This is a genomic window from Shewanella sp. KCT (assembly GCF_007636505.1).
Lineage (GTDB): Bacteria > Pseudomonadota > Gammaproteobacteria > Enterobacterales > Shewanellaceae > Shewanella > Shewanella halotolerans.
Map to the genome: position 1 here is coordinate 1 of NZ_LVDJ01000015.1, position 103836 is coordinate 103836.

General features: G+C 50.1%; 90 protein-coding genes, 7 tRNA genes, 2 other RNA genes and 2 pseudogenes. 55 read left to right on the top strand and 46 right to left on the bottom strand.

Annotated elements, in window-relative coordinates; all coding sequences use genetic code 11:
- Positions 1-104: 104 nt before the first annotated feature.
- A complete protein-coding gene (locus tag AYI87_RS17660; protein ID WP_144204000.1) occupies positions 105-425 on the bottom strand; it encodes a hypothetical protein in 321 nt (106 codons plus the stop codon).
- An 11-nt stretch (positions 426-436) separates the two neighbouring features.
- Positions 437-497, bottom strand: an RNA gene (locus tag AYI87_RS17665) — hammerhead ribozyme type II.
- 74 nt (positions 498-571) lie between these two features.
- On the opposite strand from AYI87_RS17665, the gene AYI87_RS17670 reads away from it, so the two are divergent.
- On the top strand, positions 572-760 hold the full coding sequence (locus AYI87_RS17670; protein WP_144204001.1) for a hypothetical protein: 189 nt from the start codon (positions 572-574) through the stop codon (positions 758-760).
- 128 nt (positions 761-888) lie between these two features.
- On the opposite strand, the gene AYI87_RS17675 is transcribed toward AYI87_RS17670, so the two are convergent.
- The 9 genes from AYI87_RS17675 to AYI87_RS17715 form a co-directional block, all read right to left on the bottom strand.
- An RNA gene (locus AYI87_RS17675) (hammerhead ribozyme type II) lies at positions 889-960 on the bottom strand.
- Between the two features lie 3 nt (positions 961-963).
- A complete protein-coding gene (locus tag AYI87_RS17680) occupies positions 964-1284 on the bottom strand; it encodes a hypothetical protein (RefSeq protein WP_144204002.1) in 321 nt (106 codons plus the stop codon).
- On the bottom strand, positions 1284-1517 hold the full coding sequence (locus tag AYI87_RS17685; RefSeq protein ID WP_186300666.1) for an ANR family transcriptional regulator: 234 nt from the start codon (positions 1515-1517) through the stop codon (positions 1284-1286). Before AYI87_RS17685 ends, AYI87_RS17680 begins: the two co-directional genes overlap by 1 nt.
- A gap of 36 nt (positions 1518-1553) precedes the next feature.
- The gene (locus tag AYI87_RS17690) at positions 1554-2174 is read right to left on the bottom strand and encodes a DUF3164 family protein (RefSeq protein WP_144204004.1); all 621 of its coding nucleotides are present in this window, start codon (positions 2172-2174) and stop codon (positions 1554-1556) included.
- A gap of 18 nt (positions 2175-2192) precedes the next feature.
- Positions 2193-2471: a hypothetical protein gene (locus AYI87_RS17695; RefSeq protein ID WP_144204005.1), complete on the bottom strand. Its 279-nt coding sequence runs from the start codon at positions 2469-2471 to the stop codon at positions 2193-2195.
- A gap of 5 nt (positions 2472-2476) precedes the next feature.
- Positions 2477-2692 carry a hypothetical protein gene (locus AYI87_RS17700; RefSeq protein WP_144204006.1) on the bottom strand — a complete coding sequence of 72 codons (216 nt, stop codon included), beginning with the start codon at positions 2690-2692 and terminating at the stop codon, positions 2477-2479.
- Complete coding sequence (locus tag AYI87_RS17705) at positions 2692-3636, bottom strand: AAA family ATPase (RefSeq protein WP_144204007.1); 945 nt, start codon at positions 3634-3636, stop codon at positions 2692-2694. Before AYI87_RS17705 ends, AYI87_RS17700 begins: the two co-directional genes overlap by 1 nt.
- Positions 3637-3652: 16 nt before the next feature.
- The gene (locus AYI87_RS17710; protein WP_144204008.1) at positions 3653-5656 is read right to left on the bottom strand and encodes a transposase domain-containing protein; all 2004 of its coding nucleotides are present in this window, start codon (positions 5654-5656) and stop codon (positions 3653-3655) included.
- On the bottom strand, positions 5649-6134 hold the full coding sequence (locus AYI87_RS17715; protein WP_144204009.1) for a helix-turn-helix domain-containing protein: 486 nt from the start codon (positions 6132-6134) through the stop codon (positions 5649-5651). The genes AYI87_RS17710 and AYI87_RS17715 overlap by 8 nt, the downstream gene beginning before the upstream one ends.
- A 110-nt stretch (positions 6135-6244) precedes the next feature.
- Between AYI87_RS17715 and AYI87_RS17720 the strand changes: the two genes are divergently transcribed.
- Complete coding sequence (locus AYI87_RS17720) at positions 6245-6697, top strand: hypothetical protein (RefSeq protein ID WP_144204010.1); 453 nt, start codon at positions 6245-6247, stop codon at positions 6695-6697.
- A 9-nt stretch (positions 6698-6706) separates the two neighbouring features.
- On the opposite strand, the gene AYI87_RS17725 is transcribed toward AYI87_RS17720, so the two are convergent.
- Positions 6707-7069 carry a helix-turn-helix domain-containing protein gene (locus AYI87_RS17725; RefSeq protein ID WP_260865175.1) on the bottom strand — a complete coding sequence of 121 codons (363 nt, stop codon included), beginning with the start codon at positions 7067-7069 and terminating at the stop codon, positions 6707-6709.
- Positions 7070-7179: 110 nt separating this feature from the next.
- On the opposite strand from AYI87_RS17725, the gene AYI87_RS21335 reads away from it, so the two are divergent.
- The 10 genes and pseudogenes from AYI87_RS21335 to AYI87_RS17775 all read left to right on the top strand — a co-directional run bounded on the left by AYI87_RS21335 (position 7180) and on the right by AYI87_RS17775 (position 16105).
- Complete coding sequence (locus AYI87_RS21335; RefSeq protein ID WP_222116786.1) at positions 7180-7938, top strand: S24 family peptidase; 759 nt, start codon at positions 7180-7182, stop codon at positions 7936-7938.
- Between the two features lie 252 nt (positions 7939-8190).
- Positions 8191-8397, top strand: a pseudogene (locus AYI87_RS17735) (response regulator); the annotation flags it as partial.
- Between the two features lie 13 nt (positions 8398-8410).
- Positions 8411-9148 carry a protein phosphatase CheZ gene (locus AYI87_RS17740; RefSeq protein WP_011865186.1) on the top strand — a complete coding sequence of 246 codons (738 nt, stop codon included), beginning with the start codon at positions 8411-8413 and terminating at the stop codon, positions 9146-9148.
- A gap of 15 nt (positions 9149-9163) precedes the next feature.
- On the top strand, positions 9164-11419 hold the full coding sequence (locus tag AYI87_RS17745) for a chemotaxis protein CheA (RefSeq protein WP_144204011.1): 2256 nt from the start codon (positions 9164-9166) through the stop codon (positions 11417-11419).
- 93 nt (positions 11420-11512) lie between these two features.
- Positions 11513-12625 (top strand): chemotaxis response regulator protein-glutamate methylesterase, encoded by a 1113-nt coding sequence (locus tag AYI87_RS17750; protein WP_144204012.1) that lies wholly within the window; start codon positions 11513-11515, stop codon positions 12623-12625.
- Positions 12618-13241, top strand: coding sequence for a hypothetical protein (locus tag AYI87_RS17755; RefSeq protein WP_144204013.1), 624 nt, complete (start codon positions 12618-12620; stop codon positions 13239-13241). Before AYI87_RS17750 ends, AYI87_RS17755 begins: the two co-directional genes overlap by 8 nt.
- A 46-nt stretch (positions 13242-13287) precedes the next feature.
- Positions 13288-14079, top strand: a complete 792-nt coding sequence (locus AYI87_RS17760) for a ParA family protein (protein WP_144204014.1) — start codon at positions 13288-13290, stop codon at positions 14077-14079.
- Positions 14063-15064 (top strand): chemotaxis protein CheW, encoded by a 1002-nt coding sequence (locus AYI87_RS17765; protein WP_144204015.1) that lies wholly within the window; start codon positions 14063-14065, stop codon positions 15062-15064. Before AYI87_RS17760 ends, AYI87_RS17765 begins: the two co-directional genes overlap by 17 nt.
- A gap of 7 nt (positions 15065-15071) precedes the next feature.
- Positions 15072-15566: a chemotaxis protein CheW gene (locus AYI87_RS17770; RefSeq protein ID WP_011865192.1), complete on the top strand. Its 495-nt coding sequence runs from the start codon at positions 15072-15074 to the stop codon at positions 15564-15566.
- 134 nt (positions 15567-15700) lie between these two features.
- Complete coding sequence (locus AYI87_RS17775) at positions 15701-16105, top strand: DUF2802 domain-containing protein (RefSeq protein ID WP_186300667.1); 405 nt, start codon at positions 15701-15703, stop codon at positions 16103-16105.
- Between the two features lie 30 nt (positions 16106-16135).
- Here the strand turns inward: AYI87_RS17775 and AYI87_RS17780 are convergent, their stop codons facing one another.
- Positions 16136-16492: an EscU/YscU/HrcU family type III secretion system export apparatus switch protein gene (locus AYI87_RS17780; protein ID WP_260865176.1), complete on the bottom strand. Its 357-nt coding sequence runs from the start codon at positions 16490-16492 to the stop codon at positions 16136-16138.
- Positions 16492-18678 (bottom strand): hypothetical protein, encoded by a 2187-nt coding sequence (locus AYI87_RS17785; RefSeq protein WP_144204016.1) that lies wholly within the window; start codon positions 18676-18678, stop codon positions 16492-16494. The genes AYI87_RS17780 and AYI87_RS17785 overlap by 1 nt, the downstream gene beginning before the upstream one ends.
- 238 nt (positions 18679-18916) lie before the next feature.
- On the opposite strand from AYI87_RS17785, the gene AYI87_RS17790 reads away from it, so the two are divergent.
- Together AYI87_RS17790 and AYI87_RS17795 are read left to right on the top strand one after the other, a co-directional pair.
- Positions 18917-19648, top strand: coding sequence for a VacJ family lipoprotein (locus AYI87_RS17790; RefSeq protein WP_223294805.1), 732 nt, complete (start codon positions 18917-18919; stop codon positions 19646-19648).
- 130 nt (positions 19649-19778) lie between these two features.
- A complete protein-coding gene (locus AYI87_RS17795; protein WP_144204017.1) occupies positions 19779-20882 on the top strand; it encodes a response regulator in 1104 nt (367 codons plus the stop codon).
- Between the two features lie 104 nt (positions 20883-20986).
- Here the strand turns inward: AYI87_RS17795 and AYI87_RS17800 are convergent, their stop codons facing one another.
- Positions 20987-22456, bottom strand: a complete 1470-nt coding sequence (locus AYI87_RS17800) for a peptide MFS transporter (RefSeq protein ID WP_144204018.1) — start codon at positions 22454-22456, stop codon at positions 20987-20989.
- 577 nt (positions 22457-23033) lie between these two features.
- Between AYI87_RS17800 and rfaH the strand changes: the two genes are divergently transcribed.
- The 26 genes and pseudogenes from rfaH to cysC all read left to right on the top strand — a co-directional run bounded on the left by rfaH (position 23034) and on the right by cysC (position 54732).
- On the top strand, positions 23034-23561 hold the full coding sequence (gene rfaH, locus AYI87_RS17805) for a transcription/translation regulatory transformer protein RfaH (protein WP_144204019.1): 528 nt from the start codon (positions 23034-23036) through the stop codon (positions 23559-23561).
- A gap of 946 nt (positions 23562-24507) precedes the next feature.
- A complete protein-coding gene (locus AYI87_RS17810; RefSeq protein WP_144204020.1) occupies positions 24508-27243 on the top strand; it encodes an SLBB domain-containing protein in 2736 nt (911 codons plus the stop codon).
- 85 nt (positions 27244-27328) lie between these two features.
- Complete coding sequence (locus tag AYI87_RS17815) at positions 27329-28303, top strand: Wzz/FepE/Etk N-terminal domain-containing protein (RefSeq protein ID WP_144204021.1); 975 nt, start codon at positions 27329-27331, stop codon at positions 28301-28303.
- Between the two features lie 624 nt (positions 28304-28927).
- On the top strand, positions 28928-30214 hold the full coding sequence (locus tag AYI87_RS17820; protein ID WP_144204022.1) for a lipopolysaccharide biosynthesis protein: 1287 nt from the start codon (positions 28928-28930) through the stop codon (positions 30212-30214).
- The gene (locus AYI87_RS17825) at positions 30205-30780 is read left to right on the top strand and encodes a DapH/DapD/GlmU-related protein (protein WP_144204023.1); all 576 of its coding nucleotides are present in this window, start codon (positions 30205-30207) and stop codon (positions 30778-30780) included. Before AYI87_RS17820 ends, AYI87_RS17825 begins: the two co-directional genes overlap by 10 nt.
- A 5-nt stretch (positions 30781-30785) precedes the next feature.
- A complete protein-coding gene (locus tag AYI87_RS17830) occupies positions 30786-32009 on the top strand; it encodes an O-antigen ligase family protein (protein WP_144204024.1) in 1224 nt (407 codons plus the stop codon).
- A 46-nt stretch (positions 32010-32055) separates the two neighbouring features.
- On the top strand, positions 32056-33117 hold the full coding sequence (locus AYI87_RS17835; protein WP_144204025.1) for a glycosyltransferase family 4 protein: 1062 nt from the start codon (positions 32056-32058) through the stop codon (positions 33115-33117).
- Positions 33114-34226, top strand: coding sequence for a glycosyltransferase (locus AYI87_RS17840; RefSeq protein WP_144204026.1), 1113 nt, complete (start codon positions 33114-33116; stop codon positions 34224-34226). The genes AYI87_RS17835 and AYI87_RS17840 overlap by 4 nt, the downstream gene beginning before the upstream one ends.
- A gap of 1 nt (position 34227) precedes the next feature.
- Positions 34228-35349 carry a glycosyltransferase family 4 protein gene (locus AYI87_RS17845; protein WP_144204027.1) on the top strand — a complete coding sequence of 374 codons (1122 nt, stop codon included), beginning with the start codon at positions 34228-34230 and terminating at the stop codon, positions 35347-35349.
- Between the two features lie 2 nt (positions 35350-35351).
- Positions 35352-36434 carry a glycosyltransferase family 4 protein gene (locus tag AYI87_RS17850; protein WP_144204028.1) on the top strand — a complete coding sequence of 361 codons (1083 nt, stop codon included), beginning with the start codon at positions 35352-35354 and terminating at the stop codon, positions 36432-36434.
- Positions 36435-36442: 8 nt separating this feature from the next.
- A complete protein-coding gene (gene gmd / locus AYI87_RS17855; protein WP_144204029.1) occupies positions 36443-37558 on the top strand; it encodes a GDP-mannose 4,6-dehydratase in 1116 nt (371 codons plus the stop codon).
- A 76-nt stretch (positions 37559-37634) separates the two neighbouring features.
- Positions 37635-38594, top strand: a complete 960-nt coding sequence (locus AYI87_RS17860) for a GDP-L-fucose synthase family protein (protein WP_144204030.1) — start codon at positions 37635-37637, stop codon at positions 38592-38594.
- A gap of 8 nt (positions 38595-38602) precedes the next feature.
- Complete coding sequence (locus AYI87_RS17865; protein WP_144204031.1) at positions 38603-39076, top strand: GDP-mannose mannosyl hydrolase; 474 nt, start codon at positions 38603-38605, stop codon at positions 39074-39076.
- 11 nt (positions 39077-39087) lie between these two features.
- A complete protein-coding gene (locus AYI87_RS17870) occupies positions 39088-40497 on the top strand; it encodes a mannose-1-phosphate guanylyltransferase/mannose-6-phosphate isomerase (RefSeq protein WP_144204032.1) in 1410 nt (469 codons plus the stop codon).
- Between the two features lie 2 nt (positions 40498-40499).
- The gene (locus AYI87_RS17875; protein ID WP_144204033.1) at positions 40500-41249 is read left to right on the top strand and encodes a WecB/TagA/CpsF family glycosyltransferase; all 750 of its coding nucleotides are present in this window, start codon (positions 40500-40502) and stop codon (positions 41247-41249) included.
- The gene (locus AYI87_RS17880) at positions 41242-42675 is read left to right on the top strand and encodes a phosphomannomutase (RefSeq protein ID WP_144204034.1); all 1434 of its coding nucleotides are present in this window, start codon (positions 41242-41244) and stop codon (positions 42673-42675) included. The genes AYI87_RS17875 and AYI87_RS17880 overlap by 8 nt, the downstream gene beginning before the upstream one ends.
- Positions 42676-42679: 4 nt before the next feature.
- Positions 42680-43846 carry a nucleotide sugar dehydrogenase gene (locus AYI87_RS17885; protein WP_144204035.1) on the top strand — a complete coding sequence of 389 codons (1167 nt, stop codon included), beginning with the start codon at positions 42680-42682 and terminating at the stop codon, positions 43844-43846.
- 375 nt (positions 43847-44221) lie between these two features.
- Positions 44222-45295 carry a UDP-N-acetylglucosamine--undecaprenyl-phosphate N-acetylglucosaminephosphotransferase gene (gene wecA / locus AYI87_RS17890; protein WP_144204036.1) on the top strand — a complete coding sequence of 358 codons (1074 nt, stop codon included), beginning with the start codon at positions 44222-44224 and terminating at the stop codon, positions 45293-45295.
- A 153-nt stretch (positions 45296-45448) separates the two neighbouring features.
- Positions 45449-46492 carry a UDP-N-acetylglucosamine--undecaprenyl-phosphate N-acetylglucosaminephosphotransferase gene (gene wecA, locus AYI87_RS17895; RefSeq protein ID WP_144204037.1) on the top strand — a complete coding sequence of 348 codons (1044 nt, stop codon included), beginning with the start codon at positions 45449-45451 and terminating at the stop codon, positions 46490-46492.
- A gap of 70 nt (positions 46493-46562) precedes the next feature.
- Entirely contained in the window at positions 46563-47447 is an 885-nt protein-coding gene (gene galU, locus AYI87_RS17900) for a UTP--glucose-1-phosphate uridylyltransferase GalU (protein WP_144204038.1), read from the top strand.
- 113 nt (positions 47448-47560) lie between these two features.
- The gene (gene rfbA / locus AYI87_RS17905) at positions 47561-48445 is read left to right on the top strand and encodes a glucose-1-phosphate thymidylyltransferase RfbA (protein ID WP_144204039.1); all 885 of its coding nucleotides are present in this window, start codon (positions 47561-47563) and stop codon (positions 48443-48445) included.
- A 197-nt stretch (positions 48446-48642) separates the two neighbouring features.
- Positions 48643-49385 (top strand): annotated as a pseudogene (locus AYI87_RS17910) (phosphatase).
- Positions 49386-49770: 385 nt separating this feature from the next.
- Positions 49771-50676 (top strand): sulfate adenylyltransferase subunit CysD, encoded by a 906-nt coding sequence (gene cysD / locus AYI87_RS17915; RefSeq protein WP_144204041.1) that lies wholly within the window; start codon positions 49771-49773, stop codon positions 50674-50676.
- 65 nt (positions 50677-50741) lie between these two features.
- Complete coding sequence (gene cysN / locus AYI87_RS17920) at positions 50742-52151, top strand: sulfate adenylyltransferase subunit CysN (RefSeq protein WP_144204042.1); 1410 nt, start codon at positions 50742-50744, stop codon at positions 52149-52151.
- 161 nt (positions 52152-52312) lie between these two features.
- Complete coding sequence (locus AYI87_RS17925; protein WP_144204043.1) at positions 52313-54040, top strand: SLC13 family permease; 1728 nt, start codon at positions 52313-52315, stop codon at positions 54038-54040.
- 62 nt (positions 54041-54102) lie between these two features.
- Positions 54103-54732: an adenylyl-sulfate kinase gene (cysC, locus tag AYI87_RS17930; RefSeq protein ID WP_144204044.1), complete on the top strand. Its 630-nt coding sequence runs from the start codon at positions 54103-54105 to the stop codon at positions 54730-54732.
- 35 nt (positions 54733-54767) lie between these two features.
- Here the strand turns inward: cysC and AYI87_RS17935 are convergent, their stop codons facing one another.
- The 12 genes from AYI87_RS17935 to AYI87_RS17990 form a co-directional block, all read right to left on the bottom strand.
- Positions 54768-56069: a CDP-glycerol glycerophosphotransferase family protein gene (locus AYI87_RS17935; RefSeq protein ID WP_260865177.1), complete on the bottom strand. Its 1302-nt coding sequence runs from the start codon at positions 56067-56069 to the stop codon at positions 54768-54770.
- A gap of 33 nt (positions 56070-56102) precedes the next feature.
- The gene (gene tagD, locus AYI87_RS17940) at positions 56103-56519 is read right to left on the bottom strand and encodes a glycerol-3-phosphate cytidylyltransferase (protein WP_144204045.1); all 417 of its coding nucleotides are present in this window, start codon (positions 56517-56519) and stop codon (positions 56103-56105) included.
- Between the two features lie 100 nt (positions 56520-56619).
- Positions 56620-58101 carry a sugar phosphate nucleotidyltransferase gene (locus AYI87_RS17945; RefSeq protein ID WP_144204046.1) on the bottom strand — a complete coding sequence of 494 codons (1482 nt, stop codon included), beginning with the start codon at positions 58099-58101 and terminating at the stop codon, positions 56620-56622.
- Positions 58102-58122: 21 nt separating this feature from the next.
- The gene (locus AYI87_RS17950; protein WP_260865178.1) at positions 58123-60168 is read right to left on the bottom strand and encodes a WecB/TagA/CpsF family glycosyltransferase; all 2046 of its coding nucleotides are present in this window, start codon (positions 60166-60168) and stop codon (positions 58123-58125) included.
- A 412-nt stretch (positions 60169-60580) separates the two neighbouring features.
- Entirely contained in the window at positions 60581-61627 is a 1047-nt protein-coding gene (locus AYI87_RS17955; protein WP_144204047.1) for a glycosyltransferase family 2 protein, read from the bottom strand.
- Positions 61624-62922, bottom strand: a complete 1299-nt coding sequence (locus AYI87_RS17960; protein WP_144204048.1) for an oligosaccharide flippase family protein — start codon at positions 62920-62922, stop codon at positions 61624-61626. Before AYI87_RS17960 ends, AYI87_RS17955 begins: the two co-directional genes overlap by 4 nt.
- 281 nt (positions 62923-63203) lie before the next feature.
- Positions 63204-64508, bottom strand: coding sequence for an O-antigen ligase family protein (locus tag AYI87_RS17965; protein ID WP_144204049.1), 1305 nt, complete (start codon positions 64506-64508; stop codon positions 63204-63206).
- A complete protein-coding gene (locus tag AYI87_RS17970; protein ID WP_313955036.1) occupies positions 64463-65878 on the bottom strand; it encodes an exopolysaccharide biosynthesis protein in 1416 nt (471 codons plus the stop codon). Before AYI87_RS17970 ends, AYI87_RS17965 begins: the two co-directional genes overlap by 46 nt.
- Positions 65879-65894: 16 nt before the next feature.
- Positions 65895-67211 carry a polysaccharide biosynthesis/export family protein gene (locus tag AYI87_RS17975; protein WP_144204050.1) on the bottom strand — a complete coding sequence of 439 codons (1317 nt, stop codon included), beginning with the start codon at positions 67209-67211 and terminating at the stop codon, positions 65895-65897.
- An 11-nt stretch (positions 67212-67222) separates the two neighbouring features.
- Entirely contained in the window at positions 67223-67582 is a 360-nt protein-coding gene (locus AYI87_RS17980; protein WP_144204051.1) for an STAS domain-containing protein, read from the bottom strand.
- A gap of 430 nt (positions 67583-68012) precedes the next feature.
- Positions 68013-68405: an ATP-binding protein gene (locus tag AYI87_RS17985; RefSeq protein WP_144204052.1), complete on the bottom strand. Its 393-nt coding sequence runs from the start codon at positions 68403-68405 to the stop codon at positions 68013-68015.
- Positions 68402-69640 carry a PP2C family protein-serine/threonine phosphatase gene (locus tag AYI87_RS17990; protein ID WP_144204053.1) on the bottom strand — a complete coding sequence of 413 codons (1239 nt, stop codon included), beginning with the start codon at positions 69638-69640 and terminating at the stop codon, positions 68402-68404. The genes AYI87_RS17985 and AYI87_RS17990 overlap by 4 nt, the downstream gene beginning before the upstream one ends.
- 400 nt (positions 69641-70040) lie before the next feature.
- Between AYI87_RS17990 and AYI87_RS17995 the strand changes: the two genes are divergently transcribed.
- The 3 genes from AYI87_RS17995 to AYI87_RS18005 are packed head-to-tail and all read left to right on the top strand — an operon-like array spanning position 70041 to position 75929.
- Positions 70041-70901, top strand: a complete 861-nt coding sequence (locus AYI87_RS17995) for a phosphate/phosphite/phosphonate ABC transporter substrate-binding protein (RefSeq protein ID WP_144204054.1) — start codon at positions 70041-70043, stop codon at positions 70899-70901.
- Positions 70898-74416 (top strand): PAS domain S-box protein, encoded by a 3519-nt coding sequence (locus AYI87_RS18000; RefSeq protein WP_260865179.1) that lies wholly within the window; start codon positions 70898-70900, stop codon positions 74414-74416. Before AYI87_RS17995 ends, AYI87_RS18000 begins: the two co-directional genes overlap by 4 nt.
- Before the next feature lie 16 nt (positions 74417-74432).
- Positions 74433-75929 (top strand): sigma-54-dependent transcriptional regulator, encoded by a 1497-nt coding sequence (locus AYI87_RS18005; RefSeq protein WP_144204055.1) that lies wholly within the window; start codon positions 74433-74435, stop codon positions 75927-75929.
- A gap of 34 nt (positions 75930-75963) precedes the next feature.
- Here AYI87_RS18005 and AYI87_RS18010 read toward each other — a convergent pair whose 3' ends face one another.
- On the bottom strand, positions 75964-77430 hold the full coding sequence (locus tag AYI87_RS18010; RefSeq protein WP_144204056.1) for a capsule assembly Wzi family protein: 1467 nt from the start codon (positions 77428-77430) through the stop codon (positions 75964-75966).
- 385 nt (positions 77431-77815) lie between these two features.
- Between AYI87_RS18010 and cysQ the strand changes: the two genes are divergently transcribed.
- From cysQ to AYI87_RS18030, 4 genes are all read left to right on the top strand, one after another.
- A complete protein-coding gene (gene cysQ, locus AYI87_RS18015) occupies positions 77816-78610 on the top strand; it encodes a 3'(2'),5'-bisphosphate nucleotidase CysQ (protein WP_144204057.1) in 795 nt (264 codons plus the stop codon).
- Positions 78611-78638: 28 nt separating this feature from the next.
- On the top strand, positions 78639-79529 hold the full coding sequence (gene mak, locus AYI87_RS18020) for a fructokinase (RefSeq protein WP_144204058.1): 891 nt from the start codon (positions 78639-78641) through the stop codon (positions 79527-79529).
- A gap of 74 nt (positions 79530-79603) precedes the next feature.
- Entirely contained in the window at positions 79604-80344 is a 741-nt protein-coding gene (locus AYI87_RS18025; protein ID WP_144204059.1) for a YdcF family protein, read from the top strand.
- A 12-nt stretch (positions 80345-80356) separates the two neighbouring features.
- Positions 80357-81025, top strand: a complete 669-nt coding sequence (locus AYI87_RS18030) for a DUF2982 domain-containing protein (protein ID WP_144204060.1) — start codon at positions 80357-80359, stop codon at positions 81023-81025.
- Positions 81026-81218: 193 nt separating this feature from the next.
- Here AYI87_RS18030 and AYI87_RS18035 read toward each other — a convergent pair whose 3' ends face one another.
- The 4 genes from AYI87_RS18035 to galU (AYI87_RS18050) all read right to left on the bottom strand — a co-directional run bounded on the left by AYI87_RS18035 (position 81219) and on the right by galU (AYI87_RS18050) (position 84239).
- On the bottom strand, positions 81219-81674 hold the full coding sequence (locus tag AYI87_RS18035; RefSeq protein ID WP_144204061.1) for a polymer-forming cytoskeletal protein: 456 nt from the start codon (positions 81672-81674) through the stop codon (positions 81219-81221).
- Positions 81675-81784: 110 nt separating this feature from the next.
- Positions 81785-82261 (bottom strand): ferredoxin-type protein NapF, encoded by a 477-nt coding sequence (napF, locus tag AYI87_RS18040; RefSeq protein WP_144204062.1) that lies wholly within the window; start codon positions 82259-82261, stop codon positions 81785-81787.
- Between the two features lie 44 nt (positions 82262-82305).
- Positions 82306-83319, bottom strand: coding sequence for a UDP-glucose 4-epimerase GalE (gene galE, locus AYI87_RS18045; RefSeq protein ID WP_144204063.1), 1014 nt, complete (start codon positions 83317-83319; stop codon positions 82306-82308).
- Positions 83319-84239: a UTP--glucose-1-phosphate uridylyltransferase GalU gene (gene galU, locus AYI87_RS18050; RefSeq protein ID WP_144204064.1), complete on the bottom strand. Its 921-nt coding sequence runs from the start codon at positions 84237-84239 to the stop codon at positions 83319-83321. Before galU (AYI87_RS18050) ends, galE begins: the two co-directional genes overlap by 1 nt.
- 454 nt (positions 84240-84693) lie before the next feature.
- Here galU (AYI87_RS18050) and phhA point away from each other — a divergent pair, with 454 nt between their 5' ends.
- The 5 genes from phhA (at position 84694) to maiA (ending at position 89626) form a co-directional block, all read left to right on the top strand.
- The gene (gene phhA, locus AYI87_RS18055; RefSeq protein WP_144204065.1) at positions 84694-85491 is read left to right on the top strand and encodes a phenylalanine 4-monooxygenase; all 798 of its coding nucleotides are present in this window, start codon (positions 84694-84696) and stop codon (positions 85489-85491) included.
- Positions 85492-85537: 46 nt separating this feature from the next.
- Complete coding sequence (locus tag AYI87_RS18060; RefSeq protein WP_011865235.1) at positions 85538-85876, top strand: 4a-hydroxytetrahydrobiopterin dehydratase; 339 nt, start codon at positions 85538-85540, stop codon at positions 85874-85876.
- A 233-nt stretch (positions 85877-86109) separates the two neighbouring features.
- Entirely contained in the window at positions 86110-87654 is a 1545-nt protein-coding gene (gene tyrR, locus AYI87_RS18065) for a transcriptional regulator TyrR (protein WP_144204066.1), read from the top strand.
- 246 nt (positions 87655-87900) lie between these two features.
- Complete coding sequence (locus AYI87_RS18070) at positions 87901-88887, top strand: fumarylacetoacetate hydrolase family protein (RefSeq protein WP_144204067.1); 987 nt, start codon at positions 87901-87903, stop codon at positions 88885-88887.
- A gap of 94 nt (positions 88888-88981) precedes the next feature.
- Complete coding sequence (gene maiA / locus AYI87_RS18075; protein WP_144204068.1) at positions 88982-89626, top strand: maleylacetoacetate isomerase; 645 nt, start codon at positions 88982-88984, stop codon at positions 89624-89626.
- A gap of 29 nt (positions 89627-89655) precedes the next feature.
- Here the strand turns inward: maiA and AYI87_RS18080 are convergent, their stop codons facing one another.
- Complete coding sequence (locus AYI87_RS18080) at positions 89656-90546, bottom strand: LysR family transcriptional regulator (RefSeq protein WP_144204069.1); 891 nt, start codon at positions 90544-90546, stop codon at positions 89656-89658.
- A gap of 199 nt (positions 90547-90745) precedes the next feature.
- On the opposite strand from AYI87_RS18080, the gene AYI87_RS18085 reads away from it, so the two are divergent.
- Positions 90746-91963, top strand: coding sequence for an MFS transporter (locus tag AYI87_RS18085; RefSeq protein ID WP_144204085.1), 1218 nt, complete (start codon positions 90746-90748; stop codon positions 91961-91963).
- Positions 91964-92004: 41 nt separating this feature from the next.
- On the opposite strand, the gene AYI87_RS18090 is transcribed toward AYI87_RS18085, so the two are convergent.
- From AYI87_RS18090 to AYI87_RS18150, 13 genes are all read right to left on the bottom strand, one after another.
- Entirely contained in the window at positions 92005-93372 is a 1368-nt protein-coding gene (locus AYI87_RS18090; RefSeq protein ID WP_222116787.1) for a sigma-54-dependent transcriptional regulator, read from the bottom strand.
- Between the two features lie 2 nt (positions 93373-93374).
- Entirely contained in the window at positions 93375-95198 is a 1824-nt protein-coding gene (locus AYI87_RS18095; protein WP_144204071.1) for an ATP-binding protein, read from the bottom strand.
- Between the two features lie 83 nt (positions 95199-95281).
- Entirely contained in the window at positions 95282-96679 is a 1398-nt protein-coding gene (locus AYI87_RS18100) for a TRAP transporter large permease (protein ID WP_144204072.1), read from the bottom strand.
- Positions 96679-97317, bottom strand: a complete 639-nt coding sequence (locus AYI87_RS18105; RefSeq protein WP_144204073.1) for a TRAP transporter small permease — start codon at positions 97315-97317, stop codon at positions 96679-96681. Before AYI87_RS18105 ends, AYI87_RS18100 begins: the two co-directional genes overlap by 1 nt.
- Positions 97318-97404: 87 nt before the next feature.
- Entirely contained in the window at positions 97405-98370 is a 966-nt protein-coding gene (locus AYI87_RS18110) for a TRAP transporter substrate-binding protein (protein WP_260865181.1), read from the bottom strand.
- Positions 98371-98679: 309 nt separating this feature from the next.
- Positions 98680-99912, bottom strand: a complete 1233-nt coding sequence (locus tag AYI87_RS18115; protein WP_260865180.1) for an MFS transporter — start codon at positions 99910-99912, stop codon at positions 98680-98682.
- 142 nt (positions 99913-100054) lie between these two features.
- A complete protein-coding gene (locus AYI87_RS18120; RefSeq protein ID WP_144204076.1) occupies positions 100055-100282 on the bottom strand; it encodes a hypothetical protein in 228 nt (75 codons plus the stop codon).
- Between the two features lie 152 nt (positions 100283-100434).
- Positions 100435-100510: transfer RNA gene (locus AYI87_RS18125), tRNA-Val, on the bottom strand.
- A 38-nt stretch (positions 100511-100548) separates the two neighbouring features.
- Positions 100549-100624, bottom strand: a tRNA-Val gene (locus tag AYI87_RS18130).
- 37 nt (positions 100625-100661) lie between these two features.
- Positions 100662-100737 (bottom strand) — tRNA-Val (locus AYI87_RS18135).
- 38 nt (positions 100738-100775) lie between these two features.
- Positions 100776-100851 (bottom strand) — tRNA-Val (locus AYI87_RS18140).
- A gap of 59 nt (positions 100852-100910) precedes the next feature.
- A tRNA-Val gene (locus AYI87_RS18145) sits at positions 100911-100986 on the bottom strand.
- 34 nt (positions 100987-101020) lie between these two features.
- Positions 101021-101096, bottom strand: a tRNA-Val gene (locus AYI87_RS18150).
- A gap of 1016 nt (positions 101097-102112) precedes the next feature.
- On the opposite strand from AYI87_RS18150, the gene gltX reads away from it, so the two are divergent.
- Positions 102113-103522, top strand: a complete 1410-nt coding sequence (gltX, locus tag AYI87_RS18155; RefSeq protein ID WP_144204077.1) for a glutamate--tRNA ligase — start codon at positions 102113-102115, stop codon at positions 103520-103522.
- Positions 103523-103625: 103 nt separating this feature from the next.
- Positions 103626-103701, top strand: a tRNA-Ala gene (locus AYI87_RS18160).
- Positions 103702-103836 lie beyond the last annotated feature (135 nt).

Genomic DNA, 103836 nt, shown 5'->3' on the forward strand with positions numbered 1-103836 from the left:
GGCCAGTTCCTGTTTACGATCCAAGCTAGTACGCGGCGGCGCTATCCAGTCCATCACGTACTGCAGCAATTCCCTTTGGCGCTTAGTCTGGCGAGATCTAGTTTTCATCGACCTGCCGATCCTTGTCCTGGGTGATCACCAATTACACTTGGGTTACAGTGCAAAAGGCGTTTATGTGTTTTACGCTGTCCAACAGGTTTAACAGTTGGCATCAGCCCTTTTTTGCGTAACTGGTACACTCTTGTCATAACCGTATGAATTGTACGTTCCAGCGTAAGACTCATTTCTTCAGGGCCAATTTTTTCATAATTTTCTACAAGGTATTTTTCATCAGCCGTTGTCCAAGGTGACTTGTGCTTAGCATGAAAATCAGGGTGGTAATTCATACGCCCATAACGATCAAAAGTTATTTCATTCGTGCTCATCGGGACTATCTCCTTAGCTGCTCATCAGTGCCGAGCCACAACACTCGGCAGACGCCTCACGGCGTTTCGCAAAAGGTGGCGGAGGTTTATTTCCGCCACCGATTCCCCTAAAGTAATTGCGCCAACAAACACTTAAGGGAAAAACCATGGAACCATCAAAACTCTTTGAACTTGCCGTAAACCTCACGATTGCCGACATCAACGCCGGTGTCATAGCACCAGCTACAATGGGACGCGATGATCAAATAGAAGATAGAATCACTCATCATTTAAAGGTGCTTCGCCGTCAATGGCAGACCTTACATAACGAGGATAATATCGATCGCATTTATTAGTTGGGTCATACACCCTCTTGCCTGCAAGGGGATGTTTACTGAGTAGCCATCCCTTTTTTTCGACGCTGCTTTTTACGCTATTTGTGGAGTCGCGCTGTACTCCTTCATCAGTTGATTTCATTTCAATTCCTTAGCTGCTCATCAGTGCCCGGTCACTACACCAGGCAGACCAACCGGCACGCATGCCGGTGGTTTCGCTTGGGTTACTCGCTCGGGCCTTCTGTCGCCAGGCTTGTCGCGTCCAATGCGCGCTCCAGCCTTTCCATCGCGTCCAGTGCGCGCTTGGCGGCATAAAACAGCGCCTTACGTTTGTCGCACATGGGGGCCGACTTAAAGCCGCGTAACTCGATGAGCATGGTGCCGCACAGTTGCAGGCACAGGTGCGGGGTGTCGCAGGCCAGCAGCCCAAGCTGCTCGCGAAGCGCTGCCAGCTCCAGCGCCATCAGTTCGGCCAGGCGCAGCTTAAAGGCCACCGCATCAAGACTGGCCTCATTGTCGTTAAGCAAAGCGGAAATGTTGCCCATTACGCCGCCCTCATTGCTTGTTTGCCAGCCAGTTCTACGCGCCGTCCAAAATTACGGCAAAATTCCTCCCTGAGTCTGGCCCAGGCTTGATTTTCAAATGTATTGGCGTTCTGACGCGCCATATTCCAAAACTCAGCCGCTTGGGTGTAGCTCCCCTCACGTTCCAACTCTGCCGCTTTTGCAGCCGGTTCCTGGTAGCGGTGATTCTCTTTAAAAGCATTGGTCTTAAACACGATTTAATTCCCCTTAAAACTATGTTGAACTTGCGATTAAAGGCTGCTGATATCCATTGAGATTTGGACGTACTTGCCATTGGGCTGGCGCTCATACAGGCGCAGGTATTCACTGGTACCAGTGATCTGAATGGCATCAGCAATGGCATCCATGGCTTGCTTCCAGTTGTCATCATCGATGTCGAGCTGTCGTAAACTGAGCACCTGATTGACGTTAATGCGACCCTGCTGGTCGACGCGAAACGCATGCTCGACCATAGCCATTAGGCGAGTATCTGCCCCACCAGACCAGGAGTGGATGCACTCATCGATTAGGGCCTTAGCGGTTTGGATACGTTCATCAAAAACGCGATGCTCGCCCACTGCGCGGCGCACCTGGTACTGACCATCAAAACTGGTCAGGGCTACATTGCCTTTTTTACCGCCATACTTGGCCCCATACTCACTGGCTGACAACTCGACGAAGTCAGAGATCTCTCCCATGGTGGCCAACTTAAAATCCAGCATGGCCTGACGAAGCGCTTTGGCCTTAGTGACGACATTGCCCACCACTTCGTCTCGCAACTTGTCCACTGGCTTAATGCGTTCTTCTGCCACCAGGTCTCCGATGGCGTTACGGCGATAACCAGCAGGAATAGCGTTTGTTTGATTATTCATATTCAGTTCACCCCTCAATTAATGCATTTTTCTTGATGCTTCATGTTTGGCTAAGGCCTCAGCCAAAGATTGCCCTTGCACGACTTCGGTATTTACAACCTGGCGACCACCTGCTCGCTCTACGATGGTTTTGGTGATTTCAGGTAAAACCGACTTCATGCTATTCGCCAGCGTTGCTACAACCGCATCTGACAAGGTGCGCTTATCCTCAGCTGCCCCCTCAGTCTTCATGTTGACTTCGAACACACCGACATTGCCTGCATCTGCGTCGTTGATTTCTATAATGAGTTTTGCCATGGGGTTTACTCCTCGTTCCAGCGCACTGTGACGCCGTGAAATTGCACCGCGCCACTGCGACGGCGTATACCTTTAATGTTTTCGATGATGTCGACCGCCATGGCCTGAAGCTCTTTGGTGGGGCGGTCAATGTGGATCACCTTGTTTTTACGACTCAGCACCTTCATACCGCGCAGGCGCAGGGCGGTTACCACGTTAAAAGCAGTTTGCTGATGCATCATTAGGCATCTCCTTCCAGTTCTCGAAACGCTTGTTTAATCAGTGCCTCGTCAATCGCTTTACCTACGCCATTTGCCATAGTTGCAGCCAGGCGAAGCACTTGGTTGAGGTTACGCAGCGCTCCTGGGCGCTCTGCAATTTTTTGCAGTAAATTACGGGCGGGTTGGTTATTGATCTGCCACGCATTGGCAATGGCATTGACGTCATTTTGCTTGGCCTTATGAATGCCAACTTTTTTACTTACGCGGCTAAACAGGCGAGCAAAGTCTTCATTACGACGTCCCCCTGTCAGTTGGCTGTATACACGGTTGTTACCGACCAAGACCAAACCTATGCCCGTTTGCTCCTGTAAAATGCGTAAGGCTTCAAGCGATGGATAATCAAGATGGTCTGCTTCATCGACAACCAGTAGGCCTCCTGTACCACTAAGACGGCGCTTAATCGCACGAGACAGAGAACCTTTGCGCTTCGGCGCATCGTCCATGCCGAGTTCCAAGGCGATTTCATACAAGCATTCACCAATACCACTGACGGCGGGTGATGCGGTGATCATCCAGCAGTTGTTATTGCTGCTAATGTATTGGCGACAGGTGGTGGACTTACCCACACCGCTGGCACCAAACACCACACTGATAAGCTCTGCAGCATGGGCGTAGTTCAGCGCATTTAAGATTTGCTTAGCGGTTTGAGTTTCCACAAACCCAGGGGCTACAATCTGGCTTTTACGGGCATTGCGCAGCTGCAACCATTTATTTAGCTGTTCTGTAACCTCTGCGACACGACCGGTATAAGTGCCATTTAGGTACTGACTAACCACAGAGCTAGACTTGCCAATCTCTTTGGCTAGTTGAGTTTGATTAATGGTCCCATCATCAAGCAGTGGTTTGAGTTGGTCGATCACCTGTTGTTGGTTCAGTGATTGTTCAATTACAACGACATTATTCATAGGGCGGTTTCCTTCCTTAAAGTTCACGGGCCTTTTTGGCAGCCATGAGTTGAGCAACTCCAGCTGCAAATGCGGTTTCGCTATCAAATTGTTCTTCGGTATCAGTGTCTAAGGTCACTTTGCGCACAGTGTTACCTTGGCGCAGGTGAACCAGCTCACTGGCTGCTGGGGCAGGGGTTGTTGGAGTATCAGGCTCCGTTCGGCGCATCAATTCAGCGGCCTCAATAGCATCCATCTGCTGATTAGCCTTAGCAGCCAATTTGTTGGCCTTCACAAACTGCGTACGATGGCGTTTGTGTTCGCGGGCAGCATCGGTGTCGCCAAAAGCGGTTTTATCAATGCATGCTGCTTCGCCAATCAATAGGCCGTTGAGCGTGTAACACACCACAGACGATTGCAGGTTGTCGGGGTCGAAGCGCACCACCACTTTTTTACCGATGTGTTGGAATAAGGCGTCATGGTGATAACGGTTCTTGCGGCCAGCAATACAGCCGCCAGCATCCAGCGTCACGGTGGCATGACGACCAACGCGTACGGCTTCTGCACTCAGCATCAGCATGCGGACTTGCTCCGCATTAGGTTTGCGCACGACGGCATTGGCGTAGCTGTTGTTAAAGGCATCATCAAAGCTCAGTACGCCACGACACACCTCGGTTTGACGATTAGGCCGCTGATTGTATTGGCGTATACCATCAGCCAATACCTGCATAAACGTTTCAACAGGTATCGCTTTGCTGCCGTAGTTATCGGGTTTGGCGGTGGGGTTAGTCCCAGTGTATGCCCCCGCTAATGCGGTATTACGATCAACAAATTCATCCAAACCACCCACGCCAAAGGCGCGTTCAATCGGCTTCGCTTGGCCGTGGCCTTTGCCAAAGTAAACTGATGACCAGTGCAGCTTAATGCCCATCATCGGGATCAAGCCTAGTGGATCGTCCTTGTTTACTTTAAAGCGGTAGCGATTAGCTACACCACCTGTCAGCCATTTGTTGGCGGCGGCGCGAGTGTTATCGATAGTGATCTCACGAGGGATGCCGTACTCGCGCACAACATCCATTAGGCTCAAGCGAATAGTGTCTGTATTTTCACTAATTCCTGTACGCCAGCCTAAGATCTTGCGGGTGCGGATGTCCTGCCAAAACCATGTTTTAGGGCGCACAATTTCGCCGTTGTACCAACGTACAAATACGTTGTGCAGGTAGCCGTCGCCGTTAATCCATTCCATAGCGACAATGTCTTCAACGGTACGTTCTTGCGGCGGGTACAGTTGCATCAAGGCATGTTCACCTTGGCGCAGCAGTACCTGTTGCTCGTGTGGTACTTCTGCTTTTAAGCGACGCTCAAGGCTTTTCACTGACGGAACCACCCACCCCTTTTCTTTGGCGGCATCTTTAAGGCGGTAGTAACAACCTTTGAATGAGGGTTGTTCGAGACGTAGGTAGTCAGCTTTGAAACATGCCCAGGCCTGTTCATCAATATAGGCACGACGGTTCTCAGCTGAGCTCATCGCGCCAATTTGATATTTAGTCAGCAGCTGCGGCAACCAATCGGCAGCGTCATACCCCTTCACACTCAAAACATCTCGTACCAACGTGGATTTTGAAAGTTCGAACTCTCGACTGATATGGGCATACGCGTCCATCTTGGCACAACCTGTTTCAACAAGCGCATAAAAGGCACGCACGTATTCCACCTTACGCTTGGCAGTTTCTTGCGCTTTAGCGCCAGCACGTTCCCACAGCGCCCATAGGGCATCACGGTCATAACGTGGCTGCGCTGGTTTAGGCAGATTCAACAGCTTACCGTCAATCTCCAGCTTGCCTTGGCGCTTGAGTAGCGCTGCACGAGCAGCAGCTGGCAGGCTGTTGATGTGGTATTCACGACCACCTCCACGACCTTCGCGCTTGCGGAACGCCCAGTTTTCTTTACTTGCACGAATTACTACACCTTGAGGTGATTTGGGACAGTCTGGTAAACCAGCGATTTCAGATGATGGTAAATATTGATTAATGTCAGTCATTTTCGCCCCCGAATAGTTCCAGTTCAGGGGTCAATGACTTATTAACATTCTCGCGGTGCCAGGCAATGCCGCTCATTAACCGCGTTAACGCGCCCAGGGTTTCCTCGGCTTCTGTTTGCCCATCATAAAACTTAATCAACAGTCCCATCGCATCACTAAAGCTTCCCTGCACGGCGTTAATGTCACTGGCATCAGCGCGTTTGCCGGCGGGAATGTCAATCACCAGTTGTCCACCCGAGGTCGCCAAATAACGTGTCATCAGGGTAATGCCACAGGCATGTTCAAATGGCCGGATTAAGACAGAAGGCATACGCCCATTTTCCAACCACTTATATAATGTCCATTTATTGGGTAACCCCATTAAATCTGCCACACGGTCAACCGACAGGTTTTTCCGCTCACGGGCATGTGCTAAGCACAATTCCATCGCATGCCTCAGGCTGTTGGCAGTGACTTTTTTCCAGTTTCTAGTTGCCATTGGATCAGCTCCTGAACTCTTATTTCCAAATAAATCTAAATCGTGGACCTAGGCTTTTACGTCTAAGCTTTCTACACTGAGCAACATCAACAATCGACAAGGAAAGTGACATGAGTAAACCGCTTAAAATCCCTAATACACTCATACAAATGGATGCCGAAACCTTGCACAGCGATGTAACCAACTTCATCTTCGTTTCCACTCATGCTTTGCATGTTGAGCTGCAACAAATACGCACTCTCTTGCCAGACGTTTTAGTACCCGAAGTTCGTCCCGACACTTCAACATCCAGCGTAAAGGCGCTAGCCGAATGTGTTGGTACCGCGTTGCCTTTTCCTGTAACACCCACTGACGATGAGCTGCAATATGCGCTCTCGCTTCTTCCACAGAAGCAAATCGCACTCCTTCATGCTCGGCTTCGCAAGCTTGAGCATCAATGGATTTGGTTGGTTGAAGACGAACACTGTCAGCTGTTTGCGGTGCCGCCGGTTTGGCATGTTCGCTGGAGCATGTTGATTGCTGGTCAGCTGTATCCTGCGTACATTGGTGGGGTGTTTTTTTAAGTGCCCCCATCAAGCCACCTCGCGTGCCAGTACATTGCTATTAGTAGATGTGCTAAACTCATCCTCGTAACGGCTCGGCCAAATTTCAGCAGCGGTAACGCCAATGGCTTCAGCAATAATTTGCTCGCCTTTCGGCCATTTTCTATCGAGTGCGTTTTGCAGTGTGTTAGACGCCAGACCGTGGGCTTTTGATAATTTGGTAAGTGAACCACAGGCTTTGCGAACTTCCGCTAGAATGTCTTGCCTGTGCCAGTCGTTAGATATGCGTGAGTTGTTCTTGCGCATTTTTTTGGCCTCTTTTGTTAGTCGTTCATTTGAAATGACAGGTTTATGTGCACGACTAATAATCCATCTTTTTGAAATGATGGTCAACCCAAAAAAATGCTTTCAAGTTAAAAAATAGACTCAGATCTACACAAATAAAATTAAATGCTGTTGATTCAAACAGTTGTGTCTGCGCAAAAGAATGGATAAAAACTTGAATGAGTGTTTCAACTTTAAAGGGACAAGTTGAAAGTTTCCGGATCCGCTTAAATGAGTTGATCGGTGACCAAAGCTTGCGCGCATTTGCTAACAAATGCGCTTTATCAGAGACAGCAATAAGAAAGTATTCTGTCGGGGAATCAACGCCAAATATAGAAAGGCTATACCAGATAGCTAATGCAACCGGTGCATCAATCAATTGGCTTACTACAGGGTTTGGGTCCATGTACCAAGATGGAACAAGTTATTTTGGATTTACAGACATTCCTCCAAGCCAATCAATTAAGCCTGCTAGCACTTATATGGGCGAATCACCCAAACAACATCAACTCATTAAAGACGAATACGCACTAATACCTGTATATCAGGTGGCGGTATCAGCGGGTAATGGCAGTTTTGTAGAGAATGAACGTCCTGAAAAGTACCTGGCATTTCGCCGTAGATGGTTAAAATGGCGTGGGTTTGACGAGCAGGAGCTAGCAGTGGTACTGGCTAATGGCGATAGTATGGAGCCGACTATCCCTAATAAAAGCACGCTCGTGGTACACACTGGTCGCAAGCAGCCTAAGGATGGCAACATCTACGTGATCCGCAACGGCGACCAGGTATGGGTTAAGCGTATCCAGGTTAAACCTAGCTCATGGCTGTTACTTAGTGAGAATAATTTCTATCCACCAATAGAGATCCCAATGACAGAACAAAGTCAGTTTGAAATCATTGGCCAGGTAGTTCACATCTCACGTGACGTTGGTGAATAGCATTTAAAGACGATTTAAAAGCTAGTTGCAAGACATCATCATTTATCAAAGTAAGAGGCGTAAACCTTGATGGTCGCGCCTCATTTCTCAAACCCCGATTTTTCAGTTTCCCGATGATAACTGACCATCTCTCACCGAGCCATCATCGGCTATAAACCTTGATACGCGGGCTTTCTACTGAATATTTACTCGCCAAATTTTAGCTAATTTCGTTTGTTCTCGGTTTTCATGTTCATTTATCAATACTCAAGACCCTATACACAGGGGATCGACCTGTTAAAGGCTATTCGTGCTGATGACAACCTGAAACACATTCCTGTGTTGATGGTGACTGCGGAAGCGAAAAGGGAACAGATCATTGCAGCGGCGCAGGCCGGTGTGAATGGCTATGTGGTGAAACCTTTTACTGCGGCGACATTGAAAGAGAAGTTAGACAAAATTTTCGAACGACTCGGTTAATCAAGGTTGAGCTATGCAGGCAGAAACTTCAGGGCTGATCAATCTAGCACAGGCCAAGCAACTCGTTGATCTGCTAGAGGCGGGTCAACAAGAGATGGCCGATGAGCTAATTCGCGATATCGCCAGCCCGATTCAGAAAGAGCTGTTTGACGAGGTGGGTCGCCTAACCCGTCAGCTTCACAGTGCCATAGTGGACTTTCAGGTGGACGGTCGCCTCGTGGAGCTGGCTAATAGCGAAATTCCCGATGCCAAAGAGCGCCTCAATTATGTCATCGACATGACGGAACAGGCCGCCAATAAAACCATGGACGCCGTCGAAGAGTCTCTGCCCCTTGCAGATGCCCTTACCATGAACGTACAGGCCGTTAAGCCTTCCTGGGATCGCCTGATGCGTCGAGATATTCAGCTGCACGAATTTAAGGCGCTTTGCCATGATGTTCAGCAGTTTATCGAACGCAGCGAATCCGATTCCAATCGTTTAAAAGAGTTACTCAACAACATATTGCTGGCCCAGGACTTCCAAGATCTGACCGGACAGATGATCCGCCGGGTGATCGAGCTGGTGCGAGAGGTTGAGAGTAACCTGGTCTCTATGTTGACCGTATTTGGCGAGCAGCCCGCAACGGATAAACCCCGTGCATCAGAGAAGTGCGTCGAAGCTGAAGGTCCTATTATGAACGCTGATCAGCGTGATGATGTCGTGACAGGGCAAGATGAAGTCGATGACTTGCTGTCGAGTCTAGGTTTCTAAGTAGGAGTCATATGAATGTCCTTTGATGTTGATGAAGAGATACTGCAGGACTTTTTGATTGAAGCGGGCGAGATCCTTGAGCTTCTCTCTGAACAGCTGGTGGCGTTAGAAAATAACCCCGACGACACCGAACTACTCAATGCCATCTTCCGTGGATTCCATACCGTTAAAGGCGGCGCCGGCTTCTTGAGTCTGACGCCCATGGTGGATGTTTGTCACGAAGCGGAAAACACCTTCGACCTGTTGCGTACAGGTAAGCGCAGCGTTTCTGCCGAGCTGATGGATATCATTCTCCAGGCAGTCGACACCATCAACTCTATGTTTGCCGAGACCCAGGCGGGTGTCGAGCAAAGCCCTGCCGATGAAGGCCTGTTAGCTAACCTTAAATTATTGAGCTCTGGTGGTTTACTGCCATCCGAGCAGGGCGGGGCATCAGTTGAAGCCGTTGCCGAAACGCCGGTTGAACCGGTTGTCGAAATACCAGCAGATGACGGTATCGAGCTGTTTGATATGCCGCTCGATGATGGTGTCGAACTGTTCGACGAGCCGGTAAACGATGCGCCCGTGACCTCTATCGCCGGTGAAGGCGACATTGATGAGATCGATGAATCTGAATTCGAAGCCCTGCTCGATGCCCTTCATGGCAGCGGTAAGGGCCCATCAAGTACGGCCCCTGCAGGTGCGGCGCCGATTCAGGCGAGCGACAGCGACGACATCACAGACGATGAGTTCGAGTCGCTACTCGATGAACTGCATGGCTCGGGTAAGTTCCAGGCTCCTTCGGCTCCTATTGCCAAGGTGCCAGAGCCGACCTCGCCGCCGGTGGATGCCGATGAGATCACCGACGATGAATTTGAAAAGCTGCTCGATGAGCTGCATGGCGCCGGTGCCGGCCCTGGCAGTGAGACAAGCACACCAGTAGCCCCTGCCGCTAAGGCGCCAGCAGTTCCTGCGCCGAATAAAGTCGCCACCCCTGCGCCGAGTAATGTTAAGGCTCAGAGCGTTAAGTCGCAACCCGTGGAGGCGCCAGCTCCTAAGCCTGTGGTGAAAGAGAAGGCCGCAGCCAAGGCGCCAGCGACCAATATGCCTCAGGCGGAAACCACAGTGCGCGTCGATACCGCGCGCCTGGATCAGATCATGAACATGGTCGGTGAGCTGGTATTGGTGCGTAACCGCCTGCTTAGCCTTGGAATTTCCCGCGATGATGAGGATATGTCTAAGGCGCTGGCGAACCTGGATCTGGTAACTGCCGATCTGCAGGGCGCAGTGATGAAGACGCGTATGCAGCCGATCAAGAAGGTGTTTGGCCGCTTCCCTCGTGTAGTACGTGACTTAGCGCGCAGCCTGAATAAAGAGATCGATCTTCGCATGATAGGTGAAGATACGGATCTGGATAAGAACCTGGTTGAAGCCCTTGCGGATCCTTTGGTTCACCTGGTGCGTAACTCGGTTGACCATGGTATCGAGATGCCTGACGAGCGTGAAGCTAATGGCAAGTCGCGTACAGGGACTATTACCCTTTCTGCCAGTCAGGAAGGTGACCATATCCTGCTCAAGATTGAAGATGATGGCGCGGGGATGGACCCAGATAAGCTCAAGCAGATCGCCATCAAGCGCGGCGTGCTCGATGAGGATGCCGCAGCGCGCATGTCTGATGAAGAGGCCTATAACCTTATCTTCGCCCCAGGTTTCTCTACAAAAGTGGAGATCTCCGATATCTCAGGCCGCGGCGTCGGCATGGATGTGGTGAAGACGCGTATCACTCAGTTAAACGGTACCGTGCATATCGATTCCTTGAAAGGTAAAGGGACTTGCCTGGAGATTAAGGTGCCGCTCACCCTGGCGATTATGCCGACCCTGATGGTGGAAGTGGCTCAGCAGGTATTTGCCCTGCCGCTGTCGAGCGTTAGCGAGATCTTCCACCTGGATCTGACAAAGACAAATGTTGTCGATGGCCAGCTGACCGTCATAGTGAGGGAAAAGGCGGTGCCACTCTTCTATCTCGAGCATTGGCTGAGTCGTAAGGCGGTGAGCTTTAAGCATGGCGACAAGCAACACGGTCACGTGGTGATAGTGCAGCTGGGTACCATGCAAATAGGCTTCGTGGTTGACTCCTTGATCGGTCAGGAAGAGGTAGTGATAAAGCCTCTGGGCACCTTGTTACACGGCACCCCAGGCATGGCTGGCGCGACTATTACCTCTGACGGTGGCATCGCATTGATATTAGATGTGCCCGGCTTATTGAAACATTACGCCAAGAACAAGAAATAACAGTTAGCGGCACAGTGAGCTATAGGATCAGCGTGATGCCCAGAGGCGTCACGCTTTGTTTCGGCAAGGATCCTGTTGTAGATAGGAATTTGAATGGCCATAAAAGTATTAGTTGTCGATGATTCAAGCTTTTTTCGTCGCCGAGTCAGTGAGATTGTCACCAAGGATGCGGAGTTAGAGGTCATAGGCACGGCGTCTAATGGCGCCGAGGCGGTCAAGTTGGCGCAGCAGTTAAAGCCACAAGTGATCACCATGGATATCGAGATGCCTGTGATGGACGGCATCAGCGCCGTGCGTGAGATCATGGCGAAGTGTCCGACCCCCATCTTGATGTTCTCATCTCTTACCCACGATGGCGCCAAGGCAACCCTGGATGCCCTGGAAGCGGGTGCGTTAGATTTTCTTCCTAAACGATTTGAAGATATTGCCACCAACAAGGATGAGGCGATTGCTCTGTTGCAGCAGCGCATCAAGGCGCTGGGCCGTCGCCGCGTATTCCGTCCCATATTGCCAAGAAGTGTGCCGCCAAAGCCAGCGACAACCTCTGCTTCTACGACAGCGCCGACAAGAGAGATGGCGCAGCGTCCAGCGCCGCGTCCGAGCGCGCCTGTTACCCGCGCCAGTGGTAAGAAATATAAGCTTTTGCTGATCGGCACCTCAACCGGTGGGCCAGTTGCGCTGCAGCGGATATTGACCAAGCTGCCGGCGAACTATCCTCATCCTATTCTGCTTATCCAGCATATGCCGGCTGCCTTTACGCCCGCTTTCGCCGCACGCTTAAATGGTCTGTGCGCCATCGAGGTGAAGGAGGCGCAAAATGGCGATCAGCTCAGGGCAGGCTGCGCCTACCTGGCACCCGGTGGCATGCAGATGATGTTAGAGCGCGGCGGCAGCTATGGTCGCATCAAGATAGTGGCCGGTAGCGCCGAAATGAATTATAAGCCCTGTGTCGACATTACTTTTGCCTCGGCCTCAAAGCTGAGTGGCGGCGAGACCCTGGCCGTGATATTGACAGGCATGGGCGCCGATGGTCGCGAAGGGGCCAGGATGCTTAAGAATGTCGGGGCGACTATCTGGGCTCAAGATGAGGCCAGCTGCGTCGTTTACGGCATGCCACAGGCGGTAACCGCCGCTGGGATCTCCAGTCAGTCGATAGCGCTCGATGATATGGCCGAGGCCATCATTCGCGAGAGCGGACGTGGCTAGGCAGCGACAAGGCCTCAGCACCACTGTGCTGTTGCTGTTTTTTCTCTTGTTAGTTTGCTGCCTGGTGACCGGATCACTCTATCTCGACCTGAGGCATAAGAATGGCTTGCTAGAGGAGAAAGTAGCCCAGCTAGAGAAGAGTCAGGTGCTGCTGATGGTGCCAGACGAGCAGGCAAAGGCCTTGGCCGATTGGATGGAGAATAATCCAGAGTTTACTCAGTCTATCATCAAGCAGGCCGAGCCTGGCAGCCAGGTAAGAGTCGAGATTGGTCCTGAAGTGCCAGAGGCGATCGCAAGGCATGCGACAGACAGCCCTACAGGCAGCCATAGTGAACGAACCGATAGCCTCAAAGAACAGACAGCTAATCGTGATAAACAGCAGGAGCAGACTAAGCTAACGCCCTTGTTGCCTGCGATGGAAGCTGAAGCGCCGAGCCAGAGTGAGCATCAAAGCGAGAAGCAGCGCGAGCAAAAGGTGGCCAGCGCCACAGATAAGGTGACACAGGATGGTCAAACGCCATCGCAGCCGGTTAAGCTGTCAGAAGATAAAGATGGTGTTAAAGTAATAAGCCTGCCCCATGGCGGCATTCGAGTCACGACTCGCGAAGATAATTAAAACGATAACCTGATGGCGATACGCTCGAGGATTTAAGGGGTTTTACTTGAAGATCTGGACCATAGCAAATCAAAAAGGGGGCGTGGGTAAGACGACCACAGTGGCGAGCCTGGCTGGCGCCATGGCAAAGCGGGGCAAACGAGTCTTGATGATAGACACAGACCCCCACGCGTCTTTGGGCTACTACCTGGGCATAGATTCTGAAGAGGTGCCCGCCTCGCTCTATGATCTGTTTCTGAAACACAAGAACTTGAGTAAAGATCAGGTGCTTGCCCATATTGTCCCCACTAAGGTGGAAGGGATAGATCTCTTGCCGGCCACCATGGCGCTGGCAACGCTGGATCGCTCGCTCGGCCATCAGGAAGGGATGGGCTTGATCCTTAAACGCCTGCTTGCCTTAGTTGCCGACCAATACGACGTCGCCCTCATCGATTGCCCGCCGGTATTGGGGGTGTTGATGGTTAACGCCCTCGCGGCCAGCGAGCACATCATTATCCCTGTGCAGACTGAGTTCCTGGCAATCAAGGGGCTAGATCGCATGGTCAAGACCATGACGCTCATGGGTCGCTCTAAGAGCACCACCTACAGCTATACAATCGTTCCGACCATGTACGACAGACGCACCAAGGCCTCACCCGCCGCCCTGCAACAGCTGGGGGAAGAGTATGGCGATGTGCTTTGGCCAGATGTTATCCCGGTGGATACCAAGTTTCGTGATGCCAGCCTGGCGCACCTGCCAGCCTCGCACTACGCCAGCCATTCACGCGGTGTTAAGGCCTATGAGAGATTGCTCGACCACCTGCTGACCAAGGAGTTTGCGCATGTCAAACTCGGTTGACGAAGCGGTCTTTAATTATTTTTCCTTGCTGCTCACCGAGCCCGGTGAAGAGAGCGTCGCGGCCGACAAGCCTGAAGTAAAGGGCGAGCAGGCGATAGCACAAAATGGTCAAATGAGTGGCTCTGCACCTGCAGTTAAACGTCAGCCTCTTAGCGAACAGTCTAAACCGCGCCCGGTGGTCACTCAGGCTACCCCGACACCGCTCAATAAGCTCGCGCTCGAGCAATTGCTGGCGCCGGTGAGTGAGTTAGATGTTCAGACAGAAACTCAGACAGAAACTCAGACTGCAAGCAAGATTGAGCTCAAAACGCTCGATACCAAACCTGCAAGCGTCGAAACGATGACACAAGCTGTATCGGTTCAGACCAAATCTGAGTCGCAAGTTAAGCAAAAAATCGAAGAAAAATTAGAAACTTCGGCTAGTATTAAGCAAGAGCAAGTCGTTAGCGACAAGGTCAATTTGGCCGCGGCGCCGCAGACGCAAACTGGCGCGACACCACCAGGGGTGACAGAGGAGTTAGTCGAGCAGCTCGACGATGAGTTTCAGGTGCTGTTTTTCAAGGTGGCGGGGCTCACGTTGGCCGTGCCCTTGGTAAGCCTTGGCGGAATTGTTAAGGTGGAGCGGATCAATCACATTATGGGGCGACCCGCCTGGTATCTTGGGGTTCAAACCCATAGGGATTCGCAACTCAATATTGTCGATTCGGGTGCCTGGGTAATGCCGGAAAAATATGATGATAAACTGGCGCAATCCGTTGATTACCAATATATTGTACTCTTAGAGGACAGTAATTGGGGGCTGGCCTGTGAGTCTTTGGTGAATTCCGTCAGAATTTTAAAGTCAGAAGTTAATTGGCGTACCAAAGCGGGTAAACGTCCTTGGCTGGCTGGCGTCGTAAAAGAACAGATGTGCGGCATTTTACATGTGCAGGCACTCATTGAATTATTAAATTTGGGTTTAGGTAGTCAGGACTCTATTGGCTGAGGTTGATATGGCAGATGCAAAAAACGTCGCGGCAGTTGCCGCAGGTAAAGATGATGAAGTGTTGCAGTGGGTAACCTTCCGTTTAGATAATGAAACCTATGGTATCAATGTGATGCAGGTGCAAGAGGTGTTGCGTTACACCGAGATCGCGCCTGTACCTGGGGCGCCTCATTATGTGCTGGGGATCATTAACCTGCGCGGTAACGTGGTCACCGTTATCGATACCCGCTCTCGTTTTGGTTTACCTTCTGCCGAGGTGGATGACTCTACCCGTATTGTGATCATCGAAGCCGAGAAGCAAGTGATTGGTATTCTTGTCGACAGTGTCGCCGAAGTGGTCTATCTGCGTGGTTCAGAGATAGATAACGCGCCGAATGTGGGCACGGAAGAGAGTGCCAAGTTCATTCAAGGCGTGAGCAATCGTGATAACGAATTGCTCATTCTGGTGGATCTCGATAAGTTACTCTCTGATGAAGAGTGGATGGAGTTGGCTCAGCTTTAAGGGCTTAGCCGTCGATGATAGTGCATTGACGATATAGCCATTGACGATAAAAAGCCGTCGCTTCGTTCGATGGCTTTTTTCGTGTTGTAAAAGGTCGAGCGTAGATATGAAGGTTAATGGAGTTGGCATTTATGATAGGCGATGAGATCTTAATCGCGGCGTTACTATATGTGGTTGCCTGTCTCGCACTGGTGCTGTATCAGCAAAAACAAACCAATAAGCTCAGAGCTAAGATTGATGCCCTGACGCTGCTGGTTAAAGAGAACGATAGGCAGCGCGAGGCGGTTAAGCAGGAGCTACAGGAGCTGAGATCGGGCACCATAGGTGTTGGGCGTCGCATGCTTGAGCTGGAAAAGCGGGTGACCAAGCAGGAGGCACGTATCGATGAGACAGTAGCAGATGAACCTCAGGCAAGGCTCTATACCCGAGCGATGAAGATGGTCGAACTCGGCGCCGATATCGATGAGCTGGTTAAGGAGTGTGAGCTGCCTAAGGCCGAGGCCGAACTTTTACTGCGCCTTCATGGTAAGGGGCGATAGCGCTCCTTTATTGAGCTAGTTGTCTAAACACTACACCTCTTGCATGATCCTTTTGTGCATATTGTCCCAGCGCTCAGGAAACTTACCGTCCAGCATATAGACGAAGGCGATCAGTTCGGCGATGAGCAAATATAGCTCCTTGGGGATCTCTTCACCTATCTCGAGTTTTTGCAGAAAGTTACTCAAGTTGGCATCTTGATGAATATAGATGCCAGCCTCCTTGGCGATAGCGATGATCTCCTCAGCGACTAAATCCTCCCCCTTGGCGGTGATTTGCGGGGCCGACTTTCCGTCATAGCGCAGCGCTGCGGCCTGGGTGGGTCTGTGTGGTTTGTTGTCTGAACCACCTTGTAAGTCATCTGGTTTATTGTCGTATGTGCTCATCATTAGGCCTTAATTTTTACCAAGTAGTGCTCGCCCGGCAGTAGAGAGGCGGGTACCTGAGAGACTTGGGTGCGGATCTTGTTTGGGGTTAAGCCGATTGCCTGGATCTTTTGTTCCAGCCCCATGAGTCTTTGCTCGATATTATCGAGCAGACTCTGATCCTCTGATGTGAAGCCCAGATTCAGCCGCCCATCTTTGACATCTGCGTTGATCAATAGACCCGCCTGACTGAGGTTAAACTTAAGCTGCAGCCGCCAGTGGGGCGATGCGTTTTTTTCCTGCTCTTCCTGGCTGAAGTGCCCCTCAAGCTCCTCGTGCCTGTGCTCTATCATGTAGGGCAGAGTAAAGTACCAGTTTGTTGACTGCGGCGTATCGCTGCTTGCCTGCTGATAGAGGGAGAGGTTGGATACTAGCTTGCCAAGTAATTCGAGACCGCCGCTTTTTTCGAGCATGCCGAGTAGCTGACTGTTTGATGCGAGCTGTTGCAGGGCTTGTAAGGGGCTTGAGGCCTTACCGCCGGCCTGGGATTTCACCTGTCTGCCAAGGAGCAGCTGAAACAGTACCCCTATGGTGCCTGCATGGCTGGTGATGCTGGCAAGACTAGATACTGGCGATGCCGGCGCAGCGATGCCGGCAAAGCTATCGATAAGCTCCTGTTTCAATGAGCTAGGACTCGCTAACTGGGTAAGTGGCTTGGGAAAGGCGAGCGGCAGAAGCTGTTGCATCAACTGCAGCAAGTTTTTACCCTGCGCGCCTTTTGCGGTCTGTACCGCCTTATCTGTGAGTTGACCGAGCGCGAGATTCAGACCTCTATGACCTAGCTCCTTGGAATTGAGCCCTTTAGCGTTTAATGCTGCCGATAGTGTTGATGTTTGGCTCACATCTGCTGACTGTGGTGCTATGCCCTTTGGCGATATTTGTCCTTCCTGCTTCCCTAAGGCGGCAAGCTGAGCCAGCGCGGCAGGGCTAGCCTGCAACTGGCTGCTAGCCTTGGCGTTTCCTTGTTCACCTGATGTGGTTTGGGATATGGATTGGAGCATGGCATGGCGGATAAGCTGAGCGCTAGCATCGAGCCTAAGTGCTGTAACCATGGTGCTGACCCTCTGAAAGAGTTGGCTCTGATTTATTTGGGCAATATCTTTCAGCAACTGAGCCTGGGCATTTTTAAACCCAGTTGTAGTTACCGAATCTAGCGCTGAAGTTAGTGATTTACCATTTCGCGAATTGATTGCCGCGGCTGCCAAGTCATTATTTTGGGCTGCTTGAAGCGGTATCTGGTTAATCTGCTGATTCGATGATGCCTTGTTTACTGCAACTAGGTTTGCTGGGGCTAGATTTGCTGATGTTAGGTTTGTCGCTACTAGATTTGTCGGTTTAGCCATTGCCGATGCCTTGCTTGGTATGAGAGCAGGTAAGGACTCACCGGAGCCCTTTGGTGTGGTTAACTCTCTGATAAGCCCATTTAACGATTCTGGCGTTAACGAGGTTTTTGCCAAGCTGTTTATTAGCTGATGGTAAGCGCTGGCTAACTCGGGTTTGCTGATAAGAGCCTGTGATGTCTGGGGTAACAGATAGAGTGCGGGGGAGTTGGTATTGCTCAGCAGCGCCTCTTTACCCATTGGCGTCAGCAGCAGATTAACCTCAGCCAATTTGGGCGTGAGAGTCAGGGTTAACTGTCCATTATCCATGGTAATTTTGGCCACGTACTGGCCATCAGCGATGGGTGGGCTAGGTAATCTAACCAGCTGTTGATCGCTAAAAAACAGCTGATTTGCGGTTATTTGCACTTCACCTAAGGGGTAGCCCTGTGGGCGATTGGCAAAGTTAGTAAGCTGGGCCAGGCTTATCTGGTTGGCATTGATATAGGCAACCAGCCCCTTGGGTAAGGGGAGGGCGATAGCTTCTCCATGGGCCTGCACGGTAGCACTTAACATGGAGCTTGAATTCGCGGCGGCGCTCAATTGGGTCAATACTGTAAGACGAACGGCATCTTGTTTTAGGCTTTGCTGATCTTTACTGTCTTGATAGGTGATTGCTAGCTCGCGATGATTGAGCCTGAGTTTATCGCCCTGAGGCGTCGATGCTACCTCAACCGGAATATTTTTGGGCTGGAGGCTCTTGTTAGCTTGATTGAGAAGCTCACCGCCAGATACCGCTGGGGAGGGCATGTCGATACGGGAATTACTCAATTGTTAACCTCAAATTGATGCTCCATGAATGTCTTATTACAAAATTCAATTTGACCTATCGCTTTAGCTGAGTATCCTTAGCGATCTGAAAAGGAAAACCAAACTGTGTAGTCTAGTATTAACACTTTATCGTCAACAATAGCTGGTGACTTTAGCCGTGTGAATACTAATTAGGAAACTAATTTATATGAAGTGTAAATGGATTGCGTTGAGTCTGCTATTGGTTGGTGCCCAGGCGATGGCACAGACAGACACAAGCGATGAGCGTGCAACGGATAGCACCACAGCAGAAGTCACCATTATCTATAACGATGAGCGCGATCCCCTGGAGGGCTTTAACCGCGCCATGTGGGATTTCAACTATCAGTTTCTCGACAAATATTTCTATCGCCCCGTGGCACATGGCTACAATGATATCTTGCCTAGGCCGGTGAAAACTGGTGTTAATAACTTTGTCCTCAACTTCGAAGAACCCAGCTCTATGGTGAATAACGCCCTGCAGGGCAAGTGGGGTTGGGCGGCCAATGCCGGCGGACGGTTTACCATCAACACCACTATAGGTTTGTTGGGGGTGATCGATGTTGCCGACATGATGGGCTTACAGCGTAAACAGGACGAGTTTAATGAGGTGTTAGGCTACTACGGTGTGCCTAACGGTCCGTACTTTATGGCGCCGTTTTTAGGCCCCTATGTGACTCGCGAGTTGGCCTCGGATTGGGTGGATGGTCTCTATTTTCCGCTGTCTGAGTTGACCATGTGGCAATCCTTAGCCAAGTGGGGGCTGAAAAACCTACACAGGCGCGCATCGGCAATTGACCAAGAAAGACTTGTCGATAATGCACTTGACCCCTACACTTTTGTTAAGGAAGCGTATTTTCAGCATCTTGACTATAAAGTTTATGATGGCGACATACCCGTGTCGACTGATGATGACGAATTGCTCGACGAATACATGACAGAGCTTGATTAACATCAGTGTCCCGCATAACCCATTGTTTCATAATAGGCGAAGGAACTAGCGATAAGATGTTGCTTATCTAGGCGTATATGGATGTACTAGATTTTGCGGCTTAGCCAGAGTGCAAGCCTGGGGAAGCTAAATGGCGTTAGAAGATCTAGTGATACTGTTAGTGGAAGACGACCCGGTATTTCGCAGTATTGTGGCCGCCTTCTTGACCAATCGTGGTGCGACCGTTATCGAGGCCGATGATGGTCAGCAGGGGTTAGAGCGGTTTAGTCAGCACGATTTCGATATCGTGCTGGCGGATCTCAGCATGCCTATCCTGGGTGGGTTGGATATGCTCAAGCAGATGATCAAGCGCAAGCCAGATACCCTCTCAATCGTCATTTCGGGTAATCAGGTGATGGCCGATGTGGTCGAGGCGCTCAGAGTGGGCGCTAGTGATTACTTGGTAAAGCCGGTTAACGATCTCTGTCTTATCGAGAATGCTATCCGCCAATGTGTGGGCGGCAGCAGTCAGCAAGATGTGCAGCTGGAAGATCTCGACGAATTATCCTATCAAGAGTTGGAAGAGCACCTTAACCTGCTGGAGCAGAACGCCGAGGCAGCTAAGAGCGTGCAGCAGCAGCTATTTCCTCCTTCTGTCATCGATTATCCCAAAGCTAAGATTGACTATAGCCTGTTCAAGCATGACGAGGTGAGCGCCTATTTTATCGATAGCGTCAATGTGGGCGAACGCTACCTCATCATGTATATGGCGCATTTTCATCCACAAGATAATCGCTGCGCCTTTGCCAGCGTACTGCTTAAGAGTTTCGTCAATCAGAAGTTGAAACGGTTTCGCAATGACAATACCGAAACCATCATCGAGCCCTTTAATATGTTGAGTTACCTCAATGAGCGGATGAGCAAGTCGGGGTTAGATATTTATGTGGATATCGTTTACGCCGTGGTTGAACTGACCCATTACCGCGCTTCAATCGCCCAAGCGGGTAAGGGATTGAGGTGTTATATTCGCAATGAGGAAGGCTTGATGCCGCTGGCGATGCCTGACGCCCTGCAGTTGGGGATTTTAGAGTGGGGCCAGCCCAGCACTCAATTTCGAAACTTAATGCCGGGAGAGAGCCTGTGTGTGGTTTCTAGCAATACCGAGCATAGGGAGATGTTACTCAATGATGAGTTTGTCGGTTTGAGTTATAGCCCTGAGGTTGCCCCTGGTGGTTATGTGCAGATGAGCTTCTAATTATTCCTCGAAATTTTTCTATTTCACCAAGTCTAAAAACAAAAAACGCCACATTGAGTGGCGTTTTTTATGGAGCTAAATTTTAGTTATCTAGCGATAAGCCATTAGCGCTTAATTGCTTCATGCTCGGCAGTGATAGCAATCTCTTCTTCTAAGGCTTCTTCTTCTGTGTGGTGGCTGTCTTCGGCGCCATGCATCCAGTCAACCAGTTTATCCGCCATGAAGTAGAGGATAACGCCTGACAGTGCGACCGTGATAGCGATACCGGCGAAGATAGACATAGCGTTGGCTAGCTGCTCCTCTTTTGCACCACCATGGCCGATGAATGAACCGATAATACCGCCAATCTTGTTAGCCGCGGCAACAAACAGGAACCATGCACCCATCATGAGTGACGCTATACGCAGTGGAGCCAGCTTAGTGACCATAGACAGGCCGATTGGAGAGAGGCACAGTTCACCCATGGTGTGGAAGAAATAAGCACCTACCAACCACCACATGCTTGATTTAGCGTTAGCGTCGCCGCCCATTTCGAGTACCGCACCGATCATGAACAGGAAGCCTGTTGCAAGCAGCACCAGACCTAGCGCGAATTTCACCGGAGAGTTTGGTTCTCTGTCACCCAGGCGAACCCAGATAGAGGCAACTACAGGGGCGAAGATCACGATGAACATAGCGTTCAGGGATTGGAACCAAGTAGTTGGGACTTCCCAGCTGCCAATCATACGGTCGGTGAAGTCGTTGGTGAAGAGGTTCATCAGGCCACCGGCTTGCTCGAAGCCTGCCCAGAAGATAATGGTAAACAGACCCATGACCATGATCACTTTGATGCGATCGCGTTCAACTTTGGTTAGCGGCTCTTTGCGCACTTCACCTTTTTCTGCAGCTCTCTGCTTTTCAAGTTGGGCGGCTGGTACACGTCCGATATCGCCAAGCAGCTTTTGTGCGAACAGGAACTGGATGATCAGTGAGAGGATCATACCAATACCGGCACAGATGAAGCCTGCTTGGAAGTTACCATCGAAGTAAGCCACGACCGAACCAACTATGATGCCCGATAGGAAGGCACCTACGTTAATACCCATGTAGAAGATGGTGAATGCACCGTCACGGCGGTGATCGCCTTCTTCATAGAGGTCACCCACCATAGTAGAGATATTTGGCTTGAATAGGCCGTTACCTAAGATTAGGACGCCCAGACCAACATAGAAGACTTCTGTTTCCATGCCTTGTACCCAAGCGTGCGGGGTACCAAGAATAAATTGACCAGCGGCCATCAGGGCGCCACCTATCATGATGGCTTTACGTTGACCTAGGAATGTATCGGCGAGCCAGCCACCGATGAGAGGAGTTAGGTAAACAAGACCTGTGAATGTACCGTAAAGATTTAGGGCGTCTGCCTGGGTCCAACCTAGACCGTGACCACCTTGGGATTGTACTGCGTCGACGAGATAAAGTACCAGGATGGCTCGCATCGCATAGTAACTGAAACGTTCCCATAACTCAGTTGTAAACAACAGGAACAGTCCCTTAGGATGGCCGAGCATCGTACCTTGGGGTTTTGCTGCACTCATGTAAGTCTTCCACCTTCAGCTTGTGATTGCCTACATAACAAAAACTATGTAGAAAAATGGTTGTTGCTAATATAGCTCGCTTGTTGGATAGAGACGCTCAATTAGTCTAACTTAATGAAAATGTTATCTAATCTGCCTTGCCGCGTTCTAAGCTTGTTGCGAGAATTTATTATATTTTAATATTTAGGGTATTAAATTTTATCAAACCCATCTTATATACCCTTTTCATCGCCTAAAAGTCAATTTACCTGGGTTAACTGACCAACAAATCATCACTGGTTGGAGGGGCTAGGGCATGATTGTTTACGGTCTGTTGCGCTTAGCAGAAAGATTTGGCCTGAGGTTACAAAGCGGGTGGGAAAAATAGAGGAAAAACGCTCTTTTCTTTGACCTAGAGTATTTGCTATGATTTCGGCCGTGAATTGGATGTCACCTGAATTATCTCGTTATCTTTGCGTTGCGCGTTATTCTGAGCGTCTTGCAAAACACAGCAATTGTGAAAGTAAGTCCGCAGTGGTTTCTGTCATAGCGGTTATTAAGTGTTAGCTAACGATAAAACTAGGTTTTTAAGGAAATTATGAAGTCTTGGTATCTTGTGTATTGCAAACCTCGCAGCGAAACGCGCGCGCAGCAAAATCTTGCATTGCAACAGATAGAGACCTACTTGCCCACTCTCCCGCAACAGATCACTAAGTCCGGTAAGACTAGCGTAAAACGTCTACCACTATTTCCCTGTTACCTGTTTATCTATTTCGACCCGCTAGAGATCAGCGTAAGTAAGATTCACTCGACACGAGGCGTGTCTCGAATCATAGGCTGCCGAGAAGAGATGACGGCGATCGACGATGCCATAGTGCATTCCATTAAGATGCGTGAGGCCAAGCTGCTTAACGCGTTGCAATTATCGAGTGATGAGTTACCAGGCGAAAATGATGAGCCTGCTTTGGTAGTTGGTGAAAAGGTAAAGTTCATCGATGGGCCATTTAAGGATCTCGAAGGCATATTTGAAGAAGAGAGTGGAGACAAGCGCTGTCACATACTGTTCGAGATCATGGGACAGCAGAAGAAGGTGTCGGTACCCAGAGTCAGTATTAAGGCTGTTTGATTTAATCGAGGTGAAATAAGCTTCATTTAGCGTTAAGGAAGTAGGCTATTGACGTTATCGCTTGTAAGAGATCTGCCATAAACGATTCTAAGGTGAATTTTTATCTGTGTGATTTGTTGATAATTTGGCCAGAAAAGTAATGCAAGAATAGGCGAAAGTGGCATTCTCGTGTCACTTATGTGTTTTTACATTAAGCATAGCACTTTTTAGAATCGATTGACGTATATGTGAACAGTATTTGTCACGCTGTTCCATTACAATGAGTCGCTTTGCTACAAGATAGTACAAAAATGCTTTGTTTAATGTGTCTGTTTGCTAGGCAACTTAACCAAAGTGTTTTTGACAAAACGAAGTAAAAATCTGATGTTTCGCACAAGCGAAGGGCATGTTGGGAGCCGCAACCTATGGGCGGTAGCGTGCCCGCAGGGCATCGAATGAACATGAAGCATTTTGAGATAGTATTCGTCAAGCGATAGCCGAGCCGAAAATGATTGTCAGGAACAATCTTTAACAGCTTTAGCTGGCTCGAAGAGTGAAGTACAGGGTGTACTGAGTCAGGTCGCCGCCACGCGGGTCGGTAGAGTGTCTGCAACGCATCGAATGAAAACTGAGCATTCTGAGATAGTATTCGTTAAGCGATAGCCGAAAATGATTGTCAGGAACAATCATTAACAGCTTTAGCTTGCTCGAAGAGCGAAGTACAGGATGTACTGAGTCAGATCGCCGCCACACGGGGCGATAGTTGCTCGAAAGTAACTGCTTGAAGCTATTGGTTACAGCTTTATTTTGTAGCAACGCGACTTGCCATATTGACTGAAAGCTCGCGTTTGCCTTGAACTCATGACTTGAGTCTTGAGTCTTAAAACTTATCGCTTCATATGTACAGATTAAAAATTTAAAACTCGAATCAATATTTAAACCTTGCCCTTATCAACGGAGATTATCGGTGTTACAACGAACCAAAAAAATCATAATAACGGCGGTTGCAGCCCTATTTTTGATGGGGACTCAGGCTCAGGCGATCACGCCTTCGCCGCAAATGATAGAGCAGTTTAAAAATCTACCTGCTTCGGAGCAGCAGCGATTAGCGCGTCAGTATGGCATTGATCCGGCAATGCTTGGTGGGGGCAACGCTTCGCAGCAAAAGCTTGATACCCCTCAAGTCGTGCAACCACGAGCAACTAATAAAGTAGTTGATCATTCTGCTGAGGCTGCGAGTGCATTTAACTTTTCACAAGATAAGCAGAAAAGTCAGCTGAAGCGCTTCGGTTATGAATTGTTTCAAGGCGAACCTACCACTTTTGCGCCTGTCTCAGATGTCCCTGTGCCGGCTGAGTACCTCGTGGGTCCTGGTGACGGCATTAAGGTGCAGCTCTTTGGTAAAGAGAATAAAGAATATGACCTAGTCATTAATCGTGAAGGGGTTATTCAATTTCCTGAGCTTGGGCCTATTTCGGTTGCTGGCTTAAGCTTTGCAGAGTTGAGGGATGCGCTCAGTTATCGCATTTCTCAGCAGATGATTGGCATCGAGTCAAATATTACCATGGGTGAGCTGCGCTCTATTCGTATCTTTATCGCAGGTGATGCCTATAAACCCGGTTCTTATACCGTCTCGAGCTTGTCTACTATTACTCAAGCATTATTTGTCGCAGGTGGCGTTAATGAAATTGGCTCGCTGCGTAACATTCAAGTCAAGCGTAATGGCAAGCTAGTCGGCAGCATGGATCTGTACGATCTACTGATGCGAGGTGATGCGTCGGGTGACATACGTTTGCGCTCTGGCGATGTAGTGTTTATTCCCCCTGTAGGTGGACTCGTAAGTATTACTGGCGAAGTGCGTCGTCCTGCAATCTATGAGTTGAAACGTAATGAGACGGTTGCCGATATTGTCGCGATGGCAGCTGGCGTGAAACCCGGTGCCTATCCAAAGAGCAGCAGTATAGAGCGATATAATAGTAATGGCCTTCGCAGTATCGTGAATGTCGATTTAACTTCTACTCAAGGTAAATCAACAAAGGCGCAAGCGGGCGATTTTATTCGCGTAAAAAATGCCTCTGGTCAGTTTGAAGATGCCATTACCCTGGTAGGTGCTGTCGTTCGACCAGGAAAATACCAATGGTTTGATGGCCAAAAAGTTAGCGATCTTCTGCCATCACTTTGGGGCGATCTTTCGATTTCAGCCGATCTCAATTATGCGATCATTGTGAGAGAGGTGAATCGCTACGGAAAGGTTAAGGTACTTCAATTCTCTCCTAGTCGCGCGATTGCCGAAAAAGATCTCACGCAAGATTTGTTATTAGCCCCTCGTGATAAGGTCATGCTGTTCAATTATAGCGATGATACTCAAAATCGTTATGAACTAAATAAATTGGTTAAACAAAGAGTTAAAAAGGTCACTTCGCTTACGGGTGATAGCCTTGTGGGTAACGATCTGTTTAAGGCAGGCTTCTCACAGCTTGATAAGATGCAACTTTCAGAGCGTAGTCAAATTGGTGGCGTCGTTGTGGCTAAGGAAGTGCCTGATGATAAAGAGCAGATTGTCAAAGGTGAGGTCAATAAGATGTTGGCTAACTTATTTGATGATAAAGAGCTTATTAAGCTCAGTGGATCTATGAATCGTAGTGAGCTGCTTTATCCTGTTGTTGCACAGCTAGCTGCTCAAGGTAACTCAGATAAAGGCACGCAAGTCGTCGCCATCAGCGGTAAGGTACGTCATCCTGGTGTGTATCCCCTTTCTCAAGGGGCCAAGGTTAAAGACTTAGTCGTTGCTGCGGGTGGATTAGTTGAAGGCGCGTATACGGCTCGAGCAGAATTGACCACCACGGTAATTGGAAGCGAAGAGTCTAGCGTTAACCATTCAAGTGTTAATTTAGATGACGCATTGGCAGGGATTGATAGTGCCAATGTGGCGTTAAGTTCCAGAGACATCTTAACGGTAATGACAACACCTGACTGGCAGGAAAATAAGGCTGTTGAGATTCGTGGTGAGGTCAAGTTCCCCGGTATGTATAACATTCGTCGTGGTGAAACGCTTGCCGATGTGATCGACCGTGCGGGTGGTTTTACTCAGTATGCCTATTTACCTTCTTCTGTGTTTGTTCGTGAGTCAGTACGTCAACAAGAGCAGCTTGAAATTAAGAAGCTTGCCGACCAACTGCGCCGTGACATTGCCACTCGTGGCGTTTCCAAAGATGGCAATGTGGTGAATTATAGCGATGCTAAAATGATGCTCACTGACCTTGAAAACATCAAGGCGGTAGGCCGTTTGGTTGTTGATTTGTCTGCTATATCAATTGGTATCGAACAAGCCGATATTCAGCTTGAAGATCAAGATATTCTCTATGTGCCTTCAGTTAAGCAGACGATTGCGGTAATGGGTGAGGTGCAGCATGCCGCAACTCATAGGTTTAAAGAAGGCTTAACGTTAGATCAGTATCTTGAGATGTCTGGTGGCGCCAGAGAGAGCGCCGATGAAGATAGAACCTACATTATTAAGGCAAATGGTTCAGTTCTGCTGCCAAATCGTTCAATGTGGTTTAGCAGCAATACCGAGCTCAATCCTGGTGACACTATTATTGTTCCGCTGGATACAGAGTATAAAGATAACCTTACACTCTGGACCCAGGTTACCGGCATTATTTATAACAGCGCCGTTGCATTGGCCACGATTGCCAAGTTATAGGCTTTCATATGAGCACTTTGATGAGCTTAGTTATCGAAGTGCTTTGTTTCTTCTTAGGATAATGAGACTCAGAGACACAAATTCTATGTCCACCGAGATAAAAAACTACGGCGATGCCCAATTTTCCGATCTGCGCGCTCAAGTACAACAAGCTAATGATGAAATAGACCTTAGAGAGCTGTTTTCTGTTATCTGGCAAGCCAAATGGCTAATTGTTGCAATAACGGCCGTATTTGCCATAGGCTCGGTTATTTTTGCCATTATGCAGCCAAATATTTATAAGTCAGAAGCGCTTTTAGCCCCCGCAAGCGAGGAGCAAGGAGGCGGTTTAAGTGCTTTAGCTTCTCAGTTTGGCGGCTTAGCGAGTATGGCTGGTATTAACTTAGGTAGCGGCGGTGGCGTTGATAAGACTCAGATGGCCATTGAGGTGATGAAATCACGCCAGTTTGCGAGTGATTTTATTAAAAAGCACAATCTGTTGCCTGATTTGATGGCCGCAGAAAAATGGAACATGGGCGATAACAGCATTGTATATGACAATGACTTATATGATGTTGAATCAAAAAAATGGGTAAGAGAAGTTAAAGCCCCTTTTAAGCCTGAACCTTCAATGCAGGAAGCCTACAAAGAATTTAGTAAGGTAGTTAGCGTTAATTCTGCAAAGGATACTGGCATGGTAACCATATCTGTTGAGCATTTGTCGCCTGCGATAGCTCAGCAATGGGTTAATTGGCTAGTTGAAGATATCAACAAAGTCATGAAAGAGCGTGATGTAGCAGAGGCTATCCGAAGTAGTGACTTTTTAAACAAGCAAATTGCACAAACTAATGTAGCAGATATCCGGACTATCTTATACAAACTGATTGAAGAGCAAGCTAAAACCATTATGTTTGCTGAAGTACGTGATGAATATGTATTTAAAACAATCGATCCAGCTTTAGCGCCTGAAGAAAAGGCTAAACCCAAACGTGCACTTATCTGTGTATTGGGGACCATGCTAGGTGGTATGTTAGCTGTAATGCTGGTTCTTATAAGACATTTCGTAAGAAAAGAAAGTTAGATAAAAAATTTAAGGGCCTATTGGGACCGTTTTTGAAAAAACGGTAAAACCTAGGTTCTGCAAGGGATAACGAAGATTCGATTGTCTCAAAATGGATAAAAATGTCTCAGGTGCGTTTGAAAGTTTGAGATGCAAAAGTGAAATCCTGCATTTTGCTTTAAAAGGGTTATGTTGATCTAATCAAGTTAAAATAATAAAACCATTTTCTATATAATTATAGTAACAAAGTCATAAGGTTTTATTTTACGTAAAATAAAATCACCAATTGACTGTTCTAACAAAATGTTTAGGCTGAAAATTAATTGACATTTACGTTAATCAAAGTTCTGATTAAGAATTGATGTGTTGTATCAATGGAATGCAACTCAATTTACCATTAATATTGATGGGGAGAAAGCAGAACCTATAGCATTAAACAATCTCAATGTGTAGTTTTAACCTGAAAAATTTACAGAGCAATTATAATAAATTATAACTGTTCTTGCGAATGTGACTTCAGTTATTAAGTAGTATTTCAGCAAATTACATTACAACTCTAGCGCTACAACATATGTAGCTGACATTAACCAATAAAAGTTATTTCAATAATTTTTTGGTGATCACTGTTAATTGTTTCAGGTAAAAATGAAAAACGAAGAGATAAAAACATATATATTAAAAGCATTCAAAACTGGAACAATAAAAACAATTGTTGTTAGCTGTTTAACTATAATTTCTCTACCTATTATTATTAATAAAATAGGTATGGAAAATTATGGTTTGATTTCATTAGTTATGATTTTTGGTGGCGCCACTGGAGTTTTAGATCTCGGTGTGCCAAAGGCTATCGTTTACATGATTGGAAAAAATAATACCCAGTCATCTAAAGTACTTTTTGGAGCTATTGGTCTTAACTTAATTATTTGCTTGGTTTGTGGAGGAGTACTTATTCTATGTAGAGAAATAGGCGTTAATCCATTTGGGTTTACAAACGAATTTGATAGCGATTTGCTAGAGTTATACGCTTTTTTATATTTTATTTTAATGCTACATATTTCTACATATTATGGGTTTCTAGAAGCGCACTTTAGGGTTGATATTGTTAATTTAGCGCAGATGAGTTCATCGATATTATTGACGCTACTTCTTCTTTTTTTCTCTATTTTTGAAACTTTTAATGCATTTTTATTTTTAAGTCCAGTTATTACATCTTTGATTATTTTGACATATTTGGTGTTTAAGTCTAATCCATTGTTAAAGGGTAGTGTTCTACCATTTAAAATGAAGGACGTGAAAAGTGTTTTTAATGTTTCGATTGGTTTTTTTAATATAGGTGTCATTAACACTGCTGTAATACCCATTAATAAATATGTTATTTCTAGTTTTTATGGTGGGGCTGCAATGTTAGGTGTGTTTGATATTGCAATGAAAGTAACTATGTTGGCGATAAGTTTTCTTAATAGTATTAGTCAACCTTTGTTAGCGGTATTCTCCAGTGCGGAAATAAACGGTAACTTCAATAGAATAAGGCAGATTGCTTCAAAAAGTGCTGTTACTGTTTTCATCTTATATATTTTAGGATTATGCTCATTTATCCTTTTTGGTGAATATTTGTGTAAGATTATAGATGATAATCATGATGGTGATTTGTTCAGATACACTATGATTTTGATAGCTGGTGTCGGTTTTATGTCTGTTTCAGAACCATTTTATCGAGCCCTATTAGGGCAAGGGATGATAAAAGTTTCATTTTATTTAAAGGCGCTAGTACCGATTTTGAACTTTACATTAATATTTTTGACATTATACATAGTAGATTATGATGAACCTATAGTTCTTTATGCATTGTCTACTTTTATAAGTTCATTAACGATAATAATTTATTTCTATATCTACATAAATAGAATGAAGAGGGGGAACAATTGTCAATAAGTGATTTGATTGTTACAGATTTAGTTCAGTCTGGTATTTTGAAAAAAAATGGTAAATGTGGTTTTTTTAAAAAGCTACTATTTGTTGTGATGTTTAGAAGTGTTAGAGTGCATGTCGCGATTAGATGTCTTAAGTGTAACTACTTCGTTAAAAAGATCTGTACATATTATTTGAGGAGAAAAAATATAGAAATAGGAAGTAATGTGGAAATTGGAGGGTATTTTTTTTTGCCACACCCAATGAATATTATCATCGCTAACGGAGTTGTGATAGGTGAGCATGTTCACATAGGGCAAAATGTAACCATAGGTGGTAACTTCAAAAAAACAATGATATTAGATAATGATATTACTCAAAAATTACCAATAATTGGGAGTCGGGTTATGGTTTCAGCAAATTCCGTTATAGGAGGTCCTGTTGTAATTGGTGATGATGTTATTATTGGGGCAAACTCGACTATTACTAAAAACATTTCTAGTAATAAAATAGCATCTGGAAGAGGAGATGTCTCTAAGAGGAATATAGTTGTTTTAGAGTCTGGCGGTTCATATAAGACTATAAGCTAGATAATATGATAACACTAACATCATTGATGATAATGGTAATGTTTTTTGCTTTAGTAGCAAAATTTTTCATTAATTCCTTTTATGTTATTATTTTATTGGCGTCGACTTCTTGGTTTGGAATAATTTCTAACGATATTTTCGGGCAAGTAACTCCAGAGAATATAATATTTTGCTGTAGTCTTTCTGTTATTCCGCTGATTTTTATTTCAAGAATAGAGAAACGAGTGCTGGGATTATTTGTTTTTCCTTTGTTTATGGTTTTACTATTTATTTATGGGGTGTTTGTTTCTTATAATAATGGCAATCAATTAGCTCTAGGGATCGTTGATGGCAAGCAAATGTTGAGTTGTCTATTAATAATTCATCTCATTATAAATATTAAAAAAATAAAAATAAATTATTTTAGTTATCTTTTTTTGATGGTTGGTGTTATCTATTCTGTTTATTTGTTTTTGGCATTGATTTTTAATTTTAATCCACCTGGTTACTTGCCTGTTCGGCCTGATGGTGTAATTGATTTTTCTAACACAATTCATATACCTATTATACATTATATATTTATAGGTGTTGCATTGTTGTTATGCAACAGAGTCTCGACGCCTAAGGGTTTGAGATATTTGTTGTTAGCAGTTTTTTTTATTGCTTTAATAATACAGTCTCACAGTGTTGTTTTATATATGACGATCATTTCAGTTATCCTAAGTCTGTATTTTAACTTAAAGGATTATTTCAAAATTATTGTTATTAGTGTTTTTTTTAGTAGCTCTGTTTTGATTTTATTAAATACATCTTTTAACAATTTACATAGCGCATCTATAGAGTCTAGATTGGTCATATCCGCAGTGCGTATAGATTACATTCTTGATAATCCTTATTTTGGATATGGGTTTGTTCATGAAGATAGTAAACTAGGAAAAGCGTTTAGCGAGAAATCCGTTGGACTACATGACAAAAGAATGGGAACTGTAGATTCTGGTTATTTAGACATGTCGATAAGATTTGGAGTTATATTATCGCTTCTCTCTTTAGTTGTTTATGCTAGATTTTGTTATAAACTTTTAAAGTTTGGTGTCAGCGAAAAGATATTCGTCTATTTCTTAGCCCTTTACATTCCATCTTTGTTGACCTGGTCTTTGCTTTCATATAACCATGGGATTCTAATGATTCTTTTTTCATTGATCTTTATATTAACTGGCAAAAAAAATTCCAATAGAAAGCTTATACTTTAGTGTTTCTATTATTGTATTATTCAATATTAACGAAATTTAATTTATCATGAATATTTTGTATGTATTATCTAGCTGTAACATCTACGGTGGTACCCCTAAGAAAACTTTAGATCTTATTGGGAATGGTGATTTTAAATCTTATCTGTATCTTTACGAAAATGATAATTTACAATTCAAGTATTTGTTTGAACAAGCTGGTGCTAGAGTTTATGAGGGGTTTTATAAAAGAAACTTATTTAAACATCTGTCTTGTTTATTAAGAATTGTAGATGAAAATTCCATTAACGTTATACATACACAGTTCCCAATGGGGGAAATGATATGTGGTTTGGTTAAGTTATTTAGGCCTAAAGTTAAATTGGTTGTTTCTTTTGTAGGACCTTTTGACGCTCAGCGGTATAAATTCTTACTTAATTTTATATATAGAAAAGTTGACGCGTTTGTTTTTGTTTCAAATTATGTTAAATCAGAAAAGTTAAAGCAGTATCCTCAAATAGCCAAGCCTGAAATTAAAAAATATGTCATTTATAATGGAACCAACAAACGTTGTGTTGAGTCTGGTTTACCTAAAATTCGTTTCAGTATGCTATATGTAGGTGGATTAACTGAATGGAAAAATGTATCCGTTTTGATTGAGGCTACATATGTTTTAGTTAATAAATACAACCTCGATATTGATTTGGATATTATTGGTGATGGGCCTCTTAAGCCGGTTCTGAAGGATATGATAAATCGATTTAATTTGGGAGGAAGCATAACATTACATGGTTATCTAAGCAATATAGGTGGCTATTTGGAAAAAGCAGATATATATCTACATCCCGCTTTTGCTGAAGGCTTTGGCATTTCTGTTGCTGAAGCAATGATTGCAGGTAAGGCTGTTATTGCATCTAAAGCTGGCGCAATGCCTGAATTGTTGGCGGATAAATGTGGCATACTAGTTTCCCCAAAGGATGTCGATTCTTGGGTAGCTGCAATATTTAAATTGTATAATGATGATAGCTTGAGAACGCTTTTGGCAGATAAAGCAAAAAATAGAGCGGAAGAATATTTTTCTATTAAAAATTATGTGCTTTCTTATAAGAATGTTTATAGAGAGATCATATGAAGCCAAAACTGAAAATTGCAATTTTACATCCTCCGATGTATCCCGTTAATTATCATCTTTATAATTTATTATCTGATTATTGTGAAATCGATGTTTTTCAATTCGGAGAGTTTCCATCTGATCATGTTTCTTGGACAGTAGGAAATTTGAAATCTATACATAAGAAATTTGAATTTAAAGTTTATGGGGAAGGTAGTGATTCAATTCTTAATCAGGTAAGTTATGACTTCGTTGGTGATATAATAAAAAATAGATACGATATTGTCATTAGTGTTGCTTTTTGGCTCCCCTCTATTGTTGCTGCGTTAACTCGTAAGATTAAAGGATTCAAGTTAATCATTATTACTGATGCAAATGAGTTTACTGAAAAGAATGTCTCTGCAATGAGAAGTTTTCAACGGAAACTTTTATGCCGTAATGTTGATGGCTTTATATCTTGCTCTTCGCTTACTTCAAAATACCTTTTGTCTTTAGGCGTAAATCATTCTAAGATTTTTGAATCGTTTCAGACAATCGATATAAGTAGTTGGAATTTGAAATTTGATAGTCTTGAAGATAAGACTGCATTAAGACATCGCCTCAATCTTCCTTTATTTTCGAAAATAATGCTTAGTGTTGGCGGGTTGACTACGAAAAAGAATGCTAGTATTGGTTTTAGTATTTTAAGAGAATCAAGCAATCTGCATTATGTCGTAGTAGGTGAAGGTCCTGAACTTGACGGTTATTTCGAAGCTGTCAAAAATTTAGGTATTTCAGATAAAGTTACTTTCGTAGGAAGAAAGGAAGGGGATTATTTAATCGAATACTTTAAATCATCTGACTTTTTCATTTTTCCATCTTTGTATGATCAGTATGGATTCGTTGTTGTAGAAGCTCTAGCAAGTGGCCTTCCAGTTTTATGCTCTGATAAAACAGGTGCCTCATCACTTATAAAAGATGGATTTAATGGCTATTTGATCGATCCTAGTTCAATTGACTCTAGAATAGTCATTGACTTGATTGATAACATTGCATTCATGCAAAGAGATGCTAGGTTTAGTGTTGATGAATTAACACTGGAAAATCGAGCAAAGGAATTTAATGATATTTTTCTAAAGGTGTTGAATTAAATTGGATGTAGTACACGTAATATCATCATTTCAATTAGGTGGTGCGGAAAAGGTTGCTATAGATATAGCTAAATTTTCAAAAAAAAATAACATTTCATGTTCTATAGCATCTGTTTTTGGGCGTGATGATGCATTCTCGGAAAGTTTAAAGTCGGATTTAAATGAATCAGGAATAACTTGGTTTGAACTTTCTAGTAAAAAGAGTGTTTTTTCATTTGCTCAAGCGTCCTTTTCACTGGCTTTATTTATCAAGCGAAATAATATTCGTATTGTTCACTGTCATAGTGATATACCTGATTTCATTGTTTCTTTAGCTATTAGAATTTTAAAAATTCTTTTTCGTTTTGACATTAAGGTGGTCAGAACCATACATAATACCGAGTTGTGGTCAAAGCGTAGATTCATTCCTAAAGTGGTTGAAAGTGGTTTTGTTGATGATCATGTTGTTCTTATTTCTAAAGCAGTAGAATCTTCTTATTTGGAATTAAGAAGTAGATGCGGATATGAGCCATCTAAAAATAGACATCTAATCTACAATGGAGTTAATTTTCAAGATGATGTTGATTTTAGTTATTTATCTAAAGTTAACTCATTGTCTTTGCTTTTTGTCGGTAGATTCGTTTACCAAAAAGGAGTTGATGTTTTCATTAAAGCTTTAAAAGAGTTATCTTGTAGCCTAGACAGAGATAGTAATGTTAATGTTGATTTTTATGGTTCAGGTGAAGATGTGGATATTATTTTGTCTGCTAAGTTAAAGAATATTAATTTGAAAGTATTCCCTCCCGATAAGAATATAGTAAGTAAGTTTAAAGCCTATGATTTTATCGTGATGCCCTCGAGATTTGAAGGGTTGCCGTTGGTCGCAATAGAAGCTGCATCTTGTAAGATCCCTATTATTGTAGCTGATTCTCCAGGCTTAAATGAGACAATACCTAGTAATTGGCCATTGATTTTCGATACTGATAATTTTTTTCAATTATCTAATTTGTTAAAAGATATTTTAGATGGACGATTTGATAAAAGTCTATTAGGTCTTGAATTATTTGAGTTTTCAAAGTCTAAGTTCGGCGTTCAAAAAATGATCGATTCTTATTGTTCTATTTATGAAAGCTTACTGGAGTAGTGATGCGAAATGAATCTTTTTTAGGTGTTTTTCATTTTGGTCCTCCTAGTCATGGTGCTTCAATGGTTGGAGATCAGGTCGTAAAGTTAGTGGAGAAACATTTTCAATCATTCTTCTTTTATAATTTATCTTCATCATCTACAGTTGAAGATATAGGCGGTTTGAACTTTTATAAATTCTTTAATATTTTCAAGCTTTATTTTGCGGTTGTATTTAGATTGTTTGTTTTTAGGCCTAAGGTTGTTTATTTTACACCTGCTCTTAACGGTTTTGCTATATACCGTGATTTCATTTTTTTGTTTATTTTTTCTTTTTATCGGTTCCTCTTTGGCGCAAAAATAATTTGCCATATTCATATGCTCCCAGCTAAATTGATGTCAAATAGTTTTCTAAAAATAATATGGACGTATATAACTGCTGAGTTTACTATACTTTGTTTGACAGAAAGTTTGAGGGAAAACTTTTTGGTTTTGAAGAATAAAAATGTAGTTGTTTTTTCGAATTGTTTATTTATTGAGGATTCCGCTTTTATTGAAGACTCTGTTAGAAAGCCTAAAAGGTGGTCTAGTTATTCCTCTTATTCTCATCGGCTGATTTTTATTGGGCACTTAATGGAAAGTAAGGGGTTTTTCCGATTTTTGTCTCTAATTCCGAAATATCCTGATTGTCAGTTTGTAATCCTTGGTAAAACTGTAGGAGAGAATTCACACCGGTCATTGAACGAAGTTATAGAAGAGTACGGTGACCGTGTGGAGTATCATGGTTTTATTTCAGGTGTTGAAAAATTTCGCGTACTGTCTAGTTGTGATCTTTATATTTTACCGAGTTTTAGTGAGGCTCAGCCTCTTACTATTATAGAATCTCTATATTGCGGTGTCCCTATTCTCGCGACTAATGTTGGTGGGATACCAGATATGGTTAATCAAACCGTCGGCGCTTCATGCTCTTTTGAACAGTTTGATGAATATTTACCAAGATTGTTGAATGCGGGGAAGATTTCGTATTCTGAGTCTTGTGTTAAGATGTTTAATGATAATTATACATTAGAGAAGTTCGAAGCTAATTTTGTCAAAGTTTTTTGTTGAGATATTTTATGAAAAAGGCATTAATAACTGGTGTAACTGGTCAAGATGGATCTTATCTGGCTGAGTTTTTATTGGAAAAGGGGTATGAGGTTCACGGGATTAAACGTCGGGCTTCTTCTTTTAATACCGAACGTGTCGATCATATATATCAAGATCGTCATGAATCAAACCCGAACTTTTTTTTACATTATGGCGATTTAACTGATACTTCAAATTTGACTCGTATCCTTAAAGAAGTCCAACCCGATGAAGTTTATAATTTAGGTGCTCAATCTCATGTAGCGGTTTCTTTTGAGGCTCCTGAATACACTGCTGATGTCGACGCTATGGGTACTTTGCGCCTGTTAGAAGCCATTCGTTTTTTAGGTATGGAGAAGAAAACTAAGTTTTATCAAGCTTCGACCTCTGAACTTTACGGTGAAGTACAAGAAATTCCTCAAAAAGAAACCACACCATTCCACCCGCGATCGCCTTATGCTGTCGCCAAAATGTATGCTTACTGGATTGTTGTAAATTACCGTGAGTCATATGGCATGTATGCTTGTAACGGTATTTTGTTTAATCATGAATCGCCTCGTCGCGGAGAGACTTTTGTTACTCGTAAAATTACTCGCGCTTTAGCCAATATTTCTCAAGGTTTAGAGAAGTGTTTGTACCTAGGTAACATGGACGCCCTACGTGACTGGGGTCATGCTAAAGATTACGTGCGCATGCAGTGGATGATGTTACAACAAGATGTTGCGGAAGATTTTGTTATTGCAACAGGTAAGCAAATCTCGGTACGTGAGTTTGTGCGTATGTCAGCAGCAGAGCTTGGTGTGACATTGGAATTCAGCGGCGAAGGCGTTGATGAGATTGCGACTGTTGTGGCCATTGAAGGTGACAATGCGCCAACCCTTAAGGTGGGTGATGTGATTGTTAAAGTTGATCCTCGTTATTTCCGCCCAGCTGAAGTTGAAACTCTATTAGGTGACCCTTCAAAAGCTAAAGAAAAGTTAGGTTGGGAGCCTCAAATCACGGTTGAAGAAATGTGTGCTGAGATGGTTCAAAACGATTTAAGTAAAGCTAAACAACACGCTATCCTAAAAAGTCATGGATATGACGTTAGTGTGTCGGTTGAATAAGCTTTTAGTTAGGATGGAGTTTCCAAAGAGCTGGTAAATGCCAGCTCTTTGCTTTGATAGAGAATGGGTTTTGAAAATGAAGAAGATATTCGTAGCGGGTCACAATGGAATGGTTGGCTCGGCCATTGTTCGCCAATTGCAAAATAATGAAAATGTAGCGGTTGTTACTCGTAACCGCAGCGAGCTTGATTTGCTTGATCAACAAGCTGTTCGTAAATTTTTTGCAGCTGAGCAAATTGACCAAGTTTACCTTTCTGCTGCCAAGGTAGGTGGGATTGTGGCAAATAATACTTACCCTGCTGAATTCATTTATGAAAACCTGACAATTCAAAACAACATTATTCACAGTGCACATTTAGCGGGCGTGCAGGATTTATTGTTTTTAGGATCATCGTGCATCTACCCCAAGCTGGCTGAGCAGCCGATGACAGAGCAGGCGCTACTGACAGGCACTTTAGAGCCGACCAATGAGCCTTATGCTATAGCAAAAATCGCCGGAATTAAAATGTGCGAATCTTACAATCGTCAGTATGGTCGCAACTATCGCTCGGTGATGCCAACGAACTTATATGGTGAGAACGACAATTTTCACCCGGAAAACTCTCACGTTATTCCTGCACTATTACGTCGTTTCCATGAGGCCAAACTTAACGGTGATGCGAAGGTAGTTGCATGGGGTTCTGGCAAACCTATGCGAGAATTTTTACATGTGGATGATATGGCCGCCGCGTCTATCTATGTTATGAATCTTTCGCAAGCAATCTATGACGCAAACACCGAGCCTATGTTAAGTCACATTAATGTAGGCACTGGTGTCGATTGCACGATTAGAGAGCTTGTCGAAACGGTTGCCAAAGTAGTTGGTTTTGGAGGTGAGATTCAGTTTGATGAGACTAAACCTGACGGTGCTCCGCGCAAACTGATGGACGTATCTCGCCTTAAGGCTTTGGGTTGGCAGGCAAATATTGAATTAGAGCAAGGTCTTGCATTGACCTATGACTGGTTTTTAGCCAACCAAGATAATTTTAGAAAGTAGGCTGTGTGATGTTCTTAGACCAAGACACCTTCACTACGGTGATTGCCAGTACGCCGTTAGTCTCCATTGATTTGGTTGTTATCAATACGAAGGGAAAAGCTTTGTTAGGGCGACGTTTAAATCGCCCCGCTAAGGACTATTGGTTTGTGCCTGGAGGGCGAATACTAAAAAATGAAACCATAGTTGATGCCTTTAAACGTTTAACCCAAGATGAGCTCGGTCAAGCGTTTACCATGGAACACGCAAGCCTGTTGGGACCCTTCGATCATTTTTATGACGACTATGTGTTTGGTGATGAGGTAACCACCCACTATGTGGCCATTGCCTTTATTTTGAAGCTTGAATGTGAGTTGGAAAATTTACCTTTAGATGAACAGCACGGAGGGTATCGGTGGTTCGATATCCCTCAATTGATGACCAATGATAAGGTCCATAAACACTCTAAGTGGTATTTTGATAATCATACAACTGACTTACTCTAAAAGGATTAATAATGATATTACCTGTCATCATGGCCGGCGGCTCTGGTTCGCGTTTATGGCCGCTTTCCCGTCAACAATTTCCTAAGCAGTTTTTAACCTTATTGGGTAATAATTCCATGCTGCAAACTACCGCGCAACGTTTAAAGGGGATTGAGCATGCGCCAACTTTGGTTATTTGTAATGAAGAGCACCGTTTTTCGGTCGCTGAACAGTTTCGAGCTAATGCCATCCAGACCAGTGGTATTATCTTAGAGCCGGCGGGACGTAATACCGCTCCAGCAATAGCCTTAGCAGCGATACAAGCTTTGAAAAATGGTAGTGATCCGCTATTACTTGTGTTGGCGGCTGATCACGTAATAAAAGACGAAGAGGCTTTTTGTTCATCGGTTGAGCAAGCTTTGCCGTTTGCACAAGCGGATAAGTTAGTAACCTTTGGCATTGTGCCCACTGCTTCTGAAACAGGTTACGGCTACATCAAGCGTGGCAACGTGCAAGGTGATAATGCTGGTTTTAGCGTGGCACAGTTTGTTGAAAAACCTAATCTAGAAACTGCTCAGGAATATCTCTCATCAGGTGAATATTACTGGAATAGTGGTATGTTTTTATTCAAAGCCAGTACGTATTTAGCTGAGCTTAAAACCCATCGGCCCGATATATTTAGTGCATGTGAGCAAGCCATGGCGACAACACAAGCCGATATGGACTTTATCCGTGTTGATAAAAAGGCGTTTGAAGCGTGTCCTGATGATTCGATTGATTACTCGGTGATGGAAAAAACTGCCCAAGCGGTAGTTGTGCCGATGGACTGCGGCTGGAGTGATGTGGGAAGTTGGTCGGCACTGTGGGAAGTATCAGATAAAGACGAATATGGTAATGCTTGCCGAGGTGATGTTATTAACCTCAATACTCGTAACACCTATGTTCATGCGGCCGAAAAACTGGTGACGACCATAGGTTTGGATGATGTCGTGGTGGTTGAAACCAAAGATGCGATTTTGGTTGCCAAACAGTCTGAAGTGCAACAAGTTAAGAAGATCGTAGAGCAACTAAAAGCCGAAAACCGAAGTGAGTGGCAACATCACCGTGAAGTATACCGCCCTTGGGGTAAATATGACTCGATTGATAATGGCGAGCGTTTCCAAGTGAAGCGTATTACGGTAAAGCCTGGTGAAAAATTATCTATTCAGATGCACCATCACCGTGCTGAACATTGGATTGTGGTAACAGGTACAGCCAAAGTGACCAACGGTGATAAAGATATTTTACTGACGGAAAATCAGTCGACCTATATTCCTGTCGGTGTAATCCATGCTCTTGAGAACCCAGGAAAGGTTCCTCTTGAGTTAATTGAAGTGCAGTCGGGAAGTTATTTAGGTGAAGACGACATAGTGCGATTTGAAGATAGATACGGACGAATCTAAATATGACAGATGTTACTCGCTTATTTGGATTTGAAATTATAAGAAAACCTGTGAATCAAGTTGTTCGTGAAGCAATTGCTCAAGTAAATATATCTGTAGTAAATACCATTAATCCACATTCATATATTGAATCTAAAGGTGATCAGGAATTTCGTAACGCTTTGTTTGAAAGCGATGTTCTGATTCCTGACGGTAGTGGTATCATTCTTGCCTCTAAGCTTGTCAATAAAGTTGATTTAAAGAAAATTGCAGGTGCTGATTTGTTTTCAGAGACTATGAGTCAGCTTAATGAAAAGTCAGGTAGTGTTTTTTTTCTCGGTTCTTCAGATAAAGTGCTAAATATCATGGCGGAACGTGCGTCAACTGATTACCCAAATGTAATTGTAAATTTTTTATCCCCCCCATATAAAGATTCGTTTTCTGATGCTGATTTAACTTGTTTTATAGAATCTATTAATAAGTGTTCGCCCGATGTATTATTTGTTGGATTGACTGCTCCTAAGCAAGAAAAGTTAATTCATCGTATAAAATCTAAAGTTGACGTTAGGATGGTTAGTGGTATAGGGGCTGTCTTTGACTTCTATGCGGGAACGGTGGTTCGCCCCCATCCTATTTGGATAAAATTACACCTAGAATGGTTAGTTCGCTTAATAGGTGAGCCCAAAAGGCTTTGGAGAAGGAATTTTGTTTCAACGCCATTATTTATATTAGAAATATTACTTGTTAAGTTCGGAGTTAAAAGTTTTGATTAAACCTTTAGATAGCTCAATTATAATTCAAGAGTCGGGTATCCATTTCGGTACTAGTGGTGCTCGTGGTTTGGTTATAGACTTTAAATCGGATGTATGCGCTGCTTTTTCTTTGGCTTTTATTCAAGTCATGCAGAAAAGCTTTAATTTTGAGCGTTTAGCCATTGCTATAGATAACCGTCCTAGCAGCCCTAATGTCGCCGCGGCATGTATTGCAGCTGCAAAATCAGTTGGAATAGAAGTTGATTACTATGGTGTCATCCCTACTCCTGCTCTAGCCGTTACTTCGATGGAAGATGGCGTACCGGCCATTATGGTCACAGGCAGTCATATTCCATTTGATAGAAATGGCTTGAAATTCTATCGTCCTGACGGAGAAATCACTAAAGAAGATGAAATCTCTATTTTAGCAGTTAGCGCAGTGATACCTAGCTTTGAGGTATTGCCATTACCTAGTGTACAACGAAGGGCCACTGAAAATTACCTAGTGCGTTATCTTAGTATCTTTAGTGCTAATTTACTCAAGGGTAAGCGCATTGGTATATATGAGCACTCTAGTGCGGGGCGAGATTTATATGTAAACCTATTTGAGAAACTTGGTGCAACGGTTGTTACTCTAGGTCGAAGTGATAGCTTTGTGCCTATTGATACAGAGGCTGTAAGTTTAGCTGACATTGAAATGGCGAAAAATTGGCAGTGTGATTATCAACTGGATGCGATCTTTTCTACTGATGGTGATGGTGATAGGCCTTTATTATCAGACGAGACTGGCAATTATTTACGTGGTGATATTTTATGTTTGCTTGCTGCACAATATTTAAATATTGAGGCGCTAGCAGTTCCTGTAAGTTGTAACTCATCGATTGAAGCATCTGGTGCTTTTAATCATGTTAAGCGTACAAAGATCGGTTCGCCTTATGTGATCGCCGAGTTTGAACATCTCATGAAGTCTAGTGGTAGGGTTGCTGGTTTTGAAGCAAACGGTGGTTTTCTCTTAGGCTCAGATATTGATGTTAATAGTGCAAAGCTTACCGCGCTTCCAACACGTGATGCAATATTACCCGTTTTGGCAGTTCTTGCAATGGCCGGCAAAGAACCTATCTCTAATTTAGTGAAACAACTACCTCATATCTTTACAGCCAGTGATCGCATTAAGAACTATTCTCGCGAGCAAAGCTTGTTAGTTATCGAAAAAGGGTTATCGGAACCGTTGCAGCTTTTGTCACAATTAGGCTTAGGTGATGTCAATGTTGTTAAACATGATGTTACAGATGGTTTGCGTATGACGTTGAATAATGGTGAAGTCGTTCATATACGTCCTTCAGGTAATGCACCAGAACTTCGTTGTTATGTAGAAGCTGATTCGGAAAACCGTGCTCAAGAGTTAGTTAGACTCATTTTAAATAATATTGAAAATATGCAGGTATAAATAAATGAAAGTAGCTATTGCTGGTACTGGTTACGTGGGGCTTTCAAACGCAATGCTTCTTGCTCAGAATCATGAGGTTATAGCAGTTGATATCATTCCCGAAAAAGTAGAGATGCTAAATAGCAATCAATCTCCGATTGTTGACATTGAAATAGAAGATTTTTTAGTGAATAAATCGCTAAACTTTACAGCAACCATAGATAAAAAATTGGCTTACCAAAATGCAGATTATATCATCATAGCAACTCCCACTGACTATGATGTTAGCACTAACTACTTTAATACTTCTTCAGTAGAAACTGTTATTAGAGATGTTATTGCTATCAATCCAAAAGCTATTATGGTGATAAAGTCTACTGTACCAGTTGGTTACACTGAGCGTATCAAACGGGAATTGGGGTGTGATAATATCATTTTTTCTCCTGAGTTTTTACGTGAAGGTAAAGCACTCTACGATAACTTATATCCTTCTAGGATTATAGTAGGTGAAAAATCCGAACGTGCGAAGGTCTTTGCTGAGTTACTTGTTGAAGGCGCACAAAAAGAAGATGTAAAAGTATTATTTACAGACTCTACAGAAGCTGAAGCCGTAAAACTCTTTTCGAATACTTATCTCGCGATGCGCGTCGCATACTTTAATGAGCTGGACTCCTATGCTGAAGCTCATGGGCTAGATTCACGGCAAATTATTGATGGGGTTGGACTAGATCCTAGAATTGGCAATCACTATAACAACCCTTCTTTCGGTTATGGCGGGTATTGTTTGCCAAAGGATACCAAGCAGTTATTAGCCAATTATCAGGATGTTCCCAATAACATTATTGGGGCTATTGTGGATGCTAATCGTACCCGTAAAGACTTCATTGCTGATTCCATTTTGAAGCGAAATCCAAAAGTTGTAGGGATTTACCGTTTAATAATGAAGGCTGGCTCAGACAACTTCCGTGCATCTAGTATCCAGGGGATCATGAAACGGATTAAGGCTAAAGGGGTTGAAGTAGTTGTATATGAGCCAGTGCTTAATGAGTCTGAGTTTTTCCACTCTATAGTGATAAAGGATTTAATTGAGTTTAAGTCTAGCTGTGATGTGATAGTTTCTAATCGAATGGTCGAAGAACTGAGTGACGTGGCGGATAAAGTGTATACCCGAGATCTGTTTGGTTCAGATTAACAATTTGTCAAATAGTCAAGGCTATTCGCTTTAGTCTATTTTGTAGCTATTAATCAATGGGATGCCGAACGAATGAGACGGTTTTGAGACACAATCTCACGACTGTCTCATTTTTTGTGCAAATCACGGTTACTTGATTATTTTGTTAGACTTTTTACGTTATAATCGCCTAGTGACCTATTGGGATGTTTTTGCGTTTCCTCTTGTTTAGTTTGATGTAAAGCTGTCTTAGTATCGACTAACTAATCGAAATTAAAGACATGGACGTTTTGTTCAGTATACTTTTTATACTGGTTCAGATCAGGCTCTGTTAACGGAGCCTGATGAGTCCTGCTTTTAATTATCATTTTGGTTTAGTAAACCATCGAGTCTAGTATGTCTACCAGTTTATCCGTAGTCAGTGTATTTTTAAGTTCGTTTGTCTTTTTGTTTGTATACCGTAAGTTAGCTAAAAAAATTGGCCTGGTCGACAAGCCTAATGAGCGCAAGTTACATGTAGGCCAAGTGCCATTGATTGGTGGCATTTCAATCTTTACCGCTATCATGCTGAACATCTGTTTGGTGTTCGATGTGACGAGTAATGTGATGCTTTACATGGTTTGCTCCACGGTACTGATTGTACTAGGTGTGCTTGATGATCGTTTTGATCTCAGCTTTAAAGCCCGTTTGTTGGTGCAGGCAGTGATTTCGATGGCGATGATTTTGATCGGTTATAAGAGTCTATATTACTTAGGCTTTATTGCTGGTGATGAAGCGTTGATCCTACCAACTTTTGTCAGTTACGTCGTGACCATTTTTGCCGTGATCGGGGCCATTAACGCCTTTAATATGGTTGATGGCATTGATGGTTTGTTAGGTGGATTAGCTTTGGTGACCTTTGCTGCACTGGGTTATATGTTTTATGGTGCAGGGCAGATAGAGTTAGCACACTTTTGTTTATTGCTCATGGTGGCGATGCTGCCTTATATCCTGCTGAATTTAGGCTTTCCTTTTGGTCGTCGTTTTAAAGTGTTTATGGGCGATGCCGGCAGTATGTTTATTGGTTTTACCGTTATTTGGTTGTTGATTGAAGCGAGTCAGGATCAGCAAGAGGTGGTCATTCGCCCAGTTACTGCGTTGTGGTTTATCGGGCTTCCGTTAATGGATATGGTGTGTATCATGTCGCGCCGCATCAAGAAAGGTCAATCACCGTTTAAGCCCGATAGAGAGCATTTGCATCACATCTGCCAACGTGTCGGCATGTCGCCAAGAGTATCATTATTGGTGATTTGTTTGATTGCGACCATGATGGCGGCTGTAGGCGTTTGGTCTGAGTATCGTGAGATTAATGAAACTGTGATGTTTGTCTCATTTTTGTTGGTATTTGCTTTGTACTATCTCGCGATAAGTTACGTCTGGCGCATTACCGCATTCATGCATCGATGGTTTAAATTCACAAAGCCATCGTAAAATATGCCTGGCTTCAGGTACAAAGTTACAGTGTTTTATGTTGAACCGTTTTTACCTTGTCATATAGAGGTTATACTGTATGACTGGTAGTTGTTGGCGGTAGGGACCGGTATGGTTCCTCGTCATTCTATATTGGCTTAGGGAAGAGAGTTTATGGAATACTTTATACCGTTTGTGACGGTGTTTTGCTTAACGTGTGCTGCGATTAAGTTGTTTCACCCAATTGCGGAGAAAGTCGGCTTAGTAGATTTACCAAATGAAAGGAAAACACATGTTGGCGCCATACCGTTAATTGGTGGGGTGGCTATTTATTGTAGTGTCCTGCTTGTTTCCAGTATTGTGTTTGAACAAAATCAGGTATTTAACCTTTACTTGATTTCTGCTGCACTGATATTGTTTTTGGGGGTACTGGACGACAAATATGATTTGTCTGTCCGCGTTAGAATCGTGGCGCAAGTGATCACTGCTTCGATCCTGGTCTTTGGTGCAGGGTTTTATCTTACATCACTGGGTCATATCACATATTTCTTTGAGTTAAAGCTTGGATATTTAGGTGTTTTTGTCACCATATTGGCTGTTATTGGTGCAATTAATGCCTTCAATATGGTGGATGGTATTGATGGCTTAGCCGGGATGTTGAGTCTTGTCACCTTTACCTCTCTGGCTTTGCTGTTTTACGCTGCTGGTAATGATTGGTTTATTCTTCCACTACTTTTCATTAGCTCAATCATTGGTTACTTGATATTCAATTTGAGATGGCCTTTTGAAACCGTTCAAAAAATCTTTATGGGCGATGCTGGGAGTATGTTGATTGGGTTGACGGTAGTATGGTTGCTCGTGTTGGGGGTTGAAGCGGATGTTCAGGTATTTGCCCCCGTTACTGCGCTGTATTTGATTGGTATACCGTTAATGGACATGGCTGCAATCATGTATCGCCGAGTTAAAAAAGGGATGTCACCTTTTAAGCCAGACCGGGATCACCTCCACCATATATTTGAAAGAGCGGGTTACAGTCGAAAACAAACGCTGATACGGATCTCTCTTGCCTCTATAGCGCTAGCTGCAATTGGTATTTCCGGAGAGTGGATGCATGTACCTGAATGGATTATGTTTTTTGTTTTTGTCGCGATTTTTGTGGCCTATAACTGGGCATTAGCACACATTTGGCAAATATTAACCTGGCTTCGTAAAGCTTAGCTTATTGAGTTATTGGGGAAAAATCCTCTCATGAGGATTTTTTTGTGCGTTTTATATAATCGGAATTTTTATGAAAGTTGTTATTCCCGTAGCGGGACTTGGCACCCGTATGCTTCCTGCGACCAAGGCTATCCCGAAAGAGATGTTGCCGCTTGTTGATAAGCCACTTATTCAATACATAGTGAATGAATGTGTTGCAGCTGGTGTGAAAGAGATTGTGTTGGTAACGCATGCCAGTAAAAATGCTATTGAGAACCACTTTGATACCTCCTATGAGCTTGAGTCGACGCTCGAGAAGCGTGTAAAGCGCCAGCTGCTTGAAGAGGTGCAATCAATTTGCCCTAAAGACGTGACCATTATGCATGTTCGTCAGGGCGAGGCTAAGGGGCTTGGTCATGCCGTACTTTGTGCTAAACCTTGCATAGGCAACAACCCTTTCGCAGTCGTTCTGCCGGATGTGATCTTAGATGAGTATAGTGCCGATCAAAGCTCAGAAAACCTTGCGGCAATGATTAAACATTATAAAGCGACTCAAGCTAGCCAAATCATGGTAGCGCCAGTGGCTCTAGATGAAGTAAATAAATACGGGATTGCCGATTGCGGTGGAGTGGATATCGCACCTGGTGAATCATCAGTTATAAAGGCTATGGTTGAAAAACCAGCCATAGATGAAGCCCCGTCTAATCTTGCTGTTGTAGGTCGTTATGTTTTGTCAGAACAAATTTGGGATTTACTCGCTAGAACACCCGCAGGTGCAGGGGATGAGATCCAATTGACAGACGCAATCGACATGCTGATTGAATCTGACACTGTAGAAGCCTTCAATATGACGGGTAAGTCTCATGATTGCGGCGACAAGCTCGGTTATATGACAGCTTTTGTTGAATACGGCTTACGTAATGAAAAGCTGGGTAAAGAGTTTCGTCAGCAGTTAGAGAACTTGCTAGCACAATAATCTAGGTGAGAATTTTAATGCCCACTTTGGCTTGCTGGAGTGGGCATTTTTTATTTCAGGGTAGTGTATTATCTATTGAGAGCTTTAAGCTAACACCAAATGAGAGCGATATAGTGAAAGGTATTTTATTAGCCGGTGGTAATGGCACGCGGTTATATCCCATCACACGTGGCGTATCTAAGCAGCTGCTTCCGGTGTATGACAAGCCAATGATCTATTATCCGCTCTCTGTTCTTATGCTGGCGGGGATCCGCGATATTTTGATCATCACAACCCCTGATGAACAGATGTTGTTTCAGCGTTTACTCGGCGATGGCAGTGATTTTGGAATTTCGCTTTCCTATCAAGTACAGGCAAAACCTGAAGGGATAGCGCAGGCTTTTATCATTGCCGAGGAGTTTATTGGTACCGACAGCGTGTGTTTGGTGCTGGGAGATAATGTGTTTTATGGGCAGGGGTTCAGTCTCACGTTGAAACAGACTGTAGCTGACCTCAGCAATGTTGACTCAGTGAGTGCGACTATCTTTGCCTATCAGGTCGACCACGCTGAAAGATTTGGAGTGGTGGCGTTTGACGCTGATTTCAACGCCTTGGCAATCGATGAAAAACCAGCTTTCCCCAAATCTAACTGGGCGGTTACCGGGCTCTATTTTTATGACAACCAAGTCATCGATATCTCTAAAGAATTAAAACCCTCAACGCGTGGTGAGCTTGAAATTACTGAAATCAATCAATCCTATTTAAAGCGCGGGCAGCTAAAGGTCGAATTATTGGGACGTGGCTTTGCCTGGCTCGATACCGGTACGTTCGACAGTCTGCAGCAGGCTTCATCTTTTGTTCAAACCATAGAAACAGTGCAGGGGCTAAAAGTCGCTTGTCTTGAAGAGATAGCCTGGCGTAATGGCTGGCTAACCAATGAGGATATTCAACGTCTTGCCAAGCCTATGCTGAACAATAGTTATGGGCGCTATTTGATGTCTTTGATAAGCGTCGTGTGACAAAGCATGCTAATTGACAAGAAGTGAGAAAGCGTAGAGCGTTAGGTATAAAGAGTTTCAGGTTTTTAGCTATGAATGGAGTCGCCGAACCGACTTCAAATTGCGAGCTCTGTTATGGAGGATAGCGGTCAAAATGATTAGACTTGAGTCTCTGCTTCTTTCTTCTTTTACCTTGTATCTTACTAATGGAATCACCGATGAAGTTTCTTGTTGATGTACATGCACATACCATTGCTTCGACCCATGCCTATAGTACGGTTCATGATTATCTGGCTGTGGCAAAAGAGAAGGGCATCAAGCTGTTTGCCATTACTGATCATGGGCCCGATATGGCTGATGCGCCGCACTTTTGGCACTTCGTCAACATGCGTGTATTGCCTCGGATTGTCGATGGTATAGGTGTGCTGAGAGGCATTGAAGCCAATATTAAGAATGAAGATGGTGATATTGATTTCTTTGGTAGTTATCTCGATGAGTTAGACATCGTGCTGGCGGGGTTTCATGAGCCAGTTTTTCCGCCATCGACCGAAGCCATCCATACCAAGGCATTGTTTAACTGTATCGAGAGCGGCAAGGTCGACATCATTAGTCATCCGGGCAATCCTGCCTATCCAATCGACATCAAACGCGTGGCAGAAGCGGCCGCGACCCATAATGTTGCCCTTGAGATCAATAACTCCTCATTTTTGACCTCGCGGCAAGGTAGCTTGAAAAACTGTACGGCAATTGCCCGTGCAGTAAAAGAGGCTGGAGGCTATTTGGTCTTGGGATCAGACTCCCATGTTGCCTTCAGCTTAGGTGGCTTTGACAAAGCGATTGAGTTGATTCAAGAAGTTGATTTCCCGATTGAGCGAATTCTTAACCATAGTCCCAAAGCCCTGCTGGAGTTCTTAACGTCAAGGGCCATAAGGGGCTGGATGAGTATGCGAGCATTGTTTAAGGGGCGATGTTTCAATCATGAGGTAAAGTCTCGAATGAGTAAAATAGCAGTTGAACGATTACTCATGTTTAAGTGAGGCTGCCGACCCTCGACCCTCGACCCTCGACCCTCGACCCTCGACCCTCGACCCTCGACCCTCATTCCTTAATTTCCAATCTCCAAACATCTCGATTTCTATTCCATTTTCTCTTCGATTACTTGTTATTTCTTTTTGGTATAAATAAATTAATATTTATAACTTCTAAAACGACTCCGTGCTGGTATTATCCTGTTTAGGCCGATTTTTGGTTAACCATGCTTAGATTTTATGTTGAATGAAATGTAGAGTAGGTTGGCATCTTGGTTAATAGCAATTTGATAACATTGGAATAAAACGGAAAGCCATATGTCTACACAGCAAACCCATCTTAAACAACTCGAGGCTGAATCGATTCAGATCATGCGTGAAGTTGCCGCAGAGTTTGAAAATCCCGTGATGCTCTATTCCGTTGGTAAAGACTCTTCTGTGTTGCTGCATCTGGCGCGCAAGGCATTTTATCCCGGCAAGATCCCGTTTCCTTTACTGCATGTCGACACTAACTGGAAGTTCAAGGAGATGATCGAATTTCGCGATCGCATGGCCAAGCAGTATGGTTTCGATCTCATCGTGCATAAGAACCCCCGTGGCCTGGAGATGAACATCTCTCCCTTTACCCATGGCAGTGCTAAACATACGGATATCATGAAGACAGAGGGCCTTAAGCAGGCACTCGACATGCATGGTTTCGATGCCGCCTTCGGTGGCGCCCGCCGAGATGAAGAAAAATCCCGCGCCAAGGAGCGCGTCTACTCGTTCCGTGACAGCAAGCACCGCTGGGATCCTAAGAATCAGCGCCCCGAGCTGTGGAATATCTATAACGGCAAGGTCGACAAAGGCGAGAGCATTCGGGTGTTCCCGCTGTCTAACTGGACCGAGCTGGATATCTGGCAATATATCTATCTGGAAAATATCGAGATCCCATCGCTGTATCTCGCCGAGCCACGCCCGGTTGTTAAGCGTGATGGCACCTTGATCATGGTTGACGATGAGCGCATGGAGCTCGAACCAGGTGAAACCGTAGAGCAGAAGATGGTGCGTTTCAGAACCTTGGGCTGTTACCCGCTTACCGGCGCCGTCGAATCTCAGGCGACAACGCTGCCGGAAATTATTCAGGAGATGTTGCTGTGTACTACCTCAGAGCGTCAGGGACGGGTGATCGATAACGACTCTGCCGGCTCGATGGAAAAGAAGAAGATGGAAGGCTACTTCTAACTTAAGACATTGCATTGACGGCCCATTGGCCAGGTACGCAGCAGATAACGAATACGAGAAATACCATGACGACTGAAAACACATTATTGCAGACCGACATCGAAGGTTACCTAAAGCTTCACGAAAACAAAGATATGTTGCGTATCTTGACCTGTGGCAGCGTGGATGACGGTAAGTCGACCCTGATCGGCCGCTTGCTGTTCGATAGCAAGATGATTTTTGAGGATCAGATGGCCGCCATCGAGAAAGATTCTAAGCGTTTCAACACTACAGATCAGGCCTTCGACTTGGCGCTGCTGGTAGACGGTCTGCAGTCGGAACGCGAGCAGGGGATCACTATCGATGTGGCCTACCGCTACTTTGCCACCGAGCAGCGTAAGTTTATCATCGCCGACACGCCGGGCCACGAGCAGTACACCCGCAACATGGCCACAGGTGCGTCGACATCCGATCTGGCCATTATTCTGATCGATGCCCGTCATGGGGTGCAGGTACAGACACGTCGTCACAGCTACATCTGCTCACAGCTTGGCATCAAGCATGTGATCATCGCCATCAACAAGATGGATGCGGTCGGCTACGACCAGGGGATCTATCAGGGGATCAAGAAGGCGTATCGCGAGTTTGCCAAAGATCTTGCCTTTACCGACGTGCGCTTCGTGCCGATCTCGGCGCTCAAGGGCGATAACGTGGTGAACGAGAGCGAGAACATGACCTGGTATCCAGGTTCGACCCTGATCAAGCTGCTCAACACGGTTTCCGTCGAGCAGGACAGGAGCGAGTCGTTCCGCTTCCAGGTGCAATACGTTAATCGTCCAAACCTCGACTTCAGGGGCTTCTGTGGCACAGTGGCATCGGGCGAGATCCGTGTCGGTGATACCATCGCCGCCTTACCATCAGGTAAAGAGAGCCGCATCAAGTCAATCGTAACCTTCGATGGCGAGCTCGAGAAAGCTGTGGCAGGGCAGGCGGTGACCTTAACGCTCATCGATGAGATAGACGTCAGCCGCGGCGACATGTTGGTGCGTCCCCACGATAAGCCGAACTCGACCACTCATTTCGAGGCCGACGTGGTGTGGATGACCGAAGAGCCCCTGTGTGTCGACAGAGAATATGCGCTTAAGCTTGGCAGCAAGGCGGTATACGGCTATGCCGATGCCATCAACTATAAGGTGGATATCAACCATCTGACTCAGCACAGCGCTCAGCAACTGGCGCTGAACGAGATGGGCAACTGTCACTTCTCGGTTACCGAACCTGTGCAGTTTGACGCCTATGACGACAACCGTGCCACCGGCGCCTTCATCATCATCGACAGGCTCACCAATGTGACTGTGGGGGCGGGCATGATCCGCAAGGCGATCGACGCTGGCAAGGGCAAGCAACGTGAGATCTCGGCCTTCGAGCTGGAGATGAACGCCTTAGTGCGTAAGCATTTCCCGCACTGGGGTGTTAAGGATATTTCCAAGGCCTAATTACTTATATCTTAGTGGCAGATATTAGTGACAGACATTAGTCGCGGATATCAGTTATGGACAGTTGAGGCCAAGGGCTAGCACTAAGTAAGGTGTTGAATATCGTTTTGATGGCCAACACCGACTTAAGACCGTTAGCCTGAGGCTTAAGAAAGCAAAATATGACATTTAATGCTTATCTCACCATCGCCATCTTCCTCGCGACTATCGTGGGGTTGGTGCGTTTCCAAAACCGGCCGGCGCTGGTGTTTGGCGTGACCCTGCTGGTGTTGGTGGCGTTTAATCTGGTGACCAAAGAGCAACTGCTCTCCAGTATGTCTAACCCGGGTTTGGTGACCTTGGTACTGCTGATCCTCTGCTCCTTTGCGCTGGAGAAGACCCGGCTGCTACGGGTCATCGCCGCTAAGGTGATCGTCAGCGGTTATCGTACCACCTGGCTGCGTCTTTACGGCATGACGGCGCTGAGTTCGGCCCTGCTTAACAATACCGCCGTCGTGGCGACTCTGTTATCGCCCATTCGCAATAACCCGCATCATGTGGCGAGTAAGTTGTTACTCCCCCTGTCTTATGCGGCGATACTGGGCGGTACCCTGACCCTGGTGGGGACCTCGACCAACCTTATCGTCAACAGTATGGTGATAGATGCGTCAGGTCAGTCGCTCTCTTTCTTCTCTTTTACGGCCATCGGCGCCTTGCTGGTGCTGGGCTGTGGTCTGGTGCTGCGTATTGCCTCAAGATGGCTGCCGGATATTGCTCACCAGGAGACCTGCTCCAAGGGCTACTTTATCGATGCCAAGGTGGTGGCGGGCTCCGAGCTGATTGGCCGTTCGGTGGAAGATAATGGCCTCAGGCATCTCGAATCCCTGTTCCTGGTCGAAGTAGTGCGTAATGGTCGCCTGATCAGCCCAGTGACGCCCACCGAGGTGCTGCAGCAGGATGACAGGCTGATCTTCAGCGGCGATATCGCCAAGGTGATGCAGCTTAGTCAGTTCTCTGGCCTTGAGATGTTTGCCGAAAAAAATGGCCTGCTCGACAGCAACCTCACCGAAGTGGTGGTAAAGCAGGAGAGCGTGCTGGTGGGCAAGACCATGAAGAAGGCGGGGTTTCGCGCTCTGTTTGACGCCGCCGCCGTGGCCATTCGCCGTGACGGCGAAGAGATCTCGGGAAAGCTCGGCGAGGTGCAGATCAAGGCGGGCGACTTCTTGGTGCTGGCCGTCGGTAAGGACTTCCTTACCCGCCACAACATCAGCAAGAACTTTATCGTCATTAGCGGCGTCGAGCCCGAGACTCGAAACAACGGCAAGAAGGCTTGGATCTCTATCGGTGGCTTCGTGCTGACACTGGTGCTCGCCGCCACAGGCGTGGTTGAGATGCTCCAAGGGATGTTGCTGCTGCTGGGCGTGTTGATTTTCACCCAGTGCCTCAACGTCAACGAAGTGGTGCGCCGCTTCCCGGTAGACATCTGGCTGGTGGTGGCCTCGGCGATCTTGCTCTCCCACGCCCTGGTCAACAGCGGCGTGGCCGAATTGGTGGCTAGCTGGGTAGAGGGGACGGCGGAGAAAGAACATCTGATGCTGGCGTTATTGCTGGTTTATCTCGCCACCTGGCTGATGACAGAGCTTATCACTAATAACGCGGCGGCGGCGCTGATGTTCCCCATCGCCTACAGTATCGCCTTGGGCTTCGGGGTGGATTTTCTGCCGTTTGTGATGACGGTGGCTTTTGCCGCCAGCGGAAGCTTCATCAGCCCCTATGGTTATCAGACCAACCTCATGGTGTATAACGCCGGTCGCTATCGCCTGATGGATTTTGTTAAGGTAGGCGTGCCCGTAAGCCTGACCTATGGGGCCATAGTCCTACTGACAGTACCCTTGTTTTTCCCGTTTTAGACGATGGGCGAGACGATGAGTTTCGTCCATCGTGATTGCAGTTAACCCGTTAAGGAAAGCCGATGTCCCCCTACAAGACAGTCGATGTTAATGTGAAATCCAGCGATGTTCAGTGGCATCAGGCCAGCGTGACTCACGCTGAGCGCGAGCAGGCCAACGGCCACAAAGGCGCCGTACTCTGGTTTACCGGCCTGAGTGGCTCGGGTAAGTCGACGGTAGCCAACGCGGTCGACCGTCTGCTCCATGACAAGGGCTGTAACACCTATGTGCTCGATGGCGATAATGTACGTCATGGACTCAATGGCGACCTGGGCTTTTCCGATGAGGACAGGGTCGAGAACATTCGACGTATCGGCGAGGTAGCTAAGCTGTTTGTCGATGCCGGTACTCTGGTATCAACCGCCTTTATCTCGCCATTTGCCGCCGATCGTCAGCTGGTGAGAGATCTGCTGACGGCCCATCAGTTTATTGAGGTCTTTATCGATACGCCGCTTGAGGTGTGTGAGCAGCGCGATCCCAAGGGACTCTACAAGAAGGCGCGCGCCGGTGAGATTAAACATTTTACCGGTATCGATTCTGCCTACGAGGCGCCGGTTTCCCCCGAGGTGCATGTAAAAACCGCCGAGCAGACAATAGAAGAATGTGCACAGCAGGTCGTTGATTACTTAATTCGGCAGGGACTGCTGGCCTAGCTAAAACTCTGGCTGAGCACCTGGCTCGAGCCAGCCTACGCCTCTTGGGCGCCTACCCAGTGTGTCTGGCCGCTCGTTTGCCTCATCCATTGCTCTAGGGCGCCGAAACTGCTCGGCGCATCTGCTTGCCAGTAGGTTTCGGCCAGCTGGCGATAATCCTCCATCTCTTCTGCCTTCACGCTAAAGTCTCCCGCGGCTAAAAATGTCAGCAGCTCGCCAAAATCCTTAAGATGCCAATGGCGGGCACGCGTCTTATCCAGCAGGGGGAGCGATGCGGCGTAGTCATACAGGCTGCGCTCGGCTGTTACCGCTTGTTCTTGTTGCTGATGCCGGCTCTGTTTGCCGCTATCCAGGTCGTAGAGACGAAAAGTTAAGCCATGGTAGAGGGCATCGATAAACAGCGATGAGGTGTCTGTGATCAAAAGGTCTATCTGACCGAGAATATCGTACACATCCTCTCTTTGGGAGATATCTATGATGTTGGCAAAATGGCTATAGCGCCCAGCCTGATGGGCCTCGTTGGGGTGAAACCTTAGCAGCAGCACCTGCCCATTGGCCCGCAGGCTCGCCGAAAGCTTGGCCCAGTTAAAGGCCTGGTCATAGGGGCTGGTCTGGTTGGATTGCTCCTTAAGGCCTGTGTCACGCCAGGAGGGAGCGTAGAGAATCGCCTGTTTAAAGGGATGACCAATCAGCTGGCTGAGAGGCGTTGCCGCGCTTGGGTAGCGGCTAAAATAATCGGTACGTGGATAACTGGCCCTGAGCAGTTGCTCGGGCTTGAGCCGAAAGGCGCTTTGGAAGCAGCGACTCATCTGAACGCTGGGGCTGAGCATCAGATCCGGGCGAATATGCTGCTGATGGTAATTGAGCCTGGCAGGCTTGGGGGAGCGGTAGATCTCGGCCAGCGGGCCAGAGTCGATATCGAACTCAATCTTTTTCATTGGCGAGCCATGCCAGAGGTTCACCTTTACCGCACCTTTCCCCAGATGTTGATTAATATCCCCCAGATAGCTGCTGTAAAAGTAATACTTTGCCGTCAGGCAGTGATAGATGCCTTGCAGGGAGCGGCGAGGGTAGGCCTCATGGCCCTGGGCTCTGAGGCGTTTAATCAGCGCTTTGTCGCCGCTTATCCAGATGCAGCGGATAAAGGCTTCGCGGCGCCAGTGCAGGTAGAGGTACTTGCTATTGTCGGTGAAACGATTCTTATAGCTGCCAAAGACCGCCTTGTGGCTGCGGGGGGCGTAGGCAGACAGCTGATAGATGCCCTGGGTGACCAGTGCCCTTATCAGTGACACTAGCTTGGTCCCAGACAGTCTCATGAAAACCAATAGTCGCTTCATATCGCCTCCTAAGTCTCGTTAGTCTGAGCCGCTTTAGTCGTTTGAGGCATCGGGAAAGGGCCGCAAAAAGGCGAGATCGTTTTTTATTTCGGTCGTCGAGATCTCGTCGGTGCGGGGCAGGTAGATCACATCACACAGGTGTTGAAGATGATCGAAATGTCCCTGCCAGTCATCGCCGATAGCGAAGATATCGGCATTATATTTTTCAATATCAGTTACTTTCTGGCCCCAATGGGTCTCGGGCAGCACGAGATCCACATAGCGGCAGGCGGCCAGTATTTCGGCGCGCTGCTGGTAGCTGAAGAAGGCGGCCTTGCCCTTTTGGGCATTAAACTCGTCGGTAGAGACGCAGACGATCAGCTTGTCGCCAAGTTGCTTGAGCCTGGCGAGCAGTCGCACATGACCATAGTGGAACAGATCGAAGGTGCCGTAGGTTATGATGGTTTTCATCTTGCGCTCCTTATCCCTATAGATATTCACGTTTATCTGAATGAGTCATAGTGTCGTATTTGCATCGGTGAGCTTTGCTATCGTTACTCGGCAGCGAATCCTAGGCGCTGGCGCGCGATAAGCGTGTCGGCTGGGCGAAGCAGCTCGCTATGAGCCTCAGGTATTTCAGCTTGCCCGGTTCGGCGTTAAAGCTAAGGGCGACCAGCTGTTGCTCTTCCAGCGGTGCATCGTTCGGGAGTAGCAGCTGCACGGGTCCCCATAGCCCGACGGTCGCGCCGAGTCCATGCAAATTGCCATTGTCGGCAGGACTGCAATCGGCGCTGCAATCAGGGCTGTTACCAAAGAGGGCGAGCTTACCCTTGAACACTTGAATCAGGCCCGGCAGGCTGGCCAGCAGTGGGTTTGTGACTTGCCAGCGCTTGAGCCTGAAACCTAACCCTCTGTTATTGGTCAGGTCCTGGCTGCTAACCAGTGGCCGCTTGGACTGAATAGTGAGATAGGCGCCTATGGCCAGTTGTAGTGGTAGCGTCAGTAGCAGGAGTGCCAGGGCGAGCACTCTGTCACTTAGCCTTACTCTGTTGTTTATGTCCGTGCTATTTATGTCATTGGCTTTAAAAGTCATGCCTTGGCGATGCTGCGCCGCGCGGTTGGGGGCTATGAGGCTCGCATCTTCTATGCTGATATAGCCCTGATGCTCCAGATTGATCAGCAGGCGCTGACAGACGATCGCCCTATGAAGGTTGAGATCGCGTCCCACATAGGTGTTAGGCAGTACCAGGCTGTCACTGAGCTGGGCGCCGGCATCGATGAGACAGTGCTCGCCAATCACGAAGTCGCCATCCAGGCGCACGTTGTCATCGAGCTGGCTGCATTGTCCTATCATGCCCTGGCCATTGGCCGCGCCGTTAAACCGTACTTTCTGTGCCAGATAACACCCGCCGCCATTTTCGTTGGCCTGAAAGCGCTGTTGGGGTTTGAGCCTCGCCAGGCGATTGCTGGCAAAGTTGAGGTTGGCGGTTAGGTAGTCATTCAGGCTGTCTAGGTGGTGCTGGTGGCCATGGAGTACCAGAGTGACCCCCTGAGGCTTGCTGGCAGTTGCGCTGGGGTGGGCGGTGAGCGGCCAATTGAGATGGTCCAGATTGGCGCTGGCGCCAGGGAGCATGATCATCCCAGTGGGCATGCCGGTTATTCTGGCGCTGACCAGCTCCTTGGGAAACTGCTTGGCAAAGTCGATGAACGCCTTTATCACTGGCGTGCGCAGTATATCGCCCCTAAGCAGCAGGGCAGGCTGCTCCGGCGTTAACTGCAGGCGGTATATCACCTCGGATGCTGGCTCATCCGCTCTACAGAGAAAGTAGTCGATATCGAGTCCCCAGCGTTCGCCCTTGCCAAGCAGCGCTTCGATGTCGCCGGCCTGAGGGCCCAGAACCAGTTTGACTTGGGTGATACCGGCATTGCTGAGATCGTCCAGGGTGTACTCAATCAGCGCGCGATTGCCCACGGGCAGCAGCGCAGGGCAGTAGTATTGATCCAGCGGTGCTAACTCATGACCCGAACGATTGGCTAAGATGATGGCTTGCATAAGGTTGCTCTCCACAACAGATTAATAGGCGCCCCTGGCGAACAGCACGGCGGGTATGGTTTTAAGCAGTAAGCGGATGTCGGCCCATAGGGATTGCTGGTAGATGTAATCCACATCCAGCAGCACCTGCTTGTCGAAGGGAATATCCGAGCGGCCGCTGACCTGCCAGATGCAGGTGATGCCGGGCTTCACCGACAGACGGCGGCGATCGCTAAGGCTGTACTGACTCACCTCGCTGGGTAGCGCCGGGCGCGGGCCGACCAGTGACATCTCCCCCTTGAGCACGTTCCATAGCTGCGGCAGTTCATCGATAGAGGCCTTGCGGATCAGCTTGCCGATACGTGTGATGCGGGGATCGCGCTTCATCTTAAACAGCACGCCGCCATCCATCTCATTGCTGGCCTTGAGCGCCGCCAGTCGCGCCTCAGCATCCTGGTACATTGAGCGAAACTTCCACATGGTAAAGGGCTTGTTGTTGAGGCCCGCGCGCTGCTGGCTGTAGAGGATGGCCCCAGGTGATTCGAGGCGGATCAGCAGCGCGGTGAGCAGCAGCAGTGGCGTGAGCAGAATAAGCAATATGCCTGCGCCCAGGATATCCAGCAGGCGCTTGCTGATGCGGTTAAGGCTGAGTCTCAGGGCGTGTAAGCTGCGTTTTAGCTGCGAACCTTGAGTGCGACCTTCAAGTCTCGGCGTGCTTATTTGGTGAGCCAAGGGCGCCTGGCCAGCTTGAGCTCTAGCTTGAGTTTGTGAAGAGTGCGGCGCACGGCGCAGCTTGATTGAGATGGTCTCAATGAGTACGTGATAGAGAAATCTGGGGTTTCCCAGTAGGTAACGGCGCCACATGCGCGCGGGCTCAGCCAGCAGGCGGGCTATCCACTCCATGCCTATCTGACGAACCCAGAGCGGGGCGCGTATGATGCGCTCCGAGTAGAAATCGAACAGGCCGCCGACGCCTATGCCCACAGCGACATTGAGCTGGGCCTGGTATTTGGCCAGCCAGAATTCCTGCTGGGGCGCACCCATGGCCACCAGGAGTATGCTGGCCTTGGAGGCGTTGATCTGCGCGATCACCTTAGCCGTCTCCTGCTCAGAATCTAAATAGCCATGATGGGTACCGGCGATATTGAGCGCCGGGTATCTGGCCTGCATCTTGTCGGCGGTCAGCTGGGCGATGCCGGGGCGGCCACCTAGCAGGTAGATGGCGTGACCGGACTTGGCCAGGCGCTCACACAACAGTGGGAACATGTCGGTGCCGTTGAGGTTATCCCCAAGCGGCGTGCCCTTGAGGCGACTGGCTAGCCTAAGCCCCAGGCCATCGGCCAGGATTAGATCGGCTTGGGTCAGGTTGTGATGATAGGCCTTATTATCGCGGCTAATGTTCATGCAATCTGCGTTGACGAAGCAGTAGCGCTCCATAGCGCCTTGTCGCTCACAGGCTGCAAGCATACGCTCAAGTAGTTGATTCATGCTGAGATTGGCAATCTTAAGCCCAAACAGTGAGAGGCTGTGGCGACTGCCTGGCAGGCTTGGTGCCAGCAGCGTCATGGTGACGCTGCGCAGTAGCGCTAGCAGATAGCCTTGAGGACTGGCAAAGGCGCCGTCTATCGCCGCTTCTGGTGATTCGAAACTCAGCCCCATTCTCAGGTACAGCTGCTCAAAATTGATGAGGCCTGGGCGTGAAGGTGCGTTTGGTGCCTGAGTCAATGCCAGCTGCAGGCGATCGCCTATTAGGCTGACATCTCCCCTGACGAGGTTCCAAATGCTCGGCAGGGCGGCGAGGTAACTCCCCTGATAGAGGCGATAGAGGGGGCGAACCCGGCTCTGGCCATCGAAGAAGTAGATGGTCTCCAGCGCCTGGCCACGAAAGAGTCTGCAATAGGCTATCGCCGCCAACAGGAGCGGCGCCCAGATGGGCAGAATTAGCATCAGCAGCGTGAGGTCTATGGCGCGCACCATGTTAGGTATAGATGTAGGCTTGCTCGCCAAGCTGGCCTCTGTGACATTATGCTCCTTGTTGGCAATGCTGCTGGTGGTGACCGACTGGGCGGCGCGCATCTCATTTCCCATGGTGAAGCTCCTCTTGCTTGACTGGCCTGGCGCTTGTTAATTGGCTCGTATTAATGGGCTCTGCTTAATTCACTTTAAAAAATGAATCATGCCTACAGGCTAGGTAGCACAAGGGATGCCAACTTTAATATCTGTTGTAAAACAGTTGGTTAGTGTTTTTTGCTTGCTGTCTTTTCGCATCTTGAAGTGGGCGGACTGCGCCCTGCATCGCGTATTGCAATTTTTTCTGTTTAGCATTTGCAAGGCATTGGCGAGGTATAAGCTAGGCATTAGTCAGGTATTAGCAGACTTGTCACTGTACTTAAGTTGTTTTGCTTTGCTCAGTTGAAAAGGAGCCGCCCACTCATGCTGGCAGTGGGCGGCGCGGTGATGAAAAAGCGCTTACTGTGAAACTATTACTGTGAAAACTCTGTTACTGGGAGATAAGCGACCCCTTGACCCCATCTTTGACTATTCGCTGGCGCTGACGCCTGCCGATGATCTCCTGCCCCAGCTGCTCGCAGACCTGGTACAGGGGCTTAGGCAGCAGCCATAACAGGTAGGCGGCGCCCAGGGTGGTGAGGGTGCGTCCCGTCTCCTTTAGCAAGATCTGCGGCGCATGGAGCAGGGCGCGGTTTACCATGTGCACCGCCATCTTGCCGTTACCGCTGCGGATCGATTGGCGCGCAAGGTAGCGCAGCTGATAGCCGCGGGCATGACGCTCGTGCTGTTTCAGTACCTTGGGGGCAAACAGGCGCGCCTTGGTGATCATCTTCTCCCAGGAGGCCAGCTGCTTGTTGACGTCCGCCGACAGCCCGGCAGGGTTAAGACGATAGTAGGTGAGCGGCTCGGGGATCCCTGCCATCAACCAGCTGGTGGTGGCAACAATTCGCAGCCAGCACTCGATATCTTCCGACTGGCGAAAACTCTCGTCGAAATAGCAGCTCTGCAGACCTTCGCCGTCGCGGATTTGAAAGCGGATGGCATTCAGGGTCTCGCGGCGGATCACTGGCGCCGAGCCGTTGCCGACCGGGTTACGGCACAGGAGGTGGGCCGCGTCTATGCCGTTCAACTGGGGCATCTGATAGAAGTTTGTCGGGGTGCCGTCATGTTCCATGAAGGCGGAGCGGGAGAAACTAATCCCTACCAAGGGGTGTCTGTCCAGATGCTCCACATGGCGTGCCAGCTTGTCGGGGTGCCACTTGTCGTCGGAATCGAGAAAGGCCACATACTTGCCGATGGCGTGACGCACGCCCGTGTTGCGGGCGGCGGCCAGCCCCTTGTTGACCTTGTGCTGCACTATGCGCACCCGCCTGTCTTGCACCTGCTGACAGATCTTGAGGCTGTTATCTGTGGCGCAGTCGTTGACCAAGATCAGCTCGAAGTCGGTATAACGCTGGGCGAGCACAGATTCGATCGCCTCACCCACGAAGGCCTGCACATTGTAGACGGGCATCACAACGGAAACGGTAGGACTCATAATGACTCTCCTTGAAGGCTAGGGCTCGACGGCGCGAAGGCGGGCAAGCTGAGGTATAGATAGAGGGAAAACAGGGGCAGTACAATGAGGTGCAGGGCGAGTACCGCCGTGGCGATACCGACCAATCCCCATGGACTGGCGAGCAAGATGCCCAGCATCAGCAGCGCGGTAAAGGCGCCGTTGCTGATGAGGTTGAATCGGCTCTTGCCCAGGGCGATCAACAGCTGGCTGGCGGCCTCACCGAGGGGACGGGTGAGACCGCTTAGACAGAGCAGCAGGAAGATGGGCAGGGCGCCGGCATCTATCCATTGCTGGCCATACACCAAGGGCAGATACCAGGGGGCCAGCAGCGCCTGTAACGTGATGAGCGGCAGGCTGATCCCGGCGATTAATTTCAGGGATTTAAGGTAGTGAGTGGCCTTATCCTCGCCGGCGCACAGGTGTGAGTAGAGCGCCGTGCCATAGCTCTGGATCAGCCCCATGCTGATCCCCAGGCTGGCGTTGAAGGCAAAGAAATAGATGCCCAGCGCCTCGACGCCCAGCAGGTAGCCGATTAACAGATAGTCTATGTTCTGGCGCAAAAAGAGCAGCAGATCGCTAAGGCCTATCTGCACGCCGAAGCGCGCCATCTGCGGTGTTGTCATGCCCGCTGGTAGTGAGCTGGTTTTAATACCTCTGTGATATGGCAGTGGGTTGTCTTGCCTGTGCACCCAGATCCAGACGAGTACGGCCAACACCTTAGGAACTATGATGGCCCAGATACCTAGGCCGAACAGGGCTAAAAGGGCGGTGAGCGCGCCATCGAACAGCGTCTGCCACAGCACGGCGCGGCCGACGATTCGCATGCGGTTATGTTTGAGGTTCTGCGCCGCGTACAGCATGCCAAAGGGCAGCAACAGATAGCTGCTGGCCATCAATAACATGGGGGCGATGAGGCCGGGTTTGTGGTAGTAGAGGCTCAGGGGAAGGCTCAGCAGGCACATGATGGTTAAGGCGCTCAGGCAGGCGATCCAATTGAGGCGGTTGGCGCTGCCCAGGCTGGCAATATAGTCTGAGCTATCCATCTTGATCAACGCCGCCGAGCTGATGCGCCGGGTTGGGGTGACCAGCAGCTCGAAGCAGGTGAGTATGATGGCGACCTCTCCAAACACCTCTGGGGTCAGCAGCCTGGCGATGATGATGCTGGCGCCCAGTCTGACGATACGGCCCAAGATCTGCGCCGAGCCCAGCCAGAAGAGGGCGTTGGCGAGGCGCTGCTCTGAGAGTCTGATAAAGAGATGGGTTATGTTGTTCATCTGATTTCCCCTTGTGCGTCCTGCGCCATTTCCGCCGCGGCTGTTGTCGAGTTGACCTGCCTTGCTACGAGCTTTACATCTCTTCTGCTCATTTCACTATCTGTGCCACATTTTTAAATCACATCGTTAAATAACTAACTAATTGTTTTTAATCTGGTATTTATCTTTTCATCTAAGAGGCGCTATCGCGGCAATACTCCCTGGGAGGCATTTTGCAAAGCAGCTGACGTAGTGTTCGCATTTTGCCTTGTGTCTTCATTTTCAATTTTTCAATTAAGTGCCTAGATCGGCTGGCTAGCCGTCGCAGGCGTGGCCGCCTCTGTCTGGGAGCCGATTTGATCGTCCTTGGCGGCCTGTTTGTGGGCCAGCCCTACCAAGATGAGGCCGGGCCAGAAGAGGTAGGCCAAGATCTCCAGGTTCTCGCCGAAGGTATAGAGGAGCAACATGCTAAGAAACGCCAGGGCGGTGGCGCACAGGGTACAGTTAAAGGCGGGTCTGAGCAGGCTTAAGATGCCGATACCCAGGGGCAGGGCCAGGGCGATAGCGCCGACTATACCTTTGACAAACAGCAGACCATACCAGGTGTGGTGGGAGCCGATGGGCATATATTCCACCAGATGAGGGCCGCGCTCGACTATGCCATGGCCCCAGAGCACAGCCTCATTGGCCCAGCGCTCCAGGGCGATGTTAGCAAGCTCCTGACGCACCCGGGTGGAGCCCGCCCTGGCGGCCTTTACCGCATGAATCGTATTGTCGATGGATTCGATAACCTGTGTGCCCACCATGCCGCCCAGCAGAGTGACTGGGCTGGCGAGCAGGTAGAGCCAGGGGGAGCGATGCCAGCGGATGAGGGCGAAGAAGCCCAGGATAAACAGATAACAGATGATGGCGAGGCGCGACTGGGAGATGAGGAGCATCATCAGGCCGCCGCCCAGGCCATAACGGCGAAACTTAGGGGTTAACTCCTGTAAGGCCCCCAGGCTGACCAGGTTGCCCATCAGCCCGAGCGCCGGCGCCCAAGGGGTGAACAGGCGCCAGCGCGGGGTGCCGCTACCCGGGTCTATCTCGTAGAGGCTGACGCTGAAGAACTCGGGCCCTGGGCCGCCCACTATGCTCAGGGGCGACACGTATAGGGTGCTGGGGAGTTTTATCAGCCAGGCGATCACAAACAGCGGTAGCAGCATTAGGGTGTGTTTGCCTACCACACAGAGGGCGCGATAGATAATACTGGGGCGAATATCGAGTGCTCCCAACAGGGGGAAGATGGCGATCAGCGCCCAGCCCTTGGCCCAGCCGATGGAAGATTTTATCAGCTTAGGGATCCCCAGGGCCTGCTCCAGATGGCCGATGATCAGCACCAGCAACATGACGAACATCCCCAGCAGCCAAGCCTTCTGCGCCATGGAGATGCGATAGTGGGCGCCATCGAAGGTGTAACGTTTGAGCATGCGCAGCAGCAAGACCCAGCCGATCACGGGAGCGACCAGATACATGGCGCCCAGCAGCCAGAAGCCATAGGTCCAGGTGATCGCCTTGTAGACTAACTTTTCGTCACTATTCGCTGCATGATAGGTTTGCGTATCCATAATGCCGCCAGGCCTCCGATTGCCATGAGAGAGCTGAGGGCGCCGCCGATCAGCGCCAGGAGTTTGTGCATGGGATCTTGTTTGAGGGGTAGGCTGGGGGCCGCCAGCAGCTGCACCAAGGGATAAGCCGAGTAGATGTCGGCCTTACCCACATCCATCTTGGCCAGCGCAGAGGTAAACACCGCCGTGGCGAGCTGATGTTCCCGGTGGAGATCCTCGAGCTTAGCCGCATCGTCGTTGCTGTGGGCCAGGCGATCGTTCCAGTTGGCGATCTGCTCATCTAAGGTGGCGATCTCCTGGGTCAGCCCCTGCACCTCGGTGGAGAGGTTGAGTAGCTGCTGCATCAGCTGCGCCCGGCTGTCGAGATCGTCGGCGGACAGCTTGAGCATCAGCTCATCGTCGCGGTAGCCAAGCAGGTGCTGGCAGCGACGCTGTAGCGAGGCAAACAGTGTCTGTTGCTGGTGGCGCTGGGTGACCACCTGAGGGTGCTTGTTGCCGTATTGACCGCCGAATTTGGCCAGCATAGTAGTGGCGTCGGTGTAGAGCACAAGTAACTGCTGAAACAGCTGGTCATTCTTGAGCTTGAGCAAGTCAGCCGCCTGCTCCGGCGAGAGCGCCAGATGGGCCTGTAATTGACCGCGACTGGCGAGCATCCCCTGCTGCTTGGCGACCATGGTCACTCGCTTGTGGCGCAGCCGCTCTATGGTCAGCGCCAGCTCCTTAAATTGATCCAGCGACACCAGGCCTATCTCTGACTGAAAGGCGAGGATCTTCTGCTGGCTCAGGCTCACCTTTTGGGCAAAGCCCTCGATCCCCAGCTTGATGCCGTTCTCTCGCTGGCTGATCTCATCTTCCCGCAGGGTCTCGAGCAGGCGCTGCAGCGCATGGTAGTGGGCCCAGGCCTTCTGCTGGGCGCTATTGGCGTCGCGGCTGACCAGACTAAACTCCATCAACCCGGTCTGATTGGGCAGCTTAAGCTTAGGTTTGCCCAGCTCGCCGGGAGCTAGGCTCAGGCTGCTGGCTGCGGCGGCGAGCAGCACCTCGCTGCTGGCCAGCGCCTTGTAGTTTTCCCTGGGATCTATGGCGCTGCTGAGATAGGGGGAGCTGGATGAGCTGCTGGCGTGGCCTATGCTGTCCAGGCTCACCTGAGCCCCGGCGCCGGCGCCGGGGAGGATCAGGGTCCACTTGCTCACGTAACGCGGCGGCGCCAACAGCAGAAACAGCCCCACCAGACCCCAGATCAGCGCCAGTGCGCCCAGGGCCGTCTTGATGTAGACCCAGCGACGTCGGTTGAGGGGCATCTTGCTGCCCGTCACCAGGAAGTGCTTAAGTTTGGCAAGGCTGGAAGGGGCGGCTGGCTTGGTCATCATGGTCATCCTTTACCGGTTAAAGCAGGCCTAACAGGCTGACGGGTACCAAGAGATCCGTCAGGGTGCGGGCGACCTCGCGAAGATTGGTGACGCGGGAGTCGTAGCAGGCCAGGCCGTCACCCGGCAGCAACACGGGATTGATCTCGGGTTGATAGGAGTGGCTGATGAGGCTGCTCAGAGAGCGCTCCACCACATCTATCTGCTCGCTCATGGGATTCTTGGTGATCAGTATCACGTGGCGTGAGGCATTGGTGCTCTGGGCGCCGCCCATGCAGTTGGCGGCGATGGCACCGCTCAGCAGCCGGGTGCCATAGGGAAAGCGGGTCGCCTCGGTATCCACCGCCGACTGAGAGTTGCTGCTGGCCGGTTGGGTCAGGTTAGAGATAAACACCCGGATCCCCGGAATGGTGATCTGCGACGGGCGCGCCAGGCTGTCGTCGAAATAGTGGGTCTCAGGCACATAAATATGGTCCCCGGACATCAAGATGAGGTTGTCGACCTCCTTGCCGCTGAGGATGCCGCTAAGATCCAGCCGATACTGTTTGCCCTGACGGGTGAGCACCACCTGGCGTATGTCGGCGTCGGGGCGCACGCCGCCAGAGGAGCGCAGCGCCTTGGTCAGGCTGCGACCTTGGGCGTTATCGCCATGAAAGTTGGCGTGCTGCTCGGCGATATCCACCTCGCTGTGGCGATTGATCTTGTGTTGCCCAGGTTCATAGACGGCGCCTGAGACGCGAATATTAATCGCCCCCCACTGCAGTGGCATTATGCTGATCCGCACCGTGCCGGCCAGCATGAGTTGCTCCTTTATCAGCTCGTCGCTGAGCGCCTGTTTCAGCTCAGGGATGGCGACGCCTTCCGCCCGTATGGCGTTGAGGTAGGGCAGATAGATGTAGCCGTCGGCATTGACCTCCACATCGCCGCTAAACTCCTCGCCGTTGAGGATCTGGATCTTGAGACGATCTCCGGCCGACAGCTTGGGAGCGCTTAGACTATCTAAGGAATAGAATTGGGGCTCGCCGCCTGCGGCTACCAGATCTCCGCGGGTGTCTTGATTTGGGCTGCTTTGCTCTGCCTGCTCACTATAGCGACGGCTGTAGGGCACCATGTCATCATAGTAGTGGCAGTCCTGGGGCTTGCTATCAAGCTGGCGCTGACACAAGGCCTGCTGTTTGGGCTGGGCCGGGGTGACGCAGCCGCCGAGCGAGGCGAGCGTTAGCAAGAAAAAAAGCGAATAGGCATGGCCTCTTAATGAAAAGCCGCTTTGCTGCTCACTCGCTTGCTTACTCGCTTGCTTTTTTGGCCGATAGGCGCCGAACTGAAATGACAACATGGCGTGTCTCCCTAAGAGGCCTTGGCCGCGGCAGGTGAGCAGATATATTCGCAGGCCGCCTCGCGGTTTTCGAACAGGGTAAAGATCTGGTGCAGCCGGGTCAGCTCGATCAGGGCGCGTACCCCTGGCGTTGGGGAGAGCAGCACCACATCACCGCCCAGCTGCTTGGCCTTCTTCAGCACAGAGATCAGGATAGAGAGGCCGCTGGAGTCGATATACTCCACCTGACTCAGATCCATGACCAGCCTGTGGCTGCCACTCTCCAGCTGGCGGATGATGGCCATGCGCAGGGTGGCGGTTTGGGACATGATCACCTGACTCGGCAACACCACCATGGCGGCGTTGTGATGGGCTAAGGGGATAAATTTCATAGTCGACTCCTTGGCGATGCCATCTTAGTGGATAGGGTCACTCACCGTTTCGGTGGTGGACGACTAAGACATTGCACAAGCTAGGCCAAGTTTTAAAAGTCTTTAATTACATTATGTTAGCCTTATTTTGGCTCTTGTTATACCGACGGTCAGCGTAGGCTTTGGAATTGTGCATTGCAATTTGCATCGCTCCTGCGTGCTTTTGCATTGGCGAGCTTGGGCGATATTGGAGTGAGATTGGAGTGAGATTGTGCCGAGATTGGGGTGAGCTAAAGGCAAAGTATCGCTTAGGAATGCTGCAGAGGAGTGGGCTAGAGACTAGCGGGAGGTGAAGGGTGAGGTTAGGGGTAAGCCGAGCGGGTTTAAAGAAAGAGGGAGTTGACCTAGTTTAGGCGCGCGTTTATTCGCGCGCCTAAACCATGATCTAAAGTCAGCGGCGCAGCAGGCTGAGACGCAGGTGACTGCCCTGCACCGAAGGTTGAAACCTCACCTGATCCATCCAGCTGTTCATTATCCACAGGCCGCGGCCGGAGCCTGCCATGGGCTGGGGGCAGTTTGGCTCGCCGCTCGTCTGATGGGGCCGGCGCCTGTCCAGCAGATCTACGGTGATCTTGTCGTGGTCGCAGTGCAGGATCAACGTGATGTCACTCAGCTCGCTGCTGGCGTGTTTGATGCTGTTGCCAAGCGCCTCCAGGATGCAGGTGACCACCTTGAAGCGTTCCTGCTTGAGGACGCTGTTTTGCAACATGAATTGTTCCAGTTCCAGGCAGAGCAGATCTTGCTGCCAGGCCTTGTCGGTCAGGGTGAATGTTAGGCTGTTCATGCGCTTTTCCTCCCTTGGGTGTATAACGCTGCTGGCGCCGCGGCGCGGCGATGAAAGGTGAGTAGCAGCAGTGAGGTATCGTCCTGGGGACTCGATTGCTGCCACAGCTTGGCCTTATGGGTGAGATGCCTGATCAACGACTCGGCGCTCAGGCCGCTCGCCCGATGACAGAGCCGCTTTAGCCTGGCCTGACCAAACTCGCCAAACTTGGGGTGACGACTCTCAAAGAGACCGTCGGAGTAGAGCAGCAGTCGCTGATCCGGTCTCAGGTAATAGCGGCTGCTGCGATACTGGAAGTTTCTGTCTATGCCTATAGGGAGCTGAGGCTCGGCGTCGAGCGTGTCGCTGCCTCGATTGTCCAGCAGTAGCGGCGCGGGATGGCCTGCATTGGTCAGATCTAGCTCGCCACTCTGGCAGTTGACTATGCCTAAGATAAGTGTGGCGAAACGCCCGCACTGCTGGGGATCATCAAATAACTGGTTGAGCCGGGTGACGAGCCTGGCGCTGTCCAGGGCCTCCCAGTCGGCGCGCTGGCGAGACAGCTGCTGCGCCAGGGTGAAACCCTGCATGGAGGCGGCGATGCCATGGCCAGCCACATCCAAGAGATAGAACCCCAGATGGCTTTCATCTATGGCGAAACATTGAAAGATATCGCCGGCCAGGCTGGTGGCGGGTTGAAAGTGAGAGCTTATCTGCCAAAGGTTGAGGTGTTGATCCTGCGGCGGCAAGAGCGCCCGTTGCAGCTGCGCCGCGCTGGTGAGATCTTCCTTGAGTTGCCCAAGGTATCTCTCCTGGGTCTGCATCGATCTGTGTAGCTTATGATTCTGCACCGCCAGGCTGCGCTGCAGACTCACCAGACGCTTGGCCGCCAGCAGGCGCACCTTGAGTACCGAGGCCTGAAAGGGTTTGGCGATAAAGTCATCGGCGCCGGCTTCAATCCCCTGGATCATATGCTCGGTCCGGTTCTTGCCCGTGAGCAGTATGATAAACGGCGGTTGACTTAGCCCTTTGACTCTTTGGCACAGGGTAATGCCGCTCATGCCCGGCATGCGCCAGTCACTGATCATGATATCCACGCTTGTCTGTTGCAGCTTTACCAATGCCTGCTGCGCGTTATCACAGCTGGACACCTCAAAGCCGAGCTGGCGCACCAGACTCACTATCATCAGGCGCTCACAGCTGCTGTCTTCGACGACCAGTACCGATAGGGCGGCGGGCTGGCTTGGCTGTTTCATGGTGGCAACTCCTAGCCCTTGGGCAGTAAACATAGTGAAGTGGAGATAGTGCTTAGTGCATGACTAACAACTTCTGTGCCACCGCGCCTTGGTTTCATCTATTCATCTACTTATTTTTCAATCTATTCAATGTAATAGCGACTCTTTGCCTGAGGTTGGCAACTAAATCATGACGGGGTTTACACCATTGGCTAAATTGCAAAATGCGAGGCTTGCATTCATAGTGAGACCTAAGGTGTTGATCTTCATCGGACAGCAGGGAGGCGCGGCGCACTTGGGTAGAGGTCACTTACTGAAGAGGGCAAGGGCTCAAAGGGACAGAGGCAAAAAGCTTTGGCATAGCGATTGCTGAGCAGAGGTTATCCCTCTCCTCGACAGTGATTGGTGTAAAGGAAATAAGATGAACATTCTGCCTCGTTTCATAAGCCTATGTTTAACCCTTATCCTGCTGAGTCCCGCGCTGGCAAAGGATTTGGAGGTCAAGCCGACCCTTATCTTCGGCGTCGTGCCCCAGCAAGCCTCGGCCAAGTTGGCCCAAAGCTGGTCGCCACTGCTGGCGCTGCTGTCGCAAAATGCAAATATCAGAGTGCAATTTGCAACCGCGCCGGATATTCCCACCTTCGAAGCCAGACTCGCCGCCGGGGAGTATGACATCGCCTACATGAACCCCTATCACTATGCGGTGTTTAGCAGCGCGGATCACTATAAGGCGTTGGCGCGCGAGCGTGACAAGCAGCTGCAGGGGATCATAGTAGTGAGAAAAGATGCGCCCTACACCGAAATCACCCAGCTCGATGGTAAGACCCTGGCCTTTCCCGCGCCGGCGGCTTTCGCGGCCAGCGTGCTGCCCAGAGCTAATCTGAGTCGTCTCGGGCTGAGCAACGAGATCCGCTACATAGGCTCCCATGACTCTGTCTATCTGGCGGTGGCCAGAGGCCTGGCCGATGCCGGTGGAGGGGTGCAGCGCACCTTCGCTAACATGACGCCCAAGACCCGCGAGCAGCTCAGGGTGCTGTGGCGCACCCCAGGCTATACGCCCCATGCGATTGCCACCCATGTGCGACTCGACGAAGCCTTGAGACAGCGCCTATTAGCGGTGCTCGTCTCCCTGCCGGGCACCCAGGCGGGGCAGGCGGCACTGGACGCCATAGGTTTTCGACCGCTCGTCGAGGCCAGTGACAGCGACTGGGACGATGTGCGGGCGCTGCAACTGGGTGAGCTGTCCCAGCCGCTGAAATCAACTGAGGGAGGCGCGCCATGATCTCATTTCGCCTCAAGACGGTACTGGGGATCGCGCTTATTGAGGGCGTGTTGTTGCTGGTGCTCGTCTACACCAGTATCGATTATCTCAAGAGCTCGAATGAGGCGGAGATCCAGCGCCGCGCCAGCTCCATCATCAGCCTGTTTGCCGCGGCGACCAAGGATGCGGTGATCAGCACAGATCTGTCGACCCTGGAGGAGCTGAGCCAAGAGCTGCTGAGTAAAGATCATGTGCGTTATGTGCGCGTCTATGATCAACAGAATCTGCTTATCGACGAGCGCGCCGCCGGGGTCAGCGAAGCCGACTATCCACATCTGTTGCCAATAAGTCAGCCTATCGAGGTGGCGGGATTCGCTTTCGGTCGGGTGGAAGTTGGCCTGGATACCACAGATTATGAACTGCTGGTCTCCAGCGCGACCCGGCAGTTTCTCTCCATCGCCGGGCTGGAGATGCTCTTGGTGGCGCTGTTTTCATGGCTTCTTGGGATCTATCTGACCCGTAATCTGGACTCGTTAAAGCTGGCCTCGGAGCGGATCCTGGGCGGCGAGACGGGGGTGCAGGTGCTGGTGAACAGTGACGATGAGCTGGGGCAGACGGCGAAGGCCTTCAACCGCATGCTAGACAAGGTAGAGAGCAATCGCCAGGCGCTGGAGCAGGCCAATACCCAGCTGTCGACCATCTTAGAATCGGCGGTCGATGGCTTCATCATCTTCAACGTCGAGGGGGAGATAGTCGAGGTGAATCCGGCCATCGTCTCACTGTTTGGCTATGAGACGCAGGCGCTGATAGGTCAGCCGATCGCCAACCTAGTGCCGCTTAATTATCGCGAGCAATACCACCAACAGTTGATGCAGTTTATCGCCTCTAACCGTAGTCGGTTGAGCCATAAGCAGCGTGAGCTGCTGGCGCTTAGGGCCAACGGCGAGCGCTTTCCCGTGGACATGGCGATCTCCAAGATGATCATCAACAACCAGACCATGTTACTGGGCTTGGTGAAAGATCTCACTGAGATCAAGCGTAAAGAGGCGCGAATCCGCCGCAGCGAGGCTATCTTGCTGGCAACCCTGGAGGCCAGCCCGGATGCGCTGATCACCATAGATATCGCCGGCAATATCCAGGCCTTTAACGATGCCGCCAGTAGCCTGTTTGGTTACAGCCGTAAGCAGGCTATCGGCGCTCAAATGGCCGACCTCTTGTTTGTCGACAGCCAGCATGAGCGCTTTAGCAACTGCCTGCAAACCTTCCGCCAGACGGGGGCTGGGCCTGGCATTAAATCTAACATTACCCTGCATGCCCGCAAGCAAGATGGCGAGGCGCTGCCGGTAGAGCTCAAGCTAGTACCTGTGCAGATGGGCGATGAGATCTTGCTCACCGCCTTCTTGCACGATATCTCAAGGCGTCTGGCCTATGAGCGCGAGCTTCAGAGCGCTAAGGAGCAGGCCGAGGCGGGCAGTCAGGCCAAGTCGCGCTTCCTGGCGACCATGAGCCATGAGATCCGCTCGCCACTCAACGCCGTGCTGGGCAGTGTCGATCTTATCTTAGGCTCGAGCTTGGATGAGGAGCAGCGCCTCTATGCCCAGACCGCTAAGGAGGCGGGCACGGCGCTGCTCTCTACCATCAACGATATCTTGGACTTTTCTAAGATTGAGGCGGGGGAGATAGGCGTCGAGCTGGAGACCTTCTCGGTGCAGAAGCTGCTGGAGCAGGTGATCAATATCTTGCAGCCCAAGGCGCGGGAGAAGGGGATAGCCTTCGCCTGTTTTATCAATCGCAATGTGCCTGATGAGGTGGAAGGGGATCTGCAGCATCTCAGGCAGGTGCTGCAAAACCTGGTGGATAACGCCATCAAGTTTTCCCATCGCGGTTACATCACCCTGGAGGCCTGGGTGCCCGATGCTGCCCAGAGCGACGCCTCGCTCTGCTTTAGTGTGGCCGATCAGGGAATTGGGATCAGCCAGTCGGCGCAGCGCAAGCTGTTTAAGGAGTTTAGTCAGGTACATGACCAGCGCAATACTCAATATGGCGGCACAGGTCTGGGGCTGGCGATATCCGCCCAACTGGTGCGTCTCATGGGGGGCGAGCTCACCCTGGAGAGCCTGCCGGAGCAGGGTAGCTGCTTCAAGTTCGATGTCAGAGTGAAACTGACCAGTCAAGGAGCCGCAATGCCCCGCCATCTGCCCGCCCATGCCAGAATCTTGCTGTTGCATCCAGATAGCCATTTCCACAGAGTGCTGAGCAAGCAGTACAGCCAATACGGGGTAAGTTGCGTCTGTGTGGATTCGCCTGAGCAGCTGTTTCAGCCCCATCTGGTCAAGGGGCGGTTTAATCTGATCCTGCTCGATGAGTCCTGCCTACATAGTTTGAGCCAAGCTGATTGTCAGCGGCTATCTCAAGGATACCTGACCGAGCAGGGTCGCCTGCTAGCCCTGATGGATAGCCTGGTGGCATCTATCGACAGCCTGCTGAGTGAATTAAGACCGAATCTCACCGAGCTCGGCATAAGCGGCCATGTGACTAAACCGCTTTTGCGCCAGCAGATGCTGCAACTATTGCAAGATGGCGCGGCGCCAGTACAAGATGCGACTCATCAGAGTGAGCAGCTCACCGCCTCGAGTCAGAACCAACTGCCTATCTTGATGGCCGAAGACAGCAAGTCGAATCAGCTTATCGGCGGCGCCATGCTGACCAAGGCGGGTTACCGGGTGGAGTTTGCCAACAATGGGCTCGAGGCGGTGGAGTGCATTGCCAAGCATGACTATGGGCTGGTGCTCATGGATATGCGCATGCCGGAGATGGATGGGCTTGAGGCCACCCGGCGCATACTGGCGAGCCATCCGCACACTATCATATTGGCGATGACCGCCAATGTGCAGAAAGAGGATATCGAGGACTGCTTCGACGCCGGCATGCAAGACTTCATCGCCAAGCCGGTGAACCGGGCCGAGCTGCTCCAAAAGGTTGCCTATTGGCTCGCTAAGGCGGACCTTCAGGTGCCTGAAGATTCGACTGAGCTGGATAACCATCGAGAGCCAGAAAATGAGAGATATGGTGAGAGGCATAAAGACAGCAGTGACCGGCGTCTCGAGACTCAGGCGGTTATTTCGCTAGCGGACCAGGACAGGCTGCTGGATAGTCAGGTGATATCTGAACTGACGCAGACCTTAGGTCAGGCCTCGCTGGATAACATGTATGGCATCTATCTCAAAGAGACTGAGTCGCGCCTTAGCTGTTTGCGCGATTTGTCCTTAGATGCGTTAGATAAGTTAGATGAAGAGAGTTTCGAGCAGCTGGAGACCCAGGCCCATACCCTCAAGAGTAGCTCGGGAAGCTTCGGCGCCGGCGCGCTGGCCGAGGTCGCCAAGGCGCTGGAGCTGGCGGCGCAGCGGCGCGATCGGGCACAGGTCGAAACTTTGCTAATTGAGCTCTTTACTGTGGCCGAGCTGACGATGGCGGCCATAGCGGCTAAGATAACCCATAATCAAGATGAGGCGGTGCGGCGCGTTGCCGATGCCTGAGTTCAAAGGAGTGCATATGGAAATGAAGGAGACATTTACCGCCTTACTGGTGGAGGACAGCCTGTCTCTTGGCGCCCTGTATACCGAGTATCTGCGCGGCGAGGGCGCCCTGGTGACTCAGGTTAACTATGGCGAGGATGCCCTGAGGGAGCTGGCGCAGTGGCAGCCGGACATCTTGGTGCTGGATATCAAGCTACCCGACATGTCGGGAATGGATATCTTGACCCAGGCGCAGGCCCAGCACCCCGATACTGTGGTGATCATGATCACCGCCCATGGCAGTATCGACATCGCCGTGGATGCCATGCGCGCCGGCGCCTTCGACTTTTTGGTGAAACCCTTCGATGCCAAGCGGCTCAGCATTACCCTGCGCAACGCCAGAAAACAGCGCCAGCTGGTGAGCCTGGTCAGCAAGTATGAAAACAGCCTGCCTAAGTCTAATTACATGGGCTTTATCGGCGAATCCCTGGCGATGCAGACTGTGTATAAGACCATAGACTGTGTGGCCAACAGTAAGGCCTCAGTGTTTATCGTCGGCGAGAGCGGCACCGGCAAGGAGGTGTGCGCCCAAGCGGTGCACCATGCCGGCACGCGCCGTGACGGTCCCTTCATCGCGCTGAATTGCGCCTCTATACCGAAAGATCTGATAGAGAGTGAGATCTTCGGTCACACCAAGGGGGCCTTTACCGGCGCCCATGCCAGCCGTGAAGGCGCCGCCAGCCGCGCCCATGGCGGCACCCTGTTTCTCGACGAGCTCTGTGAGATGGACCTTGAGTTGCAAAGCAAGCTGTTGCGATTCATTCAGACGGGTGTGTTTCACCGGGTCGGCAGCGCCAAGGAGGAGCAGGTGGATGTGCGTTTCGTCAGCGCCACCAACCGCGATCCCTGGGAGGAGGTGAAGGCGGGGCGTTTTCGCGAAGATCTCTTCTATCGCCTGCATGTGATCCCCATAGAGCTGCCGCCACTGAGGGCCAGGGGCAAAGATATTCTATTACTGGCAAACAAGTTGCTGGCCGAGTACTCGGCCGAGGAGGGCAAGGTGTTTACCGAGCTGAGCGATGAGGTGCGCCAGCTGCTGCTGAGCTACCCTTGGCCCGGTAATGTGCGTCAACTGCAGAATGTTATTCGTCAGGTGGTGGTGCTTAACGAGGGGCCGAGTGTCACCAAGGAGATGCTGCCGATGCAGATCGTCTCGGCTGCCGCCGCGCCAGCAGAGGCTAGCCAGGGCAGAGTGTCTGGCGCAGCTAGCACTATTGGTCAGGAAGCTATTGCCCATGAAACTCTCCCCCAGGAAACTCTCGCAGCAAGCGAGGGGGCTGACAAGGCGTTAGTCACGGGCAATGATGAGATAGTGCCTCTGTGGATCGCCGAGAAGCAGACCATAGAGGCGGCCATTGCCCGCTGTGACGGTAACGTCCCCAAGGCCGCGGCGCTGCTGGATATCAGCGCCTCGACCATCTATCGCAAGCGTCAGAGTTGGGAGGAGATGGAGCGCGAAAGCTTAAACGCCTAGCCTGGGATTCTTGGCACACTTTGGCAAGCTTAGCCTAGAAGCGCCTTTCCCACAGGGCATACAGGCTGGTGTCCCAGTCGTGACCGCCGCTATGGACAAACTGGCGATAGCTGAGGGTGCCGCCGAGTTTTAGGGTGCCCTCAAACCAAGGTCTGTGGTAGCTGGTATCGAACTGATAGACCCGCTCGTACTCGCCAGGAGAGACAGGGTTACCACCTGCGTTATTGCCGGTATCTATACCGTCTGTGTTGAGCCTGAGCCAGCGCAGCTTGTTGGTGATGCTGTGGCCATCGCCCAGCTGAGTGATGCCACCAAGGACTAAGGTCTCGGAGTCGTTATCATAGGTGCTGCCCAGGCTCCTGCCGTAGTAGCGGTAGCCACTCTGGTAAAAGCCATGTTCATACAGACAGTTATAGGCGTTTGGGTCGATGCCACAGGCCACTTTGGTATCGGCATACTCGATGAAGACCCGGGTGCTAAGTGCATCTAGCATAAAGTCTACCCCGCCCAAGTTGGCGGCATTGATCAGCTTGTTTTTGCCGTGGTGGTAGTCTTCGTGGATCCGTTCGAAATAGATGCCATAGGGGACGCCGAAGGCGGTGTCGGACCAGCGAAAGTCATAACCCGCGAGCATATTTTCCTGACCGTTGGTGACATCCCCCTCAGACTGGCCGCCATTGAACAGGCCATCCCACCAATCACTCAGGCTGTTGCCATAGCCTTCGCCGCCCCACTGCATGGTCCAGGAGAAGCCGACCTCTAGTTTCGAGATAGGTCTGAGGGTGCCGCGGGCGCCCCAATGTCTGGCATCGGGCACATAGCGATCGCTCTCCATCTGGCTGAAGCTGGTGGTAAAGGTCCAAGGGCCGATCCAGTTGAGCCAAGGTGATTCAAATGCCGCGCTGTTGTTGCGGCTCAGTGTCACGCCTGGCATGGGGCGGGCATTGGTGGTCTGGATTAGGCCGGTATCCCATCCTGGTCCCCAATATTTTTGCTGGGCGCCGGCGCTGAGGATCCAATTGCCCAGGCTCAGGGCGGCGAAGCTGTTGTCCAGCCGGCTGCTGTTGCCATCTATCGGGTCTTGATGATAGCTGGCCGAGAGGCGGCCGCTAAACCACTCCTTGGTGACCTCGACGTCCAGCTTGGCCTCGGCCTTGTCTCTATAGTCATGGCCAAAGCCCAAGAAGCGCGCCCTGTCGGTGGCCGCGCCCAGGCCGATGCGGGTATTCACATCTCTATGGTCTCTGGCATAGGCGCTCATCACCCTGTCGTAGGCCGCGGCCTGAGCCGTAGAAAGCTCGGACAGTTCAGTAGTATCGAGATCTTGCTTGAGCCCGGCCCACATCAGCGGATAGGTGGTGACTGGCTGCTTGATTATCCCTGTATCGGCGAGCAATTGAATGTCGGCTCGCAGCGGCAGGTCGGTCGGTTCTATCCACCAGGCGGCAAACGCCGAATGGCTGCTTAAAAGTAGGAGGGGAACGGCTAGGTATCGTTTCATCGGCTCATCTTTTCGATCTGAATTTTTGCGCGAATATGATAATTAATTGGCTAATTAACAAGGGAAATATTGATAATTGCCGGATTAGTCACCAGGCTTTGTAGCTTTGTGTTGCCTGGGTGATTTCTAGGTGAATTAAGCGTGGGATTTCGGTGGTGATTTTGTACTGGCGATAGAGGTGAAAGGTTAACAGCTTGTGGGTCGTTCATCGGTTGGCTGCAAGCCTGACAAGGTGCTGAATACGAATGCAAGGCGCGGCGAAAGGCTTTTCACTGCCCCGCGCCTAGCTTAGTATCTTTTACGCAAAGTATGATCAAATTGTTATTAAATTCTTAGCCGTGGAGATGGCATACTAAGGCAATCTAGGACGAAGAGAATTTATATTGTGAGTCATACATTTAAGCAAGAATGGTTAGATGAGTTGGTCGAGATCGCTAAGAAGGCGGGCGAGGCCATTATGCAGGTCTATGGCAGCGACCAGATGGATATTCAGGCCAAGGCCGATGATAGTCCGGTGACCGCAGCCGATCTGGCCAGCCACAAGGTGATCGTCGAGGCGCTTGCACGCTTGACCCCAGACATTCCCGTGATGTCTGAAGAAGCCGCCGACATTCCCTGGGAGACGCGTAAGCAGTGGCAGCAGTATTGGCTTATCGATCCACTGGATGGCACCAAAGAGTTTATTAAGCGTAACGGTGAGTTCACCGTTAACATCGCGTTTATCGACAAGGGCCACGCCCAGGCTGGGGTCGTCTATGCGCCCGTGCTGGATAAATGTTATTACGGCGCCAAGCATTATGGCGCCTGGTTGGCCAGCGCCGATGGGGTGACAGATTTGAACCAGCTGGCGGTTGTGGCGCCGAATGTGCCAAGGATTGTCGGCAGCCGCTCTCATGTGAGTCCTGGGCTTGCGGCCTATCTCGAGGAGATAGGCGAGCATGAGATGACCAGTATCGGCAGCTCGCTGAAGTTTTGTCTGCTGGCCGAAGGCAAGGCGGATATCTATCCCCGCCTGGGCCTGACCAGTGAGTGGGACACGGCGGCGGCGCAGGCTGTGTTGGAGAGCGTTGGCGGTCTTGTGGTAAATGCCGACAACGGCAAGCCGCTGGATTACAACCAGAAAGAAGATATTTTGAATCCCTACTTTATCGCCACCGCAAAGCATTGGCGCGATAAGTAAGAAAAAGAAAATAAGATTGGAGCAGAGTATGATGAGAATGGGTGTAGACCTAGGGGGCACTAAGATTGAGCTGGTGGCCCTGAGTGAGGCCGGTAAGGAACTGTTTAGAAAACGGATCCCCACGCCGCGTGAATACAAAGCCACCCTGGATGCCATCGAGGCACTCGTCAATGAAGCAGAGTCCACTCTGGGCCAAAAAGGCACAGTGGGTGTCGGTATTCCCGGGGTGATCTCTCCTTTCTCTGGTCTGGTGAAGAACGCCAACTCGACCTGGATCAATGGCCATCCGTTAGACTTGGACTTAGGTGCGCGTTTGGATCGTGAGGTGCGGGTGGCCAACGATGCCAACTGTTTCGCCGTGTCCGAGGCGGTAGATGGCGCTGCGGCCGGTAAGGGGCTGGTGTTTGGGGTGATCATAGGCACGGGCTGCGGCGGTGGTATCGCTATCAATGGCAAGGTCCACGGCGGTGGCAACGGCATCGGCGGCGAGTGGGGCCATAACCCGCTGCCCTGGATGACCCCTGACGAGTTCAACTCTACCGAGTGTTTTTGCGGCAACAAAGACTGCATCGAAACCTTTATCTCTGGCACCGGCTTCGTGCGCGACTATAAGGCGGCCGGTGGCGATGCGCCCAGCGGTATCGAGATCGCCCGTCGAATGGAGCAGGGTGAAGCGCTGGCGACCGCGGCGTTTGAGCGCTATATCGACCGTCTGGCCCGCTCGCTGGCCCATATGATCAACATGCTGGATCCCGACATTATCGTGCTGGGTGGCGGCGTATCCAACATAGAGGCCATCTATCCAAGATTGCCCGAGGCACTGTCTAAGTACGTGCTTGGCGGTGAGTGTCGTACTCCTGTGGTGCAGAACATGTATGGCGGCTCATCTGGGGTTCGCGGCGCCGCCTGGCTCTGGTAATGACTTCCTTACATCCCTAGGTTACACTTGCCCCCACTTTTCATTGGGGGCAAAACGTAGGGGCAAGGATAGCCATGTTCTGGGTAAAAAAACTAATTTCACAACTCTTAATGCCGATCCCATTATCGGTATTGTGTCTGTTTATCGCGATTCTGGTCCTTCGGCGACGCAAGTTCGTTAAGGCGCTGATCACACTCTCTTTTACCATCTTATTGCTGGCGAGCAGTCAATGGGGCAGTCATCAGCTGACCGCACCGCTCGAGGGGCAATACTCTGTCAACAACGACCCGATAGAAAACGCCTGTGTGGTAATGGTGCTGGGCAGTGGCCACGATTCTACTATCGCCGATCGCGCCACGCTGCAGCTCTCTGCCACCGCACTGGCCCGTCTTACCGAAGGGGTGAGACAACTTAGCCTAGGGCAGGATTGCCAACTGGTGGTCAGCGGTTGGGGTGGCAGTGACGCTGTGCCCCAGGCGCAGGTGATGGCCAATGCCGCCATGGAGCTCGGTGTGAACCCTGAGCGGATCATTCAGTTTCCCCTGGCCAAAGATACCCTGGAGGAGGCACAATTTCTCAAGTGGGAGATAGGTGATAGCCCCTTCAGGCTGGTGACCTCTGCCACCCATCTGCCACGGGCCATGATGATCTTTCATCAGGCTGGCATGCACCCTCAGGGGGCGCCGGCAGACTTTATCGGCCGGGGCGGCTACTGGTGGCAGCTGGATGCCCGCAACCTGTTGGCCTCCCAGCGTTCGATCCATGAATATCTGGGGCAGACTTGGCTTAAGATTAAATTTGCTTTGGCAGATTAGCGTTTGGAGATTATGGAACAAGAAGCAGTTGTCATTCGCGCGGTGACCAAGCGTAACGCGCGCACCTTTACCCTGGTTGGCGGCATTGCCTTAATCAGTGCCCTGTGCATGTTTATCGCCTCCAGGGCGCTGATGGGGCCAGGCATGGTCTGTTTCATCTTCGGCATGATCTTTACCGTGCTGGGGATAGCCAAGTGGATGCAGCCCGAGGTGAGCATAGAGCTAAGGCCCAGGGGGCTGGTGTATCACCATCACAGGGGCAGTATCTATCTGGAGTGGGACAATATTCAACGGGTCGATATCCCTCGCAGCATTCAGACGTTTGATAGCCATGATCTGCCCTATATCGGGGTCAGGCTGAAATCCCTGTTGCCGCTGATCGACGATATACCTCCCAGGCTGGCGACAGGGCTCTTGAGCGAGCAGCGCCCGCTGCTGATCTCCTCCCTGAATCTGGACGGTGAGCTTGCGGACCTCGAGCATTATCTCAACTCAGAGTTCACTCCCATCACACTAGAAGGCACAGATTTCAGTGGCGTGCAGGCGATGTTTGCCCGGCGCTGCGCTCAGCTCAATACTCAGCTGGGTTACCATGTTTACTTGCCGGAAGATTGTTTAGACAGAGCGCCGAGGGAGTTTCTCGCGCTGCTTAGGGAATATAGAAGTAACCTTAGTCAATAGCAGGTCGTACTAGCCTATTAACAGTTACTGCTGACCATAGACTCATTATTATGAGTACAAGAAATGGGGGCAAGAGATGGGGGCAAGAGATGGGTATGAAAAAGGCCACACAATCATGTGGCCTTATTTGTTAAAGCTGTCCACTTAAATTAGCCCGATAGGGCTCTAGCCAAGCTTACTCAGGTTACCTAGATTAGGCAGATTTAGTGAGTTCTTTAAAGTAATTGTCTAACTGAGACTCTGCCTCAGGTTCGGTATCAGATTTGGTTTCAGGGTTAATCGCTTGGACGTCTGGTTCGCTGGCGAGCAGGGCGACCTCTTCGCGTACGCGCATCCCGATAAACTGACCCCCTTCGAAGATCTCCATCGAGTTACAGGCGATCTCACCCTCGACGCTACCTGTGCTGGTGATGTTTAGTTTTTCACACTTCATCTTGCCCTTAAACGCACCAGAGACCTTAATCTCCTTACACTGCAACTCGCCTTCGATATAGCCATCGACTTCGATCGTCAGCTTACCGGTCGCGCTGATTTTACCGTGCAGTTCGCCGCCGATGAGGGCTTCGCCGGCAAAATGAGTTTCCCCTGATAATTTAGTCCCTTGCGCAATAAAAGTGAGACCTGCTTTGTTATTTTTCTTTCCAAACATAATGATTAACTTTTTGCCCGTTTTGCCCAATATTACCCTTAAACTTTGTGTAACAAAACCACTAATATTTGGCGCTGCCTGTCAGTTTTTTGGCAATGCTTTTCACTACATTAGCTGAGTTTTATCGATTGATTAGGGCAGGGCGCTACGCAGGCGCCGCAGCCGTTACACAGCCCGGTATCGATCACAGGCTTGGGTGCCTGACCTATGCTGGCGGTAAAGCTGATGGCTCTGGGATCGCAGGCATCTTTACAGGTCTGACACCAGATACCGCTGTTGGCCAGACAGCTCTGGTCGATACAGGCCTTGATCTGCCATGGAGTTTCTTCGATGTCGGTAAACAGCGGCTCGGGACACACCTTGGCACAGGCGCCGCAGAAGGTGCATTCATCCTGACTGAAGCTGACCTCGGGAAAGCCACCATCGCCACGGGAGAGGATCTTGGTCTCACAGGCCTCGATACACTTATCGCAGCGGGTGCAGATGTCGGTAAATTCGACATCTGTGCGGCTCCAGGGCGGGCGGATCACCTGGCTCTTGCGGCGGCTGAAGAGGTTGCGGCGGCTTTGGTTGATGCGATTACTCATAGATTCACTTGCTATCAAATGGGGGGCCTGAGCCCCCGTCTGCTTTAGGCCTTGTAGCCGCTCGGGTTAGAGGACTGCCAGTGCCAGCTGCTGTTGGCCATATCTTCTATGGTGTGGGTGGCTTGCCAGTTCAGCTCTGTCTGCGCCTTGTGAGGATCGGCGTAGCAGGCGGCGATATCGCCAGGACGACGCGGCGCGATCTGGTAGGCGATGGTATGGCCACAGGCCTTCTCGAACGCCTTGACCATATCCAGCACGCTATAGCCTTGGCCTGTGCCCAGGTTATAGGTGACTAAGCCTGGCTGGGTGTTGAGTTTCGCAAGTGCCTTCAGGTGGCCCTTTGCCAGATCCACCACATGGATATAGTCGCGCACCCCAGTGCCATCATGAGTGTCGTAGTCGTCTCCGAAGACGCTAAGCTTCTCGCGTTGACCCACGGCAACCTGAGCGATGAAGGGCATCAGGTTATTGGGGATATCGTTGGGATCTTCGCCGATGAGGCCGCTCTCGTGGGCGCCCACTGGATTGAAGTAACGTAGTCTGGCGATGTTCCAGCTTGGGTCCGAGTAGTGCAGATCTTTCAGGATATGCTCGACCATCAGCTTAGACTGGCCGTAGGGGTTGGTGGCGCCGGTTGGGAAGTCTTCGGTAATGGGCAGTGAGGCCGGATCGCCATAGACGGTGGCCGATGAGCTAAACACCAGGTTCTTCACGTTAAATTCGGCCATCACCTCGCACAGCACTAAGGTGCCGGTGACGTTGTTTTCATAGTAGCGCAGCGGCTGGGCCACAGACTCGCCGACCGCCTTGAGACCGGCAAAATGGATCACGGCGTCGATATCATGGTCGGTAAAGACCTTCTGCAGGAAGGCCTTGTTGAGCACGTCGCCCTGATAGAAGGTGACCCCTTTATTGGTGATCTGCTCGACCCGTTTGAGGGCCTCGACGCTTGAGTTACTCAGATTGTCTATGATCACGACCTGTTGATCATCATTAAGTAGCTCAACGACAGTGTGGCTACCTATGTAGCCTGCGCCACCAGTGACTAAAATCGTCATTAATCTTTATCCTGTTGTAAATCTGAAACTAATGTCTTGAGGTAGTCGGCAAAATCCCTGCCCACTTCGTGATGGCGCAGCGCGTATTCCACATTGGCGCGCATATAGCCGAGTTTGTTGCCACAGTCATGACTCTTGCCATGCATATAATAGGCGTTGACGGTTTGGCTGTTCATCAACATGGCGATGGCATCTGTAAGCTGGATCTCATCGCCGGCGCCGGCGGGAGTCTTGCCCAGCAGCTGCCAGATCTGCTTAGGTAGCACGTAACGGCCAACCACGGCCAAGTTAGATGGCGCCTGGCCCACCTTAGGCTTCTCCACCAACTCATTGATGGGTTTGGATTGCCCCACCTCCAGCTGATGGCCGTTCACATCGGCGATACCATACTGGTCGACGCTGCTCTCTGGCACGCCCTCGACCATGATCTGGCCCACTTCGGTTTCATCAAACAGCTTGACCATCTCGGCCAAGTTATCCCGGGTGAGATCGCAACTGGCATCGTCTATGATGACATCCGGCAGCAAAACTGCAAAGGGCTCGTCGCCCACGACCTTTTGGGCACATAAAATGGCGTGGCCCAGCCCCTTAGCCTGGGATTGGCGCACGCTGATCACAGTCACGTCGCTTGGACAGATGGCCTGCACCTCGGCCAGTAGCTGACGTTTTACCCTGCGTTCGAGCTGGGCCTCGAGCTCGAAGCTGGAGTCGAAATGGTTTTCGATGGAGTTCTTACTGGCATGGGTGACCAGGACTATCTCATTGATCCCGGCGGCTATCGCCTCGTTGACCACGTATTGGATCAAGGGTCTATCGACTATGGGCAACATCTCCTTGGGGATCGCCTTGGTTGCCGGAAGCATGCGAGTGCCGAGACCCGCGACGGGAATAACGGCCTTGCGAACTTTGTGCTGTTTCATCCTAATCCTAGTTGGCTGCGCAAAATGCCCTTTTATTCTAATAAAAACGCCCTGAAAAGCCAGGAGATTTAGGCGCTTTGGCCGCTAGGTTCTCGGTATCTGTCGACCTGTTCGGCGTCGGCTTTAGCCTTATCTTAACGCTTGTAAAGGTGCGCTCGATACCAGAACTGGGATTGAGCAGAGTTAGTAAAATGCCTTTACACAAATATTTGTCCCATGGGGTAAGCAGATGAAATTGATGTGAAAGTCGGCATTTGTGTCAAGAGTGTTACATATGAATTATTCGATAAGTCTTTAAATAAAAACGATTTAAGTTTTCATCTTCTGCCTGATGTAAATTTGAGGTTACATCTTGAGCGGCGCTCAAGCCAAATTATAAAGTGTGATCCTGTTAACAAACTCTGGCGTTTAGTCAAATATGGAGGCAGGAGCAGTCATTTGTGTTGTATTTATCATGAGTAAACAAACTACGTATCAGGCCAGACTGCCTGATAACCAAGGGTTCATCCAATACCCTGACAATGAACATGAGATCTGGCAAGCGCTGTACGACAGACAGAAGGGCAATTTGCCCCATTATGCCTGTGATGCCTATCTGAAAGGGCTCGAAGATCTTGCCTTGCCTGCAGATCGCATCCCGCAGCTTGGCGAAATCGATGCTGTGCTGCAACAGGCCACTGGTTGGAAGACGGCTGCCGTACCGGCGCTAATCTCGTTCGAGAAGTTTTTCCAGTTGCTGGCGAACCAGGAGTTTCCGGTTGCCACCTTCATCCGCAGCAAGGAGGAGTTCGACTACCTGCAGGAGCCCGATATCTTCCACGAGATCTTCGGTCACTGCCCGCTGCTGACCAATCCCTCATTTGCCCGTTTCTCTCACGAATACGGTAAGTTGGGTCTGGCCGCCTCCAAAGAGGAGCGTGTCTTTCTCGCCAGACTCTACTGGTTTACCGTGGAGTTTGGTTTGATCCGTCAGGCCAACGGTGAGCTGAAGATCTACGGTGGCGGCATATTAAGCTCGCCAGGTGAGACACTATACGCCATGAGCGATACCCCGGTGGTAAAGCCTTTCGATCTGTTGGATATCTTAAGAACCCCTTATCGAATCGATATCATGCAGCCAATTTATTACGCTATTGATTCAATTGATTATTTAGACGAAATCGTCAAAATGGACATCATGGGTGCCGTGACTAAGGCGCGTCAGTTAGGGCTACATGCCCCCATGTTTGAGCCAAAATCGAAAGCCAGTTAAGCAAGCCAGTTAATAGAGCCAGATAAGAAAATCAGAAGGAAGAAGTATGACTGAATTAGCCCAAATGAAATGCGAAGCCTGCCAGGCCGACGCGCCTAAGGTGACAGACGCCGAGTTGGCCGAGCTGATCCGCATGATCCCAGATTGGGGCGTCGAGGTGCGTGACGGTATCATGCAGCTTGAGCGTGTCTACAAGTTTAAAAACTTTAAGCTGGCGATGGAATTTACCAATAAGTTGGCTGACTTAGCCGAGGAAGAGTTTCATCATCCCGGCATTCTAACCGAATGGGGCAAGGTCACTGTGACCTGGTGGTCTCACTCCATCAAGGGCCTGCACCGCAACGATTTCATCATGGCGGCCAAGACAGACCAGTTATTGGACTAAGTTAAAATTGATTTAAAAACAGCGTCATAGCCTAGCTATGGCGCTGTTTTTTTGGTTGCTTTTCGAATCCGGTGTAAACAACTCTTGCCACAAATCTCATTACACTCTAACGTATAGGCGTTTTATCGGCATTTCTGCGTGGCGTGTCACACTTTTTCTGGCATGAGACGCAACCATGCTCGCGATAATCCCAAAAACCGTGAAGTAATAAATATAAAAAGGGACGAAAGGGTATGCGCTTAGAAGTAAGTTGCATCGACCGCGTGGGTCTAGCAAAAGACATTCTGGTGATCCTCGAAGGCTATGGCATTAACCTGATAGCTATCGATGCCAGTAACCAGGGATTTCTCTATCTGCAGTTTGCTGAGGTCAACTTTGATGTGCTCAGTGAGCTGCTGCCGTTAATCAGGAAGGTGGAAGGGGTGCACGACGTGCGCACTGTCTCTTTCATGCCTTCCGAGCAGGAGCATTATGCGCTCAAGACCTTGCTGAAGACACTGCCGGATTCGGTCTTCTCCATCGACGTTAAGGGTCGGATCCGTATCGTCAATGAGTCGGCGCTGATGACGGTCAACATGGGTGAGCACGAGGTGCTCGACGAACCCCTCAATCATTGGGTACAGGGCTTTAACTTCAACCGCTGGCTCAGCGAGCCGCTGGTGTTGGCCCAGGCCACCCGGGTCAACATAGGCCAGAGCGAATACCTGGCCGAGATGCTGCCCATCTATCTGCCCGACGAGAACGACAAGACCATACTGGCCGGCGCCGTAGTCTCCCTCAAATCGCCCGCACGGGTCGGCAAGCAGTTTAACGCCCTGCAGAATCAGACCACAGGGTTTGAGAATGTGCTGGCGGTCAGCGACAAGATGAAAGAGGTGTTGGTGCAGGCCAGACGCATGTCCCAGCTCGATGCGCCTCTGTTGATCACGGGTGAGACGGGCACAGGCAAGGAGCTGATGGCCAGAGCCTGTCACGATGCCAGCATGCGCCGTGAGCATCCCTTTATTGCGATTAACTGCGCCGCCATGCCAGACAGCGCCGCCGAAGAGGAGCTCTTCGGTTATGTCAGCGGTGGCGAGGTGGTCAAGCGCGGCTTCTTCGAGGAGGCCAAGGGCGGCACCGTCTTCTTAGACGAGATTGCCGAGATGTCCAAGGCGGCCCAGGTCAAACTACTGCGTCTGCTGCAGGATGGCACCTTCCGCCGGGTGGGCGGCGATGTGGAGGTGCGCTCTGACGTGCGCATCATCTGCTCGACCCAGAAGAACCTGGCCGAACTATGCCAGACCGGGGAGTTCCGCGAAGATCTCTACTATCGCATCCATGTGCTCAGCTTCCATATGCCTTCGCTTCGCGAGCGCAAGGTGGATGTGATCCCCCTGACCGAGATGTTCCTCGAGCATTACAGTCAGCAGCTGTCTATCCCCATTCGCCGCATCTCGGCCCCATGCCGCGAGCACCTGCTGGGTTATGCCTGGCCGGGTAACGTGCGTCAGCTGAAAAACGCCATCTTCCGAGCGGTGTCCATGTGGGACGGTTCGGCGGAGCTGACGGTGGATCAGCTAAAATTACCGTCATACGCCGAGGGTTTTGGTTATTTCGATCATCAATTTGAGGGCAGCTTGGATCAGGCGATGAAACAGTTCGAGGCGAGTCTGCTTAGACGCCTCTATCCGGCGTACCCCAGTACCCGCCAGCTGGCGAAGAAGCTCGGGGTGTCTCACACGGCCATCGCCAACAAGCTGAGAGAATATAAGATCAGCAAGCAAAAAGGGATGTAAAACCTTATTGCCAGTTGGCTGGTGGTTTTCTAGGCGGATGCAAGGCCGAAACCCCATAAATTTGGGGTTCTCGCTGCCTGTCATGAATTGTTTACAAATTTGAATGTTAAGGGAAGGAGTGTGATTTGTATCACGCTATTCCTATCTTGAGGCGCATAGGGTATTTCTATGCCAAATTGATAGTCCCAGACCCATTAGCGGCGCGGCCCTAAGGTCTGGCAAGAAAAGAATTCGGAAGGAGTGGGTATGAAGTTAGCAAGTTATAACAACGGCCGTCGTGACGGTCAGCTGATGCTTGTGAGTAAAGATCTAACCAAGGCTGTTGCGGTACCGGCCATCGCACACACCATGCAGGAGCTGCTCGACGCCTGGGATCTGCTTCAGCCGCAACTGCAAGAGCTTTATGAGGCCCTTAACCAAGGCGTGCTCGACAACACAGTCGATTTCGACGAGAACAAGTGTCTGTCGCCGCTGCCACGTGCCTATCAGTGGGCCGACGGTAGCGCCTATGTGAACCACGTTGAGCTGGTACGTAAGGCCCGCGGCGCCGAGATGCCAGAAACCTTCTGGACAGATCCTCTGGTGTATCAGGGCGGTTCTGACAGCTTTATCGCGCCTAAGGCGGATATCGAGCTGGCCAGCGAAGAGTGGGGCATAGATTTTGAATCTGAAGTGGCGGTGATCACCGACGACGTGCCTATGGGCATAGACGCTGATTCGGCCGAGAAGCATATCAAGCTGCTGATGCTGGTGAACGATGTGTCGCTGCGTAACCTGATCCCTGCCGAGCTGGCCAAGGGCTTTGGTTTCTTCCAGTCTAAGCCGTCCAGCAGCTTCTCACCTGTTGCCGTAACCCCTGATGAGCTTGGCGACAAGTGGCATGAGTCTAAGGTGCATCTGCCGTTGATCACCCATCTGAACAACGAGCTGTTTGGTAAGCCAAACTGTGGCATCGACATGACCTTTAACTTCAGTCAGTTGATTGCCCATTTCACCAAGACACGTCCATTGGGCGCCGGCGCCATCATAGGTTCGGGCACCATCTCTAACTACGACCGCAGCGCTGGCTCTAGCTGTCTGGCCGAGACCCGTATGCTGGAGACCATCAGCGACGGTAAGCCATCGACCTCATTCATGCGCTTCGGTGATCGCGTGCGTATCGAGATGTTGGATGAAAACGATCAATCTATCTTTGGTGCCATCGACCAGCAGGTGGTTGAGTACAAAGGTTAATTCTTAGTTTTGTTGAAACTCCGGGGCGACCAAGGTTGCCCCGTTTTTGTAACAGCCGCCGGGTAATGGGCGGAGAGAGAAAAGGAGCCGTGCGATGAAATTATTGGGCTACTGGCGCTCCAGCGCCGCTTATCGGGTGCGTATCGCATTGAATTTGAAGGGACTGGATGCTGAGCTCGAATCTGTGCATCTGGTGAAGAATGGCGGCGAGCAGCACTTGCCTGAGTACGCTGCGCTCAATCCCCAGGAGCTGGTGCCAACCCTAATCGAGGGCGACAACGAATTTGTCTTGTCTCAGTCGCTGGCGATCATCGAATATCTCGACGAGCAGTATGGCGGCGCCATGATGCTGCCAAAAGATCTAAAGGCGAGAGCCGAGGTGCGCGCCATGGCACTCTCTATCGCCTGTGAGGTGCATCCGCTGAATAATCTTAAGGTGTTGCAGTATCTCACCAACACACTTGAGCTGGATGAGGATGCCAAGAACGCCTGGTACCATCACTGGATCCATCAGGGCTTTAGCGCCTTCGAGAAGCAACTGGAAAAGCACGCCGGCACCTACTGCTATGGCGATGAGGTGACGCTGGCGGATCTCTGCCTGATCCCTCAGGTCTATAATGCCAATCGCTTCAAGGTCGACTTGAGCACCTATCCAAACATTCGTCGTATCTGGGATAATTGCCATAAGCTTGAGGCCTTCCAGTTGGCGGCGCCCGAGCGTCAGACAGATGCCAGTTAGATTGGTCTCATGAAGCCGTTAGCATGCCGCTAAGGGTTATTCATCAAGAAGTCGACGAACGCCCTGTCGGCCAGACCGATGGGGCGTTCTCTATTCCAGGCGATATGCAGATCCAGATGCACCGCAGGTGAGAAGGGGATGGCGCGGATAGGATCTCTTGCCTCGATCACCATCTCCAGTACGCTGGTGATGGCAAATCCTTGGGCGACCACCTGTTTGATCAGGTTGATAAGGTTAGTCTCGAAGGCGATATTCACCTCGAGATCCAGCGCCTTGGCCTGAGACAGCATCCACTCGCGGTGGAAATAGCCCGGTTTAAACATCACCAGCTCCTGCTCGAAAAACTGCTCCAGGGTGATCCCTTTGTGCTCCGCCAAGGGGTGATCTTCTCCCACGGCCACCACCATCTGCTCTCTGAGCAGCAGATGACTGTCGAAATTAGGCTGCAGATCCTGGCCCGTGATGATGGCGATATCCACCTCTTCGTTTTGCAACATGCGCAGACTGTCTCGGGTACCGCCCTCGAACAGGGAGAGCTTGAGATCCGGATACCTGTGCCTGAAGGCCATCAAGCGAGAGGGCAGGTAGTAGGAGCCCAGCATGCCGGGCACCGCGATGCGCACCTCGCCCTTGGTGAGATTGGCCATAGATTTAATATGGGCCTCGGCCTGTTTTACCTGCTTGAGGATCAGCCTGGCATGTTGCGCCAGCGCCTCGCCTTCGGCGGTGAGGGTGAGGCGACTGCCATTCTGACCGCGATAGTGTTTGTTTCGGTTGACGAGCGTGACCCCGAGGGATTCTTCGAGGCGTTTTATCCCCTGACTCAGGGCGGGCTGGGCGAGATTGAGCTGTTTGGCCGCCAGGGTAAAGCTGCCCTTGGTCGCCAGCGCCTCGAACTGCCTAAGCTGTTTGATATCCATCTTTCATCCCACCTTCTCGCATATTTCTATCACGCTGAGTTAGCTCTATTGTCTTAAGCGCTTTTAGCTGATCGTTTTCAAGCATTGGTCATCGGAATTATCTATAACACGGTATTATCGACATCATAGTTATAATCTATTTTTGTAATGTTAGCGCCGGTGCTAGCCTGTGTCTATCTATCCTATTGAGCGCGACAACATGACCGCCAGCCGTCCACTACAACTTCGTCTGATCTGGGGCCTCTCTCTGGCTTCCGTGGTGATCTACATCAACCTGTATATGGTGCAGGGGATGTTGCCGCTGATCGCGACCAGTTTTAGCGTGTCGCCGGCCCACGCCACCTTGTTGTTGTCTGTGACCAGCTTTTCCATGGCCTTCGCGCTGCTCTTCTATGCCACCCTGTCTGACAAGCTAGGCAGGCGCAAGCCGCTGCTCTGGAGCCTGGCGCTTCTTGTGGTGGCGGATCTCATGTTGATCTGGGTGCAGGATTTCTCGGCGTTGGTGGCGGTGCGTTTGTTTCAGGGGATACTGCTGGCGGCGGTGCCCGCCATCGCCATGGCTTATTTTAAGGACCTGCTCGATACCAGCGTGCTACTCAAGGCGGGGGCCATCTATATCGGCGCCAACAGCCTCGGGGGGATCGCCGGGCGACTGCTCGGCGGCTTGATGACAGAGTATCTGACCTGGGTAGAGGCCATGGGCCTGGTGAGTGTCTTGACCCTGGCGGGCGTGGTGGGCGTACTCATGTTACTGCCGCGACTCGACCGGGTGCGGATCCGTCGCCGTCAACACAAGAGTGGTTTTGGCCTGGCGGATCTCAAGGGCTTTGGCCTGCACCTTGGCGATGCGACCCTGGTGAAGCTCTACCTTCTGGGGGCGCTGGCCTTCATGGTGATGGTCAATCAATTTAGCTATATCCAGCTGCATCTGATGCAGGCGCCATTTGGCTGGGGCAAGTTTCAGGTCACCCTGATCTTCCTCTGTTATTTGAGCGGTACCTACGCCTCGTTCCGCTCCGCCAAGTGGGTGACCCGCCTGGGACGTCAGCCGCTGTTTATCCTCTCGGCGGTGATGATGTGCGTCGGTAGCCTGGTGACCCTGGGGGACACCAGCAGCGCCATCGTTATCGGTTTCCTGCTGTCGAGCTTTGGCTTCTTCACCTTCCACAGCGTCTGTAATGCCTGGGTGGCACAGCGCGCCCAGGTACACAGGGCGAAGGCCACGGCGCTCTACCTGTGTAGCTACTATCTTGGAGCGGCGCTGGGCGGGCCTTTCCTCTTGCCTTTCTGGCAGCATTGGGGCTGGAGCGGCGTGGTGGCTGGCAGCTTGACTCTGCTTAGCGGCGTGATCCTCTTGGTGGTGATGCTGCAGCGCACCCATAGGCCACGCACGCCACTGTTAGATGCTGCTAGCTAACTGACTAAAGCTTAACGGCGGGCTAACCACTGGGGCTTCGACTAGTTGATGAAGGTCTTACGGTTGAGGCCGAACTTCTGCATCTTGTCATAGAGGGTCTTGCGCGGCAGCTCCAGCTGCTCCATGGTGAGCTTGATGCTGCCCTTGTTGTTACTTAGCGCCTCTTCGATCAGCAGCCGCTCGAAAAACTCCACTCTTTGTTGAAGCGACATGTTGGCGTTGAGTTGGCTGCTCTGACCCAGTGAGGTGGCAAAGGCCGCTTCTGGCCCTAACAGCACATAACGCTCGGCCAGATTGCGCAGCTCCCTGACATTGCCGGGCCAGTCGTGGGAGACCAGCTGGGCCGTGTACTGGGCCGTCAAGGGGATCAGCGCCTTATGATAGCGGGCCGAGGCGACCCGGGCGAAATGCAGAAACAGCAGGCCGATATCTTCGCGGCGCTCCCTGAGGGCTGGAATTGGCACAGTCACCAGATTGAGGCGATAGAGGAGATCCTGGCGAAACTCGCCTGTGTCGCACAGACTCTTGAGATCCACCTTAGTGGCGGCGATGATGCGAATATCCAGGTCTATGCTCTTATTGGAGCCGAGGCGCTCCACCTTCCTGTCTTCCAATACCCTGAGCAGCTTAACTTGCAAGGACAGCGGCGTGCTCTCAATCTCGTCGAGAAACAGGGTGCCGCCGTTGGCATACTCGAACTTGCCGATACGTGTCTTATCTGCGCCGGTGAAGGCGCCAGATTCGGCGCCAAATAGCTCGCTCTCTATGATGGTCTCTGGGATGGCGCCGCAGTTGATGGCGACGAAATTGGCTTCGGCTCTGGGGCTGTGGTCGTGCAGATAGCGGGCGACCAGTTCCTTACCCGTGCCTGTCTCGCCTTCAATTAAAACATCGGCGGGCATATCGATCACCTGATGGATGATGTGGCGCATCTGCTTGATCCCCGGGCTGTGGCCCAGGATACGTGGCCCTGGTGTGCTCTGGGATTCCAGCTCACGTTTCAGGCTGCGATTTTCCAGGGTCAGGGCACGTTTCTCCAGCGCCCGCTTGGCGATATCCAGCATGTGCTCGTTGTTAAAGGGCTTCTCGATAAAATCATAGGCCCCCTGTTTCAGTGCCTGCACCGCCATGGCGATATCACCGTGGCCGGTCAGCAGTATGATAGGAATATCCTTGTCCTGAGCCAGTAGGGTGCGCATCAGCGACAGGCCGTCGATATCTGGCATGTTCACGTCTGAGATCACTATCCCCGGCCAGTTGTCGGGCAGGCCCTGGCCAATCTGCTTGGCGTCGGTGAGGGCCAGGGCGCGGTAGGATTCGAGTTCAAACAGCTGCACCAGGGCCGAGCCTATCAGGGGCTCGTCGTCGACGATTAAGATGTCGTATTGATTAAAAACTTGATTTTGCATCGTTATCCTACTGCATGAATGGGCAAGGTGATCTGGAAGATGGCGCCGCCCTGTTCGCGATTGGCAACGCTTATCTTACCCTGCATCGCCTCGACGATACGCCGGGAGATCGATAGCCCCAAGCCCAGCCCCTGACGCGAGCTGGTGTAGTAGGGATCGAAGATCTTCTGCATCTGGCTCTCGTCTATGCCTGTGCCGGTATCTTCTATGGTGATCTCCAGTCGGTTGCTCACCACCACACTTATGATCAGCTGTTTCGGGTTGCTGGCGCGCATGGCCACCATGGCATTGCTCATCAGGTTGATCAGCACCTGCTGTAGCCTAATAGGGTCGCCCCAGAGCAGCGTCTGACACTCTGTGTTGTTGAGCACCAAATCTATCCCCTGTTTGTCCACCTCGGGCTGGACTATGGTCAGCGCATCTCTGATGCACTGCGCTACGCTAATCGCCTTGTCGTTGCCCTGGCTCTTACGGGTAAAGCTCTTAAACTGCGAAACTATGGCCGCCAGACGGTCGGTCAGCTCTATGATGGTCATAATGTTGCTGGAGACATCGTCCCACTTAGCGCGGGAGAGCAGGGTCTGGGTGTTCTGTGCATAGCTGCGAATCGCCGCCAGGGGCTGGTTGATCTCATGGTTGATACTGGCCGACAGGCTGCCGATCACCGTGAGCTTGGCGGCCTGGATCAACTCATCCTGGGCCTCTTTGAGCTGTTGATGGCTGGTCTCCAGCGCCTGGGTGCGCTCCTTGACTCTTTGTTCTAACTGTTCATGGGCCTGTTGCATGCGGCGGGTGTTCTTACGTTTCTCGATGGCGAATAACAGCGCCAGCGCGCACAGCAGGTAGAGGGCGCCATAGAGCAGGAGCAGTGGCGGCAGCGAGCGGTAGATCGGGGTCATGGGCGAGAGGATATGCACCTGCCAGCCCGCGTCACTCATGTAGGCGGCGTTATCCATAAACTCGGCGCCGCGCTTGTCATCGCCTATCTGATAGATCTGATAGTCTGCCGCTAGGGATGGGGCAAAGGGGGGCTCGATCGCCAGCGGACTGATCTCGCGGTTGGCGTAGCGTCTCGAGGATTCGATGCGTTGCTTAAGCTGATGAGTCACAGGCGTCAGCGCGGTGAGGCGCCATTCAGGTCGGCTGGAGAGGAAGATAATATGATCCGGGTCGCTGATGGCGAATTCATAGTTGCTGCCCCTGGCCATGCCCGTGCTCTGCTGCTCTATCTCGGTGACATCGACCTTGACCACTATCGCTCCTAACACCTTGGCCTCTCCCTGGCTGGGGGTGACCGGATAGCCGTGGCTGTAGATGGGATAGGAGAAGTAATAGCCGCGTTTGTTCGAGCTGGTACCGACGGCGAAATAGCGTCCCATCTTGCCCTCGATGGCATCCTTGAAATAGGGTCTGAAGGCGTAATTTTTGCCAATAAAGGAGTAGCTCTGCTGCCAATTACTGGCGGCAATGGCATCACCGTCGATATTGACCAGATAGATATCCAGCGCCTCTGTGATGCTCTGGATCTCCTCCAGATAGCGGTTGAGTGGTGTGATGGTATCGGGATCGTCCTGTTTTAACAGGGCGCTGGCCAGCAGCGGATTGGTGGAGAGCACATGGGGGATGCTCTCATAGCGGCTTAGAGACCCTGAGAGGAAGCTCAGCAGCTCCTTCATCTGGGCGTTGGATTGTTGCCGCGTCATCTCATAGCCATGTTCCAGATGGAACCAGTAGGCGACCCGCAGGGTAAAGGCGAGGCCCAGGAGTATGATGAAGCCGACGCCGAGGTATTTTCTTCTTGTTATAATTTTCGACATATAAGGCATGTCCAATTGAAAAAGCGAATCTGAAAGGGGACCGATTAGATCCCGTTTCAGACTCGCCCAATTGTTAAGCAAAATCAAGTGATTTAATAACCGTTTAACTTATCAATATATTCCGGCAGGAACAGAGAGATCTGCGGAATATAAGTGATCAGCACGAGGAAGAAGAGCAGCAGCGCCAGCCAAGGGATACAGGAGTGGATCACCCATCCCATGCTGCGGCCGGTGATCCCCGCGGTCACAAACAGGTTGAGTCCCACAGGCGGCGTCAACATGCCTATCTCCATGTTCACGACCATGATGATCCCCAGGTGGATAGGGTCTATCCCCAGCTGAGTGGCGATTGGGAACAATATGGGCGCCATGATCAGCAAGATGGCCGATGGCTCCATAAAGTTACCCGCGGCGAGCAGCAGCAAGTTGACTATGATGAGGAAGCCCCATACCGGCAGTCCCATGCCTACTATGGTTTCGGCAATAAGGTGCGGAATACGCTCTGTGGTGAGCACGTGGGCGAACAGCATGGCGTTGGCTATGATGAACAGCAGCATGATGCTGACCTTAGCGCCATCGCGTACCACGTGGCGGATCTCTTTGTCGGCCGGGGTCTTGAAAACCGCCAGCACCATGAAACCAAGATTACGTAGCACGGCTCTGATGAGCGATTCACCGCTATCGCGCCAGCTGACATTTTTCAGCGGGCCGATATCACGATAACCAAATACCGCGATGAAATAGGCATAGACACAGGCAACGGCCGCCGCCTCGGTGGGGCTGGCGACACCGCCATAGATGGAGCCGAGCACGATAAAGATCAGTGCCAGGCCGCCCATCGCCTTGGCGCTCGATATCATCAGGGGGCGAAAACCAGGGAAGGGACGGGAAGGCAGCTTCTTGATGCGGGCCACGATATAGATGGCGAGCATCAACAAGAGTCCCATCATCAGGCCGGGGATAAGCCCCGCCATGAACATGCGCGCGGCCGAAACTTCCGTCGCCGCCGCGTAGACCAGCATGACGATAGAAGGCGGGATCAAAATCCCCAGGGTGCCCGAGGTGGTGATCACCCCTGCGGCAAACTTCTCAGGATAACCAGCACGAACCATGCCGACGATAACGATAGAGCCGATGGCGGCAACCGTGGCGGGGGATGAGCCAGATACCGCGGCAAACAACATACAGGCCATCACTGAGGCCATGGCGAGACCACCGCGGATATGACCTACGCTGTCCATGGCAAAGTCGATAATGCGCCTAGCGACGCCGCCGGTGGAGAGAAACGCCGACGACAGAATAAAGAAAGGGATCGCCAGTAGTGTGTAGTGCTCCGAGGTGGACTCATAGAGCTTCAATGCGACCGAGGCCAGTGAGTCATCGGAGAAGAGCAATATGGTCAACATGCTGGAGAAGCCGAGGGCGATGGCGATCGGCATGCCCAGCAGCATACAGAGAAACAGGCTGATAAAGAGGGTTGCTATAGTCATTATTTTTTATCTCCCGACTGCTTGTCGTCGGCCTGGGCCTCTTGATCGATAAGGTGCATGCTCTCCTTGGCCTCATCGGCAAAGGCAAAGCCGTCGGTTTTATTGGTGATGATGGCCAGAGCCAGCTGCAAGAAGCGCCAGGTAAGCAGAATAAAGCCGATGAGCAGTATGCTTTGAGAGATCCACAGCGGCACAGCTGGCTCCTCGACGTCGATGCGCAGATATTCCCAGGCAAAGTCGCCGTCCAGTCCGCCAATCAGAAAATGGGGCAGGTCGATATCTTCCATGGGCACGCCAATTTGATACATCTTGGCCAGGTATTCCCAGCTGCCGACCAGGAACATGCCGCAGTAGATGAGACAGATGGCCACGGCCAGTATGGCGGTGTACTTACGTCCCTGGGCGGGGAGTTTTTTCACGAAGGCATCGACGCCTATGTGAGCACCGACCTTGACGCCATAGGACATGCCAAACAGTACGAACCAGCCGCAGATGGTGAGCGTTAGCTCCTGGATCCACAGGAAACCTGTGTTAAAGAAGAAACGGGCGATCACTTCGACAAAGACCAATAGGGTCATGGCGGTGAGCAAGGCGTTAAGTACCACCTCTTCGATATGAGAAAAAAAGCGAGACATCATCTCTAAGACTCCTTAGATAGGAAAGAGGCCGAATGCCATGGAAACGGCCTCAATGCTTTCCTATTAAGTTTAGTGGGTTAGCGCTTATTATTCGTTTGCGGCAACGGCGGCATCGATAAGATCTTTACCTATCTTATCTTCGAACTGTGCCCATACAGGTTTCATGGCGTTGACCCAGGCGGCGCGCTGGTCTGGCGTCAGGTAGGTGACCTCTGAACGCTTAGAGTCGATGATGGCTTGCTTGTCTTTGTTAACCTTAGCCGCGGCTATTTCGTTACCATAGGCAATGGCTTCATCCAGTGATGCCTTGATCACCTTGCGCTTGTCGGCGGGTAGGGACTTCCAGAAGGTGTTTGAGGTGACCACCATGTAGTCGAGCACACCGTGGTTACTCTCTGTGATGTTGCTCTGTACTTCGTAGAACTTCTTCGAGTAGATGTTAGACCAGGTGTTTTCCTGACCATCGATGGCGCGGGTTTGCAGCAGGGTGAAGACCTCAGAGAAGGGTTTCTTCACCGGAATGGCATCGACCGCCTGGAACTGGGCAGCTAACACGTCTGAGGCCATGATACGGAACTTCTTACCCTGGGCATCTTCTGGCAGGACAAGCGGGCTACTGGCCGAGAACTGCTTCATACCATTGTGCAGATAACCCAGGCCGACGACACCCTTGCGCTTCATCGAGTTCAGCAGTTGCTGGCCGGCGTCGCTCTGTTGGAAACGGTTAACGGCGTCCATGTCTTTGAAGAGGAAAGGTAGATCGAATAGCTGCAGCTTCTTGGTGTAGCGCTCGAACTTGGAGAGCGATGGCGCCACAAACTGCACATCGTTCAGTAGCAGGGCGGAGAGCTCGTTGTTGTCACCAAACAGCTGAGAGTTTGGGAACACGTTTACCTGGTATTCACCGGGTAGACGCTCTTCTACTAATTGCTTGAACTTAAGTGCCATTTGGCCTTTAGGGGTATTTTCGGCCACCACATGGGAAAACTTAATTTCCGTTGGCGCCGCCCAGCTGTTTAAGCTGGCACCCAGAAGGGCCGCGATTGAGGTCATCTTGACGATCTGTTTGATAAAGGTACAGGTGTTGAGTCTGGTCATTTTGTTATCCCTATTATTGTTAATCCTTCAGTGCCTTAGGGCGACTGCAGGTTCACAGTGTGCTTAACTCATAGAAATTATAGGCAAGGACCAGGCCAAAGATGTTTAAATTATGTAAATTGCCTTATATCAACATGTTGCGAGCTATTGGTTAATTGGTAAACAGGCGTGCTTGGGGAGGATGTCGCCCATTGGTCTTATTTCAATGGGTGGGAATCCACCCATTTTGCGGGGTTAAAGTTTGAGCTGAGTCCCGTTATCGGGTTAATTGTGCGCTGGCCAGTATTCACGTTTGAAGTGACCGTGATATAGGATGGCGCCGGCAGCCGCCGCGCACAGAGCTCCGATCAACAGCACAATCTTGACATCGAACACGGCTAACAGGCCGCCGAAGAGGGCGGCGAGCAGGTTGCCGACGCAGAAAATGGTTACCAGCATGCCCATAAGCTGTCCCTGGGGCCTGTCTTGATAGGCATGGGACAGGTAGGTCGGCAGGAAGCTGTTGTAGATAGCGATGCCCGCGCCTATGGTCATGAAGGTGAGCAGATAGCTGTCATTGGTGAGATAGGGAAAGCAGGCCAAAGAGGCGCCAAACAGCAAGATCCCCACCAGACTCGCGCTGGCGTGGTTGAGCCTGCGCTGAAGCACAGGGGTAAACCAGATGCTGGTGGCGATCATGCAGCCGGTGAGCAGCACGGTTACCCAGCTGATCTGCGCCGAGGTGAAGTTCGCCTGTTGCACCAGGTGCAGCGGATAGAACTCATAGTAGAAGTTAACCCCCATGGTCAGCAGCAGGTAGAGCAGAAAGAAGCGTCTCAAGGCCGGCTCTCTGAGCAGCACCAGGCTGGAGCCTTTCTCGGCGTTGGCTTGGGTCTCATCGAGCTGACGGGGCAGAAGCCTGTGACTCAGCAGGGCACACAGAATACAGGCAACCGCCGCCGCGCCAAACACTGTCTCCATCCCCCAATCGATGAGGTAGCCGCCAGCTAACGGCCCTAGCAGATAGCCGCCATAGCCCATGGCGCTGATCAGCGAGAAACTGCGGGTCTTATCGATTTGCGGATGGAGATCGGCTGCTATCGCCCTTGCGATGGCGATGTTGCCCTCGCAGATCCCCGTCAGTAAACGCGCGAGACAGAAAAGGACAAACTGCTCCGAGTGCGCTGCGAAGGCCGTGAGCCCATAACCCAGCGCGCTGCCCATCAGGGTGAGGCTGAGCAGACGCTTGCGCCCATAGGTGTCAGACAGGCTGCCGATGAAGCTGCCGCCTATGATGATCCCCAGTGGATAGATGCCTAAGACGATACCCATTAAAAATTCGCTGGGCAGGCCCATGAAGTGGGTTAGGGGAGAGCTGTTGTCGTGAAATAGCGGCGCCAGTACAGGATATGGCAGTGCAATGCCCGCCACACTGATCAGAGTAACGATTAAGGTGACGCCGAGAATGCGCTGAGCCGTCTGGTTGGGAGCGGCTTGTAGGGAGTCGGTGGCTTTCATGACAGCCTTCAAAAGAATCAATAGGTAGGACAACTCTACCTCAGTGATTAATTAAGTAAAGTGTTTTGTTTATTTAACTGGATGAAGGAAGAGATGGCTTGGTGTAAGCTATTTATTTTATTGGTAATAATATCAGAATTTATTATTTGGGTGGGTTGATGCGTTTTAGAATTGCCTCGCTGGGTAGCAGCTCAAGGTGGCCCTGAGCATCAAAATACCAACCCGTGATGAAACCTTTTTGTCGCATGGCGACCAGGTTTTGCATCACCTCCTTGGCTTCGAGCATTGCTTCCTGCTCATCGCATTCATGGGTGAGTTTTAGGTACGCGGCAATACTTGCCAGCGACGCAGATTGAGTAACATCAGCCATGTTCAACCACCTTGAGTCTAACTTGGTTTGAGCAAAGTCTTAATGAAGAATAGTTGAGGCTAAGGGATTCGCAATAGCGAGAACCGGGCGCAATGGCTTGCTGCTAGGCTGTTTGATTATAAATAGGGAGGTGAAGCATTAAAGAGGAAATATGGTGGTCGATACTGGGCTCGAACCAGTGACCCCCTCCTTGTAAGGGAGGTGCTCTCCCAGCTGAGCTAATCGACCTGGGACTGTCTGTGATTTATCGTTTCATAGCCATGCTATGGTGGTCGATACTGGGCTCGAACCAGTGACCCCCTCCTTGTAAGGGAGGTGCTCTCCCAGCTGAGCTAATCGACCTGGGATAAATACAGCATATTACATATTTTGATAACAATGGTGGTCGATACTGGGCTCGAACCAGTGACCCCCTCCTTGTAAGGGAGGTGCTCTCCCAGCTGAGCTAATCGACCTGGGGCATTATTATATTCGATATTCTCTCGTGAAGAGATGGTGGTCGATACTGGGCTCGAACCAGTGACCCCCTCCTTGTAAGGGAGGTGCTCTCCCAGCTGAGCTAATCGACCTGGGAATATCTCACAACATTAAACTCGATGCACCACATATTTCAATCTAGGACAAAATATGGTGGTCGATACTGGGCTCGAACCAGTGACCCCCTCCTTGTAAGGGAGGTGCTCTCCCAGCTGAGCTAATCGACCTGGGACACATCAAATTTTTCAGCCATACAGTGTATGGTGGTCGATACTGGGCTCGAACCAGTGACCCCCTCCTTGTAAGGGAGGTGCTCTCCCAGCTGAGCTAATCGACCTCGCTGTGTGGGGCCGTATTATAGGGGGGAACGATCTACTGTCAACGCTTTTTTCGAGAAAATAATGAGTCCGGTTCAAATTTGTTCGGATCGTCTTAATGTTAAACAAATCAGGATGATTTCCGGTGCCGCCCTGGCGAAAGCCTGAGCAGAAGGGGGCTCCAGCTTGTCGGTCAGAGCAAGGGCTTGGTAGAGATAAGCAATGCTTAACTGGGCTGTTTGATAAAAACATCTGGCGAAAAGGAGCGAGCTTGCTCGTTTTTAACGCGTCGTTATTCACCTTTCTCTATCACTAGGCGGGCAAATCAATGTAGCACTTGCTTGATTGAGGCGGCTTAACTGTTAGCACCATGTCCTTCAGCATATTTTCTGCACCATCTTTTTTTATACCATATATAGTCGCTGCAAATAAAAAAGACGTAGGGCAGGTAGTTTGGGTATTTCTTATTTAGGCCTTTGCAATTTAGGCGCTCATCGCTTGGGCTCATCAATAGCGGCTGACTAAAAGCTGCTTTTTGCTTTCTATCTATTCTCCTTTGGGTGTTTATATAATGGGGCTTATATAAGAGCGGTGCGACATATAAGATCTGTGCAGCAGTAGCCTGAAGCTCGCAGCATTTATGTGCCTGTGATCAACCCAATCTGATCGTCTTTTCAGATCACCGTTTCTTCTATCTGTGCCTTATCTATTTCTAGCATTCCCACTTTTGTTTTTATTGGCCTTAGCTATATAGAGCAAGACAGTCATGCAGGAAGAGGTCATCTCGATAGAAAAGCGGGTAGGTGGTTCGGGTGACAATCTCGCGGCGGCACATTCCTAGCGTAGCTGTCATCTGTTGAGTATCTGCCGAGGTAAGCCGCGTATCCTATGATGGGGGGATCACCTTTTCGGTGCGTCGGGCAAGCTGCGGTTGTCCAGGCTATTTTCTCTTATCCCATTTGGCTGTTAGAATAGCGGTCACATTAAATAGCTCAGTCTATATTTAGACCATTCGATAACAGGTTACTGTCCCATTATGACGATTAAGACGCGTTTTGCTCCAAGTCCTACCGGTTTTCTTCACGTAGGTGGTGCACGTACTGCACTCTATTCATGGCTCTATGCCCGCGCTAACCAAGGTGAGTTTGTCTTGCGTATCGAAGATACGGATCTCGAACGTTCAACTACTGAAGCCTGCGCAGCTATCTTAGAAGGTATGGAGTGGCTTGGACTGAACTGGGATGAGGGTCCGTACTACCAGACTAAGCGTTTCGATCGCTACAACGAGATCATCGCGCAGATGCTAGAGCAGGGCACCGCCTATAAGTGTTACTGCAGCCGCGAACGTATCGAGGCGATGCGTGAAGAGCAGGCCGCCAAAGGCGAACAACAAAAGTATGATGGTTGCTGCCGTGACAAGGCGCCGCGCGATACCGACGAGCCTTTCGTGGTGCGTTTTAAAAATCCAACCGAAGGTAGCGTAGTGTTCGACGATCACGTACGCGGCCGTATCGAGATCTCAAACGAGTTGCTGGACGACCTAATCATCGCCCGCACCGACGGTACGCCTACCTATAACTTCTGCGTTGTGGTTGACGATTGGGATATGGGCATCACCTGTGTGGTACGTGGTGAAGACCATATCAACAACACTCCACGCCAAATCAACATCCTCAAGGCACTCAATGCACCAGTACCTGAGTATGCCCACGTGGCAATGATCTTAGGTGACGATGGTGCCAAGCTGTCTAAGCGTCACGGCGCCGTTGGTGTAATGCAGTATCGTGATGACGGTTACCTGCCAGAAGCGCTACTTAACTACCTGGTACGCCTAGGCTGGTCACATGGCGATCAGGAGGTCTTCTCTATCGAGGAGATGAAGCAGTACTTTAAGTTAGACGACATCAACAAGGCGGCGTCTGCCTTTAATACCGAAAAACTGATCTGGTTGAATCAGCACTATATGAAGGAGCTGGCGCCTGAATATGTGGCCAAGCACCTCGAGTGGCACATGCAAGATCAAAACATAGATACAGCAAACGGTCCTGCGCTGGCTGAAGTGGTCTCTGCACTGGCCGAACGCGCCAAGACTCTAAAAGAGCTAGCTGTTTCTAGCCGCTACTTCTATGAAGACTTTGCCGAGTTCGATGAAACCGCCGCTAAGAAACATCTGCGTGGTGTTGCCTTAGAGCCGCTACAACTGTTGCAGAAGAAATTTGCCGAGCTGAGCGAGTGGAACGTAGAAGCGATTCACCAGGCTATCGAAGCGACGGCTGCCGAATTAGAGCTGGGCATGGGTAAGGTTGGTATGCCACTGCGTGTTGCGGTTACCGGTGCGGGTATGTCGCCTGCTGTAGATTTAACCGCTTTCCTCGTCGGAAAGGCCCGTTGTGAGCAAAGAATCTCCAAAGCGATTGAATTTGTAGCAAATAGAATAAATTCCTAAAAAACGAGTTGACACTTTTGGGTGTGCTGCATAGAATGCGCCTCGCAGTTGAGACACAGCCGGCAGATGCTCGCGGTGCACTCAAAGGTGACAAGTTAGGTAAGGGGCCTTAGCTCAGCTGGGAGAGCGCAACACTGGCAGTGTTGAGGTCAGCGGTTCGATCCCGCTAGGCTCCACCATCTAATTTGAAAGCGTTGAAGCAATAGCCTACTGGCTTCGACGAGTATTCACTCGATACAGAGTATAACGTATCAACAGTGTCCCATTCGTCTAGAGGCCTAGGACACCGCCCTTTCACGGCGGTAACAGGGGTT

Excerpts from the sequence above, each read along its gene's own strand:
- tyrR (WP_144204066.1), top strand. The coding sequence starts at position 86,110 with ATGCGCTTAGAAGTAAGTTGCATCGACCGCGTGGGTCTAGCAAAAGAC.
- wecA (WP_144204036.1), top strand. The coding sequence starts at position 44,222 with ATGTCTACCAGTTTATCCGTAGTCAGTGTATTTTTAAGTTCGTTTGTC.
- galU (WP_144204064.1), bottom strand. The coding sequence starts at position 84,239 with ATGAAACAGCACAAAGTTCGCAAGGCCGTTATTCCCGTCGCGGGTCTC.
- AYI87_RS18070 (WP_144204067.1), top strand. The coding sequence starts at position 87,901 with ATGAAGTTAGCAAGTTATAACAACGGCCGTCGTGACGGTCAGCTGATG.
- AYI87_RS17720 (WP_144204010.1), top strand. The coding sequence starts at position 6,245 with ATGAGTAAACCGCTTAAAATCCCTAATACACTCATACAAATGGATGCC.
- AYI87_RS17835 (WP_144204025.1), top strand. The coding sequence starts at position 32,056 with ATGAATATTTTGTATGTATTATCTAGCTGTAACATCTACGGTGGTACC.
- AYI87_RS18110 (WP_260865181.1), bottom strand. The coding sequence starts at position 98,370 with ATGACCTCAATCGCGGCCCTTCTGGGTGCCAGCTTAAACAGCTGGGCG.
- AYI87_RS17965 (WP_144204049.1), bottom strand. The coding sequence starts at position 64,508 with ATGGATACGCAAACCTATCATGCAGCGAATAGTGACGAAAAGTTAGTC.
- AYI87_RS17985 (WP_144204052.1), bottom strand. The coding sequence starts at position 68,405 with ATGAACAGCCTAACATTCACCCTGACCGACAAGGCCTGGCAGCAAGAT.
- AYI87_RS17770 (WP_011865192.1), top strand. The coding sequence starts at position 15,072 with ATGGCAGATGCAAAAAACGTCGCGGCAGTTGCCGCAGGTAAAGATGAT.
- AYI87_RS17885 (WP_144204035.1), top strand. The coding sequence starts at position 42,680 with ATGAAAGTAGCTATTGCTGGTACTGGTTACGTGGGGCTTTCAAACGCA.
- AYI87_RS17765 (WP_144204015.1), top strand. The coding sequence starts at position 14,063 with ATGTCAAACTCGGTTGACGAAGCGGTCTTTAATTATTTTTCCTTGCTG.
- AYI87_RS17820 (WP_144204022.1), top strand. The coding sequence starts at position 28,928 with ATGAAAAACGAAGAGATAAAAACATATATATTAAAAGCATTCAAAACT.
- AYI87_RS18105 (WP_144204073.1), bottom strand. The coding sequence starts at position 97,317 with ATGATGTCTCGCTTTTTTTCTCATATCGAAGAGGTGGTACTTAACGCC.
- AYI87_RS18115 (WP_260865180.1), bottom strand. The coding sequence starts at position 99,912 with ATGAAAGCCACCGACTCCCTACAAGCCGCTCCCAACCAGACGGCTCAG.
- AYI87_RS18035 (WP_144204061.1), bottom strand. The coding sequence starts at position 81,674 with ATGTTTGGAAAGAAAAATAACAAAGCAGGTCTCACTTTTATTGCGCAA.
- cysD (WP_144204041.1), top strand. The coding sequence starts at position 49,771 with ATGTCTACACAGCAAACCCATCTTAAACAACTCGAGGCTGAATCGATT.
- AYI87_RS17860 (WP_144204030.1), top strand. The coding sequence starts at position 37,635 with ATGAAGAAGATATTCGTAGCGGGTCACAATGGAATGGTTGGCTCGGCC.
- AYI87_RS18000 (WP_260865179.1), top strand. The coding sequence starts at position 70,898 with ATGATCTCATTTCGCCTCAAGACGGTACTGGGGATCGCGCTTATTGAG.
- AYI87_RS17950 (WP_260865178.1), bottom strand. The coding sequence starts at position 60,168 with ATGGGAAATGAGATGCGCGCCGCCCAGTCGGTCACCACCAGCAGCATT.
- tagD (WP_144204045.1), bottom strand. The coding sequence starts at position 56,519 with ATGAAAACCATCATAACCTACGGCACCTTCGATCTGTTCCACTATGGT.
- AYI87_RS17875 (WP_144204033.1), top strand. The coding sequence starts at position 40,500 with ATGACAGATGTTACTCGCTTATTTGGATTTGAAATTATAAGAAAACCT.
- wecA (WP_144204037.1), top strand. The coding sequence starts at position 45,449 with ATGGAATACTTTATACCGTTTGTGACGGTGTTTTGCTTAACGTGTGCT.
- AYI87_RS17955 (WP_144204047.1), bottom strand. The coding sequence starts at position 61,627 with ATGAGTCCTACCGTTTCCGTTGTGATGCCCGTCTACAATGTGCAGGCC.
- AYI87_RS17990 (WP_144204053.1), bottom strand. The coding sequence starts at position 69,640 with ATGAAACAGCCAAGCCAGCCCGCCGCCCTATCGGTACTGGTCGTCGAA.
- AYI87_RS17870 (WP_144204032.1), top strand. The coding sequence starts at position 39,088 with ATGATATTACCTGTCATCATGGCCGGCGGCTCTGGTTCGCGTTTATGG.
- AYI87_RS18120 (WP_144204076.1), bottom strand. The coding sequence starts at position 100,282 with ATGGCTGATGTTACTCAATCTGCGTCGCTGGCAAGTATTGCCGCGTAC.
- AYI87_RS17715 (WP_144204009.1), bottom strand. The coding sequence starts at position 6,134 with ATGGCAACTAGAAACTGGAAAAAAGTCACTGCCAACAGCCTGAGGCAT.
- AYI87_RS17780 (WP_260865176.1), bottom strand. The coding sequence starts at position 16,492 with ATGATGAGCACATACGACAATAAACCAGATGACTTACAAGGTGGTTCA.
- AYI87_RS18060 (WP_011865235.1), top strand. The coding sequence starts at position 85,538 with ATGACTGAATTAGCCCAAATGAAATGCGAAGCCTGCCAGGCCGACGCG.
- AYI87_RS17935 (WP_260865177.1), bottom strand. The coding sequence starts at position 56,069 with ATGAAGCGACTATTGGTTTTCATGAGACTGTCTGGGACCAAGCTAGTG.
- AYI87_RS17745 (WP_144204011.1), top strand. The coding sequence starts at position 9,164 with ATGTCCTTTGATGTTGATGAAGAGATACTGCAGGACTTTTTGATTGAA.
- AYI87_RS17680 (WP_144204002.1), bottom strand. The coding sequence starts at position 1,284 with ATGGGCAACATTTCCGCTTTGCTTAACGACAATGAGGCCAGTCTTGAT.
- AYI87_RS17695 (WP_144204005.1), bottom strand. The coding sequence starts at position 2,471 with ATGGCAAAACTCATTATAGAAATCAACGACGCAGATGCAGGCAATGTC.
- mak (WP_144204058.1), top strand. The coding sequence starts at position 78,639 with ATGATGAGAATGGGTGTAGACCTAGGGGGCACTAAGATTGAGCTGGTG.
- AYI87_RS17980 (WP_144204051.1), bottom strand. The coding sequence starts at position 67,582 with ATGAAATTTATCCCCTTAGCCCATCACAACGCCGCCATGGTGGTGTTG.
- galE (WP_144204063.1), bottom strand. The coding sequence starts at position 83,319 with ATGACGATTTTAGTCACTGGTGGCGCAGGCTACATAGGTAGCCACACT.
- AYI87_RS17995 (WP_144204054.1), top strand. The coding sequence starts at position 70,041 with ATGAACATTCTGCCTCGTTTCATAAGCCTATGTTTAACCCTTATCCTG.
- AYI87_RS18010 (WP_144204056.1), bottom strand. The coding sequence starts at position 77,430 with ATGAAACGATACCTAGCCGTTCCCCTCCTACTTTTAAGCAGCCATTCG.
- AYI87_RS17840 (WP_144204026.1), top strand. The coding sequence starts at position 33,114 with ATGAAGCCAAAACTGAAAATTGCAATTTTACATCCTCCGATGTATCCC.
- rfaH (WP_144204019.1), top strand. The coding sequence starts at position 23,034 with ATGAAGTCTTGGTATCTTGTGTATTGCAAACCTCGCAGCGAAACGCGC.
- AYI87_RS17945 (WP_144204046.1), bottom strand. The coding sequence starts at position 58,101 with ATGCAAGCCATCATCTTAGCCAATCGTTCGGGTCATGAGTTAGCACCG.
- AYI87_RS18005 (WP_144204055.1), top strand. The coding sequence starts at position 74,433 with ATGGAAATGAAGGAGACATTTACCGCCTTACTGGTGGAGGACAGCCTG.
- AYI87_RS17660 (WP_144204000.1), bottom strand. The coding sequence starts at position 425 with ATGAGCACGAATGAAATAACTTTTGATCGTTATGGGCGTATGAATTAC.
- AYI87_RS17750 (WP_144204012.1), top strand. The coding sequence starts at position 11,513 with ATGGCCATAAAAGTATTAGTTGTCGATGATTCAAGCTTTTTTCGTCGC.
- AYI87_RS17795 (WP_144204017.1), top strand. The coding sequence starts at position 19,779 with ATGGCGTTAGAAGATCTAGTGATACTGTTAGTGGAAGACGACCCGGTA.
- AYI87_RS17970 (WP_313955036.1), bottom strand. The coding sequence starts at position 65,878 with ATGATGACCAAGCCAGCCGCCCCTTCCAGCCTTGCCAAACTTAAGCAC.
- AYI87_RS17865 (WP_144204031.1), top strand. The coding sequence starts at position 38,603 with ATGTTCTTAGACCAAGACACCTTCACTACGGTGATTGCCAGTACGCCG.
- AYI87_RS18100 (WP_144204072.1), bottom strand. The coding sequence starts at position 96,679 with ATGACTATAGCAACCCTCTTTATCAGCCTGTTTCTCTGTATGCTGCTG.
- AYI87_RS17690 (WP_144204004.1), bottom strand. The coding sequence starts at position 2,174 with ATGAATAATCAAACAAACGCTATTCCTGCTGGTTATCGCCGTAACGCC.
- cysC (WP_144204044.1), top strand. The coding sequence starts at position 54,103 with ATGTCCCCCTACAAGACAGTCGATGTTAATGTGAAATCCAGCGATGTT.
- gltX (WP_144204077.1), top strand. The coding sequence starts at position 102,113 with ATGACGATTAAGACGCGTTTTGCTCCAAGTCCTACCGGTTTTCTTCAC.
- AYI87_RS17790 (WP_223294805.1), top strand. The coding sequence starts at position 18,917 with ATGGCACAGACAGACACAAGCGATGAGCGTGCAACGGATAGCACCACA.
- galU (WP_144204038.1), top strand. The coding sequence starts at position 46,563 with ATGAAAGTTGTTATTCCCGTAGCGGGACTTGGCACCCGTATGCTTCCT.
- AYI87_RS17925 (WP_144204043.1), top strand. The coding sequence starts at position 52,313 with ATGACATTTAATGCTTATCTCACCATCGCCATCTTCCTCGCGACTATC.
- AYI87_RS17710 (WP_144204008.1), bottom strand. The coding sequence starts at position 5,656 with ATGACTGACATTAATCAATATTTACCATCATCTGAAATCGCTGGTTTA.
- AYI87_RS17740 (WP_011865186.1), top strand. The coding sequence starts at position 8,411 with ATGCAGGCAGAAACTTCAGGGCTGATCAATCTAGCACAGGCCAAGCAA.
- AYI87_RS17705 (WP_144204007.1), bottom strand. The coding sequence starts at position 3,636 with ATGAATAATGTCGTTGTAATTGAACAATCACTGAACCAACAACAGGTG.
- AYI87_RS17975 (WP_144204050.1), bottom strand. The coding sequence starts at position 67,211 with ATGTTGTCATTTCAGTTCGGCGCCTATCGGCCAAAAAAGCAAGCGAGT.
- AYI87_RS18080 (WP_144204069.1), bottom strand. The coding sequence starts at position 90,546 with ATGGATATCAAACAGCTTAGGCAGTTCGAGGCGCTGGCGACCAAGGGC.
- maiA (WP_144204068.1), top strand. The coding sequence starts at position 88,982 with ATGAAATTATTGGGCTACTGGCGCTCCAGCGCCGCTTATCGGGTGCGT.
- AYI87_RS17670 (WP_144204001.1), top strand. The coding sequence starts at position 572 with ATGGAACCATCAAAACTCTTTGAACTTGCCGTAAACCTCACGATTGCC.
- AYI87_RS17815 (WP_144204021.1), top strand. The coding sequence starts at position 27,329 with ATGTCCACCGAGATAAAAAACTACGGCGATGCCCAATTTTCCGATCTG.
- AYI87_RS17700 (WP_144204006.1), bottom strand. The coding sequence starts at position 2,692 with ATGATGCATCAGCAAACTGCTTTTAACGTGGTAACCGCCCTGCGCCTG.
- AYI87_RS17850 (WP_144204028.1), top strand. The coding sequence starts at position 35,352 with ATGCGAAATGAATCTTTTTTAGGTGTTTTTCATTTTGGTCCTCCTAGT.
- AYI87_RS17800 (WP_144204018.1), bottom strand. The coding sequence starts at position 22,456 with ATGAGTGCAGCAAAACCCCAAGGTACGATGCTCGGCCATCCTAAGGGA.
- cysN (WP_144204042.1), top strand. The coding sequence starts at position 50,742 with ATGACGACTGAAAACACATTATTGCAGACCGACATCGAAGGTTACCTA.
- gmd (WP_144204029.1), top strand. The coding sequence starts at position 36,443 with ATGAAAAAGGCATTAATAACTGGTGTAACTGGTCAAGATGGATCTTAT.
- napF (WP_144204062.1), bottom strand. The coding sequence starts at position 82,261 with ATGAGTAATCGCATCAACCAAAGCCGCCGCAACCTCTTCAGCCGCCGC.
- AYI87_RS18095 (WP_144204071.1), bottom strand. The coding sequence starts at position 95,198 with ATGCCTTATATGTCGAAAATTATAACAAGAAGAAAATACCTCGGCGTC.
- AYI87_RS18030 (WP_144204060.1), top strand. The coding sequence starts at position 80,357 with ATGGAACAAGAAGCAGTTGTCATTCGCGCGGTGACCAAGCGTAACGCG.
- AYI87_RS17830 (WP_144204024.1), top strand. The coding sequence starts at position 30,786 with ATGATAACACTAACATCATTGATGATAATGGTAATGTTTTTTGCTTTA.
- AYI87_RS18025 (WP_144204059.1), top strand. The coding sequence starts at position 79,604 with ATGTTCTGGGTAAAAAAACTAATTTCACAACTCTTAATGCCGATCCCA.
- AYI87_RS17960 (WP_144204048.1), bottom strand. The coding sequence starts at position 62,922 with ATGAACAACATAACCCATCTCTTTATCAGACTCTCAGAGCAGCGCCTC.
- AYI87_RS21335 (WP_222116786.1), top strand. The coding sequence starts at position 7,180 with ATGAGTGTTTCAACTTTAAAGGGACAAGTTGAAAGTTTCCGGATCCGC.
- phhA (WP_144204065.1), top strand. The coding sequence starts at position 84,694 with ATGAGTAAACAAACTACGTATCAGGCCAGACTGCCTGATAACCAAGGG.
- AYI87_RS18085 (WP_144204085.1), top strand. The coding sequence starts at position 90,746 with ATGACCGCCAGCCGTCCACTACAACTTCGTCTGATCTGGGGCCTCTCT.
- AYI87_RS18090 (WP_222116787.1), bottom strand. The coding sequence starts at position 93,372 with ATGCAAAATCAAGTTTTTAATCAATACGACATCTTAATCGTCGACGAC.